Annotated in this window: 96 protein-coding genes and 1 pseudogene (2 of these 97 running past the window's edge); 21 read left to right on the forward strand and 76 right to left on the reverse strand. The window is 65.1% G+C overall.

The window, feature by feature from the left end; genetic code table 11:
* The 3 genes from V8V93_RS05760 to rsgA form a co-directional block, all read right to left on the reverse strand.
* On the reverse strand, positions 1-1,522 hold the 5' portion of the coding sequence (locus V8V93_RS05760; RefSeq protein WP_338669404.1) for an aldehyde ferredoxin oxidoreductase N-terminal domain-containing protein. It extends 626 nt beyond the left edge of the window; 1,522 of the gene's 2,148 nt are visible here — the first part of the coding sequence; its start codon is at positions 1,520-1,522; the stop codon falls past the left edge of the window.
* A gap of 24 nt (positions 1,523-1,546) precedes the next feature.
* Complete coding sequence (locus V8V93_RS05765) at positions 1,547-2,173, reverse strand: 4Fe-4S dicluster domain-containing protein (RefSeq protein ID WP_338669405.1); 627 nt, start codon at positions 2,171-2,173, stop codon at positions 1,547-1,549.
* 602 nt (positions 2,174-2,775) lie between these two features.
* Positions 2,776-3,885, reverse strand: coding sequence for a ribosome small subunit-dependent GTPase A (rsgA, locus tag V8V93_RS05770; RefSeq protein ID WP_338669406.1), 1,110 nt, complete (start codon positions 3,883-3,885; stop codon positions 2,776-2,778).
* A gap of 578 nt (positions 3,886-4,463) precedes the next feature.
* Between rsgA and V8V93_RS05775 the strand changes: the two genes are divergently transcribed.
* The 4 genes from V8V93_RS05775 to V8V93_RS05790 all read left to right on the forward strand — a co-directional run bounded on the left by V8V93_RS05775 (position 4,464) and on the right by V8V93_RS05790 (position 7,453).
* The gene (locus V8V93_RS05775) at positions 4,464-5,420 is read left to right on the forward strand and encodes an ABC transporter substrate-binding protein (protein ID WP_338669407.1); all 957 of its coding nucleotides are present in this window, start codon (positions 4,464-4,466) and stop codon (positions 5,418-5,420) included.
* Between the two features lies 1 nt (position 5,421).
* Positions 5,422-6,195: an ABC transporter permease gene (locus V8V93_RS05780; RefSeq protein ID WP_338669408.1), complete on the forward strand. Its 774-nt coding sequence runs from the start codon at positions 5,422-5,424 to the stop codon at positions 6,193-6,195.
* Complete coding sequence (locus tag V8V93_RS05785) at positions 6,192-6,959, forward strand: ABC transporter ATP-binding protein (protein ID WP_338669409.1); 768 nt, start codon at positions 6,192-6,194, stop codon at positions 6,957-6,959. The genes V8V93_RS05780 and V8V93_RS05785 overlap by 4 nt, the downstream gene beginning before the upstream one ends.
* Positions 6,960-7,297: 338 nt before the next feature.
* Positions 7,298-7,453: a hypothetical protein gene (locus V8V93_RS05790; protein ID WP_338669410.1), complete on the forward strand. Its 156-nt coding sequence runs from the start codon at positions 7,298-7,300 to the stop codon at positions 7,451-7,453.
* A gap of 225 nt (positions 7,454-7,678) precedes the next feature.
* On the opposite strand, the gene V8V93_RS05795 is transcribed toward V8V93_RS05790, so the two are convergent.
* The 22 genes from V8V93_RS05795 to V8V93_RS05900 all read right to left on the reverse strand — a co-directional run bounded on the left by V8V93_RS05795 (position 7,679) and on the right by V8V93_RS05900 (position 33,303).
* Positions 7,679-9,001 carry a malic enzyme-like NAD(P)-binding protein gene (locus V8V93_RS05795; RefSeq protein ID WP_338669411.1) on the reverse strand — a complete coding sequence of 441 codons (1,323 nt, stop codon included), beginning with the start codon at positions 8,999-9,001 and terminating at the stop codon, positions 7,679-7,681.
* Between the two features lie 25 nt (positions 9,002-9,026).
* The gene (gene larA / locus V8V93_RS05800; RefSeq protein ID WP_338669412.1) at positions 9,027-10,283 is read right to left on the reverse strand and encodes a nickel-dependent lactate racemase; all 1,257 of its coding nucleotides are present in this window, start codon (positions 10,281-10,283) and stop codon (positions 9,027-9,029) included.
* A complete protein-coding gene (locus V8V93_RS05805; protein ID WP_338669413.1) occupies positions 10,280-11,242 on the reverse strand; it encodes a 3-hydroxyacyl-CoA dehydrogenase family protein in 963 nt (320 codons plus the stop codon). Before V8V93_RS05805 ends, larA begins: the two co-directional genes overlap by 4 nt.
* Positions 11,243-11,340: 98 nt before the next feature.
* Positions 11,341-12,501 (reverse strand): iron-containing alcohol dehydrogenase, encoded by a 1,161-nt coding sequence (locus V8V93_RS05810; RefSeq protein WP_338669414.1) that lies wholly within the window; start codon positions 12,499-12,501, stop codon positions 11,341-11,343.
* Between the two features lie 48 nt (positions 12,502-12,549).
* Complete coding sequence (locus V8V93_RS05815; protein ID WP_338669415.1) at positions 12,550-13,806, reverse strand: phosphoglycerate kinase; 1,257 nt, start codon at positions 13,804-13,806, stop codon at positions 12,550-12,552.
* Positions 13,807-13,810: 4 nt separating this feature from the next.
* Complete coding sequence (locus tag V8V93_RS05820; protein WP_338669416.1) at positions 13,811-14,854, reverse strand: type II glyceraldehyde-3-phosphate dehydrogenase; 1,044 nt, start codon at positions 14,852-14,854, stop codon at positions 13,811-13,813.
* A gap of 37 nt (positions 14,855-14,891) precedes the next feature.
* Positions 14,892-15,938 carry a LacI family DNA-binding transcriptional regulator gene (locus V8V93_RS05825; RefSeq protein ID WP_338669417.1) on the reverse strand — a complete coding sequence of 349 codons (1,047 nt, stop codon included), beginning with the start codon at positions 15,936-15,938 and terminating at the stop codon, positions 14,892-14,894.
* On the reverse strand, positions 15,939-16,658 hold the full coding sequence (locus V8V93_RS05830; RefSeq protein WP_338669418.1) for an ABC transporter ATP-binding protein: 720 nt from the start codon (positions 16,656-16,658) through the stop codon (positions 15,939-15,941). It abuts the gene before it with no gap.
* Positions 16,659-16,662: 4 nt separating this feature from the next.
* Positions 16,663-17,400 carry an ABC transporter ATP-binding protein gene (locus V8V93_RS05835; RefSeq protein ID WP_338669419.1) on the reverse strand — a complete coding sequence of 246 codons (738 nt, stop codon included), beginning with the start codon at positions 17,398-17,400 and terminating at the stop codon, positions 16,663-16,665.
* Positions 17,397-18,371, reverse strand: a complete 975-nt coding sequence (locus V8V93_RS05840; RefSeq protein WP_338669420.1) for a branched-chain amino acid ABC transporter permease — start codon at positions 18,369-18,371, stop codon at positions 17,397-17,399. The genes V8V93_RS05835 and V8V93_RS05840 overlap by 4 nt, the downstream gene beginning before the upstream one ends.
* Positions 18,372-18,383: 12 nt before the next feature.
* On the reverse strand, positions 18,384-19,250 hold the full coding sequence (locus V8V93_RS05845) for a branched-chain amino acid ABC transporter permease (RefSeq protein WP_338669421.1): 867 nt from the start codon (positions 19,248-19,250) through the stop codon (positions 18,384-18,386).
* A gap of 64 nt (positions 19,251-19,314) precedes the next feature.
* Entirely contained in the window at positions 19,315-20,532 is a 1,218-nt protein-coding gene (locus V8V93_RS05850) for an ABC transporter substrate-binding protein (RefSeq protein WP_338669422.1), read from the reverse strand.
* A gap of 46 nt (positions 20,533-20,578) precedes the next feature.
* Positions 20,579-21,376 (reverse strand): SDR family NAD(P)-dependent oxidoreductase, encoded by a 798-nt coding sequence (locus tag V8V93_RS05855; RefSeq protein WP_338669423.1) that lies wholly within the window; start codon positions 21,374-21,376, stop codon positions 20,579-20,581.
* Between the two features lie 192 nt (positions 21,377-21,568).
* On the reverse strand, positions 21,569-22,402 hold the full coding sequence (locus V8V93_RS05860; RefSeq protein WP_338669424.1) for an FAD/NAD(P)-binding protein: 834 nt from the start codon (positions 22,400-22,402) through the stop codon (positions 21,569-21,571).
* On the reverse strand, positions 22,389-23,438 hold the full coding sequence (locus V8V93_RS05865; protein WP_338669425.1) for a 4Fe-4S dicluster domain-containing protein: 1,050 nt from the start codon (positions 23,436-23,438) through the stop codon (positions 22,389-22,391). Before V8V93_RS05865 ends, V8V93_RS05860 begins: the two co-directional genes overlap by 14 nt.
* Positions 23,439-23,440: 2 nt before the next feature.
* On the reverse strand, positions 23,441-24,376 hold the full coding sequence (locus tag V8V93_RS05870) for a 4Fe-4S dicluster domain-containing protein (RefSeq protein WP_338669426.1): 936 nt from the start codon (positions 24,374-24,376) through the stop codon (positions 23,441-23,443).
* Positions 24,377-24,395: 19 nt separating this feature from the next.
* The gene (locus tag V8V93_RS05875; RefSeq protein ID WP_338669427.1) at positions 24,396-24,890 is read right to left on the reverse strand and encodes a hydrogenase iron-sulfur subunit; all 495 of its coding nucleotides are present in this window, start codon (positions 24,888-24,890) and stop codon (positions 24,396-24,398) included.
* Entirely contained in the window at positions 24,869-26,839 is a 1,971-nt protein-coding gene (locus V8V93_RS05880; RefSeq protein WP_338669428.1) for a CoB--CoM heterodisulfide reductase iron-sulfur subunit A family protein, read from the reverse strand. The genes V8V93_RS05875 and V8V93_RS05880 overlap by 22 nt, the downstream gene beginning before the upstream one ends.
* A 10-nt stretch (positions 26,840-26,849) precedes the next feature.
* Positions 26,850-27,728 carry a CoB--CoM heterodisulfide reductase iron-sulfur subunit B family protein gene (locus V8V93_RS05885; protein WP_338669429.1) on the reverse strand — a complete coding sequence of 293 codons (879 nt, stop codon included), beginning with the start codon at positions 27,726-27,728 and terminating at the stop codon, positions 26,850-26,852.
* Positions 27,721-28,275, reverse strand: coding sequence for a 4Fe-4S dicluster domain-containing protein (locus V8V93_RS05890; protein ID WP_338669430.1), 555 nt, complete (start codon positions 28,273-28,275; stop codon positions 27,721-27,723). Before V8V93_RS05890 ends, V8V93_RS05885 begins: the two co-directional genes overlap by 8 nt.
* A 557-nt stretch (positions 28,276-28,832) precedes the next feature.
* Positions 28,833-32,003, reverse strand: coding sequence for an efflux RND transporter permease subunit (locus V8V93_RS05895; RefSeq protein ID WP_338669431.1), 3,171 nt, complete (start codon positions 32,001-32,003; stop codon positions 28,833-28,835).
* Between the two features lie 7 nt (positions 32,004-32,010).
* Positions 32,011-33,303, reverse strand: a complete 1,293-nt coding sequence (locus V8V93_RS05900) for an efflux RND transporter periplasmic adaptor subunit (RefSeq protein WP_338669432.1) — start codon at positions 33,301-33,303, stop codon at positions 32,011-32,013.
* 87 nt (positions 33,304-33,390) lie between these two features.
* Here V8V93_RS05900 and V8V93_RS05905 point away from each other — a divergent pair, with 87 nt between their 5' ends.
* The 3 genes from V8V93_RS05905 to V8V93_RS05915 all read left to right on the forward strand — a co-directional run bounded on the left by V8V93_RS05905 (position 33,391) and on the right by V8V93_RS05915 (position 36,557).
* On the forward strand, positions 33,391-34,047 hold the full coding sequence (locus tag V8V93_RS05905) for a TetR/AcrR family transcriptional regulator (protein ID WP_338669433.1): 657 nt from the start codon (positions 33,391-33,393) through the stop codon (positions 34,045-34,047).
* Positions 34,048-34,171: 124 nt separating this feature from the next.
* A complete protein-coding gene (locus V8V93_RS05910) occupies positions 34,172-35,653 on the forward strand; it encodes a helicase HerA-like domain-containing protein (protein WP_338669434.1) in 1,482 nt (493 codons plus the stop codon).
* Between the two features lie 547 nt (positions 35,654-36,200).
* Complete coding sequence (locus V8V93_RS05915) at positions 36,201-36,557, forward strand: NirD/YgiW/YdeI family stress tolerance protein (protein WP_338669435.1); 357 nt, start codon at positions 36,201-36,203, stop codon at positions 36,555-36,557.
* A gap of 397 nt (positions 36,558-36,954) precedes the next feature.
* On the opposite strand, the gene nifJ is transcribed toward V8V93_RS05915, so the two are convergent.
* The 30 genes and pseudogenes from nifJ to V8V93_RS06065 form a co-directional block, all read right to left on the reverse strand.
* Entirely contained in the window at positions 36,955-40,545 is a 3,591-nt protein-coding gene (gene nifJ / locus V8V93_RS05920) for a pyruvate:ferredoxin (flavodoxin) oxidoreductase (RefSeq protein WP_338669436.1), read from the reverse strand.
* 43 nt (positions 40,546-40,588) lie between these two features.
* A complete protein-coding gene (locus tag V8V93_RS05925) occupies positions 40,589-41,794 on the reverse strand; it encodes an acetate kinase (protein ID WP_338669437.1) in 1,206 nt (401 codons plus the stop codon).
* A gap of 1 nt (position 41,795) precedes the next feature.
* Positions 41,796-43,916, reverse strand: a complete 2,121-nt coding sequence (gene pta / locus V8V93_RS05930; RefSeq protein ID WP_338669438.1) for a phosphate acetyltransferase — start codon at positions 43,914-43,916, stop codon at positions 41,796-41,798.
* Between the two features lie 144 nt (positions 43,917-44,060).
* A complete protein-coding gene (locus tag V8V93_RS05935) occupies positions 44,061-46,166 on the reverse strand; it encodes an FAD-dependent oxidoreductase (protein WP_338669439.1) in 2,106 nt (701 codons plus the stop codon).
* A 30-nt stretch (positions 46,167-46,196) separates the two neighbouring features.
* Positions 46,197-46,772 (reverse strand): electron transport complex protein RnfA, encoded by a 576-nt coding sequence (locus tag V8V93_RS05940; RefSeq protein WP_338669440.1) that lies wholly within the window; start codon positions 46,770-46,772, stop codon positions 46,197-46,199.
* Between the two features lie 18 nt (positions 46,773-46,790).
* Positions 46,791-47,468 carry an electron transport complex subunit E gene (locus tag V8V93_RS05945; RefSeq protein ID WP_338669441.1) on the reverse strand — a complete coding sequence of 226 codons (678 nt, stop codon included), beginning with the start codon at positions 47,466-47,468 and terminating at the stop codon, positions 46,791-46,793.
* A 25-nt stretch (positions 47,469-47,493) separates the two neighbouring features.
* Positions 47,494-48,069: an RnfABCDGE type electron transport complex subunit G gene (rnfG, locus tag V8V93_RS05950; RefSeq protein WP_338669442.1), complete on the reverse strand. Its 576-nt coding sequence runs from the start codon at positions 48,067-48,069 to the stop codon at positions 47,494-47,496.
* A 3-nt stretch (positions 48,070-48,072) separates the two neighbouring features.
* Positions 48,073-49,023 (reverse strand): RnfABCDGE type electron transport complex subunit D, encoded by a 951-nt coding sequence (locus tag V8V93_RS05955; protein WP_338669443.1) that lies wholly within the window; start codon positions 49,021-49,023, stop codon positions 48,073-48,075.
* Positions 49,020-50,126 carry a 4Fe-4S dicluster domain-containing protein gene (locus V8V93_RS05960; protein ID WP_338669444.1) on the reverse strand — a complete coding sequence of 369 codons (1,107 nt, stop codon included), beginning with the start codon at positions 50,124-50,126 and terminating at the stop codon, positions 49,020-49,022. Before V8V93_RS05960 ends, V8V93_RS05955 begins: the two co-directional genes overlap by 4 nt.
* Before the next feature lie 7 nt (positions 50,127-50,133).
* Positions 50,134-50,898 carry a cytochrome c3 family protein gene (locus V8V93_RS05965; RefSeq protein WP_338669445.1) on the reverse strand — a complete coding sequence of 255 codons (765 nt, stop codon included), beginning with the start codon at positions 50,896-50,898 and terminating at the stop codon, positions 50,134-50,136.
* Between the two features lie 102 nt (positions 50,899-51,000).
* Positions 51,001-52,542: an SLC13 family permease gene (locus tag V8V93_RS05970; RefSeq protein ID WP_338669446.1), complete on the reverse strand. Its 1,542-nt coding sequence runs from the start codon at positions 52,540-52,542 to the stop codon at positions 51,001-51,003.
* 107 nt (positions 52,543-52,649) lie between these two features.
* Positions 52,650-53,974: pseudogene (locus V8V93_RS05975) on the reverse strand (malic enzyme-like NAD(P)-binding protein).
* Positions 53,975-53,999: 25 nt separating this feature from the next.
* Positions 54,000-54,557: a Fe-S-containing hydro-lyase gene (locus tag V8V93_RS05980; RefSeq protein ID WP_338669447.1), complete on the reverse strand. Its 558-nt coding sequence runs from the start codon at positions 54,555-54,557 to the stop codon at positions 54,000-54,002.
* Positions 54,557-55,396, reverse strand: coding sequence for a fumarate hydratase (locus tag V8V93_RS05985; RefSeq protein WP_338669448.1), 840 nt, complete (start codon positions 55,394-55,396; stop codon positions 54,557-54,559). The genes V8V93_RS05980 and V8V93_RS05985 overlap by 1 nt, the downstream gene beginning before the upstream one ends.
* Position 55,397: 1 nt before the next feature.
* Positions 55,398-56,138: a fumarate reductase iron-sulfur subunit gene (locus tag V8V93_RS05990; RefSeq protein ID WP_338669449.1), complete on the reverse strand. Its 741-nt coding sequence runs from the start codon at positions 56,136-56,138 to the stop codon at positions 55,398-55,400.
* 23 nt (positions 56,139-56,161) lie between these two features.
* Positions 56,162-58,042: a fumarate reductase flavoprotein subunit gene (locus tag V8V93_RS05995; RefSeq protein WP_338669450.1), complete on the reverse strand. Its 1,881-nt coding sequence runs from the start codon at positions 58,040-58,042 to the stop codon at positions 56,162-56,164.
* A 13-nt stretch (positions 58,043-58,055) separates the two neighbouring features.
* Positions 58,056-58,700 (reverse strand): succinate dehydrogenase/fumarate reductase cytochrome b subunit, encoded by a 645-nt coding sequence (locus V8V93_RS06000; protein WP_338670165.1) that lies wholly within the window; start codon positions 58,698-58,700, stop codon positions 58,056-58,058.
* A gap of 324 nt (positions 58,701-59,024) precedes the next feature.
* Positions 59,025-60,374 carry a sigma-54-dependent transcriptional regulator gene (locus tag V8V93_RS06005; protein WP_338669451.1) on the reverse strand — a complete coding sequence of 450 codons (1,350 nt, stop codon included), beginning with the start codon at positions 60,372-60,374 and terminating at the stop codon, positions 59,025-59,027.
* Entirely contained in the window at positions 60,371-62,155 is a 1,785-nt protein-coding gene (locus V8V93_RS06010; RefSeq protein ID WP_338669452.1) for a sensor histidine kinase, read from the reverse strand. The genes V8V93_RS06005 and V8V93_RS06010 overlap by 4 nt, the downstream gene beginning before the upstream one ends.
* Positions 62,156-62,386: 231 nt before the next feature.
* Entirely contained in the window at positions 62,387-64,549 is a 2,163-nt protein-coding gene (locus V8V93_RS06015) for an MFS transporter (protein WP_338669453.1), read from the reverse strand.
* A gap of 7 nt (positions 64,550-64,556) precedes the next feature.
* Complete coding sequence (locus V8V93_RS06020; protein WP_338669454.1) at positions 64,557-65,330, reverse strand: NAD kinase; 774 nt, start codon at positions 65,328-65,330, stop codon at positions 64,557-64,559.
* Between the two features lie 158 nt (positions 65,331-65,488).
* Positions 65,489-66,268: a (S)-ureidoglycine aminohydrolase gene (gene allE / locus V8V93_RS06025; protein WP_338669455.1), complete on the reverse strand. Its 780-nt coding sequence runs from the start codon at positions 66,266-66,268 to the stop codon at positions 65,489-65,491.
* A gap of 94 nt (positions 66,269-66,362) precedes the next feature.
* On the reverse strand, positions 66,363-67,358 hold the full coding sequence (gene ilvC / locus V8V93_RS06030) for a ketol-acid reductoisomerase (protein ID WP_338669456.1): 996 nt from the start codon (positions 67,356-67,358) through the stop codon (positions 66,363-66,365).
* Between the two features lie 44 nt (positions 67,359-67,402).
* On the reverse strand, positions 67,403-68,659 hold the full coding sequence (locus V8V93_RS06035; RefSeq protein WP_338669457.1) for a Zn-dependent hydrolase: 1,257 nt from the start codon (positions 68,657-68,659) through the stop codon (positions 67,403-67,405).
* A gap of 3 nt (positions 68,660-68,662) precedes the next feature.
* Complete coding sequence (allB, locus tag V8V93_RS06040) at positions 68,663-70,042, reverse strand: allantoinase AllB (RefSeq protein ID WP_338669458.1); 1,380 nt, start codon at positions 70,040-70,042, stop codon at positions 68,663-68,665.
* Positions 70,035-70,754, reverse strand: coding sequence for an aspartate/glutamate racemase family protein (locus V8V93_RS06045; protein WP_338669459.1), 720 nt, complete (start codon positions 70,752-70,754; stop codon positions 70,035-70,037). Before V8V93_RS06045 ends, allB begins: the two co-directional genes overlap by 8 nt.
* A gap of 11 nt (positions 70,755-70,765) precedes the next feature.
* Entirely contained in the window at positions 70,766-71,596 is an 831-nt protein-coding gene (locus tag V8V93_RS06050) for an ABC transporter permease (protein WP_338669460.1), read from the reverse strand.
* Between the two features lie 18 nt (positions 71,597-71,614).
* Complete coding sequence (locus V8V93_RS06055; RefSeq protein WP_338669461.1) at positions 71,615-72,463, reverse strand: ABC transporter permease; 849 nt, start codon at positions 72,461-72,463, stop codon at positions 71,615-71,617.
* 61 nt (positions 72,464-72,524) lie between these two features.
* Positions 72,525-73,820 carry an ABC transporter substrate-binding protein gene (locus V8V93_RS06060; protein WP_338669462.1) on the reverse strand — a complete coding sequence of 432 codons (1,296 nt, stop codon included), beginning with the start codon at positions 73,818-73,820 and terminating at the stop codon, positions 72,525-72,527.
* 20 nt (positions 73,821-73,840) lie between these two features.
* Positions 73,841-74,950 (reverse strand): ABC transporter ATP-binding protein, encoded by a 1,110-nt coding sequence (locus V8V93_RS06065; RefSeq protein WP_338669463.1) that lies wholly within the window; start codon positions 74,948-74,950, stop codon positions 73,841-73,843.
* Positions 74,951-75,429: 479 nt separating this feature from the next.
* Between V8V93_RS06065 and V8V93_RS06070 the strand changes: the two genes are divergently transcribed.
* From V8V93_RS06070 to V8V93_RS06090, 5 genes are all read left to right on the forward strand, one after another.
* Positions 75,430-76,107: a FadR/GntR family transcriptional regulator gene (locus V8V93_RS06070; RefSeq protein ID WP_338669464.1), complete on the forward strand. Its 678-nt coding sequence runs from the start codon at positions 75,430-75,432 to the stop codon at positions 76,105-76,107.
* Positions 76,108-76,195: 88 nt separating this feature from the next.
* Positions 76,196-76,642: a CGGC domain-containing protein gene (locus V8V93_RS06075; protein WP_338669465.1), complete on the forward strand. Its 447-nt coding sequence runs from the start codon at positions 76,196-76,198 to the stop codon at positions 76,640-76,642.
* Between the two features lie 182 nt (positions 76,643-76,824).
* Positions 76,825-77,496 carry a carbonic anhydrase gene (locus V8V93_RS06080; protein ID WP_338669466.1) on the forward strand — a complete coding sequence of 224 codons (672 nt, stop codon included), beginning with the start codon at positions 76,825-76,827 and terminating at the stop codon, positions 77,494-77,496.
* Positions 77,497-77,766: 270 nt separating this feature from the next.
* Entirely contained in the window at positions 77,767-78,297 is a 531-nt protein-coding gene (locus tag V8V93_RS06085) for a DUF2087 domain-containing protein (protein ID WP_338669467.1), read from the forward strand.
* A 191-nt stretch (positions 78,298-78,488) separates the two neighbouring features.
* Entirely contained in the window at positions 78,489-81,311 is a 2,823-nt protein-coding gene (locus V8V93_RS06090; RefSeq protein WP_338669468.1) for an FAD-binding and (Fe-S)-binding domain-containing protein, read from the forward strand.
* Positions 81,312-81,662: 351 nt separating this feature from the next.
* Here the strand turns inward: V8V93_RS06090 and V8V93_RS06095 are convergent, their stop codons facing one another.
* The 3 genes from V8V93_RS06095 to corA all read right to left on the reverse strand — a co-directional run bounded on the left by V8V93_RS06095 (position 81,663) and on the right by corA (position 83,729).
* A complete protein-coding gene (locus tag V8V93_RS06095; RefSeq protein WP_338669469.1) occupies positions 81,663-82,265 on the reverse strand; it encodes a YceI family protein in 603 nt (200 codons plus the stop codon).
* An 86-nt stretch (positions 82,266-82,351) separates the two neighbouring features.
* Positions 82,352-82,642, reverse strand: a complete 291-nt coding sequence (locus tag V8V93_RS06100; protein WP_338669470.1) for a hypothetical protein — start codon at positions 82,640-82,642, stop codon at positions 82,352-82,354.
* 22 nt (positions 82,643-82,664) lie between these two features.
* Positions 82,665-83,729: a magnesium/cobalt transporter CorA gene (gene corA, locus V8V93_RS06105; protein ID WP_338669471.1), complete on the reverse strand. Its 1,065-nt coding sequence runs from the start codon at positions 83,727-83,729 to the stop codon at positions 82,665-82,667.
* A gap of 138 nt (positions 83,730-83,867) precedes the next feature.
* Here corA and V8V93_RS06110 point away from each other — a divergent pair, with 138 nt between their 5' ends.
* Together V8V93_RS06110 and V8V93_RS06115 are read left to right on the forward strand one after the other, a co-directional pair.
* Positions 83,868-84,941, forward strand: a complete 1,074-nt coding sequence (locus V8V93_RS06110) for a mechanosensitive ion channel family protein (RefSeq protein WP_338669472.1) — start codon at positions 83,868-83,870, stop codon at positions 84,939-84,941.
* 119 nt (positions 84,942-85,060) lie between these two features.
* Positions 85,061-85,237, forward strand: coding sequence for a PLD nuclease N-terminal domain-containing protein (locus V8V93_RS06115; protein WP_338669473.1), 177 nt, complete (start codon positions 85,061-85,063; stop codon positions 85,235-85,237).
* Positions 85,238-85,263: 26 nt separating this feature from the next.
* Here the strand turns inward: V8V93_RS06115 and V8V93_RS06120 are convergent, their stop codons facing one another.
* The 4 genes from V8V93_RS06120 to V8V93_RS06135 all read right to left on the reverse strand — a co-directional run bounded on the left by V8V93_RS06120 (position 85,264) and on the right by V8V93_RS06135 (position 89,635).
* Entirely contained in the window at positions 85,264-86,289 is a 1,026-nt protein-coding gene (locus tag V8V93_RS06120) for a succinylglutamate desuccinylase/aspartoacylase family protein (RefSeq protein ID WP_338669474.1), read from the reverse strand.
* 31 nt (positions 86,290-86,320) lie between these two features.
* Positions 86,321-87,226, reverse strand: coding sequence for a 30S ribosomal protein S6--L-glutamate ligase (gene rimK, locus V8V93_RS06125; RefSeq protein ID WP_338669475.1), 906 nt, complete (start codon positions 87,224-87,226; stop codon positions 86,321-86,323).
* An 8-nt stretch (positions 87,227-87,234) separates the two neighbouring features.
* Positions 87,235-87,714 carry an ATP-dependent zinc protease gene (locus V8V93_RS06130; protein WP_338669476.1) on the reverse strand — a complete coding sequence of 160 codons (480 nt, stop codon included), beginning with the start codon at positions 87,712-87,714 and terminating at the stop codon, positions 87,235-87,237.
* Positions 87,715-87,799: 85 nt separating this feature from the next.
* Positions 87,800-89,635, reverse strand: coding sequence for an SLC13 family permease (locus V8V93_RS06135; protein ID WP_338669477.1), 1,836 nt, complete (start codon positions 89,633-89,635; stop codon positions 87,800-87,802).
* 225 nt (positions 89,636-89,860) lie between these two features.
* Here V8V93_RS06135 and V8V93_RS06140 point away from each other — a divergent pair, with 225 nt between their 5' ends.
* Genes V8V93_RS06140 through V8V93_RS06150 form a run of 3 tightly spaced genes read left to right on the forward strand, consistent with a single transcriptional unit; the run spans position 89,861 to position 96,129 of the window.
* Positions 89,861-93,010: a PAS domain-containing hybrid sensor histidine kinase/response regulator gene (locus V8V93_RS06140; protein WP_338669478.1), complete on the forward strand. Its 3,150-nt coding sequence runs from the start codon at positions 89,861-89,863 to the stop codon at positions 93,008-93,010.
* Positions 93,007-94,176, forward strand: coding sequence for a TMAO reductase system periplasmic protein TorT (torT, locus tag V8V93_RS06145; protein WP_338669479.1), 1,170 nt, complete (start codon positions 93,007-93,009; stop codon positions 94,174-94,176). Before V8V93_RS06140 ends, torT begins: the two co-directional genes overlap by 4 nt.
* 3 nt (positions 94,177-94,179) lie before the next feature.
* Positions 94,180-96,129 (forward strand): cache domain-containing protein, encoded by a 1,950-nt coding sequence (locus V8V93_RS06150; RefSeq protein ID WP_338669480.1) that lies wholly within the window; start codon positions 94,180-94,182, stop codon positions 96,127-96,129.
* Here the strand turns inward: V8V93_RS06150 and V8V93_RS06155 are convergent.
* From V8V93_RS06155 to V8V93_RS06175, 5 genes are all read right to left on the reverse strand, one after another.
* On the reverse strand, positions 96,126-97,322 hold the full coding sequence (locus V8V93_RS06155; protein ID WP_338669481.1) for a hybrid sensor histidine kinase/response regulator: 1,197 nt from the start codon (positions 97,320-97,322) through the stop codon (positions 96,126-96,128). The two genes, V8V93_RS06150 and V8V93_RS06155, sit on opposite strands and share 4 nt — an antisense overlap.
* Before the next feature lie 101 nt (positions 97,323-97,423).
* Positions 97,424-98,407: an ABC transporter permease gene (locus V8V93_RS06160; RefSeq protein WP_338669482.1), complete on the reverse strand. Its 984-nt coding sequence runs from the start codon at positions 98,405-98,407 to the stop codon at positions 97,424-97,426.
* Between the two features lie 148 nt (positions 98,408-98,555).
* Positions 98,556-99,599 (reverse strand): ABC transporter permease, encoded by a 1,044-nt coding sequence (locus tag V8V93_RS06165; protein WP_338669483.1) that lies wholly within the window; start codon positions 99,597-99,599, stop codon positions 98,556-98,558.
* Positions 99,596-101,074 carry an ATP-binding cassette domain-containing protein gene (locus tag V8V93_RS06170; protein WP_338669484.1) on the reverse strand — a complete coding sequence of 493 codons (1,479 nt, stop codon included), beginning with the start codon at positions 101,072-101,074 and terminating at the stop codon, positions 99,596-99,598. The genes V8V93_RS06165 and V8V93_RS06170 overlap by 4 nt, the downstream gene beginning before the upstream one ends.
* Before the next feature lie 2 nt (positions 101,075-101,076).
* Positions 101,077-102,324: a BMP family lipoprotein gene (locus V8V93_RS06175; protein ID WP_338669485.1), complete on the reverse strand. Its 1,248-nt coding sequence runs from the start codon at positions 102,322-102,324 to the stop codon at positions 101,077-101,079.
* A 377-nt stretch (positions 102,325-102,701) separates the two neighbouring features.
* Here V8V93_RS06175 and greA point away from each other — a divergent pair, with 377 nt between their 5' ends.
* The 4 genes from greA (at position 102,702) to V8V93_RS06195 (ending at position 107,274) form a co-directional block, all read left to right on the forward strand.
* Positions 102,702-103,196, forward strand: a complete 495-nt coding sequence (gene greA, locus V8V93_RS06180) for a transcription elongation factor GreA (protein ID WP_338669486.1) — start codon at positions 102,702-102,704, stop codon at positions 103,194-103,196.
* Between the two features lie 67 nt (positions 103,197-103,263).
* Positions 103,264-104,040 (forward strand): hypothetical protein, encoded by a 777-nt coding sequence (locus V8V93_RS06185; RefSeq protein WP_338669487.1) that lies wholly within the window; start codon positions 103,264-103,266, stop codon positions 104,038-104,040.
* Complete coding sequence (locus tag V8V93_RS06190) at positions 104,037-104,681, forward strand: RluA family pseudouridine synthase (protein WP_338669488.1); 645 nt, start codon at positions 104,037-104,039, stop codon at positions 104,679-104,681. Before V8V93_RS06185 ends, V8V93_RS06190 begins: the two co-directional genes overlap by 4 nt.
* Before the next feature lie 409 nt (positions 104,682-105,090).
* A complete protein-coding gene (locus V8V93_RS06195; protein ID WP_338669489.1) occupies positions 105,091-107,274 on the forward strand; it encodes a glutamine synthetase III in 2,184 nt (727 codons plus the stop codon).
* Positions 107,275-107,889: 615 nt separating this feature from the next.
* Here V8V93_RS06195 and V8V93_RS06200 read toward each other — a convergent pair.
* The 9 genes in view from V8V93_RS06200 to V8V93_RS06240 are tightly spaced (at most 35 nt apart) and all read right to left on the reverse strand, a layout consistent with a single transcriptional unit that may run on beyond the window.
* Positions 107,890-108,351, reverse strand: a complete 462-nt coding sequence (locus V8V93_RS06200) for an amphi-Trp domain-containing protein (RefSeq protein WP_338669490.1) — start codon at positions 108,349-108,351, stop codon at positions 107,890-107,892.
* Entirely contained in the window at positions 108,348-109,103 is a 756-nt protein-coding gene (locus tag V8V93_RS06205) for a ParA family protein (protein ID WP_338669491.1), read from the reverse strand. The genes V8V93_RS06200 and V8V93_RS06205 overlap by 4 nt, the downstream gene beginning before the upstream one ends.
* Before the next feature lie 17 nt (positions 109,104-109,120).
* The gene (locus tag V8V93_RS06210; protein ID WP_338669492.1) at positions 109,121-109,306 is read right to left on the reverse strand and encodes a hypothetical protein; all 186 of its coding nucleotides are present in this window, start codon (positions 109,304-109,306) and stop codon (positions 109,121-109,123) included.
* Between the two features lie 35 nt (positions 109,307-109,341).
* A complete protein-coding gene (locus tag V8V93_RS06215; RefSeq protein WP_338669493.1) occupies positions 109,342-109,917 on the reverse strand; it encodes an amphi-Trp domain-containing protein in 576 nt (191 codons plus the stop codon).
* Between the two features lie 26 nt (positions 109,918-109,943).
* The gene (locus tag V8V93_RS06220) at positions 109,944-111,128 is read right to left on the reverse strand and encodes a GAK system CofD-like protein (protein WP_338669494.1); all 1,185 of its coding nucleotides are present in this window, start codon (positions 111,126-111,128) and stop codon (positions 109,944-109,946) included.
* Positions 111,129-111,139: 11 nt separating this feature from the next.
* Positions 111,140-112,237 (reverse strand): HprK-related kinase B, encoded by a 1,098-nt coding sequence (locus V8V93_RS06225; RefSeq protein WP_338669495.1) that lies wholly within the window; start codon positions 112,235-112,237, stop codon positions 111,140-111,142.
* Positions 112,234-113,106 (reverse strand): GAK system ATP-grasp enzyme, encoded by an 873-nt coding sequence (locus V8V93_RS06230; RefSeq protein ID WP_338669496.1) that lies wholly within the window; start codon positions 113,104-113,106, stop codon positions 112,234-112,236. Before V8V93_RS06230 ends, V8V93_RS06225 begins: the two co-directional genes overlap by 4 nt.
* A gap of 19 nt (positions 113,107-113,125) precedes the next feature.
* Entirely contained in the window at positions 113,126-114,778 is a 1,653-nt protein-coding gene (locus V8V93_RS06235) for a phosphate signaling complex PhoU family protein (RefSeq protein ID WP_338669497.1), read from the reverse strand.
* A 4-nt stretch (positions 114,779-114,782) separates the two neighbouring features.
* Positions 114,783-114,849, reverse strand: the 3' portion of a protein-coding gene (locus V8V93_RS06240) for an amphi-Trp domain-containing protein (protein WP_338669498.1). Its footprint extends 200 nt past the window's final position; the window shows 67 of its 267 coding nt (coding positions 201-267); the start codon falls outside the window, past its right edge; the stop codon is at positions 114,783-114,785.

The following is a 114,849-nucleotide window of genomic DNA, read 5'->3' on the forward strand; positions in this document are numbered from 1 at the left end:
CGGGCATGGCCTGCTCGAAGGAGAGCCCGGTCCACTCGATCAGATTGGTCATCGAGTGGCGCATGGGGTCGCAGTTCTCCATGGCGAAGTTGACGGCCCAGTAGTAGCCGAAGGTTCTGGGGTCGTAGTGGGCGGACATGCCCCAGCCGCCGTTGCCGCCGACAACGCCGCCCATGATGCCTTCCATCTTGACGAACCTCATGACGCCGTCCGCGACGTCGGGCATCCTGAGCCGCTTGAACTCGTCCGAGAGGATGTCCATGGCCCGGCGGAAGCCTTCGCCCAGGGCGTCGCCCAGGAAGTCCTGGCGATAAGCCATCATCGTCAACATGCCTTCCAGGCCGGCGGAACCCAGATCGCCGCCTTCGCTGGGGTAGTGGGCGGCCTCCAGAACCTCGAGGTTCTTCTTGCTGACCAGCTTCTTGTCGTACATGTGCCGGAGCAGGCTTTTGCCGTTCACCTTTTCGTCCTGCAGGAACCAGATGAACTGGATCATGGGGAACATTTCGAAGGAGTCCAGGCCCAGCTTGTTGACCAACTGGCTGGCCTGGAAGGTGGCCTCGTCCCGGTTGCCCATCCACGCGTAGAACCACTGGGTGCAACTGACCGCGCCCATGCCATCCTTGGGGGTCTTCATGTACGTGTAGCAGCCCTGGGGACAGGAGTAGCAGGACTGGGTCTTGAGGTGGTATTTCATCAGCCAGGGCGCGTTGCTCTGGGTCTGGTTGAAGCGCTGTGCCTGATGGTTGATGTCCGCGGGATCGATGTGCTTCCCGGTCCAGCTCAGGGGGCCGTTGGACAGCGGGGTGGCGCCCAGGGGAGCGGGCTGGAAGCTGCGCACGACCTTGACGTATTCGATCAGTCCCTTCTCGTCCGCCACCTTGACGCCCTTGTTGCCGCGCACGGCGATAGCCTTGAGGTTCTTGGAGCCCATGACCGCGCCGAACCCGCCCTGTCTGGCCACGTTGCCGAGGCGGTGGATGATGGGCGCGATGCGGACCATCCGTTCACCGGCGGGACCGATGGTGGCGATCTGGATGTCCCTGTCCTTCTGCAAGTCCTTGATGGCTTCCTGGGCGGCCAGGCCGTCCTTGCCCCACACGGACGAGGCGTCCTCGATGGTCACCTTGTCGTTGTTGATGTTGATGTACACCGGCTTGGGGGCCTTGCCCTGGACGATGATCGCGTCATAGCCCGCGAACTTCAACTCCGCGCCCCAGTAGCCGCCGAAGTTGCTTCGGGAAGCCATGGGATGCTTGGATTGCGTCGCGTAGGAGTGCGGCGAGATGCTGATGACTTCCGGCCGCGAGGTGGAAGGCGCCATGGTGCCGGTCAGGGGACCGATGGCGAAGATCAGACGGTTCTCCGGGTCAAAAGGACCCGCCTTGGGCGCCTCGTCGAAGATGACCTTGTACCCGAAGCCGAGGCCGCCCAGATAATCCGTGTATTTTTTGGTGTCTACCGTGGAGATGGAACCCTTGGTCAGGTCCACCCTCAATATCTTTCCAGCCCATCCGTACATTATAACTGCTCCTTTCAAACGAGGTTATCCCAGTTCAACGAACTGGAGCGCTTCGGCCGGGCAATACTTCACGCATTGCGGATCGCCGCCGCAGAGGTCGCACTTGCTGTAGGTGTCCTTGGTCTCGTTGTGGACTACCATGTCCCAGGGACAGGCTTCGAAGCATTCGCCGCACGCCTGGCACTTCGAGGCATCGATGATCCGGGCACCGGTCTTCTTGTCCAGGATCAGGGCGTCGTACTCACAGGCCAGGTAACAGTCCGCCATGTTGCACTGCTTGCACGCAAAGGTCATGGAAACGAGTTTGCCCATGGTGTGCAGGGGGTCATAGGTGGTGTGGATGCGGGCAAGGGTCGGCTGACAGATGCCGTCGTGCGACAGGGAGCAGACGATCTCGCAGGTCCGGCAGCCCACGCAGGCGGCAGGGTTGGTGACGAGCCAGGCGCGCGCGTTGGGAAGCTGCTGGGGAGTGATGCCGCGGTTGGTGCATTCCGGCTTGAAGTTCTTGGGCGCGGCCATGACCTGGGTGGCGACCAGCGCCCCCGTGGCTATCTGGATGCCCAGGAAGCCCAGCATCTTTCTACGGGAGACGAGCATCTTTTTCTCGGGTGGTTCTTTTTCGCGGTGCTCGTCGGGAAAAGACGTCGCCATTGCCTCAGGCAGGTTTTTGGTTGAACTCTCGCTCACAGTGTCCTCCTTATTATGGGCGATTTCGGGATCGGTATTATGCCCGTTTAGGCAAGATGGGTGCCAGGGATGCGGATCACCCGGCCGCCATTGTCGTCTCTCTGGGCGTGTCGGCGATAACTGGCAGAAGTTGCAGGAGATATAATTTGCCATGCGCGGCGTGAAACGGTCAGCACGTCCCCAGGAAGGCCTGGGAAGACGGCTTTGGTGATTGAGGGAATCGGGTCGCACTGACCCGATGAGCCGATTTCGGCGGGTCAAAGAGCGTCGGTTTTCGGGGAGGTTCGGTTACGCGGTTCGGGGATGGATCCTCTCGCGCCCTGGCGGCCTCGCCGCCATGTTTCTGCTTCCTGTGCGGCGCGCGAGGAGGGCGCTGCCCGCACCGTTGGATGCATAGGTGTCCGGCTTCGCCTCTTTCCCGCGACGTCGGTTGCCCGGAAGACGCTGCGCGCATTTGGCGGATAGCACGGCAACGGACCGGTAAGATACAGGATGTTGGCGTAGTTCCCGTGCGTCGGAGCGGGCCCCCGGCCATGCCGGGAGCCCATGCCTGTCTGACGCGCCGTTCAGCGTCTCGGGCGCTTGTTCATGCGTTTTATTGCCTTGGCCACATCCTTCCAGCGCTCTTTTTCGACGCGGTCCGCGCTCTTTTCGCTGCTGGCCTGCGCGTAGTCCATTTCACGCTGCATCTTGCGGTAGTTGTCCAGCCGCGCTTGCGACAGCCCGCCGGCGTCCACGGCATGGAGGACCGCGCAGCCGGGTTCGTGCCGGTGCGAGCAGTCGGCGAAGCGGCAGGATTCGGCCAGCTCCCGGATGTCGGAAAAGGCTGCGTCCAAGCCCGCGCCGTCACTGGCGAAGGCGATCTCGCGGATGCCCGGATTGTCCATCAGCAGGCCGCCGCCGGGCAGGGCGATGAGTTCGCGGGAGGTCGTGGTGTGCCGTCCCTTGCCCACGCTCCGGCTGACGGCGGCCGTGGTTTGGACCGCCTCGCCGAGCAGCATGTTGGCCAGCGAGGACTTTCCGGCCCCGGAGGAGCCGATCATGGCCGCTGTTTTTCCGGGTTCCAGATAGCCGTGCAGTTCGCCCGCACCGCTTCCGTCCAGGGTCGAGGTGAGCACGACCGGGACGCCCGGCGCAAGGCCTTCGGTCTCGGCGCGGACCGCGTCCGGCCAGTCGTGGAGGTCCGTCTTGGTCAGGACGATCACGGGCGTCATCCCGCAATTGCAGACCAGAGCCAGGTACCGCTCCAAGCGGCGCGGGTTGTAGTCGCGGTCGAGCCCGCAGACGATGAACACCGTGTCCAGGTTGGCGGCGATGGGCTGCTCGCGCGGGGCCGCGCCGTCCTGTTTCCCCCGCGATCCCGCCTCGCCCCGGCACAGGGTGTTTTTTCGCGGGAGCACGTGCTGCACGACGCTTTCGTCCACGAGCACCCAGTCCCCGGTGACCGGATAGTCCCATTGTCTGCGGTGACGCATTTTCCCGGAAGGGGAGCAGAGCCATTCGGCGCGTCCGTCCGTGACCAGGAACCGGTCCCGCTGCGCGCTGAGAACGCGGGCGACCCGGTTCAGGTCGAGGTCTTCATTGGTTGCCGGACGTTCGAAATGATCGTTCCAGCCGAGTCGGCGCAGGCTTTTTGCCCGTTCGTCCTGATTTGCGAAAAGGGTCTGTTTCTTCATCTTGATTCCATTGCGGTTGCATCGAAGCCGGGCTTCGATCGTGTTGGATCACGGCCGGCCGAACCTGGGCCGGCGGTCAACGGGAAACGGAATGGGGAATATGGAGAAGGAGCGTCGCAAAAGACCTGTTTCGGACGAAACAAGCGGGGTCGGCTGAATCAGCCACATGGGAGCCGCGCGCGGGGCCGGCTCGGAGGCAGCTTAGACCTGCGGATCGCCCTTTTCCATATTCCGGGCGGCAAGATCCATAGACTGGGTACTCATCCAAACTCCTTGATGAAGAATGCATGAATGCTTATCGTAAACACAAACATTGTCAAGGGGTGTCGGGAGGGTCCCCGCGGCGGGAGGGCATGCCGCGGGGCCGCGGAAATGCGGAATTCGTGATTTCCTCCCGCCCCATCTTGCCCGGGCGGGCCGCGATTGCTCGAAAATGTTGCGAGTGTGACGGAAGTGGACTATCAGGTGACGACTAAATGCGGATTGCAGGAAATCCGGGTTGATACGCGCGAGGAGGGGTTCCGGCGGCGTACGGCCGAGGGGATTTCCCGTCCCGAACGCCCTGAAGGGGGAAAACCATGAAACGCATTGTGATGATGGTCTGCGCGCTGCTGCTCTGTGCTTCCACGGCCTTTGCCGGTACGCCGGTCAAGGTGGCCCACGCCACCTGGGTTGGCTATGGCCCGCTGTATATCGCCAAGGAACTCGGCTACTTCGACAAGGAAGGGCTGGACGTGGACCTGGTCATCATCGAGGATGAGGCCCAGTACGCCGCGGCCATGGCGTCGGGCAACATCGACGGCTTGGGCAACGTGCTCGACCGCGAGGTCATCCACTACGCCAAGGGCACCCCCGAGGTCGTGGTCTTCGGCATGGACGAGTCCTCGGGCGGCGACGGTGTGGTCGCCTCGGGCGAGATCAAGACCGTGGCCGATCTCAAGGGCAAGACCGTGGGGTTGGACAAGTCCTCCACCTCCTATTTCTTCTTCCTGTCCATTCTGAAAAAGTACGGCGTGGACGAGAAGGACGTCAACATCACCGAGATGGGCGCCTCCGACGCGGGCGCGGCCTTTGTCGCGGGCAGCATCGACGCGGCCGTGACCTGGGAGCCCTGGCTGACCAACGCGGGCCAGCGCGAGGGCGGCCACGTGCTCGTCTCCTCCAAGGACATGCCCAAGACCATCGTGGACGTGTTCGTGCTCAATGCCGACTACGTCAAGAAGCACCCCGAGGTGCCCGCCAAGATGACCAAGTGCTGGAACGAGGCCATCGCCTGGTACGAAAAGAACCCGGACAAGGGCAACGAGATCATGGCCAAGGCCATGGGCCTCGAGACCCAGGAAATGGCCGACATGGCCTCGGGCGTGACCTTCATCGGCCAGGACGCCAACAAGGCGTTCTTCGACAAGTCCCAGGCCAACAGCGTGTATGAGGTCGCCGACCGGGCCATCTCCTTCTGGAAGTCCAAGGGCATCATCACCAAGGACGTGTCCGTGGACACGCTGATCAGCGCCGACTACGTCAACGCCGAGTAGCATGAAACAAGGAATCCCGACCGCGCGGACAGGGATGTGGCTGGCGGCCGCGTCCCTGTCCGCCGTCTTCGGCATCTGGGCGGTCCTGGCCTACGCCGGTTCGGTCAAGCCCCTGTTTCTGCCGCCGCCGCACAAGGTCTTCCTGTCCTTCGGGGCGATGTACAGGGAAGGCATCCTCTTCGCCTACACCTGGGACAGCGTCTACCGCGTCATGGTCGGCTGGTCCCTGGCGGCCGTGTTTGGCGTGCCGCTCGGGCTGCTCATCGCCACCTCCAGGCGCGCCTCGCACATGGTCGCCCCGGTCATGGAGTTCGCCCGCTACCTGCCGGTGGTCGCCCTGGTCCCGCTGACGCTCCTCTATTTCGGCATCGGCGACGCCCAGAAGTTCGCCATCATCTTCCTGGGCACCTTTTTCCAGTTGGTCCTGATGGTCGCGGACAGCGTGGCCAACGTGCCCGGCGACCTGAGCCGGGCCGCGGCCACCCTGGGCGCGAACCGCATGCAGACCTACCGGCTGGTCCTGTTCCCCGGCGCGCTGCCGGGCATCATGGACGACCTGCGCATCACCGTGGGCTGGGCCTGGACCTACCTGGTGGTGGCCGAACTGGTGGCCGCCAACTCGGGGCTCGGCTACATGATCCTGCGCGCCCAGCGGTTCCTGGCCATCGACCGCATCTTCGCCGGGTTGATCATCATCGGTGTGCTCGGGCTCTTGACCGACTATCTTTTCAAGCTGCTCGCGCGGCTCATAACCCCCTGGAGTGAAAAACGATGACCATGCTGTCCATCGACAACCTGGGCAAGGTCTTCGACTCCAACAAGGGGGAGGTGACCGCGCTCGAAGACATCAACCTGACCGTGGACCGGGGCGAGTTGGCCGTCATCGTCGGACCCTCCGGCTGCGGCAAGTCCACCCTGCTGAACATCGTGGCCGGGCTGGAGCGGGCCACCTCGGGCGCGGCCGTGCTCGAAGGCGAGCCCATCACCGGGCCGGGCGCTGACCGGGGCATGGTCTTCCAGTCCTATACGCTCTTTCCCTGGCTGACCGTGCGCAAGAACGTGGAGTTCGGCCTGCGCCTCAAGGGCGTGCCCGCGGCCGAGCGCGCGGAGACCGCCCGCAAGTACATCGACCTGGTCGGCCTGGCCGAGTTCGAGAACGCCCTGCCCAAGGAGCTCTCGGGGGGCATGAAGCAGCGGGTGGCCATCGCCCGCGTGCTGGCCAACAAGCCGGTCATGCTGCTCATGGACGAGCCCTTCGGGGCCCTGGACGCCCAGACCCGGCTGCTCCTCCAGGAGCTGCTTCTGGACGTCTGGCGGCAGGAATCGAGCACCATCCTGTTCATCACCCACGACATCGACGAGGCCATCCTGCTGGCCGACAATGTCTACATCATGTCCAGGCGGCCCGGCCGGATCAAGGCCAAGGTCCCGGTGGACATCGCCCGCCCGCGCGATCACAAGGCCTCGCTGACCCCGGAGTTCTCCCGGGTCAAGTCGCGGATCATGGATCTGCTCTGGGAAGAGATCGCGGCGGGCTAGCCCGGCCCCCTGAAGACGAGGCGGCCCCGGCCCGGAGCCGGGCTTTTCTCACCCGCTCACCCGAACCGTTCGGCCCGTACGCTCCGGAATTCCTGCCCCGGCGGCTTTCCCGGTTCGGGCCGCCGTTGCCGCCGAAATGCAAGGCGGCGGCCTTGTTCCGGTCCGATTTTGATTAACCAATCAGTCAGTCCATGAAAATATTTTATAAATTGATTAATTACAGTATGTTACAATGGTGTATTTTCCTTGCACGAAGGTTTTCTTGTGGTAGGTATGATTCGTGGCCGGTGGGTGCCGGCCTGTGAGAACGAGAAAACGACAACATGGGGGACACTGATATGAGACGTGTCAAGACTGTAGTGATTTCCTGCATCATGGTGACCGCCCTGGCGCTGATCGTGGGCATGAACGTGACCGCTCCGGGTACGCATATTATGGGCAACGGCAACGCCAAGACCGCCGAGACCGTGCATTCCGCGAGCCTGGACGGCTAACCGGCGAGCAAATTTTGGGCGGACGGTTCCGCCCGGCAAGACAAAGGGGAGACTCGTTTCGGGTCTCCCCTTTCCTTTTGGGCAGGCCTCCCGGCCAAGCCGGGGGCCCCTTGTCAAATCCTGCGATCCCTTGGGGTGTCGTTGTTGAGTGAGTTGCGGTCACTGAAGCGGATTTGAGAAGGTCCGTCGCCGTCCGTCCGCCGCGTGCGGGGACGGTTGTTTTCGTCAGATGTTCAGATGATAAGTTTCAACGAATGCGCCGACGCGCTTGCCGGACTCCTTGATACGTTCACTCAGCGAGGCCTTGTAGGCATCGAGATCGAGCTGCCTGCGGGCCACGCCCTCCTCCATGGCGGCCTTGGCCACGGCCACGGAGACGTACTCGATGAGCCTGAGGTCCAGGGCCTTGGGGATGACGTAGTCGGTGCCGAATTCGAGCTTGTCCACGCCGAAGGCCTCGCAGACGTAGGCCGGGGCCTCGGTCTTGGCCAGGTCGGCCAGGGCCTGGGCGGCGGCCAGCTTCATGCCCTCGGTGATGGCCGTGGCGCCGCAGTCGAGCGCGCCGCGGAAGATGAACGGGAAGCCGAGCACGTTGTTGACCTGGTTCGGGAAGTCCGAGCGGCCGGTGCCCATGATGCAGTCCGGGCGGGCGGCCTTGGCGTCGTCGTAGGTGATCTCCGGGTCCGGGTTGGCGCAGGCGAAGATGATCGGGCAGTTGTCGGACATGGACTTGACCATCTCCTTGGAGACGATGCCGCCCTTGGACAGGCCCAGGAAGCAGTCCGCGCCGACCATGGCCTCGGCCAGGGAGCCGTAGGCCTTGTCGGTGGCGTACTGCTGCTTGAACTCGTTCAGGTCGCTGCGGGACTTGTTGATGTGGCCGCGCGAGTCGAACATGGCGATGTTCTCGAACTTGACGCCCATGTTCCGGTACAGGTTGGTGCAGGCGATGGCCGCCGCGCCCGCGCCGGAGATGACCACGCGCATCTGCGCCGGGTCCTTGCCCGAGATCTCCAGGGCGTTCATCATGCCGGCCGCGGTGACGATGGCCGTGCCGTGCTGGTCGTCATGGAAGACCGGGATGTTCATTTCCTTTTTCAGCTTCTCTTCGATGTAGAAGCATTCCGGGGCCTTGATGTCTTCGAGGTTGATGCCGCCGAAGGTCGGCTCCAGGGCCTTGACCACGTCGCAGAGGGCGTCGGGATCGGTCACGTCCAGGTCGATGTCGTAGACGTCCACGTCGCCGAAGACCTTGAACAGCACGCCCTTGCCCTCCATGACCGGCTTGCCGGCCAGGGGCCCGATGTTGCCCAGGCCGAGCACGGCGGTGCCGTTGGAGACCACGCCGACCAGGTTGCCCTTGCCGGTGTATTCGTAGACCAGTTCGGGGTCGGCGTGGATGGCCATGCACGCCTCGGCCACGCCGGGGCTGTACGCCATGGACAGATGCTTCTGGGTCTTGCACGGCTTGACCGGAACGACCTCGACCTTCCCCTTGCGGCCCTTGGAATGGTAGTCCAGGGCCTCCTGTTTGGTGAATAATGCCATTTCGTATCTCCTTGATGGTTGTGCGTTAGGGCACCGGCTCGACCGCCGGGAGGGTGGACCCCCCGTAGGGCATGACCACGATGCGGGCGTCCTCACCGAGCTTGGCGCGCGCCCTGGCCAGGGCCGTCTCCACATCGGGGCAGGGGGTCACGAACATGTTTTCCATGACCGCGTCCTCCAGTTCGGAGACCATGTACACGTCGGCCTTCTTCTCGGTCATGGCGATGGCCGCGGCCTTGTGTCCGCCGAGCTGGAACCGGGCCTTGACCCGGGCGATGAGGTCGTCGGGACTGTCGGCTTCGTTGAGCCAGGTCTCGAAGACCTCGGACCCGTAACCCTCGGGGCAGGCGGCCACCCAGATGATCACGCCGCCCTGGCGCACGGCGTAGCGCGCGTTGTCCAGGGCCTTCTGGGCCTGGTAGATGTTCAGGTCCTTGGGAAATCCGCCGGGGGTGACCAGGACGATGTCCGCCGCCTTTTTCAGGGGGAATCGGTACAGGGTGTCCAGAAAGGCGCAGCCCGCCCGGTGGGCCTGGATGCAGTCCCCGGCCACGGCGTGCAGCACGGTCTTGTCCGGGGCGAGCACCACGTTGAGGATCAGGTCCACGGACAGGAATCCCAGGAGCGCCTCCAGGTCGTCGCGCACCGGGTTGTCGATGAGATTGCCCGTGGCCGCCTTCTCGTCGACCATGAAGGCGTGGTTGGCCTGGATGGTCCGGCGCGAGCACACGCCGGGCACGATGGCCTTGATGCCGCCGCTGTACCCGGCGAAGTAGTGGTACTCGATGTTGCCCAGGCAGATGCGCCGGGACGCTTCGGCCACCGGCCGGAAGACCTCGAAAGGGGTGCCTCGGGTCGACACGCCCACCAGGACCACGTCTTGCGGGTCCATGTCGATGCAGCGATAGCGGGAGGCGATGTCTTTTCCCACGAGGTGTTCGATTTCTTCCCGCGTGTGCCTGCGATGCGCGCCCAGGGCGAAGACGATGGTGATGTCGTCGTTTTTTACGCCCGCTTCACCCAATTCCTCAAGCAGCGGAGGTAGCAGCTTGTAGGAGGGGCAGGGTCGGGTGATGTCGCTGGTCACGATGCACACGCTCTGGCCGGGGCCGAAGGTCTTGGCGATCGTTCCGGTGCCGATGGGATGGCGGAGGGCGGAGAGGATCAGTCGGCTTTCGTCATCGGGGACCGGAACGTCGTTCGGCGTCAGGACGGCGTCAACATGGGCGTCGTCGATAGCCGCTTGGAGAGTACCTTTTCCATATCCGAGTGAAATGTTCATGGGTTGCGCTCGCTGTTTTCCTCGTTGAAAAGCGCCAGCCGGCGGGACAGGAATTCATCGCGCAGCTTGAGCACGCGCGCCGCCGAAGCCTCGTCATAGTCGTAGAATCCGGCCCCGGCCTTCAGGCCGAAGCGGCCTCGGTCGGTGTAGGTGGTCAACAGGGCGATGGCCTGGCCGTTGTCCCAGCCGAGCTTCTCGCGCATGTAGTGCATGATGGCCAGATAGGTGTCGGTCCCGGCCATGTCCGCGATCTCGAACGGGCCGAAGGCCCCGAGGCGGAAGCCGATGGTCGAGCGGATGATCCGGTCCACCTCCTCCGGGGTGGCCAGCTTCTCGGCCACGATCTTGAGCGCCTCGGCGACCATGGCCATCTGGATGCGGTTGGCTACGAAGCCCGGTGCGTTGGCGCACCGGGTCGGGACCTTGCCCACAGCCCGGCAGAACGCCTCCAGAACCTCCAGGACGCCGGGCGCGGTGGCGGCGCCGGGGATGAGCTCGATGCCCGGCGTGATGTTCGGCGGATGGAACCAATGCATGCCGAGCACGCGCTCGGGCCCGTTCACGGCCGCGCTGGCGATCTCGTTGATGTCGAAAGACGAGGTGTTGGTGGCCAGGATGGTCCCCGCCGGGCAGAGTCCGTCCAGCTCGCGGAATATCTTCTGCTTGAGCGGGAGGTTCTCGGACACGGTCTCGATGACCAGGTCCACCTTTCCGGCCGGTTCGGCCATGTCCGTGACATAGGTGATCCTGGACAGGGCGGCGGCGTTGTCCGCTTCCGAGGCCAGGCCCTGCCCGGCCAGGGTGGTCAGGCTGTCCCGGATCTGCCCCCGGCAGGTGTCCAGCGTCCGCCGGGTCCGGCTGAAGACCGTGGTTTCGATGCCCGCGCAGGCCAGGTGCTGGGCGATGGCCCGGCCCATCACGCCCGCTCCGAGGACGAGTACTGTGCTGATTTCGCTCATGTTCGAATCCTTGTTCAGGGGAGTGCCCGGTGGCGCCGCCAGGATGGGGCGGCCCCCGGCCCCCCTCAGGCGGAGGGGGCCGGAAGACCGCCGGCGTCCTAATAGGCCGCCTTGAATATGGCCAGGACCTCGTCGCGGGTCAGTTGGTACATGGAGTGCCCCATGACGCGCTTCTGCGAGTAGGCCTCGTCCGTGAGCCGTTCCAGGTCGTTTTCGGTGATGCCGACATTCAGGCCCCGGAGGTTCAGGGGGATGCCGATGTCGCGGTACATCTGCTCGATCTCGCCGACGATGCGCTCGGCGGCCTGGGGCGCGGTCAGCCCGGCGCAGCAGATGCCCATGGCCTCGCCCATGGCCGTGAACTTGGCGTAGTTGCCCTTGGCCACTGCGGCCATGGTCCTGGGGACCATCATGGCCACGGCCAGGCCGTGGGGCACGTGGAACAGGGTGCCCAGGGCAAAGGCCAGCCCGTGCACCGAGGCCGCGCCGTCGGTCAGGTTCATGGCGTAGCCGCCGAGCAGGCTCCCGTAGGCCATGTAGTAGCGGGCCTCGCGGTCGCCGGGGTTGGCCACGGCGCGGCGCAGGTAGGTCCAGATCCGGCGGATGCCCTCCAGGGTCACGGCGTCGGCCATGGGGTTTTCGGTGACCGTCAGGAAGCTTTCGATGTTGTGGACCAGGGCGTCCACGCCGGTCTCGGCGGTCATCTTGCGCGGCAGACCCATGGTCAACTCGGGGTCGACAAGGGCCGCATCGGCGGCGATCAGGGGGTCGACTACGCCGAGTTTGGACTCACCCTTGGTGGCGATGCAGATGATGGAGACCTCGGCGCCGGTTCCTGCGGTGGTGGGGATGACCAGGCAGGGCAGCCCCTTGCGCGGCACGTTGCCGATGCCCGCGTACTCCTCGTACTTGCCGTCGTTGCCCGCGGCCATGGCCACGCCCTTGGCCACGTCCATGGCGCTGCCGCCGCCGAGCCCGATGCACATGTCGCAGCCGCTCTCCCTGAGGATGTCCACGGCCTTGAGGATGTCGGCCACCGGCGGCTCCGGAGTGACCTTGTCGAACAGTTCGTAGTCGATGTCCGCGCTGTCCAGGATGTCCGTGACCGTGTCGAGGATGGGGGTCGAGGCGATGCCGGGATCGCACAGGAGCAGGATCTTCGTGCCGCCCAGCTTGGCTACGTATTCGGGCAGGGCGCTGACCGCGCCGAAGCCGAAATTGACCATTGTTCTGCAGTTGAAGCGAAAGCTCTTTTCCATGACGTATTCCTCGCGTTGGCGGTCCGGCGAAAGCCGGGGCCGTCGCAGTTATATGTTGTTCTCGAAAGCTTTTTGCATGGCCGTCAGCAGAGGTAGTTCAATGCCGGACAGGAACCGGACCATGGCCCCGCCCGCGGTGCACACGTAGTCGAGGTCCTTCAGGTCGATGAACCGGGCCGCGGCCGAGACCGAGTCGCCGCCGCCGACCACGGTGTAGGCGTCGGTGTCGCGCAGGGCCTCGAAGAGCCGTTTGGTGCCGCAGGCGAAGGCCTCGTCCTCGTACACGCCGGGGGGGCCGTTGACGAAGACCGTGCCCGCGGCAGCGATGATCCGTGCGTACCGCTCGGCCGTGTCCCGCCCGATGTCCGGGTAGATGTCCGTGCCGGGCAGGGCGGCCACGCTCATCTCCACGCGCCCGCCGTCCACCTGGCAGGCCAGGTCCGAGGGGACCTCGATCCTGCCGGGGTAGTCCCTCAGGTAAGTGCGGGCCGGTTCGACGAAGACGTCCAGGGAACGGTCGGAGATGAACGTGCGCATGGCCTCGCCCACGTCCGCGCCCTGGGCCATGAGCATGATGATCCCGGTGACGCCGCAGGTCAGGATGGTGTCGGCGGCCCCGGTTTCCAGGACTTTGAGCATCATGGAGAAGGCGTCGGAGATCTTCAGCCCGCCGAGCAGGAAGACCGCCGGGCGCGCCGGAGCGTCCATGACCTTGCGCAGGGCCGCCACCTCGTCGAAGAGCAGGCGTCCCGCGGCCGAGGGCAGCACTTCCTGGAAGGCCACCATGGACGGGGCGTTGCGGTGGGCGGCGGCAAAGGCGTCGTTGACGTAGATGTCGAACAGCGGGGCCAGACGGCGCACCAGATAGCAGTCCAGCATCTCCGAGGGCTTCAGGGTGACCGCGTTCTCGAAGGAGGAGACCTCCTCGGTGAGGTAGCGGACGTTGCCCAGGAGCAGGGCCTGTCCGGGCTTGAGGGCCTTGACCGCCTCGACCGCCGCCGGTCCGGCCACGTCGTCGATGTAGCCGACCTCCCGGCCCAGGAGCCCGCTCAGCACCCCCGCGTGCTCCTCAAGAGGCACCAGGTCCCTGTAGTTGAGGGTGTCGCCCTGGTGGGCGAGGATGCCGAGCGCGGCGCCGTTGTCCAGGAGGTGGGACAGGGTCGGGACGCTCTTCTCGATCCGGTTGGTGTTCAGTATCCGGTGGGTCTTCGGATCGAGCGGGGAGTTGATGTCCACGCGGACAAGCACGCGCTTGTCCGCGTAGTTCAATTCCTCCAGAGGGCGCATGTGCAGCCGTTGGGACATGGTCTTATCCTTTCATGTACTGCGGGGTTTTCCACTTGCCCATGCCGAGGTACTTGTTGGTCAGGGCCACGCCCTCGGCCGGGTCGGACTGCATGCCCATGGCCGCGCGGATGGCGTCGATGCTCTCCGGGATGGTCACGGACTCCTGGGGGATGTTGATGGCGAACATCAGATCCTTGCCGGAGCTGACCAGGGTGTCCTTCCACAGGGCGATCTCGTACATGTCGGACCGGTAGTTGCCCAGGTCGCGGGCGTAGCGGAACATGGAAGCGTTGCCCAAAAAGCCCTCGTCCAGGCTGACCACGCGGATGCGGTCGTGCCGGCGGAAAAGCTTCTCGGCCTCGGCCGGGCTGATTTCCTTCTTGGGGGTGACCACCAGGGTGATGATGTGGCCGTGGGTGACCGGGGTGTGCACCAGGATGCCGGTGGCCTGGATGTGGGGCATGATGGTCATCAGGTCCACGCACTGGTGGTTGGGGGCCTTGTCCACCTTGAGGGCGTTGGTCAGACCGCGATGGTAGTCGCCCGGGTCGGCAATGCGCCGGATGATGGTGATGGCCACCTTCTCCACGCCCACGGCCTCGTCCAGGCAGTCGATGGCGCGGATGAAGCCGGTGGTGTTGCAGGAGGTCAGCTTGAGGTAGTTTTTGCCGATGCCCTTGGCGTAGTTGGCGTAGCCGTGGAAAAAGACGTCGGCCACGTCGTTGGACTCGCCGCCCTGGAACACGGCCTTCTTGCCCTTGGACTCGTAGTAGGCCTTGTTCTTGGCGCCGATGCCGGCCACGGTGGCGTCGAGGATGATGTCGCACTTGTCCACCAGGTCCTCAAAGGAGCCGGAAAGCGGGATGCCCGCCTCCTTGAAGAGCTTGTCGTTCTCCGGGATGGCGTTGTACAGGTCGTAGGGCATGCCGCTCTCGTGCAGGGCGCGCACGGTCAGTGTGGGCGCGACGTCGCACACGCCGACCAGTTCCATGTCTTCCTGCAGCGACACGCCGTCGGCCAGCCGCTGTCCGATAATGCCGTATCCAACGATTCCAACATTGACCATGATCTAACTCCTTTGATTATTTCTTGTATGTGACTCGTCACTTGCGGAAGCGCAGGGGCAGGGCGCTGCTGTTCCGGACAATGACGTGCGGGTCCAAAATCATCTGCTGTATCTGACGGGTCTTGATCGTCTTGAGCAGGAGATCGACGGACGAATAGCCGACCTGGTTCTTGTTGTGGCTGACCGAGGTCAGGCTGACGCCGGGCAGGGAGGACATCTCGATGTTGTCGAAGCCGACCACGGCCACGTCCTCCGGGACCCTGTAGCCTGCGTCGAGCAGGGCGGTGATCACGCCGATGGCCAGGTAGTCGCTGTGGGCCACGATGGCGGACGGCAGTTCGCCGCCCTTGACCAGGTCGGCCGCGAAGCGCATGCCCGATTCCTTGTAGAAGTCGTCGGAGATGCGCAGGGAGGTGTCCCTGTCGAAGTCGAGGCCGAGCTTGTCGAAGGTGTCCAGGGTGCCGAGCAGGCGGTTGTAGCCGGTGGAGACGTTTTGCGGACCGGCCAGGACCTGGAACGAGGTGTGGCCCAGGGAGGCCAGGTGCTCGATGATCTCGCAACTGCCCTTGTAGTTGTCCACGCCCACGAAGTTGTAGGCGCGGCGGGAGTCTGTCTTGCGCAGTTGGCGCAGGGACAGGAGGAACGGCACGTCCATCTCGAAGAGCTCCTCGATGCACGGGTCGTCCAGAAACACGGAACTGAGGATCAGGCCGTCCACGCCGTAGTCGAGCAGGTTGCGGATGCTGCTGCGCTGGTCCTCTATGCCGCCCTTGACCGAGGCGAGCAGGACGGAATAGCCCAGCTCCTTGGCGCGCTGGACCACGCCCTGGGCCAGTTCGGAGAAGAACGGGTTCTTGAGCGATTCGACGGTCAGGCCGATGATGTTGCTCTCTTTCTTCTGGAGCATGCGGGCGGCGAAGTTGGGCCGGTAGTCCAGCTCCTCGCAGGCCTTGAGGACCTGCCTGCGCCGTTCCTTGCTCACGCGGGGCGTCTCCGGGTTGTTCAGCACCATGGAGACGGTGGTGGCGGAAACCCCCACCTTGGCAGCGATGTCTTTGATCGTTGTCGGATTTTTCTTTTTCATTTAGCCCACACCCAGAAGTTTTTGTTGTAGTTCCACATCGTCTTCCAATGTTTTGGCGTTGCCGTCGTAAATGATCTCGCCGATTTCGAGCACGTAGCAGTGGTCCATGAAGCTCAGGAATTTGGGGGAGAACTGTTCCACGACGATGAGGGCCATGCCGTACTCGCGCTTGACCTCCAGGACCATTTCCATGACCTGGTCGGCGATGAGCGGGGCCAGCCCCTCGGTGGGTTCGTCCAGGAGGATCAGGTCGGGGTTGGACATGAGCGTCCGGCCGATGGTCAGCATCTGCTGCTCGCCGCCGCTCATCTCGCAGCCCCACTTCCTCTCCATCTCCTTGAGCTTGGGAAAGTACTTGTACACCGCGTCCAGGGTGACTTCCTTGCCGCCCCGGCCGTCGGGCTTGGAGCGCTGCCCCAGCAGGAGGTTTTCCTTGATGGTCAGGTTGGGGAATATCTTTCGGTCTTCGGGGACCCAGCCGATGCCCAGCTTGGCGATCTTGTAGGGCGGCAGGCAGGTGATGTCCCGGCCCTTGAACTTGATCTCCCCCTCGCATTGGGGGTTGTTGAAGCCCATGATCGAGCGGAAGGTGGTGCTCTTGCCGGCCCCGTTGCGGCCGAAGAGCCCGACCACAGTGCCTTCCTCCACTTCGAGATTGACGTCGAAGAGGATTTGGGCGTCGCCGTAGAAACTGGTCAGATTCTTTATTTCAAGCAGCATATCACTATCCCTTCAGGTAGACAGACTGGACTTTCTCGTTGTTCGCCACCGCGTCCGGGGTGTCGAAGGCCAGGACGCCGCCCTGGTGGAGGACAAGAATCTTCTCCGAGATCTTGAAGACCACGTCCATGTCGTGTTCGACCACGATCAGGGTCATGGACTTGCGGAGTTTTTCGATCAGGTCCGTGATCCGGAACCGCTCGTTCTTGGCCAGGCCGCTCATGGGTTCGTCCAGCAGCAGGGTCTCCGGGCGGCGGGACAGGGCCATGCCGATGTCCAGGATCTTGCGGTCGCCGTGGGAGATGGCCCCCACCGGGAAGTCCCGCTTTTCGAGCAGGCCGACCATATCGAGGATGAACTCGCTCTTCTCCCGGATCTGCCGGTTGGTCTTGAAGTTCTTGAAGAGGTTCCCGCGCAGGCCCAGGTCGCTCTGCACACCGATGGCCACGTTCTCCAGGACGTTCATCTCCTCGAAGAGGCTGACCACCTGGAATGAGCGGGACAGGCCGTAGGTCAGGGTCTTGTAGGGCGGCAGGCCGGTGATGTCCTGGCCCTTGTAGAGGACCTTGCCGGCGTCGGGCTTGATCATGCCGGTCAGCAGGTTGAAGAAGGTGGTCTTGCCCGCCCCGTTGGGGCCGATGATGGAGACCAGTTCCCCCTCCTTGAAGTCCACGCAGACGTCGTTGGTGACCAGGTTGGACCCGAAGGACTTTCTCAGGTTGTTGATGGACAGAATTGTCATGACTCCCTCTTCTCTTTAGAGATGCCGCAGGTATGGTCCTTGTCGGTGATGAGCCCCAGCAGCCCGCGCGGACAGATCAGGATGATCAGGACGAAGAAGAGACCGTAGGCCAGCAGCCAGTTTTCCCAGAATGCGCTGATAAGTTCCTTGCAGACGAGGAAGATGAGCGACCCCACGATGGGCCCGTAGAAGCTTGCCGTGCCGCCCCCCAGCAGGGTGGCGATGACCACGTCGCCGGACTTGGTCCAGTCGAAGATGTCGGCGAAGGCGGCTCCGGCCAGGAAACAGTACAGGGCTCCGGCCAGCCCGGCGAAGAAGCCGGACAGGGCGTAGACCAGGAACTTGTAGAAGCCGGTGTTGTAGCCGAGGTAGGTGGCCCGCACCGGGTTTTGGCGGATGCTTTGCAGAGTCATGCCGAAGCTGGACCGGGCGATGATCCGGATGAGGATGGCGCAGACCACGAAGAAGCCGAAGCACAGGTAGTAGTAGGGCACCGAACCGGAGATATCCAGGCCCAGGAAGGAGGTCCTGGAGAGGCCGGTCAGGCCGGACTCGCCGCCGGTGACCTCGTCCCAGCGCCAGCACAGGCCGAACATCACCTGGGAGAAGGCCACGGTCATCATGGCGAAGTAGATGCCCTTCTTGTCTCGGATGAGCCAGCCCACGGCCGTGGCGCCCAGCATGCCGGTCAGGCCGCCGATCAGGATGGACAGGCCGATGCCCAGGCCGGGCGTCAGGTGCAGGAAGGTCAGGGCCGCGCCGAAGGTGCCCATGCCGTAGAGGGCCCCGTGTCCGAAGGACGGCAGGGCGGTGTACCCCAGGCAGAGGTTGAAGCTCAGGGTGAAGATGAAGAAGAGCAGCAGTTCCGACCCCAGGGACGTGAAATTGCCGAGGAAGGGATAGAACGGATACAGGGCAAAGGCCAGGAAGATATAGAGGTATGGGTCCCTCGTAATGGATTTGGGTCTCATGTTCCTTCCCCTCTATTCGAGAATGTTTTGCTTGCCGAGGAGCCCGCGGGGCCAGAAGTACACGACCACGGCCATGATCACGTAGGGCATGATGTCCACGAACCGGGGGATGACCAGGGACAGCAGCGAGGTGGTCAGGCCGACGATGAGTCCACCCAGGACCGTGCCCCGTATGCTCCCCAGGCCGCCGATGAGCACGACCAAGAACGACGGCATGAGAAAGGCCCCTCCCATACCCGGCTTGATCGACCAGATGGACGAGGCGAGCACCCCGGAGAAGGCGGCGGCCATGGCGCCCAGGGCGAACACGGCGGTGCGCAGCAGTGGCAGGTCGTGGCCCAGGGCCGAGACCATCTCGCTGTCGTACATGCCGGCCCGGACGATGGCGCCGAAGGCCGTGTTGTTCAGGACCAGCCAGGTGCCCGTCAGGACCACGACGCAGCACAGGGCCACGAACAGGCGGTAGTAGGGGACCATCATGTCGCCCAGGAAAAGGACGCCCTGCGCGAATGCGGGGGGGTTGACCGTCTTGGCCGCGGCCCCGAAGATCATGTGCAGGACCTGCTCGATGGCCATGGCGAATCCCATGGTGATGACCAGGCCGAAGAGTGGATCCTCCCCGTAGACCCGGCGGACGAGCAGCCGCTCCACAACGACGCCGATGACGCCAACGATCAGCGTGGCCCCGGCCATGGCGGGCCAGAACCCCATGAAATCCTTCAGGACCCAGTACCCGTAGGCTCCGAGAGCGAACAGGACGCCGTGCGCAAAATTGAGCACGCCCGACACACCGAGCACGAGAGAGAAGCCGAGGGCGATCGTCGCGTAGAGCAAGCCGAGGATCACTCCGTTGACGAACAGATTGATAAAGAGAGACATTGACACACTCCCGGGTAAAGGCGAGGCGCCCGGCCCGGAGACCGGGCGCCCATTGGGGCCTGTACTATTTGCTGATGCTCACGTTGATGGGATTCTCCGCCTTGGTCCGGGCCACGGTGGCGGCATCGACTTCGTCGATGACGTCCCACATGGCGGGGCCGGTGGCCTTGGGATTGGCCTTGATCAGGTCGATCTGGGTGATGACCTGGTGGTCCCACGCGCGGACCCTGGTCGGGTACTTGCGCATGTTGTCCTTGATTTCCAGACCTTCGATGGTCTTGATCACGGAGTCGACGTCATCGGTGCCGGCCTTCTGGATGCCGGTCAGCAGGATTTTCATGGCCAGCCACCCCTCATAGGTGCCGTTGTCGAGCGGCATGGGGCAGGGAGTGTCGGGGTTGTTCTTTTGCAGCATTTCCGCGAAGGCGCGGGTCTTGTCGTTCTCGTTCCAGTAGACTTCGACGTTGGCGTAGGCCTGGCGCTGTTCGGGCTTGAGCGGCCACATGTCGACGAATTCCATCAGCGTGTACCAGACCTTCATCTTGTCGTAGATGCGGTACTCTGCCAGTTGCTTGAGCAGGGCCACGTTGTCGAAACCGGCCATGGTGACGACGAGCACGTCGGCCCCGGACTGGCGGGCCTGGAGCAACTGGGAGCTGAAGTCGCGGGTGCCCAGGGGAACCTTGATCTCGCCGACCTCGGTGACGCCGAGCTTCTTGGCCGAGGCGCGGGCCCAGGCGGTTCCGGAGTGGCCCCAGGAGTAGTCGTGGGTGATGTAGAACCATTTCTTGCCGATGTTCTTGGCGACGTAGTCCGCGCCGCCGCGAACCAGCATGGCCATGCTCGGGGCCACGTGGAACATATAGGTATTGGCCTTGGAGGCGTTCAGGGTATCGGAGTTGCCGTTGGTGGCGAAGTAGAGGACCTTGTTCTCGGTGGCCACGGCGGAGATGGCGGCGGCGACCGAGCTGGAGACCGCGCCCATGAGGTACTTGCAGCCGTCGACCTCGATCAGTCGGCGGGCGCGGCGGGCGGCCACGTCGGGGTTGGTTTCGGAGTCGGCGACGACCAGTTCGACGGGCCGTCCGAGGACCTTGGAGCCGAACTCTTCCAGCGCGGCCTTCATGCCCATGCGTTCCAGCTTGCCGTGATCGCCGTAGTTGCCGGAAACGGGGCTGACGATACCGATCTTGATGGGATCTTCCGCTGCCGGGGCCGTGAGTGCTCCCACAAGGACGAAAACACAGATCAAAACCATCAACTTGCCGATACGAGTCATCATAACTCCTCCTTTTACATAGTTTTCAATACTATAACTTCCCCTGACTCTAATGAACGGTCCACCCCCCATCGATGTGAAGTATGTGGCCAGTAACCATGTCCGATGCGGGGGACGCCAGATAGAGCACACCCGCCGAGATGTCAGCCGGGACCGCCAGCCTGTCGAAAAGGATGTTCGCCCGGACATAGTCCCGGAACTCCTTTTCCTCGAACATCGGGCGGGTGAGATTCGTTTCCACGAAGGTCGGCGCCACCGCATTGACATTGATATTGTATTGGGCCCATTCGAGGGCGAGTTCCCTGGTCAGGTTGTTGATCGCTCCCTTGCTGGAACAGTAGGCGGCCCGGCGGATGAGCCCGACGGCGCCGGCCTGGGAGGAGATGTTGATGATCTTGCCGGAGCGTTGGGCGATCATGTGCTCGGCCACGGCCTGGCAGGCGAAGAACGAACCCTTGAGGTTGATGTCCAGGACCTTGTCCCAGGCCGCCTCGGTCACGTCCATGGCCTCCTGCGGGATGTTGATGCCCGCGGAGTTGACCAGCACGTCGATGCGCCCGAAGGCGTCCATGGCGGCCGCGGCCATGGCCTTGAGATCGGCCACCTTGCAGACGTCGGTGACCGCGCACTCGACCCGTTGCCCTGTGGCCCGGCGGATGGCATCGGCCTTTTCCTCGAGCCCCTCTGCGTTCAGGTCGCTCAGGAGCAGGGAGGAACCCCGCGAGGCCAGGGTCATGGCGATGTCCGCCCCGAGGTCGCCGGCAGCGCCGGTGATGATGGAGACGTTCTCGTCCAGGTTGAAGAAGCCGTCCGCGTCCGGAGAATGCCCATTTTTGTAACTGCTCATTGTCGCCTCTGACAGGACTGTTAGTTTAACGGTAAACCTTTCAATCCGTCGTCACATAAAATTCACTCTTCGTCAAGTATCCAGGGCAGGATTTTTAACTAGAAAGTCAATTTTCGTCCGGATCCCACCACTGTGGAACCGGTATCCATCTATGGATTAAGACTTGGTTTTTTGTGATACTTGGGACAGATATCAGAGTTCCTGGGGCAGATCCTTCAGTTCCGCCCAGGAAAATACCGGACCATCGACACAAACGTATTTTCCGCCGATGTTACATCGTCCGCACAGCCCCACGCCGCACTTCATGCGCCGTTCCAGGGTGGTGATTATCGATTCGTCCGGGAATCCGAGCTCCTGCAGGGCCATGACCGTGAACTTGATCATGATGGGAGGCCCGCAGGTGACCGCGATGCAGTTCTCGGGAGTCGGCTTCATCTCTTTGAGAACATTGGGGATAAGTCCAACTTCGTGGGCCCAGCCGTCGGCCGGGTTGTCGATGGTCAGGACCATGTCCATGTCCTGGCGGGCCGCCCACTCCTTCAGATCCTCCTGAAAGGCCATGTCGCCGGGGGATCGGCCGCCGTAGAGAAGCGTTATTTTCCCGAAATCATTGCGGTTGTCCAGCATGTAGATGAGCAGGGTGCGCAGCGGGGCCATGCCGATGCCGCCGCCGACGAAGAGGATGTCCTTTCCCTTTAATAGTTCAACGGGAAACCAGTTGCCCAGGGGGGCCCTGACGCCGATGCGGTCGCCGGTTTTGAGGCGGTGCAGGGCGGCGGTGACCTCCCCGGTTTTCAGAATGGAAAACTGGAGGTAGTCCATGCGCGTGGGCGAGGAGTTGATGACGAAGGTCGATTCGCCAACGCCGAAGAGGGAGAGCTGGCCCACCTGGCCGGGCAGGAACGTGAAGTCCCGCATGGCGGCCTCGTCGTCGAGGCGGACGCGGAAGGTCTTGATGTTGGCGGTCTCCCGGACGGTCTCCACGATGGTCGCCATCAAGGGCATGAGCGGGTTATTTGTCGTCATCGCAATACTCCTGGATGGCCTTGGCGATCTGGCGGATGTCCACGGAAGAGGGGCAGGAAACGATGCACCGGCCGCAGCCGCGGCAGGCCACCTCGCCCTCGTGGGTCTCGGGGAAGTAGACGAACTTGTGGCCGACACGGTTGCGCAGGCGCATGGCCTTGGCCGCGCGCGGGTTGTGCCCGCTGGCCTCGGCGGTGAAGGTGTAGGACATGCAGTTGTCCCAACTGCGCAGCCGCTTGCCCTCGGACTCCGTGCCCTCGTCGGTGATGTTGAAACAGTGGCAGGAGGGACAGAGGTAGGCGCACGCCCCGCAGGACAGACACTTGCCGCTCTGTTCTTCCCAGAACTCCATGTCGTTGAAACACTTGTCGAAGTTCTCCCTGATCCGGGCGAGCTCCAAGGGTTCGGGCATAGCTTCGCGGGCCGTCTCCACCAGGGCCTTGGCGGCGACCTCCCTGTCCCCGGCCGGAGCGCCCGTGGCCAAGGAGAGCATGGCCTTCCCCCCGGTGGTCACGGCCTCGGCCACGAACCCGTCGCCCAGGGGGTAGAGCATGACGTCCGAGCCCGCTGCGTCGCCGGGCCCGCCGCCCACGTTGGTGCAGAAGCAGGTGGACCGGGGCCGGTCGCAGGCGAAGGTGATGATCCGCGTGTCCTTGCGCCGGGCGGTGTAGTAGGCGTCGCGGGTCTTGTCGTTGTCGAAGACCTGGTCGAAGACCCCCAGCCCGTTCACGCCGCAGGGGCGCGCGCCGAAGATGACGGCCTTCTGCTCGGGGAGGGTCTCCCGCGCCTCGACCTTCGGGGCCCCGCCCGAGGCGTTGCCGGCGCGGGAATAGGTCAACAGGGTCTCGTTCTGGGGAAAGACGATTTCCTTGGGCGAGGTGGTCGGCATGGCGTCCAGCTCGAGGACGAATCCGGTCCGGTAGGGCCTGTAGACCACGGCGCCGTCCCTGCGGGTCGGCGCGAAGACCGTGCGCTCTTCGGCCAGGCGGTCGAGCCAGCGGCCGATGTCCGTACGTTGAATGAATATGGTGTCCATCCTCAATCGCGCTCCTCGATGGTTTCCTCATCGGTCTTGAAGGTCAGCAGGGGCAGGGGGGCCTCAGGATCGGTGCCCGCCTGCTCGTGGAACAGCTCCTCGGTCACGGCCGTGGACTGGGCGCGCAGCAGCCCCAGGGGGATGTCCATGGGACAGGCCCGCTCGCATTCGCCGCAGGACACGCAGCGCCCGGCGAGGTGCATCACGTGGATGAGCTGGAACATGAAGCTTTCCGACGGGTTGGCCTCCTGGGACACGAACTTGGAGTTGCGCGACACCGCCAGGCACTTGTCCCGGCAGACGCACATGGGGCAGGCGTTGCGGCAGGCGTAGCAGCGGATGCACCGCTCCATCTCCCGTTTCCAGAAGGCGAACCGTTCGTCCAGGGACTTCTCCTCGAACCGCTCCAGGGCGGTCTTGCTCTCGGCCGGGGGCCTGGGCTCCAGGCGCGGCCCGGCGAAGTGGTCGCTTTCCACGGCGTTGGGCCAGGCGCAGTCCAGGCACTTGGGCGCGCAGACGTCGTCAAAGGCCGCTTCTCGGCGACCGTCGGGGCTCTCGACGACCAGCCGGTCGTCCGTTTTTTTTACGGATGTGACCGAATCCAGGTCGCCGAGGACCTTGGTCAACCGTTTCAGGCTGACCACGCCGTCGCAGCCGAAGCCGAAGAGGATGATCTCCGCGCGGTCGAGCAGGCGTTCGCGCAGGAGCTGGACAACGGCCCGGGAGTCGCACCCCTTGACCACGATGCCGACCTTCTTGCCCTTGAGGGAGGGCAGTTGAACGGCCAGGGACTGGACGCAGGTGGGGCCGAGAATGAGCCGGTCCACGTCCTCGGCCTTGCGGATGAACAGGGGGGTGGCGTGCAGGGCGTCCCAGCCCTGCTCCCAACCCAGGACCAGGTCGAGGCCGGGCAGGGCCTCCCTGATGGATTGTTTCATGGTTTCAAGGACATCCATCTTATTTTACTCCGTTGGTAGCCTGCATGGGAAGGCCCTCGGCCGCGAGGGTCTCCGTCAGGGTGTCGGACATGCGCGGGGCCGGGCCCAAGGTGTGGATGCGGGCCGTGAACTCGCGGACCACTTCCTGCCAGCGGCCCGATTCGGAGGCGGAGACCCACGTGTACATGAACCTGTCGGGGTTGATGCCGGTGACGGGGAGGATGCGCTTGAGGGTTTCCAGCCTCCTGCGGGCGTGGAAGTTGCCTTCCACATAGTGGCAGTCGCCCGGATGGCAGCCCGAGACCAGGACGCCGTCGGCGCCGTTGATCAGGGCCCGAACGATGAACAGGGGATCGATGCGGCCGGTGCACGGGGTGCGGATGATCCGCAGGTCCGTGGGCTGCTCCAGACGGGCCACGCCCGCGGAGTCGGCGCCGCCGTACGAGCACCAGTTGCACAGAAAGCCGAGTATGCGCAGTTCGTTGCCGGAGTCTACGCCAGGGGAAGCGGGCATATCGCATTGACCTCCGCGAGAAGTTGGTTGTCGGTAAAGTTGTTCAGTTGGACGGCTCCGTGCGGGCAGGTCACGGAACAGATGCCGCAGCCCTTGCAGACCGAGGCCAGGACCTCGGCCTTGGGATTGCCGAAGCGGTCCTCGGACTCCTTGATGGCCCCGAAGGGGCAGGTCTGGACGCACTTGAAGCAACCCACGCACAACTGCGGGTTCACGGCGGCCACCTGGGGGTCGGATTCCAACTGGGCCTTGGAGAAGAGGATCAGCGCTTTGGCCGCGGCCGCGCTGCCCATGGACACGGAGTTGGGGATGTCGCGCGGGCCCTGGCAGCAGCCGGCCAGGAACACGCCCGCCGTGTTGGTCTCCACGGGGCGCAGCTTGGGGTGGCCCTCCATGAAGAAGCCGTTGGAATCGGCCGAGATATGCAAGGTCCCGCCCAGTTCGAGCGCGCCCTTGGCCGGTTCCACGCCCACGGCCAGGACCACCAGGTCGGCCTCGATCTCCACCTGCATGCCGGCCAGGGTGTCCGCGCCGCGCACCACCAGGGACTTGCCGTGCTGGTGGATGCTCGACACGCGGCCGCGGATGTACTGGGCCCCGTAGGACTCCTGAGCCCGGCGGGTGAATTCGTCGTACCCCTTGCCCGGCGAGCGGATGTCCATGTAAAAGACGTAGCTCTGTGAATCCGGCAAATGGCTCTTGGTCAAAATCGCTTGTTTGGCCGTGTACATGCAGCAGAATCCCGAACAGTACGGGCGGCCCTTTGAGCGGTCGCGCGAGCCCACGCACTGGATGAACACGATGCGCTCGGGCTCGGCCCCGTCGGACGGGCGCTTGACGTGCCCGGCCGTGGGCCCCGAGGCGTTGAGCAGCCGTTCGTACTGCAGGGAGGTGATCACGTCGGGCAGCTTGCCCGCGCCGTACTGTTTGTACACGGAGTGGTCAAAGAGGTCGTAGCCGGTGGCCACCACGATGGCCCCCACCTCGATCTCGTCGACCCGGTCCCGCTGCTCGAAGTCGATGCAGCCCACCGGGCAGACCTTGGCGCACACGCCGCACTTGCCCTTGGTCAGGTGCAGGCAGTACTCGGGGTTGATGGCCGCCTTCTTGGGAATGGCCTGGGGAAAGGGAATGTTGATGGCCGTGGTCGCGGCCAGGTGCTCGTTGAACGGGTCCGGGGTCTTGCGGCTCGGGCACTTTTCGATGCACGTGCCGCAGCCGGTGCAGGCGTCCCAGTCCACGTACACGGCGCGGCGCTTGACCTTGACCGTGAAATTGCCCACGTACCCGGCCACGTCCTGGACCTCGGAAGCGGTCAGCAGGGTGATCCTCGGGTGCTGGGCGACCTCGACCATCTTCGGGCCGAGCACGCAAGACGAGCAGTCGATGGTCGGGAAGGTCTTGTCGAGCTTGGCCATCTTGCCGCCGATGCTCGTCTCCCGTTCCACCAGGACCACTTCGATGCCCGCGTCCGCGGCGTCCAGGGCGGCCTGGATGCCGGCCACGCCGCCGCCGATGACCATCAGTTTGCGTGTAACGTTAAACTTATCACTATACAGAGGGGTGGCGTTGCGCAGTTTGGCGACGGCCATCCGGACGAGTTCCAGGGCCTTGCGGGTGTTGGCCTTCTTGTCGCGGCCGACCCAGGAGACGTGCTCCCGGATGTTGGCCATCTCGAACATGTACGGGTTGAGCCCCGCCCGCTCCACGGCCCGGCGGAAGGTCGGCTCGTGCATGCGGGGCGAGCAGGAGGCCACGACCACACCGTCCAGGTCGTGTTCCCGGACCGCGTTGACGATGCTCTCCTGGCCCGGTTCCGAGCAGGTGTACATCTCGTCGGAAGCGAAGACGACGTCGGGGATTTCTCCAGCTGATTCGGCAACTTGTGGACAGTCAACGGTGCCGCCGATGTTGGTGCCGCAATGGCAGACGAAAACGCCTATGCGCATGACGCCTCCTTTAGCGGACGCCTGCCCGTGCGAGGCAGGGTTCGGGGTTGACGGCGAGTTTGGACAGTCCCAGCTCCTTCTCGGGGAGCCCCATGGCCAAGCCCATGAGCTGGGTGAAATAGAAGATCGGCATCCGGTACCGGCTACGCCGGGCGCGGTTCACCTGGCTCTGGCGCAGGTCCAGGTTCATCTGGCACAGGGGGCAGGCTACGGCCACGGCGTCGGCCTTCAGTTCACTGGCCATATCCAAAATTTTCCCGGAAAGCCGGGTGGTTATGTCGTTGCGCGGCATGCCGGAAGCCGCTCCGCAGCAGTCCGTCTTCAGGGGGAAGGGCACGACTTCGATGCCGCAGGCGGCGAGGATGTTGTCCATGCTCATGGGGTTCTCCGGGTCGTCGAAGCGCATCAGCTTGGGCGGCCGGGTGGTCAGGCAGCCGTAGTAGCAGGCCACGCGCAGGGCGGGCAGGGGCGAGACCACGGCCTCGCGGATGCGGTCCAGCCCGATATGTTCGGTGAAGAACTGGAGGGTGGAGATGGAGTCCACGTCCGTGGGGCATTCATCGTCCATCAACTTATTGATTTTAAGGCGTTTGTCTTCGTCCCAAGCGGCCTGCTGGGCGTTCTTCAGGTTGGTCAGGCAGCTCGGGCAGGGGGTGGTTACCAGGTGGTGCCCCATACGCTTGGCCTGGGCCAGGTTGCGGCCGGACAGGGCCGCGGACAGTTCGTGGTTGACCATGTGGGCCGGGGAGGAGCCGCAACAGTTCCAATCCTCGATCTCCTGCGGTTCCGCGCCCAGGCGGCGCATGACCGCCCGCGTGGAAAGGTCGTATTCCTCGGACGATCCCTTGCCGGAACAGCCGGGGTAGTAGGCGATGGCGGAGTTAGTCATGGTTTCCCTCGTTGAATCGGTTGAAGATGCCGGCCACCTTGTCGGCGCCGTGCAGGTGGTGGGGCCTGATCGAGAGCTTGCCCTTGCCGATCATGGTCGGGGCCAGGTCGATGTCGGTCAGGAAACGCCCGGTGCGCATCTCGTAGCCCACGGCCACGCCGAGTTCGTGCAGGCGGCCGTGCTTCTTGACGGAGGCCAGGAATGAGTCGCCGAAAGCCTTGACGTTGCGCTCGGTTGCATAGCCCGCTTCGCGGGCCATGTGGCGCAGGACGTCCACGATCTTGGCCACATCGATGTTGTTCGGGCAGCGGGCCGTGCAGGTCTGGCAGGAGGCGCACAGCCAGATGGAGTGGCAGGAGAGCACGGCCTCGCGCTGGCCCAGCTGAACCAGGCGCATGATCTTGCTCACGGGCAGGTCATAGGCGAAGTTGAAGGGGCAGCCCGCAGTGCAGTTGCCGCACTGGTAGCACTCGACCATGTGCTGGCCGCTGCGCCGCTCCACTTCTTCGAGGAAGGTCTTGTCGTTCTTCTGAAGGCTATCTGGCATGTTGTATCTCCATTATATTGGAATGAAATATTTTTTATTGTTCCATGCGCGGTCGGAAGTTGATTCGGACGGGCTGGCGGGCGATTGTGCCCGCTCCGGCGGGGCGTCCTTCGGCCTTGTCGCCGGGGCGCCCGTTTTCGTTCCCGGTGTCTTTCCCGGCGTTGCGGGTCGCCGCCGATCGGCTTAGGGGTGGATTGCTCTAACTATTTCCTTGGAATAAAAGGTTTATTTTACACAATGCCCGATCAGGAAACAACCCGGGGCGCTCTCAAAATTGACTTAGTTTATCGTTAAACTTAGCCGACCTTTGCAGCTTTCAAAAAAGTTGTCAAGAGGGTGTGACGAAATTGCTGCGCCCGGCTGTTTCCCCAACCGAGCCCCGGCGCGGCGGAAGGCCCGTTTCTCCTGGTTTTGCGGTCCGTCGGGCGGGCGTGAAAAAGTGACTTTCCGTGTCGGCGCGTGGGCAGGGCGGCGGCAAGCCCTCCCCGGCGGGAGGGAAAAGGCCGCGCCCCGGAATCCTGGGCGCGGCCTTGAGGTTTAGGCTTTCGGGTGGTCACCTAGGCGGTCTCGTCCGGGCCTTTCGGAACGGCCGGGGCCGTCTTGGCCGGAACGGTGTTGTCGTCCAAGTGTAGTGGTGCCTTGTACTTGAAGACCTTGCGCAGCCCCACATAGAGCAGGGGGATGAAGAAGATGCCCAGGATGGTGGCTGCGATCATGCCGCCCATGACGCCGATGCCCACGGAGTTCTGTGCGCCCGAGCCCGCTCCCGCGGCCACGGCCAGGGGGGTGACGCCGAGGATGAAGGCGAAGGAGGTCATCAGGATGGGCCGCAGGCGCAGCTTTGCCGCCTTGAGGGTGGCCGCGATGACGCCCAGGCCCGCGGCCTGCTCGGCCACGGCAAACTCCACGATGAGGATGGCGTTCTTGGCCGTCAGGCCGATGGTCGTCAGCAGGCCGACCTTGAAGTAGACGTCGTTGCTCTGCCCGAAGGAACTGGCCGCGAGCAGGGCGCCGAAGATGCCGATGGGCACGGCCATGATGACCGCGAACGGGATGGACCAGCTCTCGTACAGGGCGGCCAGGCAGAGGAAGACCACGAGCACCGAGATGGCGTAGAGCGGCGCGGCCTGGTTGCCGGAGAGCTCCTCCTGGGCGGACAGGCCGGTCCAGGCCATGGAGTAGCCGGGCGGGAGCTGGGAGATCAGCCTCTTGACCTCGGCCATGGCGTCGCCCGAGCTGACTCCCTGGGCGGCCTGGCCCTGAATTTCCAGGGCGGAGGAGCCATTGTAGCGCTCCAGGCGCGGGGAGTCGTAGGTCCAGCGGCCAGTGGCGAAGGAGGCGAACGGAACCATGCCGCCCTTGTCGTTGCGCACGAACCAGCGGTTCACGTCTTCAGGCTGCATGCGGAAGTCCGCGTCGCCCTGCAGGTAGACCGGCTTGACGCGGCCGCGGTCGATGAAGTCGTTGACATAGTCGCTGCCCCAGGCCGTGGACAGGGTGGTGTTGATGTCCGAGAAGGAGAGCCCGAGGGCGCTGGCCTTTTCCTGGTCGATGTCGATGTGGTACTGCGGCTCGTCCTCCTGGCCGTTGGGCCGGGTGTTGGCCAGCAGCGGGCTCTGGGCGGCCATGCCCAGGAACTGGTTGCGCACCTCCATGAGCTTCTGGTGCCCGGCGCCGTTGACGTCGCGCAGATAGAAGTCGAAGCCGTTCGAGTTGCCCAAGCCGTGGATGGCCGGCGGGGCCAGGCAGAATATCCGGGCGTCGCGGTTTTTCATGAAGGCGCCCATGGCCCGCCCGGCGACGGCCTGGGCCGACATAGACGGGTCTTTGCGTTCATCGAAGGGCTTGAGCCGGATGAAGGCGATGCCCATGTTCTGGCCCGCGCCGCTGAAACTGAAGCCGGCCACGGTGAGCACTCCCTCCACGGCCGCCTTCTCGTCGTTCAGAAAATGGTCGCTGACCTCTTTCAGCACCCGCTTGGTCCGCTCCTGGGTGGCGCCCGTGGGCAGCTGGACCATGGCGAACAGGATGCCCTGGTCCTCCACGGGGAGGAAGGAGCTGGGCAGGCGGTAGAACAGCCAGCCCATGATGCCGGTGATGAGCACGAAGATCAGCAGGAAACGCCCGGTGCGGCGGAGCATCCAGGCCGTGCCGTCGTGGTAGGCGTTGGTCCCGGTTTCGAAGACCCGGTTGAACCAGTTGAAGAAGCGAAATCTGGGCTTGCCGTGCGAGGGCTTGAGCATGGCCGCGCACAGGGCCGGGGTCAGGATCAGGGCGACCACCACGGACAGGAGCATGGCCGAGACGATGGTCACCGAGAACTGGCGGTAGATGACGCCCACCGAGCCGCCGAAGAAGGCCATGGGCACGAAGACCGCGGACAGGACCGTGGCGATGCCGATCAGGGCCCCGGAGATCTCCTTCATGGACTTGCTCGTGGCCTCGCGCGGCCCGAGCCCCTCGGTGGCCATGACGCGCTCCACGTTCTCGACCACGACGATGGCGTCGTCGACGAGCAGGCCGATGGCCAGGACCATGGCGAACATGGTCAATGTATTGATCGAGTACCCCAAGGCCGCGAGCACCGCGAAGGTGCCGAGCAGGACAACGGGCACGGCGATGGTCGGGATGAACGTGGCCCGGATGTTCTGCAGGAACAGGAGCATGACGAAGAAGACCAGGACGATGGCCTCGATCAGGGTCTCGATGACGTCCGCGATGGACAACCTGACGAAGGGCGTGGTGTCGTAGGGATAGACGACGTCCACCCCGGCCGGGAAGGTCGGCTTGAGCTCGTTGATGGTCTTCACAACGGCTTCGGCGGTCTGGATGGCATTGGCCCCGGTGGCCAGCTGGATGGCCAGGCCCGCGGTGGGATGGTTGTTGTAGGTGGTGCTGGTCGTGTAGCTCTCGGCGTCGAGTTCGACTCGGGCCACGTCGCGGATGCGCACCACCGAGCCGTCGGGGGAACTCTTGATGATGATGTTCCGGAATTGTTCCGGGGTCTGGAGCCGCGAGCGCGCGGTGATGGTCGCATTGAGCTGCTGACCCTGGACCGCGGGCAGGCCGCCGAGTTGTCCGGAGGAGATCTGGGTGTTCTGGGCCTCGATGGCCCGAGCCACGTCGCTGGGCATGAGCGAGTATTCGGTCAGCTCGTCCGGGTTGAGCCAGATGCGCATGGCGTAGGCCGAGGCGAACAGCTGGGTGTCGCCCACGCCCTCCACGCGCTTGAGGGTGTCGTTCAGGGAGCTGTCCACGAAGTCGGCGATGTCCGTGGAGGTCATGGTGTCGTCGGTGGAGACGAAACCGAGGACCATCAGGAAGCTGGCCGACGACTTGGTCACGCTCAGGCCGTTGCTCTGGACCACGTCGGGCAGCTGGGAGATGACCTGCTGCAGCTTGTTCTGGACCTGCATCTGGGCCACGTCGGGGTTGGCCGCGTTGGTGAAGGTCAGGGAGATCTCCGTCTGGCCCGTGGAGGTCGACGTGGAGGTCATGTAGTCCAGGTAGTCGATGCCGGTCATGCCCTGCTCGATGACCTTGGTCACCGAGTTTTCCACGGTCTTGGCGTCCGCGCCGGGGTAGGAGCAGGTGATGCGGACTGTGGTCGGGGCAATGTCGGGGTACTGGGAGACGGACAGTGTCCTCAGGGCCAGCAGGCCGCCCAGCATGATGACGATGGCGATGACCCATGCGAAGATGGGCCGCCGGATAAAAAACTCGGACATGTTCGGCCTAGCTTTCCTTGGCTGCGGTAGCGGGAGCTTCGGTGGCGGAGGATGTGGCGGCGGAAACGGGCTTGATCTCGCCGGTGGCGTCGTCCACGACCATCTCCTGGACGGTCACGACCTGGCCCGGGCGGACGGACTGGGAACCCTGGATGATCAGGCGGTCGCCGTCCTTGAGGCCGGAACCGACCAGCCAGGAGTTGCCGTGGCTGCCACGCACGTTGAGAATGCGTCGCTGGACCTTGTTGTCCTTGTCCACGAACAGGGCCGTGGCTTCGCCCCTGGGGGTCCGGCCGACGGCCATCTGGGGCACCAGGTAGCCGTTTTGGAACACGCCGTCCTCGATGATGGCCCGGACGTACATGCCGGGCAACAGGAGCCGGTCGGGGTTGGGGAATTCGGCGCGCAGGGTGTAGGTGCCGGTGGACTCGTCCACCTTGGCCCCGGAGAACTCCACGGTCCCCTCATAGGGATAGATGGTCCCGTTTTCGAGCTTGAGCTTGACCTTCATGGTCTTGCCCTCGACGGTGATCGCGCCCGAGGTGATGGCCTGGCGAAGGTTGAGCATGGTGGTGCTCGACTGGGTCAGGTCCACGTTGATGGGATCGAGCTGCCGGATGGTCGTCAGCGGCGCGCTCTGGTTGGCGGTGACCAGCGCGCCGGGGGTCAGGTCGGACATCTCCACGCGGCCGCTGATAGGGGCCCTGATATCGGTGTAATCCAGGCTGATCTTGGCGCTCTCCAGGGCGGCCTTGGCCGAGGCGATGGCGGCCAGGTCGGACTCGTACACGGCCTTGGCGTCCTGGTAGTCCTGCTCGGATATGGCCCCCTGGCCGATCAGTTCGGCGTAGCGCTTGGCCTTGCTTTCGGAGCTGGGCAGGGAGGCCTGCGCCTTCTTGAGGGCGGCCAGGGCGTTGCTGTACTCCGCCTGGTAGGTCGAGGGCGCGACCCGGTAGAGCACTTCGCCGGCCTGGACCTCGCTGCCTTCGCGGAACAGCCGCTCGCGGAGAATGCCGTCCACCTGGGGGCGGACTTCAGCCACCAGCGAGGCGCTGGTCCTGCCCGGAAGCTCGGTGGTCAGGGGCACGGACTTCGGGTGCAGGACCTCAATGCCGACCTCGACCGGAGCCTGGGTGGCCGAGGCCTTGGGGGTTTTGTCCTCGCAGCCGGCAAGCCCTCCAAGGACCAGCAGGCTCAACAGGAGCAACGGGACATAAGCTACACGGCCCGTTGCGAAACGGGAATATATGGACAGGATCTGCAATGCGCATTCCTCCTTGACGCGTCGAAGCGCCATCATTTACGGTACTCGCCAGTACTAATATGGTCGCTTTGCGCTACTGTCAATCGAATAAATTGTGAAAAAATGTTAAACGGAGGTCTCAAAATGGGGTCCGATGTCAAGGCCCGGCGCGGGCGTCCCAAGGCCAAGTCCGACGCCGAGCGCCGCAAGCAGATCGTCCTGTCGGCCGAAAAGCTCTTTGTTCGAAAGGGATACGCCGGGACTTCCACTTGCGAGCTTGCCGCGCAGTGCAAGATTTCCAAGCAGACCCTGTACCGCCTCTACCCCGGCAAGCTCGATGTGTTCGTGGCCGTGGTCGAGGCCCATCGCCTGAAGCTGATCGACCTCGGGGACGGCTACGACGACCTCCCCCTGGACCAGGCCTTGGCCCGCATGTTCATGATAGACATGGACCAGGAAAACTACGAAATCCGCGCGGGCTTTTTGCGCACGGCCAATGCGGAGTCCCTGCAGCACCCGCAACTGCGCGAAATCCTGCGCCACTACGGCGGTCAGAAGGCGCTCGAGGGACTGAAGGATTGGCTGGACCGGCAGTGCCGCAAGGGCCGGCTGGTCATCGACAGCACGAGCATGGCGGCCCGCATGCTCGTGGACACGTTCATCGGCGCGGTCTTTCTCGACGCCCTGGGCGGGTTCAACTGGACCGGCCGGGAGGAACGCATCGCCCACTTCCGCCAGTGTATCGAAATCTTCCTCAACGGGACCCTGCCCGACAAGGACCGGCCCGCCTGCAGGGCCTGACCCTTTGCGCCGCGCGTGGCGCGGCTTTCGTCTTTACTCCCGCCGGATTTGCGGTATGTTGGGGTCAAACGGGAATCATTCCGGGCTGGTCCGGCCATATCCCTGCAACCTGTGCGAGACTCCCATGAGCGAAGACCTTCCCCTGCTTGAAGTGGCCGTAAGCGGCGACCTCCCCCTCGGCATTCTGCCCCGCATGGCCAACCGCCACGGCCTCATCGCCGGGGCCACCGGCACGGGCAAGACCGTCAGCCTGCGGGTCCTGGCCGAGCACTTCAGCGACATCGGCGTGCCGGTCTTCATGGCCGACGTCAAGGGCGACATCGGTTCCATGGCCCGGCCCGGCGGCGATCACGCCAAGGTCGGCGAACGGGTGGAGCAGCTCGGGCTGACCGACTTCACCTACCAGGCCTATCCGGTGACCTTCTGGGACGTGTTCGGGGCCAAGGGCCATCCGCTGCGGACCACCGTCTCGGAGATGGGGCCGCTGCTCCTGGCCCGCCTGCTGGACCTGAACGACACCCAGAGCGGGGTCCTGTCCATGGCCTTCCGCATCGCCGACGACGAGGGGCTGCTGCTCCTCGACCTGAACGACCTGCGCGCCATGCTCGTCTACCTGGCCGAGAACGCCAAGCGGTTCCGGGCCGAGTACGGGAACATCTCGGCGGCCTCGGTGGGTGCGATCCAGCGCGGGCTGCTGGCCCTGGAGGAGCAGGGCGCGGATGAGTTCTTCGGCGAACCGGCCCTGAACCTGGACGACCTGATGCAGACCGAAGGGGGCAGGGGGATGATCAACATCCTGGCCGCCGACCGGCTGCTGCGTTCGCCCCGCGTCTACTCGACCATGCTCCTGTGGCTCCTGTCCGAGCTGTTCGAAGCCCTGCCCGAAGTGGGCGATCCGGAAAAACCCCGGCTGGTCTTTTTTTTCGACGAGGCACACCTGCTCTTCGACCGCGCCCCGCGCGCCCTGGTGGACAAGATCGAGATGGTCGTGCGGCTCATCCGCTCCAAGGGTGTGGGCGTGTACTTCGTCACCCAGATGCCCACCGACCTGCCGCCCGAGGTGCTCGGCCAGCTCGGCAACCGCGTGCAGCACGCCCTGCGCGCCTATACCCCGCGCGACCGCGAGGCCGTGCGTACCGCGGCCCGGACCTTCCGGGTGAACCCGGACCTGGACGTGGAGGCGGCAGTGACCGACCTCGGCGTGGGCGAGGCCCTGGTCTCGTTCCTGGAGCGCAAGGGCGCGCCCGGCATGGTTCGCCGCGCCCTGGTCCTGCCCCCGCGCAGCCGCCTGGGCGTACTCGAACCGGCGGAGATGGACCGGATCATCCGGAGCTCGGTCCTGTACGGCCACTACGAGCAGGAGATCGACCCGGAGTCGGCCTACGAGATCCTGACCGCCCGCCGTCGCGAGCAGGAGGAACAGCGCCAGGCGCAACTGCAACGGCAGGAGCGGGAAAAGGAGGAGCGCAAGGCCGCTCGGGCAAGCCGCGCAAGCGGAAATCGCCAGGGGCTGGTCGAGGCCTTCGCCAAGTCCGCCATCCGCTCCATCGGCTCGGCCTTTGGCCGCCGCATCGTGCGCGGCGTGCTCGGCGGCCTTTTGAAATAGCCCTCATGGCCTTAGCCGTTGAAAAGGGACGCGGGTCTGACCGCGTCCCTTTTCATATGGAGTAGGGGGCGCGCGCGATGCTGCGCAGCCGGTCAAACGGTCGCGTCCCTCGTGAAGACCGTCGGGCCGCTGCGCTTCGGTCCGTCCAGCTCACTCCCGCCTCCGCCCGTCAAATTCGTCCCGCAATCCGCTCCTCAGTCTCTGAAAACGGGCCGGACCATCCCTGTGGGCGTCCGAATTTTCCGCTCCCGGACCGTCCCGAATCGCCTCCCCGGACAGGGCGGGAGAAAAGGGCCGCAACCCTCCTTTTCGAACTCGTCGGGGAAATATTTTTTTTCTCCTTTCGGGCTTGCCAGCCCCGGAAAAGGGCTTATATTTTGATTGACCGATCAATTAAAAAGTGAAGATTTTTCAAAAAAACAAATAAAACAAACAGTTACATTGAAAAATTTTACTTCACATTTTGTTACGGTGTGGTAGATGAAAACTGTAGCCGGTTGGGTGCCGGTATTGAGAAGCCAATAAATTTAAAAGAGAGGATATTGTCATGAAGCGTTTTAGCCTTGCTCTGATGCTCGTATTTACCGTCTGTGTGACCACGGCGTTCGCCGCCACCACCTTTGCCGGCAGCGCGTTCCAGGCCCATGATACCAGAGCCCACACCGTGGCCGAGGCCAACGCCTCCAGCGTGGACACCGGCGTGGCCCTGCACGGCCATATCGTCAAGGTCATCAACAACGACAGCGTGCTGTTTTCCGACAACACCGGCCAGTTGCTCGTGCACATGAAGAACGCCGAGGCCAACAAGGCCGCCATCACCAACGCCGACGTGGACGTCAACGGCAGGATCACCAGCGACCTCCTGTACACCGAAGTCCAGGCCGACTCCGTGACCACCCGCTAGTTCGAGCGGTTCACATATAAAAAAAGGGACGCCCTCTTGAGGGCGTCCCTTCTTCACGCCTCGGCGCCAGAGAGGGAAACTTTCGGAAAAGTTTCCCCCTCTGGACTCCCCCTTCCAAACTTTTTGTGTGCCTTCGCCAGAGCCGTGCGGACGCCCTGCACCGGCCGCTTCCCATGGAATCAGGCGACGGACGTAATGAGGCCGACCCGGCAACCCCGGCCGATTGCTGCTGTCCTCATCCGTAAGGCTCGAAGACTCGCCAACGGCTGGAGGCCCGGAGGCATCCTCAAAAAGAAGGCCTCCCGTCGGGGACGGGAGGCCGGGTAACGCGGGCGTGATTCCTTAGGAGTATATTTTGTAAGTTGCGGTCACAAAACTCCACCCGCGCTATTGTCTGTTAGCGGCCGTCGTCGCACGGTTCGCCCGAACCGGGGCTTTCGGCGGAGATGCCGATATCGCACGAGGCCGGTTCTTCGGGCTCGGGTCCCGCGGGTGCGGCCTCGGCCATGCGGCTGAGGATGGCGTAGCGGTTGTCGTAGTCCTGTTCGATCTTGTCGCGGTAGGCCTTGGACAGGTCCGGGTGGAACCGTTCCAACATGGCGTAGCGGTTTTCGCCGGACAGGAACTCCTGGAGCGTGCCGTCCGGGGCCTTGGAGTCGAGCTGGAACGGGTTCTTGCCCTGCGCGGCAAGCTCCGGGTCGAAGCGGTAGAGCGGCCAGTAGCCGGAATCCACGGCCAGTTTCTGTTCGAGCTGGGTCTTGCCCATGCCCTTCTTGATGCCCTGGTTGATGCACGGGGCGTAGCAGATGATCAGGGACGGTCCGTTGTAGGCCTCGGCCTCGCGGAACGCCTTGAGGAGCTGTTGCTTGTCCGCGCCCATGGACACGGAAGCCACGTAGACGTAGCCGTAGGTCATGGCCATGCGGCCGAGGTCCTTCTTGCCGGTGCGTTTGCCCGCGGCCGCGAACTTGGCGATGGAGCCGAGCGGCGTGGCCTTGGACGACTGGCCGCCGGTGTTGGAATAGACCTCGGTGTCCAGGACCAGGATGTTGATGTCCTCGCCCGAGGCCAGGACGTGGTCCACGCCGCCGTAGCCGATGTCGTAGGCCCAGCCGTCGCCGCCGAAGACCCACACGGATTTCTTGGTGAACAGGTCCGCATCGGCCGCGATGGCCAGCAGGGCCGGGTCGAGGGTGCCTTCAAGCGCGGCCTTGAGCGCCGCGCCGGCGGCAGCGGACCCTTCGGGATCGTCCTTGGCGGCCAGCCAGTTCTCCAGGGCGGTCTTGATCTCGCCCGGAGCCCCGCACAGGGCCTGTTCGCAGTTGGCGATGAGGATTTCGCGGCGGTTGTTCAGGCCCATCTCGATGCCGTAGCCGTACTCGGCCGCGTCCTCGAACAGGGAGTTGCCCCAGGCCGGGCCGAACCCGTCGCGGTTGACGCAGTACGGGGTGGAGGGGGCCGAGGCGCCCCAGATGGACGAGCAGCCCGTGGCGTTGGCGACGACCATGCGCTCACCGAAGAGCGGGGTCAGGACCTTGACGTACGGGGTCTCGCCGCAACCGGCGCAGGCCCCGGAGAACTCCATGAGCGGCTGGCGGAACTGGGAGCCCTTGACCGTGTCGCGCTTGAAGGCGTCCTGGTAGGCCACGGTCTCGGTGAAGTCGAAGTTGGGCACCTGGTCCGGGGTCTGGCTGGCGATGGGCTGCATGACCAGCGCCTTTTCCTTGGCCGGGCAGATGTCGGCGCAGTTGCCGCAGCCCAGGCAGTCCAGGGTGTTGACCTGCATGCGGTAGCGCATGCCCTTGACGTCCTTGCCCTTGGCTTCGAGGGTGACGAAGGTCTCGGGCGCGTTGGCTGCGTCGGATTCGCTCACCAGCACCGGGCGCAGGGCGGCGTGCGGACAGACAAAGGCGCACTGGTTGCACTGGATGCAGTTGTCCGCGATCCACTGGGGCACGTTGATGGCCACGCCGCGTTTCTCGTATTTGGAGGTCGCGGCGGGCATGGTCCCGTCCTTGGAGAAGGCGGACACGGGCAGGGTGTCGCCCTTTTGGGCCAGCATGGGGCGCATGACGTTTTTCACATAGTCGGGCTCGTCGGTCGCGGGCGCGGGGTCGTCCTTGAGGTTCGCCCAGGCGGCCGGGACGTCGACCTTGACCAGCGCGTCGGCCGCTCTGTCCACGGCGGCATTGTTCATCTCCACGATCTTCGGGCCCTTCTTGCCGTAGGCGGCTTCGATGCCGCCCTTGAGCAGGGCGACGGCCTGGTCGAACGGGATGACGTCGGCCAGCTTGAAGAAGGCGGTCTGCATGACCATGTTGATGCGGCCGCCCAGGCCGACCTCGGCCGCGATCTTGACCGCGTCCACGGTGTAGAAGTCGAGGCTCTTTTCGGCGATGGTCCGGCGCATGGCGGCGGGGATCTTCGCTTCGATCTCGTCGCCGGTCCAGGCGCAGTTCAGCACGAAGGTGCCGCCATCCTTGATCCCTTCGAGCACGTCGTAGAGGTTGACGTAGCTCGGGTTGTGGCAGGCCACGTAGTCGGCAGAGGTGACCAGGTAGGTGGACTGGATGGGCTGCTCCCCGAAGCGCAGGTGGGAGATGGTGATGCCGCCGGACTTCTTGGAGTCGTAGGCGAAGTAGCCCTGGGCGTACATGTCCGTGTTGTCGCCGATGATCTTGATGGCCTGCTTGTTGGCGCCGACCGTGCCGTCCGAACCGAGACCCCAGAACTTGCACTGCACGGTGCCTTTGGGGGTCGTGTCCAGGGTCCCGGTAAGGACGAGGGAGGAGTTCGTCACGTCGTCTTCGATGCCCACGGTGAAGCGGGGTTTGGGGGCCGGAGCCTTGAGGTTGTCGAACACGGCCTTGGCCATGGCCGGGGTGAATTCCTTGGAACCGAGACCGTAGCGTCCGCCGACCACGGACGGGCCGCTGCCCTGCTCGAAGAGCACGGCGCAGACGTCCTGGTACAGGGGGTCTCCCATGGCGCCGGGCTCCTTGGTCCGGTCGAGGACCGCGAGCTGCTTGCAGGATGCGGGCAGCACGGACAGGAAATGGGCGGCGGAGAAGGGCCGGTACAGGCGGACCTTGATCAGGCCGACCTTCTCGCCCTCGGCGAGCAGGTGGTTGACCACCTCCTCGATGGTCTCGCAACTGGAACCCATGGAGACGATGACCCTTTCCGCGTCGGGCGCGCCGACATAGTCGAAGGGCTTGTAGGCGCGGCCGGTCAGGGCCGAAACCTTGGCCATGTACTCCTCCACGATGGCCGGGATGGCCTCGTAGTTGGGGTTGGCGGCCTCGCGTCCCTGGAAATAGATGTCCGGGTTCTGGGCCGTGCCCCGGATGTCCGGGTGCTCGGGGTTCATGGCGCGCCTGCGGAACGCGGCCACCTTGTCCTGGTTGAGCAGCGGCAACATGTCCGCGTAGTCGATGGTCTCTATCTTCTGGATCTCATGGGAGGTCCGGAAGCCGTCGAAGAAGGAGACGAAGGGCACGCTGGATTCGACCGTGGCCAGGTGGGCGACCAGGGCGAGGTCCATGACCTCCTGGACCGAGGCCGAGGCGAGCATGGCGAAGCCGGTCTGGCGGCAGGCCATGACGTCCTGGTGGTCGCCGAAGATGGACAGGGCGTGCCCGGCCACGGCGCGGGCCGAGACGTGGAACACGCAGGGCATGAGTTCGCCCGCGATCTTGTACATGTTCGGAATCATCAGCAGCAGCCCCTGGGAGGCGGTGAAGGTCGTGGTCAGCGCGCCGCCGGCCAGCGACCCGTGGACCGCGCCCGCCGCGCCCGCCTCGGACTGCATCTGGCGGATCTTCAGCGGGTGGCCGAAGACGTTTTTCTTGTCCTGCGCGGCCCATTCGTCGGCGATCTCGCCCATGGTGGACGATGGGGTGATGGGATAGATGGCGGCGGTCTCGCTCATGGCGTAGGCCACCCAGGCAGCTGCCGTGTTTCCGTCCATGGTCTTCATTTTGGACATGTCGTACTCCGTGTTTTTGTGTCTAGGGGTGTCCAGGTATATACTATTTTTCGACCAGGGTCTTGGTGGCGTGTGCGATTTCCAGCTCCTCGTCGGTCGGGACTACGAGCACGGCCACCGGACTGTCGTCGGCGTTGATGCGCCGTATGCCCGGCTCGCGCCGCTCGTTGCGCTCCGGGGAGAGTTTGATGCCCAGTCCTTCCAGCCCCTTGCAGGCTTCGGCCCGGACGAAGGCGTCGTTCTCGCCGACGCCCGCGGTGAAGACCACGGCGTCGGCCCGGCCGAGCACGGCCAGGTAGGCCCCGATCTGCGCCTTGACCCGGTAGGCGAACATCTCGAAGGCGAGCTGCGCCTTTTCATCGCCCCGTTCGCGGGCCGCGTGCACGTCGCGCATGTCGCCCGACCCGCAGACGCCGAGCAGGCCGCTCTGTTTGTTGAGCAGGGCGTCCACCTCGGTCATGCTCATCTTCCTGTGCCGGGCGATGAACGGGAACAGGGCCGGGTCCACGTCGCCCGAGCGGGTGCCCATCATCAATCCGGCCAGGGGCGTCAACCCCATGGTCGTGTCCGCGCACCGGCCGTTCTTGACCGCCGCCATGGAGCAGCCGTTGCCCAGGTGGGCGGTGATCAGGTCGACCTCGTCCACGGGCTTGCCGAGGAATTTGGCGGCCTCGCGGGTGACATACTTGTGCGAGGTCCCGTGGAAGCCGTACTTGCGGATCTTGAGCTCTTCGTAGAGGTCCATGGGCACCGGGTAGAGGTATGCCTTGGGCGGCATGGTCTGGTGAAATTCGGTGTCGAACACGGTCACGTTGGGCGTGCCGGGAAAGAGCTCCAGGGCGGCCTCGATGCCCACCAGGTTGGCGGCGTGCAGCGGGGCCAGCGGGATGTTCGCCCGGATGGTCTCGACGACGTCCGCGTCCACCAGGACCGGGGCCGAGAAGGATTCGCCGCCCTGAACCACGCGGTGCCCCACGGCGTCGATGTCGCGCAGGGAGTCGATGACGCCCCAGTCCTCGCCGATGAGCTTGTCGACCATCAGTCCCATGGCCGCCCGGTGGTCCGGGATGGGCTTGTGCTCCACGGACTTGGCGTCCGGCCATTTGTCCGGGTTGGATTTCTGGGTGATGGAACCCATGTCCTCGCCGATGCGCTCGATCAGGCCCGAGGCCATGACCCGGTCACAGGCCATGTCGATGAGCTGGTATTTGAGCGACGAGCTGCCGGAGTTGATGACCAGGATATGCATGCTAAATATTCCTTTGGGCCTGCGCCTGGATGGCGGTGATGGCCACGGTGTTGACGATGTCGCGCACGCGGCAGCCGCGCGACAGGTCGTTGACCGGCTTGTTCAGCCCCTGGAGGACCGGACCGATGGCCGTGGAGCCGGGCACGGCCCGCTGCACGGCCTTGTAGGTGTTGTTGCCGGTATTCAGGTCCGGGAAGATGAAGACCGTGGCCTTGCCCGCCACCTCGGAGCCGGGCAGCTTGGTCCGGGCCACCTCCGGGTCCACGGCCGCGTCGTATTGCAGCGGTCCCTCGATGGGCAGATCGAGCCCGCGCTCCTCGGCCAGCTTTCTGGCGATGGCCGTGGCCTCGGCCACCTTGTCCACATCCGCGCCCGTGCCGGACCCGCCCGTGGAATAGGAGAGCATGGCCACATACGGGTCGATGCCGAAGATGCGGGCGGTCTGGGCCGAACTGAGCGCGATCTCCGCAAGCTGCCCGGCGTCGGGCTTCGGGTTGACCGCGCAGTCGCCGAAGCAGACCACGCGGTCACCCATGCACATGAGGAACACGGACGAGACAATGGAGGCGTCCGGTCTGGTCTTGATGAATTCGAAGGCGGGCCGGATGGTCTGGGCCGTGGTGGTCACCGAGCCGGAGACCATGCCGTCGGCGTGCCCGGCGTGGACCATCATGGTCCCGAAATAGGTGGGGTCCACGAGGCGGTCCCGCGCGTCCTCCATGCGGATGCCCTTGTGCCTGCGGACCTCGAAGTACCGCCGGGCGTAGTCCTCGAACGCAGGGGACGCGGCCGGGTCCACCAGGTCCGCGCCGTTGAGCTGCACGCCGAGGTTGGCGGCCTGGGCCCGGATCGCCTCGGGGTCGCCGAGCAGGGTGATGTCCGCCACGTTGCGCCGCTGCAAAATCTCCGTGGCCCGGAGGATGCGATCGCTCGACCCCTCGGGCAGGACGATGCGCATGCGCTGCGACCGGGCCCGCTCGATCAGATTGTATTCGAACATGATCGGGGTGATCTTCCGGGACTCGGTGGTCACCAGCCGGTCGCGCAGCTCCTCGATGTCCACCTGCGATTCGAACAGGCCGATGGCCGCCGCGATCTTGGCAGGGTGCTCGGGGTCGATGGTCCCGTGCAGGGCCTGGAGGGTCTGGGTGGCCTTGTAGGTGTGGTCCTGCACGCTCAGGATGGGCAGGGGAATGCCGGTCCAGCCCTCGATGAGCCGGTGCATGGTCATGGACGGCTGGATGCCGCCGGTCAGGACCATGCCCGCGATGTTTCCGTAGGCCGCGGACTGGCGCGAGGAGATGGCCGCCAGGATGATGTCCATGCGGTCGCCGGGGGTGATGATCAAGGCTCCGTCCTCGATGTATTCCAGGAAATGGGTGATGTGCATGGCTGCGGTCAGGAAGCTGTCCACCTGGCTGTCCAGGCTGCCGTGGCCGTAGAGGACCTTGGCGTCCAGCCATTTGATCACGTCGTGGATGGTCGGGTTGCCCAGCCGCTTGTCGTCCGGGATGGCGTAGGTCAGCAGCGGATGCGAGGTGCTCGTCCGGGCCTCGATGTCCTTCAGGGTCTCGGGGGAGAAGTCCGGGCGGGCGCGGTTGACGATCAGCCCCATGACCTCCAGGCCGCGCTCCTCGAAGATGCCCACCATGCGCTGGGCCGAGCTGCAGATATCGTCGTCGGGGCGGTCCATGCCGTTGACCACGGCCAGGACCGGGCAGCCCAGGTTGGAGACGATGGAGGCGTTGATCTCGAACTCCAGAGTGGCGCTGCCGCCGATGTAGTCCGTGCCCTCGCACAGGACGAAGTCGTATTCCTTTTCCAGCTCCTTGAACTTGTTCAGGGTGCTCTCCAGGAGCAGCTCCTTGTTGCCGCTGTTGATCAGCCTGCGGGCCTCGCTCAGGGTGTAGCCGTAGGTCCGTTCGTACTCCTGGTCGAGCTTGAAGTGGCGGAGCATGAGGTCGATGTCGTGGTCCCTGCGGCCGTCCACCGGGTCGCTGACGACCGGGCGGAACACGGCCACGCGCTGCAGGCTGGCGCGCAGCAGGTGCATGACCCCGAGGACGATGGCGGACTTGCCGCTGCGGGCTTCGGTGGCGGCTATGTAGAGGCTTTTGGACATATCGGTCTCCTTGGACCGGCCCGGTGGAGAACCGGGAGAAGGCGGTTGTCGGAGCGCCTCCTCCCGGCCGGATGCCGTGGGTGACGTCGGGGCAGTGACGACGGCATCCGCTATGCTCCGTAGGGCATGGGGTATGGCAATGGGTTAGCTGTCCGGGGTGGTCTCCCTCTCCTCGGCCAGGAACGGCTCGTCCCGGTCGTAGCAGACCAGCCCGCAGCGCAGGCAGCGGTCGGCTTCGGCCAGGGCCTGTTGTTCGTCGAGCGGGCCCTCCACCTCGTTGAAGGTGCAGTTGCGCTCCTCGCCGTGGCACAGGTGGGGCAGAACCGCCCGCTTCTTGCGCTCCACGGAATCTATTTCTTTGAACAATGTGTACGGGATCATGCCCTTTTGCGTGGTCTCCGGGACCGGGATGGCCGCTTCGGTCATGTAGTAGTGGATGGACCGGGCCGCCTTGCGGCCGTCGCCGATGGCCGAGATGACCAGGTCCGGGCCGGTATACACGTCGCCCGCGGTGAACACGCCGGGGATGGCGGTCTCGAAGGTGTCCGGGTCGGCCACGATGGTCTGCCACCTGGTCGTCTCCAGCGGGCAGGTCCCTTCCTCGTTGTCGTCGTACAGGCAGCCGAGGTCGGGCTTCTGGCCGATGGCCGGGATGATCAGGGTGGCCTCCATGCGCTGCTCGGAGCCCTCCTTCTTGACCGGGCGGCGGCGTCCGGACTCGTCCGGCTCGCCCAACTCCATCTCGTAGTATTCCAAGTGGGTGGCCTTCCCGTTCTCGTCGCCTATGACCCTCGCCGGGGCGGCCAGGAACTTGAACTGGACGCCCTCGTCCTCGGCCCCGACGATCTCTTCCACGTCGGCGGGCATCTCGTTGCGCGTGCGCCGGTACATGAGCGTCACGTCCGCGCCGAGCCGCACGCAGGTCCGGGCCGCGTCGATAGCGGTATTGCCGCCGCCGACCACGATGACCTTGTTGCCGGTCTCGGGCTTCTGGCCCAGGGCGTGGGCGGTCAGGAATTCGATGCCGCCCATGACCCCGTCCAGGTCCTCGCCCTCGGCGTACATGCCGGACGCCTGCCAGGCGCCGATGCCGATGAAGACCGCGTCGAAGCCGTCGGCCCTGAGGGACTCCAGGGTGAAGTCGCGGCCGAACCTGGTGTTCAACTTCGCCTCGACGCCGAGGTCCAGGATGCCCTGGATCTCCCAGTCCAGGTCGGCCTTGGGCAGCCGGTACTCCGGGATGCCGTAGCGGGTCTGGCCGCCGAGCGCGGGCATGGCGTCGAAGATGGTCGGGCTGTGGCCCAGGCGGCGCAGGAAATAGGCGCAGGACAGCCCGGCCGGGCCGCCGCCGATGACGGCCACGCGCTTGCCGGTGTCCGCGGCGCAGGGCACGGGCAGGTGGACGCCCGAGCGCAGTTCGCGGTCGGCCACGAAGCGTTTGAGCATGTTGATGCCCACGGTCTCGTCCACGTACTGGCGGCGGCAGACCGTCTCGCACGGGCGGGGGCAGACCCGGCCGCAGGTGACCAGCAGCGGGTTCCGCTCCTTGATGGTCATGACCGCGCCGTCGTAGTCGCCCGCCTTGATCTGTTCGATGTAGCGCGGGATGTTGATTTGGGCCGGGCACTTCTGGCGGCAGGGGGCCAGGCAGTCCGTGGTCTGGTTGAGATGCAGCAGCCGCGCGGACATGCCGGACACGCCGATGACCCCGCGCGGGCAGGCGTCCACGCAGTTGCCGCAGGCCTTGCACAGGGTCGAGTCGATGACCGGCAGTCCTTCCGGGCCCATGTGGATGGCGTCGAAGGGGCAGGCGCGCATGCAGGAGCCGAGTCCCAGGCACCCTTCGGGACAGGACTTGGACCCGCCGTAGAGCAGATGGGCGGCCCGGCAGTCGAGCGCCCCCTCGTAGTGGAACAGGTCCGTCGCCCGCAGGCCGCCGGTGCAGTCGCGCACGGCCAGCTCGGGCTCGCGCTGTACGACCTCCTGGCCCATGATGGCCGCCACCACGGCGCTGGTCTCGGCGTCGGCCACCAGGCAGACCGAGGCCGGGGCGATGCCCGCCACGATGGCCGTGGCCGCGCCCGAGCAGCCCGCGTACCCGCAGCCGCCGCAGTTGGCGCCGGGCAGGCTGTTCTCGATCAGCGCGATGCGCGGGTCCTCCTTGACGTACAGGAGCTTCGAGGCGATGCCCAGGATGGCTGCGGCCAGCAGGCCGATGCCGAACAGAGTCAGTCCCGATGTCAGTATCATGATGTCGTCCCGTTCTGCGTTTTTAATCCGTTAAATCATTCCCTTGAAGGCGAAAAAGGCGAGAGACATGAGTCCGGCCATGATCAGCCCGATGGGCGTGCCGCGCATGGCGATGGGCAGCCGCCGGACCGCCAGCTTCTCGCGGATGCCGGCCAGCAGGACCAGGGCGAGCATGAAGCCCAACCCCGAGGCGAAGGAGAACAGGACCGTCTTGACGAAGCCGAACTCCTCGCGCTGGCAGATGAGCGCGATGCCCATGACCGCGCAGTTGGTGGTGATCAGCGGCAGGAAAATGCCCAGCGATTTGTACAGGGGCGGGACCATCTTCTTGAGGAACATCTCCACGAATTGGACCAGTGCCGCGATGACCAGGATGAAGGCGAGCGTCTGGAGGAAGTCCAGGCCGAAGGGGGCCAGGACGTACTCCTGGACCAGCCAGGTGAAGGCCGCGGCCAGGGTGGCCACGAAGACCACGGCCGCGCCCATGCCCAGCGCCACGCCCGTGTCCTTGGACGTGCCGATGAACGGACAGTTGCCCAGGTATTGGGCCAGGACGATGTTGTTGACGAACATCGCCCCGATGAAGAGAAGGAAGTATTCCTGCATGATCGTTTCCTTACAGAATTAGCAGTTTTTGTGGCCGCAGCCGCCGCATGCGCCGCAGTCGTGGGTCGGGCCCTGGACCGCGGCCAGCCCCTTGCGTTTGCGCCGTACGTTCTCGACAAAGGTCATGATGCACAGCAGCACGCCGAGCGACACGAAGGCCCCAGGCGCCTTGACCATGATGCCGATGGGCTGGAACCCTTCCCAAGCCACGTGGAACCCGAAGACCATGCCCGTGCCGAGCAGCTCGCGCAGGGCGCCCAGGAAGGTCAGGGACATGGTGAAGCCGAGCCCCATGCCCAACCCGTCGGCCAAGGACGGCAGCGGCGGGTTCTTGGAGGCGAAGGCCTCGGCCCGGCCCAGGATGATGCAGTTGACCACGATCAGCGGCACGAAGATGCCCAGCCGCTGGTAGAGCGGGTAGGCGAAGGCCTGCATGAGCAGCTCCACGGCCACCACCAGCGAGGCGGCGACCACGATGAAGCAGGCGATGCGCACCTTGGCCGGGATGATCTTGCGCAGCAGGGAGATCATCAGGTTGGACAGGGCCAGGACGAAGACGACCGCCACGCCCATGCCGAGTCCGTTGTCGGCCGTGTTGGTTACGGCCAGTGTCGGGCACAACCCCAGGACCAGCTTGAACGGAGGCAGGTCGGTCCACAGTCCTTTGGAGAATTCCTTCCACAATCTGCTGTTCATTGTCGGCTCCATACGGTGCGGCGGATCAGGACCAGCCGCCGGCGAGTTTGCCTTTCAGGGCGTTGAAAATGGCGATGGCCCGGCGTACCGCGCTGACCGTGCCGGTGGACGAGATGGTCGCCCCGGCCACGGCCTCGATGTCGCCGCCGTTCTTCTTCAGTTCCATGGATTCGAGCGGGTGGCCCTTGAACTGGGTGGTGTAGCCGTGCTCGGCCACGCGCGCGCCCACGCCGGGCGTCTCCTTCAGGGTGGTGATGCCGATGCCGGTCAGGTGCATGGCCTGCACGTCGAAGCCGACCATGACGCCTATGTCGCCGCCGTAGCCCTTGCCCGAGGTCTCGAAGGCCACGCCGGTGAGCTTGCCGTCCTTGAGGGCCGGGAACACGGTCACAGTCCGGCCGTCCACGTCGAATTTCCTGCGGTCCTTGATGGGGTTGTTGTCGTAGCCGCTTAAGACCGACTCGATGGCCGGGGCCTGCACGTAGGTCAGGACCTGCTCCTCGATGATCGGGGCCGTGACCTCTTTCAGCGCGGCCAGGGTGATGCCCGCGATGCCGCAGATGAGCGACAGGACGAGCATCATTTTCATCATTTCCTTCATGGCCTACCTCCTTCCGAACGGCTTGGGCCGGATGCGTTCGAGCACCGGGGTGAACAGGTTGGCCAGCAGGATGGCGAAGGGCACGCCGTCCGCGTAGGCGCCGTAGACGCGGATGATGATGACCAGCGCTCCGATCAACAGGCCGAAGAGCAGCATGGGGGCCTGCCGGTTGGGGCTGGACGGCCCGTCCGTGGCCAGGAAGAAGGCCCCGAACAGGGTCGACCCGGTCAGCAGGTGGAAGGCCGGTGAGGCGTAGATGGACGGGTCGAGCCAGTGGAACAGGAAGGCGGTCAGGGCCACGCCGCCGATGACGCCCATCGGGATGATGGACGAGATGTGCTTGCGCATGACCAGGAGCATGCCGCCCAGGAGCACGCCCGCGATCTGGACCGCGCCCAGGCCGCCGAGCTGCTTGCCCAGGAAGAGCTGCCGGGTGTCGGTGATCTGGACCGCGTCCAGGCCGAAGTCCTTGAGCTGGGCCAGGGGGTAGGTCAGGTCCGTGGCCAGCATGGAGGCGTTCGCGTCCATGTAGGCGGGCCAGGAGATGCGGCAGATGGCCCAGCCGATGAGCGGGGCGCAGAACGGGCTGCCGCCCAGGGGGCCGAAGACCATCTTGCCGAGCACGATGGAGGCCGCGCTGCCGAAGGCGACCAGCCACCAGGGGGCCGACGCCGGAAGCAGGAAGGCGAAGGACAGCCCCACGGTAAAGGCATGGAGGTCGTGGACGTCGGTCTCCCGGTCCATGAAGTAGTCGCAGGCCATCTCGGCCAGCACGGCGGCGGCCATGGACAGGGCCATGACCCGCACGGCGGGCATGCCGAAGGTCATGGCCGCCATGACCGCGGCGGGCAGCATGGCCATCAGTATCATCAGCATCCGGTCCCGCACGGTGGTGCCGCAGTGGCGGTGGGGCGGGACCGAGACGGTCAGGGCAAAGGGGTTGAGGGGCTTCACGGCAGGGTTTCCTCCCCGGACTGGGCTTTGGCCTTCGCCAATTCGCGTTTGGCGAGCCGGATGTATTGGAGCATGGGGCGGCGGGCGATGCAGAAGAAGCCGCACAGGCCGCATTCGAAACAGGCATCCACGGCCTCGGCCTCGGCCTTGGCGTACTGGCCGAACTCGGCGTAGCTGGTGATCATGGCCGGATCGAGGCGGGCCGGGCAGCGGCGTACGCACTCGCCGCAGCCCACGCAGGCCGAGTCCACGGCCACCGGGGCCGGGTTGCGTACCAGGCTGACGGCCGTGGTCGCGCGGTCCACGCCCTGGCCGGGCGAAGCCGCGGCCGTGCCCCGGAGTACGCCGCCCAGGACGATGCGGTCGCCGTCGCGCAGCGTCTCGCCGTCGTTGGTCAGGATCTCGCCCACCGGGGTGCCCAGGGTGATCAGCCGGGCGGAGTTGCCCACCGTGACCATGGTCTCCATGACCGGCAGGCCGGTGTCCATGACCAGCCCGGCGTGGAAGACCGTCTCCAGGCCGACCACCAGAGTGTTGTCCGGCATCTCGATGCCGGTCACGGCCCTGGCCACCAGCGGATCGAGGGGCTGGGGATACTGGTCGGAAAGGACCTTGACCTCCGCGCCCGGCAGGCTTTCGCGCACGCCCCCGGCCACGGCCAGGACCACGTCCACGGGCACGAACCCCCGGATCAGGGCCTCGGCCCCGGCCTTCAGGATGTCGAGCTTCTCGGCCATGAGGGTCCGGCGGGAGAGCAGGCCGGGTTCCTCGTCCATGGCGTTGATGATCAGGGTGTCCACCTGGTCGCAGGCCGGGACGTCGGCCCCGAGTCCGCGCAGGCCGGCGAGGAGCTCCGGGCCGCTCAGGCCGTCCAGGACCTCGGGCACCACGGTTTCGCCCTCCTCGTCGGGGGCGATGCGGATGCGGTACGGGTCCACGTGCTCTACGGTCCCGGCGCACGGGGCGTGGATGTCGCCCCGGCCCGGCCTGGTGGCGGTGGCAATGCGCTCGCCGCGTTTGACCGCCCGGCCGCAGGTGACCAGCGGGCAGTGCCGGGTCAGGTTCATCTCCACCACGGCGGAGGGTATCTCTTGGTTTGTCATGTTCCGTCTACCTGCTGATGTGGCATTGGTTGCAGTGGTCCGGGCCGTAGGGGCCCGCGCCCATTTCCTCGTGGCAGGACATGCACTGGTCGTGGAAGGCGTTCATGCGCGGCAGGACCAACTCCCTGGTCTCGGCGTCGTGGCACTGGTTGCAGGCCGAGAAGTCGCCGTCGTAGTCGGTCATGTCCTTCTGGATGTGGCAGGACTTGCAACTGGACAGCCCCTTGTCGAACATGTCCTCGTGGCATTGGCCGCAGCTCTGGTGCCCGGCCTCGCGCATGGACAGCAGCTTGTCCGTGCTCTTTTCCGCATGGCAGTTGGTGCATTTCTGCGGCTCGGGTTCGATCTCCTTGCCGTGGTGGCAGTCGGAGCAATCCGAGGCGTATTCGGTGTGGGCCTCGTGGTCGAAGTTGAGCTTGTCGTATTCCACATGGTGGCAGCGCACGCAGTAGGATTCGTTGGGGAAGGAATTCATGTGGTTGTCCACGAAATTTTCGTCGAACTTGTTCGGGTGGCAGGAGCCGCAGGCCAGGGCGCCGTCCTCGGGAGAGACGATGGGCTGGGCCTTGTCGTGGTGGCAGCGGGAGCATTCGATCCCGTAGTCCCGGTGATGGACCAGGTGGGAGAAGACGACCTTGCCCCCGTTGTTCTCAAACAGGATGCGCACGGGCATCGGCTGCGACTGGCCAGAGCGGACGTACCCGACGATGGCCACCGCCAGGAGTACGATGGTCGCCGCAATGACCGGAAATATCTTCGATTTTGAACGCATCTTTCCTCTCCGCCGTTGGTGGGACGGCAGCTCCGGGTGGATTACAGGTGGATGATGTACGGCAATCTGCGGGCGGCCGGAGCCGCCCGCAGGGTTGTGTCGTTACTTGGGAATGACCGCCCAGCTCGGCACGGAGGTGAGGTCCACGCCCCACAGCACCGGGAGGATGTAGACCACGAAGGCCGTGATCAGGATCGTTCCGAATATGTTCAGCCAGACGCCTGCCTTGGCCATCTGCTTGATGGTCACGCATCCGCTGCCGAAGATGACGGCGTTGGGCGGCGTGGCCACCGGGAGCATGAAGGCGTAGGAGGCCGCGACGCACGCACCCACGATGGTGGCGAACGGGTGCACGCCCATGGCGATGGCCGCCGAGCCCATGATGGGCACGAGCAGGGTGGCGGTGGCGGTGTTGGAGGTGATCTCCGTCAGGAAGATGGTGATCAGGACGACCGCGCCCACGAAGACCAACATGCTGGTGCCTTCGAGCATGCCCAGCTGGCTCGCGATGTAGGCGGCCAGGCCGGTCTTGGCGAAGCCGTTGGCGATGGCCAGGCCGCCGCCGAAGAGCAGGATCACGTCCCAGGGAATCTTCACCGCGGTCTTCCAGTCCAGGAGGAACTCGCCCTTCTTGAAGTTGACGGGGATGGCGAACAGAACCAGGGCACCGAAGATGGCGATGGTAGCGTCGCCGATGTACTTGAAGTGGGGCATGATGCTCAGGACGAAGGCGGATTTGGCCAGGAAGCCGCGCGCCAGCCAGAAGGCGGCCATGAAACAGCCCACGATGACGATCTTCTTTTCCGGGTTGGACATGGGGCCGAGCTTCTTCACCTCGTCGTCGATGATCTTGGCGCCGCCGGCCAGCTCCAGACCGCCGGTGGGGAACAGGATCTTGGTCAGCAGGACCCAGGCGAAGGCCATGGTGATGACGGCGAGCGGGACGCCGAAGAGCATCCACTGGCCGAAGCCGATCTGCACGCCGAACATCTTCTCGACCATGCCCGCCATGACGGTGTTGGGCGGGGTGCCGATGATGGTGGCCACGCCGCCGATGGACGCGGCGTAAGCGATGCCGAGCATCAGGCCGCGGCCGAAGTTGAACTCGGGGCCGACATGGACGCTGCACTCGCGCAGGTGGTCGGTGTCATAGCCCGTGGCCTGCTGGATGACGGCCAGGCCGATGGGCACCATCATCATGGCCGTGGCGGTGTTGGACACCCACATGGACAGGAAGCCGGTGGCGACCATGAAGCCCATGATCATGCGCGCCGGACTCGTGCCGATGGCCTTGATGGTGTACAGGGCCACGCGGCGGTGGAGGTTCCACCTCTCCATGGTCACGGCCAGAAAGAAACCGCCCATAAACAGGTATATCAGGTGGTTGGCGTACGGAGACGTGGACGCCGAGGATTTCATGACGCCCAACAGGGGGAACAGGGCGATGGGCAGGAGCGAGGTGGCCGGAATGGGGATCGCTTCAGTGATCCACCAGATGGCCATCAGTGCGGTGACCGCCGCCACGCGCCATGCTTCGAGCTTCATGCCTTCGGGAGCCGGAATGAGCAGCATGGCAATGAAGACGATGGGCCCCAGGAAGAACCCTACTCGTTTGCCCTTGTTGGAATCAGCCTGATCAGACATTGTACACTCCTCAATTAGTGCGTTTTCACCTCGGAAAGGACCGCAACCCCAGACGGCGCTGAGGAAAAATGCCGGGCGGAGCACCCCGCTCCGCCCGGTACTTATTTTTATATTCCAAGATGATAGGTTTCAACGAATGCGCCGACGCGCTTGCCGGACTCCTTGATGCGTTCACTCAGCGAGGCCTTGTAGGCATCGAGATCGAGCTGCCTGCGGGCCACGCCCTCCTCCATGGCGGCCTTGGCCACGGCCACGGAGACGTACTCGATGAGCCTGAGGTCCAGGGCCTTGGGGATGACGTAGTCGGTGCCGAATTCGAGCTTGTCCACGCCGAAGGCTTCGCAGACGTAGGCCGGGGCCTCGGTCTTGGCCAGGTCGGCCAGGGCCTGGGCGGCGGCCAGCTTCATGCCCTCGGTGATGGCCGTGGCGCCGCAGTCGAGCGCGCCGCGGAAGATGAACGGGAAGCCGAGCACGTTGTTGACCTGGTTCGGGAAGTCCGAGCGGCCGGTGCCCATGATGCAGTCCGGGCGGGCGGCCTTGGCGTCGTCTGGTAGGTGATCTCCGGGTCCGGGTTGGCGCAGGCGAAGATGATCGGGCAGTTGTCGGACATGGACTTGACCATCTCCTTGGAGACGATGCCGCCCTTGGACAGGCCCAGGAAGCAGTCCGCGCCGACCATGGCCTCGGCCAGGGAGCCGTAGGCCTTCTCGGTGGCGTACTGCTGCTTGAACTCGTTCAGGTCGCTGCGGGACTTGTTGATGTGGCCGCGCGAGTCGAACATGGCGATGTTCTCGAACTTGACGCCCATGTTCCGGTACAGGTTGGTGCAGGCGATGGCCGCCGCGCCCGCGCCGGAGATGACCACGCGCATCTGCGCCGGGTCCTTGCCCGAGATCTCCAGGGCGTTCATCATGCCGGCCGCGGTGACGATGGCCGTGCCGTGCTGGTCGTCATGGAAGACCGGGATGTTCATTTCCTTTTTCAGCTTCTCTTCGATGTAGAAGCATTCCGGGGCCTTGATGTCTTCGAGGTTGATGCCGCCGAAGGTCGGCTCCAGGGCCTTGACCACGTCGCAGAGGGCGTCGGGATCGGTCACGTCCAGGTCGATGTCGTAGACGTCCACGTCGCCGAAGACCTTGAACAGCACGCCCTTGCCCTCCATGACCGGCTTGCCGGCCAGGGGCCCGATGTTGCCCAGGCCGAGCACGGCGGTGCCGTTGGAGACCACGCCGACCAGGTTGCCCTTGCCGGTGTATTCGTAGACCAGTTCGGGGTCGGCGTGGATGGCCATGCACGCCTCGGCCACGCCGGGGCTGTACGCCATGGACAGATGCTTCTGGGTCTTGCACGGCTTGACCGGAACGACCTCGACCTTCCCCTTGCGGCCCTTGGAATGGTAGTCCAGGGCCTCCTGTTTGGTGAATAATGCCATTTCGTATCTCCTTGATGGTTGTGCGTTATTCGATGCCCGCGGCCTTGCGGTCGGGCACGGCGTACAGTTCGCCGCCGTGGGAATCGTTGATGACGAGCAAAGGGAAGTCCTCGACCTTCATCTCGCGGATGGCCTCGGGGCCGAGTTCGTCGAAGGCGATGACCGTGGACTCCACGATGGAGTTGGACAGCAGCGCGCCCGCGCCGCCGGTGGCGCCGAAGTAGACGGCGGTGTAGTCCTGCATGGCCTGGCGGGTGGCGGCGTCGCGCTTGCCCTTGCCGATGGTCGCCTTGAGCCCCAGGGAGTAGAGGCGCGGGGCATAGGAGTCCATGCGGTAGCTGGTGGTCGGTCCGGCCGCGCCGATGGGACGGCCCGGAGGCGCCGGGGAGGGGCCGACGTAGTAGATGGCCGCGCCCTTGAGGTCGAACGGCAGTTCCTTGCCCGCGTCGAGCAGGTCCACGAGTTTCTTGTGGGCCGCGTCACGCGCGGAGTAGATGGTCCCGGTCAGGAAGACCACGTCGCCCGCCTTGAGCTGGGCGATGTCCTCGTCGGTCAGCGGGGTGTTCAGTCTGTATTCAGCCATTAGAGTATGACCTCCTCGTGCCGCTGGGAGTGGCACTGCACGTTGACTGCCAGAGGCAGGCTCGCCAGGTGGCACGGTTCCATGGTGATCTTGACGCCGAGCACGGTGGTCTTGCCGCCCAGCCCCATGGGGCCGATGCCCAGCGCGTTGATGGCGTCCTCAAGCTCCTTTTCCTTGGCCGCGATGTCCGGATCGGGGTGGACGTCGTCGAGCTTGCGCAGCAGGCCGCGCTTGGCGATCTTGGCCGCGTGCTCGAAGGTCCCGCCGATGCCCACGCCGATGACCGTGGGCGGGCAGGGGTTCGGGCCCGCCTCGGCCACGCGGTTGATGACGAACTTCTTGATTCCCTCCCAGCCCTGGGCCGGGGCGAGCATGGTCACGCGGGACATGTTCTCGGCTCCGCCGCCCTTGGCCATGTAGGAGATCTTGAGCTTGTCGCCGGGCACGAAGTCGAAGTGGATCACGGCCGGGGTGCCGTCGCCGGTGTTGGCCCGGGAGAGCGGGTCGCAGGCGGATTTGCGCAGGTAACCGTCGGCATAGCCCTTGCGGGTGCCTTCGTTGATGGCGTCGCGCAGGTTGCCGCCCTCGATGCGGACCTCGTCCCCCACTTCCACGAAGTAGACGGCCAGTCCGCAGTCCTGGCAAAGGGGCAGTTTGGTGTCGAAGGCCAGGTCCGCGTTTTCCAGGAGCTGGCGGAGCACTTCCTTGGCGGAAGGGCTGGTTTCCTCTGCCATGGCCTTTTCGAGCTTGGCGCGCACGTCGGCGGGCAGCTCGGTGTTGGAGCTGACGCACATCTTGGCGACGGCGTCGATGATGTCGCTGGTCTGGATGGTACGCATGCTATTTCTTCCTGAAGATCTGCTTCATTGCGGTGATGCCCATCTTGCGGCGCAGGAAGCCGAGCTGGTTCTGCAGGGGCAGCCCCTTGGGACAGACGTCTTCGCAGGCCAACAGGCCCATGCAGCCGAAGATGCCGTTGTCGTTGCCAATGACCTCGAAGTACTCGCGGTCAGTACGTTCGTCGCGGGGGTCCACCACGAAGCGGGCGATGCGGTTCAGGGCCGCGGCCCCCATGAAGTCGTCGCGCAGGCGGGCGGTGCCGCACGCGGAGATGCAGCAGCCGCACTCGATGCAGCGTTCGAGTTCGTAGATCTGCTCGGCCACCGAGTTGTCCATGCGCTCCTCTTCCTTGACCGGGTCGAAGACCTTGTTGGTGTGCACCCAAGACTCGGTCTTGGCGTACATCTCGCGGAACCAGACGCCCGTATCCACGGACAGGTCGCCGACGAGCTTGAAGACCGGCAGGGGGTGCAGGATGATGTGTCCGGGCTGATCCTTGGTCTTGGTCTGGCAGGCCAGACCGGGGCGGCCGTTGATGACCATGGCGCATGCGCCGCAGATCCCCGCCCGGCAGCAGAAGTCGAAGACCAGGCTCGGGTCCTGCTCCTCGCGCAGCCGGTTCAGGGCGATGAACAGGGTCATGTTCGGCGTCTCGTCCAGGATGAACTCCTGCATGTGCGGGACGTCGCCCTTCCTCTCGGGATTATACCGGAATATCTCGAATTTCAGTTGTCTACCCATGATATGTTCCTTTCTTGACCGGGTTACTTCTTCTTCCCGATTTCGGTGACGGGGCTCTTTACGGTGCGCTCGGTCACGTACTTCTCGTCCGCCGGGATGATCTTGCCGCCGCCGTAGCCGCGGTCGCCCGGAGGCAGTTCGAACAGCGGGGTGGTGTCCTCGTACTGGAGATCAGGCATGTCCGCGCCCTCGGGCCAGTAGGCCAGGGTGCGGTTGAGCCACTCGGCGTCGTTGCGCTCGGGGAAGTCCTCGCGGTTGTGGGAGCCGCGCGATTCGGTGCGCATCAGCGCGGCCTGGGCGATGCACATGGCCAGCCTGACCTGGCCCTCCAGCTTCATGGCCGCGGCCAGCTCGTGGTTGGCGCCCACGCCGTCGGAGACCAGGCCGACCTTGCGGGCCTTTTCCATGGTCCCGTGCAGGGTCTCGACGCACTCTTCGAGGCCTTCCTTGTTGCGGAAGACGAAGCAGCCCTTCATGAGCGCTTCCTGCATCTCGTTGCGCACCTCGTAGACGTTCAGCTTGCCGTTGCGGCCGTGGGTGACGTCGTGGATGCGCTCTTCCTGGCGCTTGACCTCGGCGTTGATGGACTTGGTGTCGAAGGTCGTCTCGTAGCCCTTCAGGAACTCGACGATCTTGGCGCCGATGATGCCGCCCGCGACCACGGTCTCGGCCAGGGAGTTGCCGCCCAGGCGGTTGAAGCCGTGCATGTCCCAGCAGGCCGCCTCGCCGGCGGAGTACAGCCCCTTGAGGCCGTAGACCGCGCCGTCCTTGTTGGTCCGGATGCCGGCCATGGTGTAGTGCTGGGTGGGGCGGACCGGGATCAACTGGGTGCGCGGGTCGATGCCCAGGAAGTGGTGGCAGATCTCGTCCACTTCGCGCAGCTTGGTGGAGATGTGTTTGTCGCCGAGGTGGCGGATGTCCAGCCAGAGGTGTTCGCCGTAGGGGGACTTCACGCCCTTGCCCGCGCGCATGTGTTCGGTCATCCGGCGGGAGACCACGTCGCGGGAGGCCAGCTCGGCCTTTTCCGGCTCGTAGATGTGCATGAACCGTTCTTCGTTGACGTCGAGCAGCGTTCCGCCGTCGCCGCGGCAGCCCTCGGTGACCAGGATGTCGGTGGGCACGATGCCGGTGGGGTGGAACTGGATGGATTCGGGGTTGCCGATGGGCACCAGCCCGGTCTCGTGGGCCAGGATGTGTCCCGCGCCGTCGCAGATGACCGCGTTGGTGGTGGCCTTGTAGATGCGTCCGAAGCCGCCGGTGCAGATGGCGGTGGCCTTGGCCAGGTGGACTTCGAGCTGGCCGTTGCGCAGGTCGCGGACCACCGCGCCCATGCACTTGTCGCCGTCATGGATAAGGGAAATCGCTTCCTTCTTGTCGAACACGTCGATGCCGAGCTGGGCGCAGCGGTTGTCCATGGTGCACATGACCGCATGCCCGGTGCCGTCCGAGGTGTAGCAGGTCCGCCACTTGGCGGTGCCGCCGAAGGAACGGGCCGTGATCAGCCCCTCGTTCTCTTCCTTCTCGTATTTTTCGAATTTCTCGCCGCCCTTGAAGTAGAAGGACTGGCCGGGGACCACGCGGTTCCAGGGCACGCCCCAGGCCGCCAGGCGGCGCATCTCGATGGGCGCGGCGTCGGCGAAGAGGCGCGCGACCTCCTGGTCGCAGCCCCAGTCCGAGCCCTTGACGGTGTCGATGAAGTGGACGTCCGAGTTGTCGCCCTCGCCTTTGGCGCAGTTGCCGAGCGCGGCCTGCATGCCGCCCTGGGCGGCCGAGGAGTGGGAGCGCCGCGCGGGCACGATGGACAGGCAGGTGGCCTTGAAGCCGTTCTGGGCGGCCTCGCAGGCCACGCGTTCGCCGGACAGTCCGGCGCCGATGACGAGCAGGTCGGAATAGAATGTCTGCATGGAGTTCACCTCGTTAGCTCAGCGTTATGAAGCGGATCAGGGTGACGACGCCGATGACCATGAAGATCGAGAACAGGGTCGTTTCGAAGCGCTTGAAGCCCTTCCGCTGGTCGGATTTCACGAAACCCCATTTCACGGCGATGCGGTAGAAGCCGACGCTGACGTGAAGCTCCACGCTGGGAAGGAGGATCATGTAGAAGAGGAACCACCAGAAGTGCTGCATGCGCGCGGCGGACTTGGCGGCGGTGATGGGCAGGTCGTTGAGCACGACCCACATGTGGATGGCGCCGAGGATCAGGATGATCATGGCGGTCACGGCCTGGACGACCCACAGCCACGTGTCGCGGTGCTTCATCATCCTGGCGTGGGCCAGGATGGTGCCCTGCCCCTCGGCGCGGAAGGGGATCTTGCGCGCGGCCAGGGCGAAGTGGACCAGGAAGGTCAGGAAGATCAGCGGGCCGCCGACCTGGGCCATGTACGTGGCCTCGAAGAAGCCGGCGATGGCGTTCATGACGCCCGGGGAAATGACCACCGAAGACACGAGCAGCATGTGACACCACATGAAAAGGATCAGGCTGGCGCCCGTCAGCATCTGCAGCCAGTCGAGGGCGGCATCGGTGAGGGACACGCCTGGAACGGATGTCGTAAAGGTTTTCATCATTCTTCACCTGTTGTTCTTGATTGATACGAATTGAAAGAACCCTGCCTCTTCAGTCGCATCGCGACGCGCCCGGAACCCGCCTTCCGGACCGGGTCCGGCAAGCGCGTTCCTCCGCGGCTCGATGCGGTTGCCGAGATCCTCCAAAGAACCTCCTCAATACATCGGATATGGATCGCAACGGTTTCGAATGAGCAACAGGCATGCCAGAAGAGCGTGACGGAAAAGTCACACTATTCCAAAGTTATAATGAGTCGTTATAAGGAGGGTGAGCGGAATCTTGCCGATCGGGGCGTGCTCGATCGGCAAGAATCCGCCGATGAATTATTCAGACCGTTTCAGTCCGTATTTGGTCATCTTTTCGTTCAGGGTGCGGCGGGGGATGCCGAGGTCGTCGATGACGTCCTTGATGACGCCGCCGTTGCGGTTCAGGGACTCCTGGATGAGGTGGCGTTCGAACAGGGCGACCTGGTCCCTCAGGCCGACGGCCTGGGACGCGGTGTCCCCGGTCTTGGCGGACATGATCTTGGCGATGCGCTCCTTGGGCGGCAGGGGCGAGAGGATGTAACGCTCGGCCAGGCTCTTGAGCTCCCGGACGTTGCCGGGCCAGTCGTGGCTCATCATCAGGGGCAGCCCGTCGGGACCGAGCGGGGCGGCGACCACGCCGTAGGTGTCGGCGGTGCGCTCCAGGAAGAAGGAGAAGAGCAGGGGGATGTCGTCCAAGCGTTCGCGCAGGGGCGGGACGTTCAGTTCCACGGTGTTGATGCGGAAATAGAGGTCCTCGCGCAGCCGCCCCTCGTCGATGGCCGTGCGCGGGTTCTCGTTCATGGCGGAAATCAGCCGAAAGTTCACCGGCCGGGGCGAGTTGGCCCCCAGCGGGGTGATCTCGCGCATCTCCAGCGCCCGCAGCAGCTTGCCCTGGACGTCCAGGGGCATGGAGTTGAGCTCGTCCAGGAACAGGGTTCCGCCGTTGGCCGCCTCCAGCTTGCCGATGCGCTTGCCCGCCGCCCCGGTGAAGGCCCCGCTGACGTGGCCGAACAGCTCGCTCTCGGCCATGTCCACCGGGATGGTCGCGCAGTTCAGCGCCATATAGGGACCCTTGTTCAGCAGGGAGAGGTTGTGGATGGCCCGGGCGATGACCTCCTTGCCCGTGCCGGTCTCGCCGAAGATGAGCACGTTGGCCCTGGTGGGGGCGATGTGGGTGATCTCCTTCTTGAGATCGCGCATGGGCTGGCTGGTGCCGACCAGCCGGGAGTCGATGCCCTCGCACTCGGACAGAGCCATCTTGAGCTGGCGGTTTTCGACCACCAGGCGGCGTTTTTCCAGGGCGCGCTTGATGGTCTCCACGATCTGCTCGGGGTCGAAGGGCTTTTCCACGAAATCGTAGGCCCCGCCCCGGATGGCCTCCACGGCCATGGCGATGTCGCCGTGGCCGGTGAACAGGACCACCGGGATGTGCTCGTCGATGGCCATGATCTCCTTCTGGAAGGCCAGCCCGTCCAGGCCGGGCATCTTCACGTCGGTCAGCACGATGCCCGCGTATTCCGGGGTGATGTCGCGCAGCGCGACGCGCGCGTCCGCGTAGTCGGCGACCTCGAAGTCCGACAGTTCCAGCCACTGCCGGGCGGAGTCCCGGACCGACTGTTCGTCGTCTACCAATATGACTTTCTTCATGATTTATTCTTATCCTGTTTCTGCTTGGAAAGGGGAATGTGGACAAAGAACTCGGCTCCGCGCGGGTCGCGGTTGGCCACCCTGAAGTCGCCCTTCATGTCCTTGACGATCTTGTAGGAGATGGACAGGCCGAGCCCCACGCCGATGCCCTCCTTCTTGGTGGTCACGAAGGGCTCGAAAATCTTCTTGCCGACCTCTTCGGCGATGCCGGGCCCGTTGTCCCAGACGTGGATGGTGGCCTTGTCGCCCTCCACGGACAGGCGCACGCCGATGAGCGGGGACTCGACCTCCAGCAGGGCGTCCAGCGCGTTGCGGAAGAGGTTGATCAGGACCTGCTCCATACGCATGCGATCGCCCCGGATGAAGACCGGCTGGCCGGGCATGGACAGCTTGAGGTCGCAGTTCTCGACCAGGAACTGGTGTTTCATCAGGTTGACCGCCTCCTTGATGGCCAGGCGCAGGTCGAATTCGATGTCCTTGTCCGTGGTCCGCCGCGCGAACGACTTGAGCTGGCCCGTAACCTTGGCCATGCGGTCGCCCAGTTCCGAGACCTTGACCAGGGTCGGGTCCAGGTCGTCGAGCTTCAAGCGCTTGAGCATCAACCGGCAGGAGGCCACGTAGGTCTTGGTGGCCGCGATGGGCTGGTTGAGTTCGTGGGCGATGGCCGTGGCCATCTCGCCCAGGGCGGCCAGCTTGCCCGCCTGGACCAGCTCCTCCTGGGCCGAGCGCAGCTCGTGCTCGGTGCGCTTGCGCTCCTCGACCTCCTGGGCCAGTTGGCGGTTGATGTCCCGGATGCGGTTGGCCTCGGCCGCCTGCTGCCGGGAGAGCTGCCGCTGGCGGCGCTCGCGCAGGAACAGGCGGGTCAGCACGGCCAGGCCGAGGAGCACGAAGGTGGTCAGGGAGACGCCCAGCGTCCGCTCCCAGAGCGGACCCTGCGGCGTGAGATAGCTGATCTTCCAGTCCGTGCCGGGAATGCCGCGGGTATTCAGCAGGAACCGCTCGGTGCCGATGGTCGCCTCCCGGACGAAGCCGAAGCGGGTCCGGGTGTGCCAGGCCAGGTGCTTGAGCTGGTACTTGGGGTAGTGCTCGCGGTCGTGGATCTCCTGGAGCATGCCCGCGTCGAGGGGCGTCAGGGTCATGTACTTCCAGGACGGGCGGCTGGTCAGGACGATGACCCCGTTGGAGTCGGTCACCAGCAGGGTCTCGCCGCCCTCCTTCCAGAGGTGCTCCAGGGGGGAGAGGGCGATCTTGGCCACGGCCACGCCGATGACCTTGCCCTTGTCCTTGATGGGGTGCGAGATGTAGATGCCCGGCTCGCCCCGGGTGATGCCCACCCCGAAGAAGGTCCCCTGGCGGCCCGCCATGGCGTCCTTGAAATAGGGCCGGAAACCGAGGTCCAGGCCGATGAAGGCATTGGGGCGGTCCCAGTTGGAGGCCGCCTTGACGATGCCGTCCGTGCCGATGATGTAGACCACGGACGACTCGGCGATGGTGTTCACGCGTTTGAGGAAGCGGTTGATGGGTACGTCCTCGCCGCCCTTGGTCAGGAAGGCGGTGACCATGCCGTTCTCGGAGATGAGGTAGGGCAGGTACTCGTACTTGCGCAACTCGGAGTCCAGCGTCATCTCGTACAGGGTCAGCCGCTCGTCCGAGACCCGTTCCAGGTCCTGGAGGTAGTCGTACTGCACCAGCAAGCCGACGATGAACGGCAGGCCGATGAGCAGGAAGATGCCCAGCGTCACGGCCGGGGTGTTGAATCGGGTCTCGTTGAAGGCTTTCATGCTGCTTCTATCCGTATCCCCGCGTCCGCGGGGGGTGGGTCTGTTTCGGTCCGCTTTTCAGCAATAGGCGGAAATCCGCCGATCGGGCAAGGGCAAATGCGGCGGTCCGTTGCCCTGCATTTTGTCAACCATGCGGAATCATAACTATTGTTGAAAAAATGGAGCGGCGTCATGCCCCGATTCTAGCAAATAGGATACCGCCGGGCGGTCCGGGACCGATGTTTTCCGGGATCAGTGCGGGAAATTGTCGGTGTAGGCCACGGTCCGGTCGGGCAGGAACCAGATGCAGGCGCTGCCCGGCGAGTATGTCTTGAGGAAGGCGGCACCCTTGGCCGGGCCCATGATGAACAGGGTGGTGGCCAGGGCGTCGGCCTGCTCGGCGGTGTCGGCGATGACCGTCACGCCGATGGATTTGTGGGCCGAGTCCATGGTCGCGGGGTCGATGATGTGGTGGCGCTCGATGGGGCCGCCCTGCTTGTCCGGGGTGACGAACTGGCGGTAGTCGCCCGAGCCGCACACGCCCTTGTCGCGGATGGTGACGGTCTGGAACACGGCGTCGTTGCGCGGGTGGCGGACGCCCACGTGCCAGTCGCGGTCGCCGAAGCAGCGGAAGTCGCCGCCCGCCTCGACGATGCCGGACGGCACGCCGTGCTTTTGCAGCAGGGCCACGGCCTCGTCCACGATGGACCCCTTGGCGATGCCGCCGAGGTCCAGGGCCATGCCCTCCTTCTTGAGCCGCACCCGGTCCCCGGCCGGGTCCATGAGAACCATGCGGTAGTCCACCAGCCCGGACTTGGACCGGGCCACGGACTCGTCCATGGCGTAGTAGAAAGGCGAGGTGGTCAGGGCCCCCACGGTGGGATCGAAGACCCCGCCCGTGGCCGCGCTGAAGGCGAGCGTTCGGTCGAGCAGGGCGAAGGCGCGCGGCGTGGCCTTGATCCAGGCATGCCCGGCCGCGCGGTTGATCCGGCCGATGGAGCCGCGCGGGTTGCGGTGGTCGAAGTCCTGCTGCAGGGCGCGCATGGCGGTCATGGTCCGGCGGGCCGCCAACTCGGCGGACTTGCGGCTCGGGGCCTCGATGGTCAGCTTGACCACGGTGCCCATGGCCACGTCGGTGAAGCGGTAGAGCCCGTCCTGGTGGGCCTCCATGCGCAGGGTCGGCGACAGGCTGAAGACCAGCAGCAGGCCGAGGACCCCGGCGGCCAGCCCGGTGGCGGTCCAGACCATGCCGCGCCCCCAGTGGAGCTGGTCGCGGAAGACGAAGGCCAGCAGGGGCAGGCAGCAGAGCGCGCCGATCAGGGCCGCGACCTTCAGGCCCGGCACCGGGGAGTGCAGGGTGTGGACCACGGCCCCGCCCAGCAGCGGCCCCAGCAGGAAGCCGAGTCCGGAGGCGAGGTTGGCCGCGCCGAAGACCGCGCCCTGTTTGCGGCTCAGGGTGGAGGCGAAGAACATGGAGGCCGGGATGGACAGGGCCGCGCCCAGCCCGAGGAGCACGCCGAAGGCGGCGAACTCCCAGAGCAAGCGGCATTCGCCCAGGGCGTAGAGCGCCCCGGCGCTGACGAGCATGCCCAGTACCACGCGGTCCGTGTCCGGGCTCTTGTTGCCGAACCGTCCGGAGAGCAGCAACCCCAGGAAAGTGGCCAGGCCCGGCGCGGCGAAGGTGGCCGCGACGACCGGTCCGTGGCGGCCGAGCACGTCGGCCAGGACGATGGGATAGAAGGCGGTGGTCAACCCGATGCCCAGGCTGCGCCCGCCGATGGCCAGGAGCAGGGACGCGGCGCGGCCTTTGGACTGGGCGGGCCGGGCCTTGGGCGAGGGCGGACGGCTGGTGGTCGCCTCGCCCGGCAGGAGCAGGAACGTGGCGGCCAGGGCCAGCCCCAGGCAGACGGACAGGCCGATCAGGACCGGCCCCATGGCCCCGGTGGTGTAGAGCAGGCTGCCGAGGATGGGCCCGACAAAGGCGGCCGCGTTGAACAGGGCCGCGTTGACCGCAAACCGGCGGGACAGGGCCGGACCGTCGGCCGATCCTCCCAGGGCGGCCAGGCCCACGGGCCGGACCAGGCCGGTGACGATCCCCATGGCCACCTGGATCGCGTACAGGGCGGTCAGGCCGGGGGACAGGAAATAAGCCAGGGGGATGACGCAGCCCGCGGCTGAGGCCAGGACCAGGACCGGCTTGGGGCCGAAGCGGTCGGCGGCCATGCCGGACAGGGGCGAGACCAGGAGCTTGGCCAGGTAGTACCCGGCGAAGGCGGTGCCGAGCCACGCGCCGCTGACCCGTTCGTCCAGGCTGAGCAGCGGGATGGTGAAGGCGAACAGGCCCATCCCCAGGGAGGTGAAGAGTCCGCCGGTCAGGACGGCGGCGAGGGTGCGGTTGCTTCCGGTGGCGGCCATGGCGCGGTCAGTGGATGAACTGCTCGTTGAAGATGCGCTCCTCCAGGGAGTGGTCCGGGGCGAAGAGGATGCGCGCCGGGCGCGAGTGGTCCTCGTGGACCATGATGTGGGCCACGTCGCGCACCTCCAGGAAGTCGGCGGTGGCGCTGACCGGCCTTAGCCCCGGCCAGAGGATGTCGAACTCCACCTCGGCGGTGTTGGGCAGCAGGGCCCCGTTCCAGCGCCGCGGACGGAAGGGGCAGATGGGGGTCAGGGCCATGACGTTGGAGCCCAGCGGGATGATCGGACCGTGGGCGGACAGGTTGTAGGCCGTGGAACCCGCCGGGGTGGCGACCATGACCCCGTCGCAGACCAGGTTGTCCAGCCGTTTCCTGCCGTTGATGAACAGACGGATGTGGGCCGACTGCTGAGAGGTGCGCAGCATGGCCACCTCGTTGAAGGCCAGGGCCGAGATGCGGTCGCCGTCGATGGTCGTGGCGGTCATGGACAGCGGGTTCAGGAGGTGCTCCTGGGCCGCGTTGATGCGCTCAATGAGGTTGTCCGGGGTGAACTGGTTGAGCAAAAAGCCGATGGTCCCGCAGTTCATGCCGTAGATGGGCAACCCCCGGTCCAGGAACTCGTGCACGGTGCGGAGCATGAACCCGTCTCCGCCCAGGGCCACCAGGGCGTCGGCCTCGTCGATGGGGACCAGCGGGCAGCGGGCCTCCAGGGCGGCGAGCCGTTCCCGTGCGGTGGGGGTTTCCGAGGCGACGCAGGCGATGCGGCGGATTGTGGTTTCCATGGCGTGACCCTTTCTGTTGCGCAGGTTCTTTGCAGGTCCAACTACCCTGCATGGCCCGTGCCGTAAAGAGGGCGCACCCGCTTTTCGGATTCCGGAACGCGAAAAGGCCGCGCGACGCATCACGCGCCGCGCGGCCCCCAAAGAGGAGGAATGTCGGATTAGATGGGTTCGTCGCGGTGGCAGTCCTTGGAGTAGATGTACTCCATGCGCTCGCGGCCGATGCCGTAGCAGGCCTGCTTGCAGAAGGGGGCGATCCAGATGAAGTCGCCGGACTGGACGGGCAGCCATTTCTCGTCGAGCAGGTAGAGCCCCTCGCCCTGGTAGATGTACATGCCGTGCTCCTGCACGTGGGTTTCCACGAACGGGTGGCAGCCGCCGGGCAGGAAGGCCAGGGTATGGAAGTTCATGTCGAATGCCTGGTCCACGGGCAAGAGATCGCGCACGAACACGTTCTCCATGGAGTCGTACAGGCTCTCGTCCATGTCGCGGATGGAGCCGGTGACCGTCCACGGGACCTGGACCGCCGGGTCCGGGTGGGGGATGAAGCGCTGCTTGTAGAGCAGAATCTCCACCGGCGCATCGCCCGTTGACGCGAAGGAGACGCCCTTGCCCGGAGGCGCGTAGATGTATCCTCCGGCGGACAGGGTCTCTGACTTGCCGCCCACGGTGACCTTGAGCGAGCCCTGGCCGGACATGACGAAGAGGAACGCCTCGACGTCCTCGGCCTTGCCGTAGGGCATGGTCGTCTTGCCCTCGGTCGACACGGTGCCGACCATCTGCACGAAGTTGGCCCCGAGCTTGGGCGAGGCCACGATGGACAGGGCGCAGCCCTCGATGCCGGGGATGACGTTGAAGACCCGGCCCTCGGTGGTGATGACCGCGTACTTGCCGGGCACGTACTCGGAACGGTTTTTCAGGAAGCCTTCGGGATAAGGCATGGTGGTTGTCCTTGTTGCGTTCGGCCTGCTTGGTTCATGGCCGGGGCGCGGAGGAGAGGTCGTTTCCCCCCGCGCCCCGGTAGGGGGAGGTGTACTACTTTCCGAACTTGTCGCGCCAGATTTTTCCGGTCTTTTCCATGTCCGAATCCGCCCAGGTGCGGCGCATGCGGTTCAGGGTGGGCATGCCCAGGGAGAATTCCTGGAGCCAGTTGCGGGCGAAGACGCCGCGCTCGGTCTCCTCGAAGATCTCCTCCATGGCCTGCTCGTTGATCACGCGCGGGCCGCTGTGGCGCACGGCGAACTCGCAGGTCCGGCTGGCCCGGGAGGTCAGGTAGGCCTCGATGCCCACGGCGTCGATGTCGTCGATGATCGAGCGGATGGAGCGGATGGCCTTGGCGTAGGCAAAGGAACGGGGGTAGCCGTTCTTGACCATGATGTTGAACATGGTCCGCATGAGGTGGATGGTCCCGCCGTACAGGACCTGCTCCTCGTAGTTGTCGCCCTCGGTCTCGTGCTGGAAGGTCATGTCCACCACGCCCACGCGGGTGGAGCCAACGGCCTTGGAGATGGCCAGGGCGGTCTCCTTCGCATGGCCGCTGACGTCCTGGTCCACGGACACGCAGCCCCAGATGCCGGAGCCGTCCTTGTACTTCTGGCGGGTCACCGGGCCGGGGCCGTTGGGCACGAACAGGACCACGTCCACGTCCTTGGGGGGCTTGATGGTCCCGTAAAGGATGGCGAAGCCGTGGGCGAAGCTCAGGGTCTGGCCGGGTTTCAGATGCTTGTGGATGGACTCGTAGTACACGGACGGCTGGGCCGGGTCCTGGAGCAGGATGTGGACGATGTCCGCCTTGTCCACGGCCTCCTCGATGGAGTAGACCGTAAAGCCGTCGGCCTCGGCCTTGTCCCAACTGGAGTGGCGGGTGCGGTCGCCCGCGCCCACGATGATCTTCACGCCGGACTCGCGCATGTTCATGGATTGGGCGCGGCCCTGGCTGCCGTAGCCGATGATGGCCACGGTCTTGCCGTCCAGCACGGACAGGTCCACGTCTTCGTCACGGTAGATTTTTTCGAATTCGATGTCGCTCATGGTTATTCCCTTTTTCTCTCTGTCTTGATCGGTGCGGTGGACGCCTAGGCGTATTCCACGCCTTCCGGATCGTTGCAGGTCTTGACGATGCAGTTCAGGAGCACGTCGGCTCCGGCCGCGCAGTCCGCCCAGGAAGTCTCCTCCACCTCGGCATGGCTCCGGCCGCCGATACTGGGCACGAAGATCATGGCGCTGGGCGCGAACTGGTTGATGTACACGGTGTCGTGGGACGCGCCCGAGACCATGTCCAGGGCGGGCAGGCCGAGCTCCAGGGCGGTCTCGCGGATCATGGAGACCAGTCCCGCATTGAAGGGCGCGCGCTCCACTTCCCAGGTCCGTTTGATGTCCACGTCGGTCCCGCTGACCTCGGCGTGGGTGCGGACGGCCTTTTCGATGTCCGCGCAGACGCGGTCGGTCTCGGTCTCGTCCCAGCCGCGCACGTCGATGGTGAAGTGCAGGTTCCCGGCGATGACGTTGCGCGAGTTGGGAGAGGGATGGACCTCGCCCACCGTGGCCACCACGTTGTCCGAGGCCAGGCCGATCTCGAAGATCTCCGAGGCCATGCGGGCGAAGGCGTAGACCGCGTCCTTGCGCTCGTTCATGGGCGTGGGCCCGGCGTGGTTGGGCACCCCGGTTATCTCCACGTCGTACCAGCGCAGGCAGACGATGCCCTTGGGCACGCCGATGGTCTTCTCCCGGCGTTCCAGGACCGGTCCCTGCTCGATGTGGTACTCGAAGTTGGCGTGCAGCGGCCTGGGGTCGAAGTCGGTTTCGCCCTTGTAGCCGATGCGCTCAAGCTCCCCGCCGAAGGTCAGCCCCTCGCGGTCGGTCAGGGCATACATGGCCTCGCGGTCGAGCTTGCCCGCGAACACGCCGGAGCCGGTGGTGCCCGGAGTGAAGCGGCTGCCCTCCTCGTTGGTCCAGTTGACCACGATGAGGTCGCGTTCAAGGGTCACGCCCGCGTCGTTCAGGGCGCAGACCGCCTCCAGCCCGCCGATGATGCCGAGGATGCCGTCGAAGCGGCCGCCCTGCGGCTGGGAGTCGCAGTGGGAGCCGGTCAGGACCGGCGGCAGGCCGCGGTTCCTGCCCGGCCGGACAAAGAACATGTTGCCCATGCGGTCGATCTTGGTCTCGCAGCCCGCGGCCTCGAACCATTCTCTGAGCTGGTTGCGGGCGTCCCGGTCCTCGTCGCTCAGGGCCAGGCGGGTCACGCCGCCCCGTTTTGTCGCCCCGAAGGCGGCGATCTCGGTCAGGAACCGCTCGAGCCGCGCGGGGTCGGTTTTCAGTGTCGCCATGGTCATTGGTTATTTCCCTTTGTTGTTTACGGGGGGCACCGGCCTGCCGGAACCGGCCCGGCCGGTCAGCCGGTGCTTGCCCGTATCGGAATCGAATCGGCAGACCAACTCGCCCCGCAGCCATGTCTGTTCAACGCGGCCCGTGCAGGGCATCCCGGCATAGGGGGTCTGCTCGTGCTTGGTCAGAAGATCTCCGGCCCGGATGGTCCACTGGGCCTCGGGGTCGAAGATCACGAAAGTCGCCTCGCTGCCCTCCGCAAGCGTGCCCTTGCGCGGGTACTGGCCGATGAACCGCGCGGGGGCGGCGCTGTACAGCCGGACCAGGAGTTCGGGGGAGAGCCCGCGCCGGACCACGCCCTCGGTGTGGAGCAGGGAAAAGAGGAACTGGACCCCGTTGATGCCGCCCCAGCATTGGTCGAAGGATGCGCGCTCCTTTTCGAAGGTCTCGGCGGGCGAATGGTCCGTGCCGATGAAGTCGATATCCCCGTTCTCGATGCGTTGCCACATGCCCTCCACATCCCGGGCGGAGCGAACGGGCGGGGTGCATTTCAGCCGTCCGCCGATGCGCCGCAGATCGTCGGCGGTGCAGAGCAGGTACTGCGGGCAGGTCTCCACGGTCACCGGTACGCCGCGTCCCCTGGCCTCGGCGACCATGTCCACCACCTCGGGCAGGCTGGCGTGGCAGACGTGCAGGTGCCCGCCGGTCTCCTCGCTCAGGCCGATGACATGCTTGGTGGCCTCGATCTCGGCCTCGGGGCAGTGGACGGCCAGGAAACGGGATATATCGTCCTCTCCGCCGTGGTCCTCGCCTGCGATGCGGTCCATGACCGCCTGGTCCTCGCAGTGCACACCGACGAAGGAGCCGAGTTCGCGCGCCCGCTCGAAGCCGCGCCGCATGGTCGCGGGCTCGGGCATGGGGAAGCCGTCCCCACCGTCGCAGGTGAACATCTTGAAGCCGTAGGCCCCGGCTTCGCTCATGGGGGCCATCTGCCCGGTGTTGTCCTCAACCAGCCCGGCCCAGACGGCGTAGTCCACCACCGAGCCCTTGGACGCCCGCGCGAATTTGTCGCGCACGGCCGCTTCGCTCAACGTGTACGGCTCGTTGGACAGGGGCATGTCCGCGAACAGGGTCACGCCCCCGGCGGCGGCCGAGGAGGAGCCGGTGAAATAATCCTCGCGCCGGGTCAGCCCCGGCTCGTTGAAATGCACGTGCAGGTCGATGAAGCCGGGCATGACCAGCTTGCCCGCGCAGTCGAGGACCTGCTTGCCTTCCAGGCGCATGCCGGGCTCATCGATGCGGGCGACCTCGCCGTCCTTGATGCCGACGACGCAGTCGCGGGTGGCGTCTTCGAGGACCAGGCGGACGTTTTCGAGCACGAGATCAAACATGCTGTTCTCCATCGGATAGGGCCGTTTTCACCAGGGGGTAGGCGTACCCTCCGGCCTTGCTCGTCGCAAGCCTCAAGGAGACGAGCGATTCCACGAACTTGACCGCGCAGGCCACGCCCTCGACCACGGGCACGCCCAGCTCCCCGGCCAGGCGCGGGGCCAGGTGGGCCATGCCGCCGCAGCCCAGGACCAGGGCGTCGGAGCGGTCCCTTGCCAGTACCTCGCGGGCCGCGTCGCGCAGGACCGCGTAGGCGGACTCGCCGTCCTCGAAGGCCAGGACCGGCAGCTTTGCGGCGTGCACCCCCCGGCAGCGGGCGGCCAGGCCGTAGCGGGCCGCGTTGTCTTCCAAGATGGGCACGGACCGTTCCAGCGAGGTCAGAATGGAGAAGCGACAGGCCAGCATGGTGGCGGCGTGCATGGCGGCTTCGCCGATGCCGAGCACCGGTCCGGCAACCCGTTCGCGCACCGCGTCCACGCCCGTATCGTCGAAGCAGGCCAGTACATAGGCGTCCGCCGGGCCGCTCTCGTCCACGAGCTTCAGGGTGTGGAAGGCGGCCAGCACGCCGTCCGAGTGGCCCTCGATGGACAGGGGTGCGCCGGACGGGCAGCAGCCGGCGATCTCGGTGCCGGGCGCGGCCACGGCCTTGCCCGCGTCGGCGATGGTCCGGGTCATGGCCGGGCTGGAATTGGGATTGATGAGCAGGATGCGCATGGGGTTGTCCTTTATCCGGCCTGGATGCGGCTGCGGCGGCGCTTGAGCAGGCTGAGGGTGGCCAGGGTGCCGACGATGGCCGCGAACGAGATGAGCGTGGTCAGGGTGCCCAGCGCGTAGAGCACCGGCGTGGTCACGTTGGTGGTCATGCCGAAGATCTCCAGCGGCAGGGTGTTCTGCGAGCCCGAGGTCATGATCGTCCGGGCGAACTCGTCGTAGGACAGGGTGAAGCCGAACAGCCCCACGCCCACCAGGCTCGGCAGGATCAGCGGGATGACCACGAAGCGCAGGGTCTGGAACCGGGTGGCGCACATGTCCGTGGCCGCGGCCTCGAAGGATTTGTCGAAGCGGTTGAAGACCGCGAACATGATCAGCAGGCCGAAGGGCAGGGTCCAGGTCAGGTGCGCGCCAAACGCCGAGCCGTACCAGGTGGGCTCAACGCCCGCCTGGTTGAAGAGCAGGCCGATGCCCAGGCTGACCAGGATGGACGGGATGATCAGGCTGACCACGGTCAGGTAGAAGAGTAGGCCGCTGCCCCGGAATTTCTTGCGGAAGGCCATGCCCGCCGAGAGCGAGATGACCATGGTGGTGATCATGACCGCCAGGGCCAGGAGCAGGGAGCGGGTCAGGGACCCGCCGAAGTCGCCCACGGCCTGCGTTTCGAACAGCTTGAAGTACCAGTGCAGGGACACGCCGTTCATGGGGAAGGTCAGGCCGCCGGACGGCCCCTGGAAGGACAATATGCCGATGGTCAGGGTGGGCCCGTACAGGAAGAGGATGAACAGGGCGAAGAAGGCTGTCAGGAAGTAGAAGCTCTTCGGCCGTTTGCCGGTGGTGTTCATGATACGCTCCCTTGCGCCTTAGAGGTCTTCGCGGATGTTGGCGAAACGGAAGAGGATGGCGAGCATCATCAGGACCGTGAGCAGCAGGGTCACGGCCCCGGCGGCCGCCGCCGGGTATTGCAGCAGGGTGATCTCGTTGTAGATGAGCACGCCCACCGAGGCGGACAGGCCGCCGGACATGAGGCGCACGGTGATGAAGTCGCCCATGACCAGGGTGAAGACGAAGATGGTCCCGATGGTGATGCCGGACTTGGACAGGGGGATGATCACCTGGGTCAGGACCTGTAATGGCGAGGCCCCGGCGTCGATGGCCGCCTCCACGAGCTTGCGGTCGATGCGCATCATGGAGTTGAAGATGGGCACGACCATGAACAGGGTGTACAGGTGGACAAAGGCCAGGATCACCGAAAAGTCGGAATAGAGCAGAAATTCCAGTGGATTGTCGATGAGCCCCATGGACAGCAGCGCCTGGTTGACCAGGCCGTTGCGCCCGAGCAGGGGGATCCACGAGATCATGCGGATGATATTGGACGTCAGAAACGGGATGGTCGCCAGCAGGAAGCAGATGGTCTGGGCCTTGGTGGTGCGCAGGTGGAAGGCCATGTAGTAGGCTGCGGTGAAGCCGATGACCAGGGTCAGGGCCCAGGAGGTCAGGGCGTAGAAAAAGGTCGTGCCGTAGGCCTGCCAGGTGACCGGCGAGGTCAGCAGGAAGTCGTAGTTGTCCCAGATGAAGTCCGGGATGATCGAAAAGGCGTTGTAGTCCCAGAAGCTGACTGCCACGATCATCACGGTGGGGATGACCAGGAAGACCAGCATGATGGCGAACAGCGGGAACGCCTGGAGATAGGAAAGGCGGGATTGCGTCATGGTGCGGCCCGTGTTGGGGCGGCTCCCCGGAAGGCCGGGGAGCCGCCGCGTTGATTTCGTTCTAGGAGGCGATGAACTCGTTCCACTTGCGGATCATGTACTTGTTCTCGTCCATGACCGAGTTCCAGCAGGCCACGTGGCCCATGCGCTCGTCGTAGGAGCCGCCGTCGCGGATCGCGCCCTTCTTTTCCATGGTCACACCCTCGGGGCTGACGATGTCGGCGGTGGCCGCCTTGCCTTCCATCCAGTAGTTCCATTCGTTCTCGGACATGTACTGCTTGGAGGTGGACGGGGCCGCGCTGTAGTAGCCCTGGCGGTTGAGGTAGGCCCCGGCCCAGCCGGAGATGTACCAGTTGAAGTACTCGTAGGCCGCGTCCAGCTCCAGGCCGGACAGGTGGCGGGCGATGCCCAGGCCGCCGCCCCAGGCGCGGTAGCCCTCTTCCAGCGGCTGGTACTTGCAGGGGATGCCCTTGGCGCGGACGGCAGCCACGGCCGGGGACCACATGGACTGGATGACGACCTCGCCCGAGGACATCAGGTTGACGGACTCGTCGAAGGACTTCCAGAAGGCGCGGAACTGGCCGTCCTTTTTGGCTTTTTTGAGGACTTCGATGGTCTTGTCGATCTCGTCGCGGGTCATGTTGCCCTTGTCGCCGTATTTGATCACGCCCATGGACTCGCAGATCATGGCCGCGTCCATGATGCCGATGGACGGGATGTTCAGGATGGAGGTCTTGCCCTTGAAGGCCGGGTCCATGATGTCGCGCCAGTTGGTGATGGGGCGGCCGACCAGGTCCGGGCGGATGCCCAGGGTGTCGGCGTTGTAGATGGTCGGGATCAGGGTCATCCACTGGGTCTCGCGCTTGGCGAAGGCGGTGTCCGCCTTCTTTTCCACGAAGCCCACGGTGTGCGGGGCCGTGCCCTGGGCGATATCGGCGCCCGGGGTCAACTGGCCGGTCTTGAAGAGCGGGGAAATCTTGTCGTAGAGCTTGATCTTGGAGGTGTCCATGGGCTGGATCACGCCGCTGGGGTAGACCTTCTTGCAGACCCAGTACTCGATGTCCGCGATGTCGTAGGACTTGGGCTGGGTCACCGCGCGCTGGACCACCGCGTCGGAATCCAGCGCGGTCATCTCGATGGTGAAGCCGAGGTCCGCCTTGACCTTCTCGGCGATGGCGTTGACGCTGGCCGTGCCCGTGCCGAACTGGCGCAGCTTGATGTTCTTGATGTTCTGGGCCCAGACCGTGGGGAAGCCGGTGATGACCGGCGCGGCGGCCACGGCCGCGGTGGCGACCGCCGCCTTGCCCAGGAAGCTCCTGCGGCTCATCTTGCCGTCTTTTTTCGTTTCCTTAACCATGACTCTCTCTCCTGTGTCGGTTACTGGTTGTTGCCTTTCCCGCCTTGCGAGGGAAACACGTTCATGTCGGCACAGTCCCAGCCCAGGGTAACCCGATCCCCGGGCGCGGGCGTGTCGGCAAAATATCGGTCGTCGGGCTCGCAGACCTGGACGGTCCGGCCCGATTCGGTATCGCAGTGCAGGACCACGTGGGTGCCCTGGTATTCGGCCATGGTGATGGTCGCGGGCAGGGTCACATCCGTGTCGTCCCGGCCCTCGCCCGCCAGGCGGACCCGGTCGGTGCGCACGGAAAAGCCGTAGGTTCCGGTCCCTTTCAGGTTGGGCAGATCGCAGCAGCGCTCGGCGCGGGCCCCTTCCACGGTCAGCCGATGCCCCTCGGCCATGGCTTCGAAGTCGCCCTCGAAAATGTTGTGCCCGCCGATGAACCCGGCCACGAACGGCGAGACCGGGGACTGGAAAACCTGGCGCGGGGTGCCCACCTGCCGGATGCCGCCGTCGGCCATGACCACCACCTTGTCGGCCAGGGCGAAGGCCTCCTCCTGGGAGTGGGTCACATGGATGAAGGTCATGTGCAGCTCTTCCTGGATGTTCTTGAGCTCTTTCCTCATCTGCACGCGCAGGAAGGGGTCCAGGGCGGACAGGGGCTCGTCCAGGAGGATGACCGAGGGCTTGGTGATCAGCGCCCGGGCCAGGGCAACGCGCTGCTGCTGGCCGCCGGAGAGCTGGTCCGGCCTGACCTTGGCGAACCCGCCCATGTGGACCAGTTCGAGATATTCCATGGCCTGGGCGCGGCGGCTCTTCTTGGGCTCGCCCTTGAGCTTCAGGCTGAAGGCCACGTTGTCCACGCAGGACAGGTGTGGGAACAGGGCGTAGTTCTGGAACATAAGTGCGGTCTTGCGCTTGGCGGGGGGCTCGTTGGTGATGTTCCGGCCGTCCAGGAGGATGTCCCCGCTGGTCACGTCCTCGTGCCCGGAGATCATGCGCACGGCCGTGGACTTGCCGCATCCGCTGGGGCCGAGCAGGCAGCAGTACTCGCCCGCCCGGACGGTCAGTTCGATGTCCTTGAGCGCCTCGACCTCGCCGTAATATTTGCCCAGTGCGGACAGCTCCACTTTTCCGATGTCAGCCATGATGGTTCGCCGTTGTTGCAGTGTTTCTCGTTTGTCCCGCCGGAGAGAACCGGCGCGGCGAAGAGCGCCTCGGGCCCGCCTCGGGATCTGCGGGCGGCGCCAGCCGGCGGCAATTGCGGATAGCGGTGTTCATCTTTCTCTTCTCTCCGGTTGCATGCGTTCGGTGGTAAACCGTTTTGACCATCAGGTCAGACCGGTAAGGCCTTGGTCATATAGATTGCGGATATTGTCAATATCAAAAATTAATCTTTATAAAATTATCCTAAAAATTACGAAAAAGTAAAAATAAGCAAATTACCATACAAAAATGTGGCTCCATAAAAATAAGTGGACAAAAAGTGCCGGGGTGTGGTTTAGGTCTGAACAGGCACTGGTAAGACCAGTCGGCCGGGGCGTCCGGCCGGAACGAGAATGTCGATTCCTGTTCAGGAAAGGTCGAGAGGGATATGAGCGGAACATACGCAAAGGGGGGCGGTCGCATGTCGAGGTCGGACGAGGCGGTGGAGAGCATTCAGACGATGATCGCCCAAAACGGCTGGCCCGGCGGCTTCCAGTTGCCTTCCCAGCGGACCCTGGCCGAGGAACTGGGCTTCAGCAGGCCGACCGTGCGCGAGGCGCTGGTGGCCCTGGAGACCATGGGCCGGGTGGAGATCAAGCCCGGCAAGGGGGCCTTCTTGTTGGACGGCACGCCCTTGGGAACGCCCCGTCCGGTGGCCAACCATTCCGCCCTGTCCGGCCGCGAGTCCCAGATGTACCAGTTCCGCTACGCCATCGAACCGGCCATCGCCGGGCTGGTGGCGGTCAACGCCACGGCGGCCCAGAAGCACGACATGGGCGTGGTTGTGGCGGCCATGCGCACGGCCCTGGAGTCCAGGGACCTGGCCGAGTTCTCCCGGCTCGATTTCGCCTTCCACTCCCACATGATCGAAGCGGCCAACAACCGGTTCTTCACCGAGGCCATCACCCCGTTTTTGGGGATATTTTTCGAGAGCCAGACCCTGCCGCTGGTCCTGGACGACAGCGTGCACGACACGGTGCGCGAGCATGAGGAGATCATGGAGCACATCCGGGCAGGGCGTTCGGCCGAGGCGCACCGGGCCATGGAAAAGCACGTGCGCGGGGTGGCCGAGCGGGCCGGGGCAAGGCTGGTCGAGTAGCCGTTTCCTCCCATGACGAAATTTCCCTTTTCTCCTGGCGGAGTCCTGTCCGAAACCCTGGCCGGCGCACCCGGCCAAAGGAGTTGCCATGAGCAATCCAACCAAGATCGGCATCGTCATCTGCGACCGCTACCGGCGCTGCGCCGGGGGCAAGTGCCTGCGGGCGCTGAATAACCGTGAAGGCGCCTTCTCCCGCTACGAGGGCGAGGACGTGCAACTGGTCGGCTACACCACCTGCGCGGGCTGTCCCGGCGGCAACGTGGAGTACCTGGGCGACGAGATGGTCAAGAACGGGGTCCAGGTCATCCACCTGGCCACCGGCCTGTTGGTCGGCTATCCCCCGTGCCCGCACATCGAGACCTTCAAGAAATTTCTGGAAGGCCGCTACGGGATCGAGGTGGTGGTCGGCACCCATCCCATCCCGCAGAACTATTTCGATACCCATACCCGGCTGGGCTCCTGGGACGGTGAGAAGTGGCTGAGCGTCCTGGCCCCGGCCATGGCGGACGAGACCATGCGCAAGGCGTACGATTAGGCCGCATCGCCGGTTTTTCCGTCAAGGAGGGCTCCGGTTCCGGCCGGCGCCCTCCTTGTTCGACGCAATCATTTCCCCTACCGGATGGGTATGGAACGCATTGCCACCCGTAGGGAAATCCTCTACTTGGAGAAGGGCGGGGGCCAGGATTCCCGCCCACATTCCAAGAGGTGAAACGTCCCATGAAAGACATTCAGAAGTTCATCGCCGGTTTCCGGAATTTCCGAAAAGAGTATTTCAGCCGCGAGGACGCCCCGTTCGAGATCCTCCTCAAGGGGCAGAATCCCACCACCATGGTCATCGCGTGCAGCGATTCGCGCACCGACCCGTCGTTCATCATGCAGTGCGAGCCGGGCGACATCTTCGTGGTCCGCAACGTGGCCAACATCGTCCCGCCGTACGAGAGCGACGAGGGCTTCCACGGCGTGTCCTCGGCCATCGAGTACGCGGTCAAGGTCCTCAAGGTGGAGCACCTCATCGTGCTCGGCCATTCCCTGTGCGGCGGCATCGACGCCTTGATGCACGACGACAAGGTCCGGCACACCGAGTTCCTGTACAAGTGGCTGTCGGTCATGAGCCCGGTGCGCGAGGAAGTCGTGGACCACTTCGGCGAGGTCAACAAGAAGTCCTGCACCGCCTGCGAGATGGCGGGCATCCTGCGCTCGGTGCGCAACCTGATGACCTTCCCCTGGATCAGGGAGCGGGTGGACCAGGGCAAGCTCAGCCTGCACGGCTGGTACTTCGAGATGGAGTCGGGCCAGTTGCTCAGCTACATGCGCGAGACCGAGACCTTCGAGCCCCTGAGCAAGTGCTGCCCGGTGCTCAAAAGGGAGCAGGAGGGCGAGGCCCGGTAGGGGCCGTATTCCCGCCGCCTCCTGCCGCGATGCGGTTTTCCTCACCTGCCTTTCCTCCGGAGGGCGCGGGCCGCTCCACTTGCGCGCCGTATCGATTCCGCGTATACACGGCCCTGGTCGGCAGTTCACCCAGGCGTCGCCGCCCCGTTTCCGGGGAGCTAAACCTGCCATCATATCCTTTCCATTCGACACCTTGCAGCGTGCCGGGTCGGAAGTCGGCGACCACCGGCAGTCCCTTATCCGAGACAGGCGCGCAAGCGAGGATATGTCATGTCCAAAGTTCCCATGCCCTTTTACGCGGGGGATGTCTCCGCACTGGCGCAGACCCTGCGGCGCAAGCTCCGGGATGCCGAAACCGTGCCCGGCCACGTCGAGATGCTCAACCTGCTCGTCAAGGCCACGGGCTTCCGCAACTTCCAGCACTTCAAGGCCGAGTTCGACGCCAGGCAGGCCATCGAACCGCCCGAGATGCGGACCGACGAGGTCAACCTCAAGCGCGTCAAGAGGGTGGTCCGCCTGTTCGACGGCCAGGGCTACCTGACGCGCTGGCCCAAGAAGTATTCCGAGCGGCTGCTCTGCCTGTGGGTCATGTGGTCCCGCATCGCGCCGCGCAAGGACTACAACGAATGCGAGATCAGCGAACTGCTCGAACAGCAGCACCTGTTCGAGGACCACGCCCTGCTCCGGCGCGAGCTGGCCGACCACCACATGGTCGAGCGGACCAGCGACGGCAGCCGCTACCGGCGCATGGAAACCCCGCCGCCCGCCGAGGCCGTGGAGGTCTTCCGCCAACTGCGCTGATCGTTTCCCGCACCACGACAACCCAGGGACCCCGGTTTCGGCCGGGGTCCCTTTTCTTTTGGGGAACTCCCGTCATCCGGTTGCGTGACGGTCGGGAAAATAATGGCACGTGCTTGTTTTAGTAAGAATAATCATGGTAGGTTTGCTCCTCGGGTCCGCTCGGACCGGATTTCATACCAAGGAGAGAATGAATGCTCATCGCCCCATACGACGTGATCCATAAGGAATTGCTCGACTTCCTGCCCAAGGACCGGGTCTATACCGACCCCCTGCGCACCCTGGCCTACGGCACGGACGCCAGCTTCTACCGGCTCATCCCCAAGATCGTGGTCGACACGGACAGCGAGGACGAGGTGGTCCGCATCCTGGCCGTGGTCAACCGGCACCAGGTGCCCGTGACCTTCCGCGCGGCCGGGACCAGCCTGTCCGGCCAGGCCATCAGCGATTCCGTGCTGGTCCGTCTGGGCGACGGCTGGCGGCACTACCGCATCTTCGACGACGCGGCCAAGATCGAGCTGGAGCCGGGCATCATCGGCAGCCAGGCCAACAAGTACCTGGCCCCGCACGGCAAGAAGATCGGCCCGGACCCGGCCTCCATCGACACCTGCAAGATCGGCGGCATCGTGGCCAACAACGCCTCGGGCATGTGCTGCGGCGTGGCCGAGAACTCCTACAAGACCCTGCACTCCATGCGCCTGGTCCTGGTGGACGGCACCCCGCTCGACACGGGCGACCCGGCCAGCCGCAACGCCTTTGCCCAGAGCCACAGGCACATCCTGGACGGCCTTACGGAAATGCGCGCCAAGGTCCTGGCCGACGAGACCCTGGCCGAGCGCATCCGCCACAAGTTCAAGATCAAGAACACGACCGGCTACAGCCTCAACGCCATCGTGGACTTCGAGGACCCGTTCGAGATCCTGCAACACCTCCTGGTGGGCAGCGAGGGAACCCTCGCCTTCATCTCCAAGGTCGTCTACAACACCGTGGTCGAACACCCGCACAAGGCCTCGGCCCTGATGCGTTTCCCTGACATCCGCTCGGCCTGCCGGGCCGCCACCGCCGTGCGCGGCGGAGCCGTGTCCGCCGCCGAGATCATGGACCGCGCGTCCATCGCCTCGGTCCAGGACAAGCCGGGCATGCCCGAGGGGCTGGACAAGCTCGGCCTGGACGCCTGCGCCCTGCTGGTCGAGGTCCGCGCCGGGTCCGCCGACGAGCTCAAGAAGAAGATCGAGAACGTCAAGGAGATCATCAAGGACATCGAACCGCTCGAACCGCACACGTTTACGGACGTGCCCGCCGAGTTCGGCAAGCTGTGGAACGTGCGCAAGGGGTTGTTCCCGGCCGTGGGCGCGGTGCGCGAACCGGGCACCACGGTCATCATCGAGGACGTGGCCTTCCCCATCGAGTCCCTGGCCGACGGAGCCCTGGACCTCCAGGCGCTCTTCCGCAAGCACGGCTACGACAAGGCGATCATCTTCGGCCACGCGCTCGAAGGCAACCTGCACTTCGTCTTCACCCAGGACTTCAACACCCAGGCCGAGATCGACCGCTACGAGGCGTTCCTGAACGACGTCACCGACATGGTCGCCAACAAGTATCACGGCTCGCTCAAGGCCGAGCACGGCACCGGCCGGAACATGGCCCACTTCGTGGAGCTGGAGTGGGGCCGCGACGCCTTCGCCCTGATGCGCGAGATCAAGGCGCTCTTCGACCCCCAGGGGCTGCTCAACCCCGGCGTCATCCTCAACGACGACCCGCGCGCGCACCTCAAGGACCTCAAGCCCCTGCCCGTGGCCGACGACATGATCGACCGCTGCATCGAGTGCGGCTTCTGCGAGCCGGTCTGTCCGTCGCGCTCCCTGACCCTGACCCCGCGCCAGCGCATCGTGGCCTATCGCGAAATCTCCCGTCAGGAACAGGCGGGCGACGCGGCCGAAACCAAGCGGGCCTTCCACGACAGCTACGACTACGACGGCGATGCCACCTGCGCCGCAGACGGCCTGTGCGGCACGCGTTGTCCTGTGGCCATCGACACCGGCAAGTTCATCAAGCAGTACCGCTCCTGGGGGCACGGACGCTGGGAAAACGCGGTAGCCTCCTTCACCGCCAATACCACCGGCATGACCATCCACGCCGTGTCCGGCGCCCTGCGCGTGGCCGGAGCCGCCCAGGACGTGCTCGGCGACCGCGCCATGGACGCCGTGGCGGGCGGCCTGCACAAGGGCACGGGCAAGCGTATCCCCCGCTGGAACACCTCCATGCCCCGCGCCGCCACACCCGCGCGCCTCAAGACCCCGGCCACCGGCAACCGCGTGGTCTACTTCCCCAGTTGCGTGGCCCGGCACATGGGCCCGGAAAAGCACGACCCGGACAAGACCGCCATCCGCGACCGCACCCTGAGCCTGCTGGCCAAGGCGGGCTACGAGGTCGTCTACCCGGCCGACATGACCAAGCTGTGTTGCGGCCAGCCCTGGGAATCCAAGGGATTCATCAAGCAGGGCGACGCCAAGCTCCAGGAACTCGAATGCGCGCTTCGCGCGGCCAGCAACGGCGGCGAGCTGCCCATCCTCTGCGACACCAGCCCGTGCCTGTACCGCATGAAGGAACACATCAAGGGCCTCAAGCTCTATGAACCCGTGGAGTTCGCGGTCCAGTTCCTGACCGACAAGCTGGAGTTCACCCCGGTCAACCGCAAGGTCGCCCTGCACGTCACCTGCTCGTCGCGCAAGATGGGGTTGGCCGAGCCCATGGAAGCCCTGGCCCGCCAGTGCGCCCGCGAAGTGGTCGTGCCCGAGGAGGTCTTCTGCTGCGGCTTCGCCGGGGACCGGGGCTTCAACTACCCCGAGTTGAACCAGGCCGCGCTCAAGGACCTGCGCAAGCAGCTCGACGGCTGCACCATCGGCTACTCCACCTCGCGCACCTGCGAGGTCGGCCTGTCCCTGCACGGCGAGGTGCCGTACAAGAATATCGTCTTCCTGCTCGACGAGGCCAGCTGGCCGAAACAGGCGGAGTAGCGGTTGAAATAATGCCTCCGGCGGCCCTCCCGGGGGGCCCCTTCGGGGAGACCAGGGAACCTTTTGAAAAGGTTCCCTGGACCCTCCAAAACTTCTTGTGTGCTTTCGGCAGGGGCGTGCGGCCGCCGGAAATCGCGGGTTTTTGTTTTGGAAGAGGCGGGGGCAGAGGACGAATTCCCCGTGTTGACACCCCGCGAAGCGACACCGAAAAGTTTAGGAAGGGAGAGGGATGGGGGTCCGGGGAAGGGAGAGGGAGAACCCTTTCGAAGGGTTTCCCTCTCCTTCCCGCGCGGAGGCGACGAAGAGAGTCCCCGTGCGCGTGAGCGCACGGGGGACTTTTTTTGTCACAATTTACTTGGGTTGGATGGCTTCGAGGTCGACGGCTATGTTGACCGTATTGCCGACCATGAAGCCGCCGCCGTCCAGGGGGGCGTTCCAGTCGACGCCGTAGTCGCGGCGGTCGATGGAGAACAGGGCGGTGGCGCCCTTGCGGGTATTGCCCCAGGGGTCGACGCGCGGGTCGTCGAGGCCGGTGACGGTCAGTTCCACGTCATGGGAGGTGCCCTTGATGGTCAGGACGCCGGCCACGGTGAACCCTTTGTCCGTCGGGAAGACCCGGGTGCTCTTGAAGGTCATTTTCGGGTGGATTTCGGCCGCGAAGAAGTCGCCGCTCTTGAGGTGGGCGTCACGCGCCTCGACCCCGGTATAGATGCTGTTCACATCGATGGTGATGTCCAGGGCGGTAGGCTGGTCGTGGTCGAAGTCGATGGTCCCGGTCACGGCGGGGAACATGCCGCGCACCTGGGCGATCATCATGTGCCGGATGGAGAAGTGGGCGGCGGAGTGGTCCGGGTCCACCTTCCAGGTCTGAGCGTTGGCCGTGGCGGTCAGGCCCAGGACCAGCAGCAGGGCCGCGAGCGCGGGCAATGCGCGCTGGAGTTTGGTCTGTTTCATGGTCAATCCTTCGGTTTTCGTACTCGTTCTGACTGTTCATCCCGATGATAAGCTGTTTTCCGGGGACCGCAAGGGGGGGGTGCCAGTTAGGAGAACGTGGGGGGCTTGGGCTGGGATTTCCTGTTCCGGACGCACAGCCGGTAGGTCACGAACGCGCCGAAGATCGCGCCGACGAGCAGGGTGCCGAGCAGGAGCAGGATGCGCGAGGTGGCGAAGGTGAACCACAGGAACGCGACCTGGGTCTGTTCGGTGTTCTGGAGCAGGAAGACGATCCACAGGACGACCAGCGCGCCGATGGTGCCGAGGCGGATTTTCTGCCAAGTGGTCAGTCCGGTCTTGGGTTGGTTCAGGTCCGGGGCGGATGGGGTTTTTTCCATGAAGAGCCTCCTTTTTGGGGGACTAAATCCATTTTCGTTTCTTGAAATACAGGAGCATGCCCGCGGCCACGCAGGCCATGCCGCCGAGCAGGAAGAAATAGCCGTAGCGCATCTTCAGTTCGGGCATGAACTCGAAGTTCATGCCGTAGAGCCCGGCCAGGAAAGACAGGGGGATGAAGATGGTGGCGAAGATGGTCAGGAACTTCATCACGTCGTTGAGGCGGTTGGCCACGGCCATGTTGTAGCTGTTCAGGTGGTCGTTGAGCATCTCGCGGTAGGTCTCCACGGCCTCGGAAATCTGTTCGGCCATGTCTTCGAGGTCGCGCAGGTACGGGTTGATCTCGTCGCTGACGAGCTCGTTTTCGGTCTTGACCAGCTTGAGGGCGATCTCGCGGGCCGGGCGCACGGCCCGGCGCACGAAGGCCATCTCGCGGCGGTAGACGTTGATCTCCTCAAGCAGTTCCGGGTCCGGGGCGTCCAGGAGGTCCTCGTCAAAGGCCTCGATGCGGTCGCCCAGGATCTCGATGACCTTGAGGTAGTTTTCGAACACGCAGTCGAGCAGGGCGTAAAGCAGGTAGTCCGGGCCGCGCTGGCGCAGCCTGCCCGACTGGCGGCGGATGCGTTCGCGCACGGGCTCGAACACGTCGCCGGGCTGTTCCTGGAAGGTGATCAGGCAACGGCCGGTGAGCACGAAGGAGAGCTGTTCCGAGAGGATTCGGTCGCGGTCCTCGTTGATGGACAGCATCTTCAGGGTGATGAAGACGAGGTCCGGGGACTCGTCCATCTTGGGCCGGTGGCCGGTGTTGACGATGTCCTCAAGGATGAGCGGAGAGATGGAAAACGCCGCGCCCACGCGTTCCATGACCTCGGGCACGTGCAGGCCGTCCACGTTGAGCCAGGAGGTCGTCTCGCTGGTCAGGCAGGGGGCGAGCACGTCCACGTCGCGGATGATCTCGTCGCGCAGGGAGTTATCGTCGTAGTCGATGATCCGAAGGCGGGGCTCGTCGGTCTTCTGCTGGCCGACGAAGATAAGCGATCCCGGCGGCTTGCCAGCGGTCTGATCGTACTTTTTCAGAAATCGGGCCATGTGCTTCTCCGGTGGTGTCGTGGGGCGGCGCTACGCTTCGCGCACGCCGGCGTTGCCGGAAACTCGAAGTATGATATATTGTATCGACAACGGATGAAACCGTTTTTGCACGGGAAAAGTCATCAGGGAGTTTTTTGCATGATTTCCACGGATACTGCGGGCTGGCTCATCAGGGGCCTCCTGGCGCTGGTGGTCGGGGTGGCCGCGTTCACGTTGATCCGCCTGTTCAAGGGCGGCCAGGCCCGGCGCTGGCGCGACCTGCGCGAGCTGTTGTCGCGGTCCATGAAGCGGCGGGTGGTCCTGTTCCTGACGGTTTTCGCCTCGGCCGTGGCCCTGTCCATCCTGGCCGCGCCGTCCAAGCTGCCCGCAGGCTGGTCCGGCCCGGCGGTGACGGCCATGAACACGGCCTGGGTCCTGCTGGCCGCCTGGGCCGCGACCCTGGTGTTGTCGGCCCTGACCGGCCTGGTCCGCTGGCGGTACAACATGGACGTGGAGGACAACCTGGGCGCGCGCGAGGTCCAGACCAAGGTGCGCATCCTGCACCGGATGATCATCATCATGGTCTGGTTCGCGGCGGCGGCCGCCATCCTCATGCAGTTCGAGCGCTTCCGCCTGCTGGGCGGGACCATGCTGGCCTCGGCCGGGGTGCTCAGCATCGTGCTCGGCATTTCGGCCCAGAAGACCTTCGGGGCGATCATCGCGGGCATCCAGATCGCCTTGGCCCACCCCATCAACCTGGACGACGTGGTCATCGTCGAGAACGAGTGGGGGCGCATCGAGGAGATCACCTTCACCTACGTGGTGGTCCGGCTGTGGGACATGCGCCGCCTGGTGGTGCCGATCACCTATTTCACCGAGACCGTGTTCCAGAACTGGACCAAGAAGTCGGCCGAGATCATCGGTTCGGTCTTTCTGCAGGTGGACTACGCCACCCCGCTCGAACCGTTGCGCGAGGAATTGACCCGGCTGTGCGAGGGGGCCGGGAAGCTGTGGAACGGCAAGACCTGTGTGCTCCAGGTGACCGATGCCGGGGCCGAGACCATGACCCTGCGGGCCATCGTCAGCTCGGCGGACGCCTCCAGGGCGTGGGACCTGCGCTGCCTGGTGCGCGAAGGGCTGATCACGTACCTCAACGCGCATTACCCCGAGTGCCTGCCCAAGCGGCGCGTGCTCTTGCAGGAGGGCGGCCGGGACCGGGCCGGGGAGTCGTGATTCCGGATTCTCTGTTGTGCGCAGGCGCAAAACCGTGCTAAGGTAGGGTATCGTCTTTCTTGGAGAACGGCTCCGGGCGGGGCGACCGAACCCTCATTCGAACGCTGGAGTGGAATGCTATGATGGGATTTGGCGGATTGCTCGGACTGGTCGTTCTGGTGTTGGACGTCTATGCCCTGGTCAAGATTTTCCAGAGCTCGGCGGGCACCGGAAACAAGGTCCTGTGGATCGTGCTGGTGCTGCTCTTCCCGGTGCTCGGTTTCCTGTTCTGGTTCCTGATGGGGCCCAAGGGCTGAGCCCGGCGCATTGAATCGTTTTCCGGTCAGCGCGCCATCCTGGCGTCCATGACCATCTCAGAATACTCGTCCACCGAGGCCTGGGCCTGGCGCGGCGCGTCGAACCGCGCGAGGTGCATGACCGCATCGCCCTTGTAGACCGAGGCCAGGGACTGGTCGCCGATGATCACCCCGTCGCGGGGCGCGACCAGGTCCGTGGACCGGCCGCCGAACGGGTCGTGGATGGTCCCGAGGACCTCACCCTGGCCCACGTGCTGGCCGAGCTTGGCGACGGCCCGGAACAGTCCGCTGGCCGGGGCCCGGCACCAGGTCCGGTCCGTGGCGATCTGCAGCGGGACCCGGCGGCGCTTGCGCTTTCCGGCCGGGAGCATGTTCAGCGATTCCATCACCGAGGTGATGCCGCGCAGCCCGGCGCGGATGGAGAATTCGTCGAAGCGCAGGGGCTCGCCCGCCTCGAAAAGCAGGACGCGCACGCCGCTCTCCCTGGCCGCCGCGCGCAGGGAGCCCTCCATGCCGGACAGGTCCAGGGCCAGGGGCGCGCCGAAGGCCTCGGCCATGGACAGGACCGCCGGGTCTTCCATGTCGCCCCGGATGTGCGGCAGGTTCCGGCGGTGGTTGGAGCCGGTGTGCAGGTCGATGCCGTAGCCGCAGTTTTTGACCACGTTTTCGAAGAAGACCGCGGCCAGCTCCGAGGCCAGGGACCCGCCCTCCTTGCCGGGGAAGAAGCGGTTCAGGTCGCGGCGGTCCGGCAGGTAGCGGGTGTTGGCCATGAACCCGTAGATGTTCACGATGGGGATGGCGTAGAGGGTCCCGGCCAGTTGGTTCAGCCTTTTTAAGCGCAGCAGCCGCCGGATGATCTCCACGCCGTTGAGCTCGTCGCCGTGGATGGCCGCGCAGACGAACAGGGCCGGGCCCTCGCGCCTGCCGTGGAAGACGTGGACCGGCATGGCCGAGCCCTGGCGCAGGAAGGTGTCGGGCACGGGCAGGAGTACCGTGGCGTGGCTGCCGGCGGCCACTTTTCGGTCTCCGATGGTGACGGACGCTCTGGTCATGTGACGGTCCTCCCGCGTGGCCGCGCCGGGGCTAGCCCTTGCCGCGCGTCTTGGTCTTGCCGGGCTTGGCGTTCTTCTCGATGAACTCGATGATCTTGTCCGCGATGTCGATGCCCGTGGCCTTTTCGATGCCTTCCAGGCCGGGGGAGGAGTTGACTTCCATGACCACCGGGCCGTGGTTGGACCGCAGCAGGTCCACGCCGCAGACGTTCAGGCCCATGATCCGGGCGGCCCGGACCGCGGTGGAGCGCTCCTCCGGGGTGATCTTGACCGGCTCGGCCGAGCCCCCGCGGTGGATGTTGGAGCGAAACTCGCCCTTGCCCGCCGTGCGCCGCATGGCCGCGACCACCTTGCCGCCGACCACCAGGCAGCGGATGTCCGTGCCGCGTGATTCCTTGATGTATTCCTGGACCAGGATGTTGGCGTTCAGGCCCTGGAAGGCCTGGATGACGCTTTCGGCCGCGTGCCGGGTCTCGGCCAGGACCACGCCGATGCCCTGGGTGCCTTCCAGCAGCTTGACCACCAGGGGCGCGCCGCCGACCACGTCGATGAGGTCGCCGGTGAACTTGGTGGAGCTGGCGAAGCCGGTGACCGGCAGGCCGATGCCCTTGCGCGAGAGCAGTTGCAGGCTGCGCAGCTTGTCGCGGGAGCGGGTGATGGCGATGGACTCGTTCAGGCTGTACACGCCCATCATCTCGAACTGGCGCACCACGGCGCAGCCGAAGAAGGTGATGGACGCGCCGATGCGCGGGATGACCGCGTCCACGGCCTCCACCCGCTCGCCCTTGTAGTGGATGGACGGGCTGTGGGAGGTGATGTTCATGTAGCAGCGCAGGGGGTTGATGACCTCCACCTCGTGGCCGCGCGCCTTCCCGGCGTCGACCAGAGCCGTGGTGGAGTACAGGCTGGCCTTGCGCGACAGGATGATGATTTTCATATCGGCTGTTATCCTTTGTTCCGTTTTGCGTACGCCCGTTTTCCGGGGGCGCTTCCGGCCTGCATGGACAGGGACGGGTCCACCACCAGCCGCCCGGACATGGCGTTGCGTCCGAGGAGCATGCGGAACTTCATCTCGTCCCGGTTGGTCAGGGTCAGTTCGATGGGCCAGGCCCGCCCGGCCAGAAGCAGGGTGGTGGCTATGACATGGCGGTTCTGGCTTTGTCCACCCGAATTGGTGACTTTTCTGCGGTCCACCAGGGGGGCCGTGCACGGGATGACCAGATCGTCGTCTCCCTGCAGGGGGTGGACGTTGAAGGAGACGTAGCGGACGCCGTCGCGTTCGAAGGGCTCGACGTCGAAGGCGTGCAGGGCCGAGGTCCGCGCCCCGGTGTCCACCTTGGCCTTGACGGCGGGCACGTTCAGGTCCGGCAGGCCGATCCACTCCCGCCAGCCGATGATCATTTTCGGTTCTTTCGGTTTTTTCATGGGCTCTTGTTGCTGATTGTCGGCCCGTCCTGTGGCGCGGGCCGGTTGCGGCGCGGGGGCATCCCCCCGTATGCGCCAGGATGCGTCACATGTAGAAGAAAGGCAACAGGAACGAGGACGCCCCCCACATGATCAGGACCAGGGGCACGCCCACCTTGAGGAAGTCGGAGAAGGCGTACTCGCCCGCGTTCATGACCAGCAGGTTGGTCTTGTAGGCCATGGGCGTGGCGTAGCTCATGTTCGCCCCGAAAAGCACGGCCAGGACGAAGGGCTCGGGCGCGAGCCCCATTTGCCGGGCGATGGACACGGCGATGGGCGTACCGATGACCGCCGTGGCGTTGTTGGAGATGATGTTGGTCAGCCCGGCCATGAGCAGCATCAGGCCGCTTAGGATCATGGCGGGGGATGCGCTCCCGGACAAGGCCACGAAGACCGAGCCGAGGTATTGGGCCCCGCCCGTGCGGATCATGGCCGTGCCCAGTGCCAGGCTGGTGACCACGATGAGGATGACCTGGACGCTCAGCGCGCGGGTGGCGTCGCGCCAGGTCAGGCAGCCGGTCAGGATCATGAGCAGGGCGCCCGCCGTGGCGCTGATGGCGATGGTCAGTATGCCGGTCGCCGAGGCCGCGATCACGGCGAGCATGATGGCCAGGGCCAGGGGGGCCTTGCGCGAATAGGGCAGGTCCATGGCCGAGTCGAGGAGCAGGAAGTCGGTGTTCCGCTTGAGCACCGCGAGGTTCCGGCGCGGCCCCTGGACGAGCAGGATGTCGCCCACGCGCAGCCGGATGTCGCCGACGTGGTCCTCGACCCGCTCGTAGCGTTTGCCCGAGCGGTGGATGGCCAGGGCGATGAATCCGGTGCGCTCGAAGAGGTGGTAGTCGCTCAGGGTGGTCCCGTGGAGCCGGGAGCCTTGGAACACGGCAATCTCGGCGACCTGCTGGTCCTTGTCGCTCAGGGGGTTCTTTTCGCTGACCGGTTCGTCCTCGGACCCGACCGGGTACAGGGTGCCGCTCAATATCCGCTCGAACTCCTTGAGCCTCTCCGGGGTGTCGCTGACCACCAGGTGGTCGCCCGGCGCGAGAATGACGTCCGGTAGGAGCATGACCCGGTTGCCCTCGCCCCGTTCCAGGGAATTGATCTTCATCCTGTTGCCGGTCATATCCAGGGCCTTGAGCAGGGGCTGGCCGTCCAGGGGGCCGCCCCGGGTCACGGCCAGGTGGGCGGTAAAGATTCTCGGCGAGGAATCGGCGAGGCATATCTTGCGGCCCGGCAGCAGGCGCGGGGCGACGAGCCAGAGGTAGGCCGCGCCGATCAGCCCCGCGAGCACGGCCGGCCCGGCGAAGTCGAACATGTTGAACGGGGTCAGCCCCATCTCCATGGCCACCCCCACCACCAGGAGGTTGGTGGAGGTGCCGATGGTCGTGGTCGTGCCGCCGAGCAGGGTGGAGAAGCCCATGGGCATGAGCACCTTGGCCGCCGGGGTGTCGGTCTTGAGCGACACGCTGATGAGCACCGGCAGGAGCAGGACCACCACGGGCACGTTGTTGATGAAGGCGCTGATGAATCCGCCGAGCAGCAGGGTCAGGAGCAGGGACAGGCCCGGGCTGACCCGCCAGAACCGGGCCAGGGAGCGCCCCACGGGGTCGAGCGCCCCGGTGCGCAGGATGCCCTGTCCCGCGATCATCAATGCGCAGACCGCGACCAGGGCCTCGTTGCCGAACCCAAGGAAGAAGTCCACGGCCCGCAGGCGCGTACCGTCCGCCTCGAAGGGGAATATCTCGAAGCCCACGGCCAGACAGACGAGGATGACCAGGCTGGAGGTCTCCAGGGGGAGCCTGTCGCGGCTGAACAGGACCAGGGCCAGGCCGGTGAGCAGGAGGACGGCTATGGCGTGTGGGTTGGGCGGCAGTGGAATGGTCATGCTGGTTCCTGCGCATTGCGAAGCTGAAGGTGAACATCTGTCTTTCGGACCCGATATGCAGCATAGCACAATTCTCTACAGCGGGTAATGGGGGGCGATCTTTTGCGAAACGGGCGACAGGGGGGCGGATTCTAATCGTATTCCGTCCCTCCTGTTTTCATGCTACTGATGCCGGGTGGTGCCCCCTGTACGCAACTGACGGTCCGCAAACACCCGGAGGGATTGGTGGAATACGATAATCTTGAGCAGTGCCGACAGCGCATCGCCGAACTCGAGGCCGAACTATCGAGCGCGGACCGGCGCTGGCGCGGCGTCCTCGAACATATGCCCCTGATCGGCGTCAGCCTGGACAGGGAGGGACGGGTGGTCTTCGCCAACCGCCATCTGCTCGAACTCACCGGGCGGACCCTCGGGGAGGTGCTCGGAAAGGATTGGTTCGACATCTTTCTGCCTGAGGACGAGCGCGGGCGCGTCAGGGAGATGTTCCGGAACACTCTCGCCGGTGGGGGCGCGAGCCAGCACACCTGCCACACCAACGAGATCGTCACCCGCGACGGAGCCCGGCGGACCGTCTCCTGGTTCAACGTCCTCGGCCTGGATTCCGCAGGGGCCGTGCAGGGCGTGACCTGTCTGGGGCTCGACCTGACGGCCCAGGAGGAGGCCCGGAAAGCGTTACTGGTCGGCGAGGAGCGGCTCAAGCTCGCCCTGGACGCGGCCAACGACTCGGTCTGGGACCTCAACTGCGGGACCAAGGAGGTCTTTGTCAGTCCGCAGTTGAACACCCTGCTGGGCTACCCCCGGGATTCCATCCCCGGCATCTACCGGACCTGGACGGATCTGGTCCACCCGGACGACAAGGGCGGGCTCGAAACGGCCTTGTGGGGGGCCGCGGAACGGCGGGACGCCTTTGAGGCCGAGATACGCATCAAGGCCTTTGACGGGAACTGGAAGTGGGTCCTGATCCGGGGCAAGGCGGCCGAGTCGGGAGAAGACCGGGAACCTGTCCGCATGGTCGGTACCCTCCAGGACATCCACGCCCGCAAGACCGCCGAGGAGGAGTTGCGCCGGGCCAAGATGGCCGCCGACCTGGCCAACAGCGCCCTGAAGGTCAACATGGCCCACCTGCGCACCCTGATGGAGACCATGCCCGAGCTGGTCTGGGTCAAGGACGCGGGCGGGGTTTTCCTGTTCTGCAACCACAGGTTCGAGCGGCTCTACGGGGCCAGCGAAGGGGAGATTGTCGGGCGTACGGATTTCGATTTCGTGGACGCGGACCTGGCCGAGTTTTTCCGCGCGCACGACCGCTCGGCCATGGAAACGGGCAGGCCGTGCATCAACGAGGAGCAGGTCACCTACCGCGACGATGGCCATGTGGAGTATCTGGAGACCATCAAGACCCCGCTGTACGACAGCGACGGCAAACTCATCGGCGTGCTCGGCGTGTCCCGCGACATCACCGAGCGCAAGCGCATCCTGGACGAGCTCAAGGAGAGCGAGCTGCGCTTCAAGCTCCTGCACAACGCCTCCTTCGGGGGCATTTTCATCCACGACAACGGCATCCTGCTCGACTGCAACCAGGGGCTCTCCGACATTACCGGCTACACCCAGGAGGAACTGATCGGCATGGACGGGCTCAAGCTCGTGGCCGAGTCGGTGCGCGACGAGGTCGCCGACAACGTCCGCAAGGGGCTGGAGCGGCCCTATGAAACCGTGGGACTGCGCAAGGATGGCGGGGAATACCCCCTGCGGGTCGCGGCCAAGAGCATTCCCTACAAGGGCCGCATGGTCCGGACGGTGGAGTTCCAGGACATCACCGACCGCAAGCGGGCCGAGGACAAGCTCCGGGATAGCGAACGCCGCCACCGGGTCATCTTCGAGAATTCCCCTCTGGGCATGATCCGCTTCAGCCGCGACGGGCGCATCCTGGACTGCAACGACCGCTTCGTGGAGATGATGGGCTCCACCAGGGAGGCGCTCATCGGCTTCCAGATCCTGCACGGCACCAACCGGAATATGCGCCGGTCCCTGGAGATCGCCATCGCCGGGCAGCCCTCCTCCTACGAGGACTATTACGCCTCGCAGACCGGGAGCAGGGAGGCCTACCTGCACGTCCAGTTCAATCCCGTGGATCCGGGTAACGCGCCTACCGAGGTCATCGCCACCCTGGAGGACTTCAGCGAGCTCAAGCTGGATCAGGACGCCCTGCGGGAGGCCAAGGAACAGGCCGAGGCCTTCAGCCGTTCCAAAACGGAATTTCTGACCAACATGAGCCATGAGATCAGGACCCCGCTGAACGGGATCATGGGCATGCTCCAGCTCATGCAGTCCACCGGGCTGAGCGCGGAGCAGACCGAGTACACCGGGGCCGCCCTCCAGTCCACGAAACGGCTGTTGAACCTGCTGACCGACATCCTGGACCTGTCCCGGGTGGAGGCGGGCAAGCTGGTCATGCGCAACGCCCCCTTCGACCTGGTGGAGACCTGCGAGCAGGTCTGCGACCTGTTCAAGCTGACCTCGACCCAGTCCGGGGTCTCCCTGACCTGCGAACTGGGAGAAAACGTCCCGCGCCGCGTGGTCGGGGACACCGTCCGGCTGCAACAGGTCCTGACCAACCTGCTGGGCAACGCCTTCAAGTTCACCGCCTCGGGCAGGATCGTCATGTCGGCGCATCGTCTGCCGGACACGACGCACGGCGGTTACCGCATCCTCTTTACCGTGTCCGACACCGGGGTGGGCATCCCGGACGGGATGGTCGACGTCCTGTTCGACGCCTTCACCCAGGTCAGCCAGGGGTATACGCGCCAGCACCAGGGGGCCGGGCTCGGGTTGTCCATCTGCCGGAACCTGGTCGGCCTCATGGGCGGGGGCATGGCCATCGAGAGCGAGGAAGGGGTGGGCACCACCCTGTACGTGTCCCTGCCCTTCGGCGCAGGGGACGAGACGGCGCCCGCCGTCCAGGGCGCCGGAACCCTCGGCCGGGCCGGGGTCCGTCCGCTGTCCATCCTCCTGGCCGAGGACGAGCGGGTCAACAGCCTGGTCATGCGGCGCATCCTGGAGAAGTGCGGGCATTCCGTGGTCACCGTGGAGAACGGCGAACAGGTCCTCAAGGCCCTGCGGACCACGCCCTTCGACGTGATCCTCATGGACATCCAGATGCCGGTCATGGACGGGGTGGAGACCGCCCGGGCCATCCGCGCGGGAGAGGCCGGGGAGGCCGTGGTCAAGATCCCCATCGTGGCCGTGACCGCCTACGCCATGGTCGGGGACCGCGAAAAATTTTTTGCGGCGGGCATGGACCGGTATGTGGTCAAGCCCATTGAAATGGCGAAGCTGGAGCAGGCCCTGGCCGAGGTCTGCCCGGAGGACGGCGCATGACCGGCGGCCGGCTCCCGGACGGCGTCCTCCGCGGGGCGGGCGCGCTGCTGGTCCTGGCCCTGCTTGTTGCCGCCGTTCCGAGCCTCGGCGCGGACGACGCCCCTCCCTGGTGGCCCATCCAGGTCAAGAGCTGGTACGGCATCTACGATCCGGGGCGCAAGCAGCCGGGCCAGGCCGCGGTCAGCCTGAACCGGCCCAAGCTCGAGGAGTGGGTCCCGCCCAGGGCGCCCTCGGGCCGGTACACCGTGGGCGTGTGCGTCCCCCACCTCAAGGACCCCTACTGGAGCGCGGTGAACTACGGCGTCATCGCCGAGGCCCGGCGGCTCGGGGTGGGCGTGCACATGACCGTTGCCGGAGGCTACAACGACGGGGCCCTCCAGGCGGAGCACCTGCGCGCCCATCTCAAGGACGGGGTGGACGGCGTCATCCTCGCCGCCGTGGACTACGAAGGCGGGGGCCCGGTCATCAAGGAGCTGCGCGAGGCGGGCATCCCGGTGGTCGAGGTTGTCAACGACATCCTGACTCCGGCCGTGTCGGCCAAGGCCCTGGTCTCCTTCCACGAGGTCGGCTACCTGGTCGGCGAATACGTGGCCGAGCATGCGGAGAATACCGGGCTGGACAAGCTGCGCATCCTCTTTTTGCCCGGCCCTCGCAAATCGGGTTGGGCCCCGGAGACCCTGGGCGGGTTCATGGAGGCCATGGAGTTCTATCCGGGCCGCGTGGACGTGGTGGACGTGTCCTGGGGGGACACCGGACGCGAGGAGCAGATCCGGTTGCTGCGCCGGGGCCTGGCCGAGCACGGGGACGTGAATTTCGTGGTGGGCAACGCGGTGGCCGCCGAGGCCGCGCCGGAGGTCCTCCGGGATATGGGGCTGGCGGGCAAGGTCGCGGTGGTCTCGACTTATATGATGCCCTCCCTCTATGACCTTATCGTCCGGGGCGAGGTCCTGGCCGCGGCCGCCGACCTGAACGTGTTCCAGGGACGCATGGCCGTGGACATGATGGTCCGCATTTTCAACGGCGAGGTGCCGGGCCGGGACTTTCCCTTCCGCGCCGGGCCGTTCATCCCCATGGTGACCACCGAGAACATCGCGAGCTATCCCTATGAGGGGTTGTTCGGGCCGCGCGGCTACCGGCCGGTCTTCCATCTGGAGCCCGGAGGGTAGGCCGTGTTCAACCTGGGCGACTCGCGCATACGGACCAAGCTGTACGTGGCCTACGCCGGGGCCTTCCTGGTCATTTTTCTGGTGGCCGGCGGAATCATTCACGCCCAGGTCCGGAACATCCTGCGCCGGAACATCGAGAACGAACTGGCCAAGACCACCGAGGCGTTGCGCACCATGGTCCGCGCCACGGTGGACGTATCCATCCGAAACTACATGCGGGCCGTGTCCGAGAAGTGCCTGGACGAGGCCCGCTACCTCCACCGCCAGGTCAAGCGCGGGAGGCTGACCGAAGCCGAGGCCAAGGACAGGGCCCGCCGCATCTTCCTGAGCCAGACCATCGGCCGCACGGGCCGGGTGTACTGCCTGAACAGCCAGGGCATCATGGTCGTCCACCACAAGCGCAGCCTGGTCGGCGTGGACATGTCGGGCCTGGCCTTCGTGCGCGAGCAGGTCCGGCGCAAAGAGGGGTACATGACCTACGAGTGGAAGGAGCCCCTGGAGGCTGGAAACCGCTCCAAGGCCGTGTACATGACCTATTTCGAGCCCTGGGACTGGATCATCTCCGCCTCCTCCTACCGCGAGGAATTCGCCCAGTTGGTCAACGTGGAGGACTTCCGCCAGCGGTTTTTCGAGCTGCGTTCCGGCCGGTCCGGGTATCCCTACGTCCTGGACTACAACGGGTACCTGCTGATCCATCCCTACCTGCGCGGGTTTCACTACCGGGACTACGACTCGCCGGGGCTGGGCGCGGTGGCCCGGCGCATCGTCAAGGAGCGCAACGGGCATTTCGACTACATGTGGCGCAATCCGGGCGAACAGACGCTCAAAAAGAAGGTGGTCTACTTCAAGGACATCCCCGAGCTGGGCTGGGTGGTGGCCTCGTCCAGCTACTACCAGGACTTCCAGCAGCCGCTCGACGCCATCGGCTACGTCATGCTCACGGCTCTGGCCGTGGCCGTGCTGCTGATGATCCCGGTCTCGTTCGGCATAGGCGCGCTGATCACCCGGCCCATCGGCAAGTTGCAGGAAAATTTCGCCCGTGCCGCGGACGGCGACTTCTCCGTGCGCATGGAGCAGCACTCCCGCGACGAGCTGGGCCTCATGGCGGGGTACTTCAACTCCTTCATGGAGCGGCTGACCGCCTACAGCCAGGACCTGGAAAGCGAGATCGCCCGCCGGAAGCAGACCGAGAAGGAGCTCATCGCCATGGACCGGGCCAAGACCATGTTCCTGGCCTCGGCCTCCCACGAACTGCGCACGCCGCTGACCTCCATCATCGGCTTCCTGAAGCTCATGGAAAAGCACTTCCGCGCCCGGTTCATGCCCGTGCTCGGCCCCCTGGACCCGGTGGGCCTCCAGGCACGCAAGTTCGAGAAGAACCTGACCATCGTCCAGGTGGAGGCGGAGCGGCTGGGACGGCTGGTCAACGACCTGCTGGACCTGAGCAAGATCGAGGCCGGGCGCATGGAATGGCGGGACAGGCCCCTGTCCGTGGACCGGGTCCTGCGGCGTGCCGCCGAGGCCTCGGGAGCCCTTGCCGAGGAGAAGCCGGGGATCGAGTTGGTGGTCGAGTCCCTGGCCGAGCCCATGGCCGTCCGGGCCGACGCGGACAAGATCCACCAGGTGCTCATCAATCTGCTCAGCAACGCCTTCAAGAACACCGATGCGGGCAGCGTGACCCTGTCCGCGGTGAGGACCGAGGCGGGCGCGTACTTCTCGGTCTGCGACACCGGGCGGGGCATCTCGGAGGACGAGCGGGAGCGGATTTTCGACATCTTCTACCAGGGCCGGGATGAAAACAGCCGCTCCACCCACGTCTTCGGCACCGGGTTGGGCCTATCGATCTGCCGGAAGATAGTGGCCCATTACGGGAGCCGTCTGGTGGTGGATTCAGTGCTCGGCAAGGGGAGCTGTTTCCGGTTCTCCATCCCCTTCGCGGAGGGGGAGGACTAGGCCGGTTCGGGCCGGGGTTCCCCTTCCCGGTTCAGGGAGAAGGGCAGGGAGATGAAGAACGTGCTGCCCTTGCCCAAGGCGCTTTCCACCCGGATTTTTCCGTCCAGCTTTTCGATGAGGTATTTGGAGATGGTCAGGCCGACGCCGGGGCCGGAGAGCCGCTTGGTCATGACCTTTTCCCCGATTTCGAAGCTGTGGAAGATGGTCTCCAGCCGGTCGGTCGGGATGCCCACGCCCGTGTCCGTGACCGCGAAGCGGATCATGACCCGGTCCTGGTCCGCCCCGGCGAAGTGGTCCGGGTCGATGCGCACATCCAGGGTGACCTTGCCCTTTTCCGTGTAGCGGAAGGCGTTGAGCAGGATGTTGTTCAGGGCCTGGGATGTCTCCAGCGGCGCGCCGTACAGGGTGTCGGGCAGGTCGCCCTGGGCGATGAATTCGAACTCGACGCCCTTTTTCACCGCATAGGCGTGGAACACGGCGGCCAGGCGGGACAGGACCTTGGGGAAGTCGAAGAACTTGCGGTCGATGCGCACGGCGTCGGATTCGAGCATGGTCAGGTCCAGGAGTTGGTCGAAGAGCCCGGCCAGTTGGGCGGCGCCGTCGTGGAGCGGGCGGATCAGCTCAAGCCGCTCGGGGTCGGTGTCGATCTCCAGCAGCAGGCTGGACAGCCCCATGATGTGGTTCAACGGGGTGCGCAACTCGTGGCTGATGTTGGCCAGGAAGGCCGACTTGGCCCGGCTGGCCTCGTCCGCCTTCTCTTTGCTCTTTTCGAGTTCCAGGGTCCGTTTGCGGACCTTTTCCTCCAACACCCGGTTCTGGTTGTACAGGGCCAGGTGGGTCCTGATGCGGGCCTGGACGATGGCCGGGTTGACCGGCTTGGTGATGTAGTCCACGGCCCCGAGGGCGAGCCCCTTGGCCTCGTCCTCGCTCTGCGACTTGGCCGTGATGAAGATGACCGGTATCTGGCTGGTCCGTTCGTCGCTCTTGAGCCTGCGGCAGACCTCGTAGCCGTCCATCTCGGGCATCATGATGTCCAGGAGGATGATGTCCGGGAGCACGTTGCGGACGATGTCCAGGGCCGTGACCCCGTTGAGCGCCACCAGAAGCTTGTAGTCGTCCTTGAGGACATCCACCAGCAGGTCGATGTTCAGTCGGTTATCGTCGACAACCAGGACGGTGGGACGTTCGCTCATTTGCATTGGTGCTCCATGAATACTGGGACTATTAGGGAGTTACCGCATTTCCCATTACGGAGCAAGGGACACTGCAAAGTAATCCGGGGGGCAGCCGCTGCCTAGAGTCCCTTCTTGGGATCGAAGTCCTGGCCCAGGGCGGCGGGCGCCTCGATGGACCAGCTCTTGGAAAAGGCTTTGAGGAAGGGGTGGCGCCGGACGATGTCCTGGACCCAGCCCATGCGGCCCATGTTCACGGCCAGCAGGGTCAGGATCATCATCGGGAAGGGGGCCACCTGGAAGACCGGGGCCGGGATGGACGGGAATATCTCCTGGAGATAGATGCCGGAGACCTGCAGGGCGGCGAAGAAAAACGCGCCGAGCGCGGCGCGCACCGGGTGCCAGCCGCCGAAGATGACGATGGCCAGCGCGATCCAGCCCGCGCCCTCGCACCCCTGCGGCCTGCCCCAGCCGGGCTTCACGGCCAGGGAATACGCGCCCCCGGCCAGCCCCACCAGGGCCCCGCCCGCCAGGCAGTAGTACAGCCGCACCAGGCGCACGCGGATACCGCGCCCGAAGGCCGCGCGTGGAGATTCGCCCACGGCCCGGAGGCGCATGCCGCCCTCGGTGCGGTACATCCACCACCAGCAGAAGGCTATGGCCGCCAGGCTCAGGTAGACCACCGGGGACTGGGTGCCGAAGATCAGCCCCACGAAGGGCGCGTGGCCTAGGCCGGGGATGGTCCACAGGCCGAGGTCCGGCCCGGGCTGCCGGGAAAAGTTGTGGCCCAGGAAGTAGGCCAGGTCGCGGGACAGCAGGGTCAGGATGAAGCCCACGGCCAACTGGGACTGGCCCAGGTAGATGCCGATGAGGCCGAGCACGCCCGCGATGGCCGCGCCCACGCCCGCGCCCGCGAGCATGCCGAGCCAGGGGGAGCCGAAGGTGGCCGAGCAGGCGAAGGCGGCCATGGCCGACAGCAGGATGGAGCCGTCGAGCGACAGGTTGATGATGCCCGCCTTCTCGGTCAGGGTCTCGCCCAGGGTGGCCAGGACCAGCGGCGCTCCGGCCATGAGGATGGCCGCGATGGTCAGTGCGAAGGTGTCCATCAGCTTCTCCTCCGGGTTGCGCCCTCTAGATCGCCGCGCCGAAAACCACGGTTTTCGGCTTGCTCCGTCGCCTTCGGCGGCGCGTCGGCCCTTTCGGGCCGCCGTGATGCCGCACCGAAAATGGACGCAATAAAGGATGGATGCGGCATCAGTCGTTCTCCTTCCGTTGCTTGAGCCACAGCCGCAGGCCCTGCACGATGAACAGGGACAGGACCATGATGCCCTGGATCACGCCGGACAGGGAGGAGTCCAGGCCGAGTTGCAGCGGCAGTTGGATGGAGCCCACGTTGAGGATGGCGAAGAACAGGCAGATGAACGGCACCAGCGGGAGCCGGAACGAGGCCATCATGCCCACCAGCAGGGCGGTGTAGCCGTAGCCGGACGAGATGTTCGGCAGCAGCCGGTGGTAGACGCCCAGGACCTGGGTGGCCCCGGCCAGCCCGGCCAGGCCGCCGCAGAGCATGAAGGCCTGGAGCAGGCGGCGGCGCGGTCCCAGGGCGAACAGGGTGGCTGCCTTGGGGTTCTCGCCCACGGCGCGCATCTTGAGCCCCCACTTGGTGCGGTAGAGCAGGAAGTAGACCAGGACGATGGCCGCGCAGGCCAGGCCCAGCCCCACCCAACTGACGGAGAGGTTGCCGAGCCTCGGCAGCCACAGGGAAAGGTCCAGCGGCTTGGTCCCGGACATGGAGGCCACGCCGGGCCGTTTCCACGGGCCGAAGATGAGCCACAGGGTCACGCCGAGGGCCACGAAGTTGAGCCCCAGGCCGGAAAAGATTTCGTGCACCCGGCCGAAGACGCGCAGCAGCCCGGCCAGCAGGGCCCAGAGCGCGCCGCCCGCCATGGACGCGGCCAGGGCCAGGATAATGACCCCGGTTCCGCCGCCGTTCTCGAAGGGCCTGAGCGCCGCGGTGGCGAAGATGGCCCCCATGATGACCTGGCCCTCCACGCCGATGTTCCACAGCCGGGCCGTGAACGGGATGAGCAGCCCCACGGAGCAGAGCGTCAGGGGCACCCATCCGGCCAGCACGCGGCCGATCTTGGACCAGGAACTGACCCCGCCCTTGAAGAGCACGTAGATGGTTTCGAGCGGCGGGGCCCCGGCGGGCAAGGCCACGATCACGGTCAGGGCCAGGGCCAGGAGCAGGGCCAGGGCGAGCCAGCCGGTCTGGGCCAGGAGGGAGTCGCGGTTCATGCCGCACCTTCCTTGAGCTCGTCGTACCGCTTGCCGGCCATGAGCGCGCCGACCACCTCCATGGAGATGTCGTCGCCCTCGACCACGGCGGCCAGGGTCCGGTCGTAGAAGACGATGACCCGGTGGCTGTGTTCGAGCACCTCCTCCAGGTCCGGGGAAAAGAAGATCAGGGTGGCCCCGTCCGCGCAGCGCCGCTTCAGGTGGTTCCAGACCTGCCGGGCCGAGCCCGCGTCCAGGCCACGCGTGGGGTGCTCCATGAGCAGGAGTTTGGTCTCGTCCGGGATGAGCGAGAGCAGGAGCCGCTGCTGGTTGCCGCCGGACAGCTCCACGGCGTGGGTCTCCGGGTGGGCCTGGAGATTGAACTTGTCCACGCACTGGGAGCGGTAGAAATCGCCGAGGTCGCCCGATTTGCCCGGGAAGGCCAGGGTGATGTGCTCCATCAGGTTCAGGTCCGGGAACAGGGCGAGCCCCAGGCGGTCGGCGGGCACGAACTGGACCCCGGCCCTGCGCAGGGCGCGGAAGTCGTTGGACGCGAAGCGGGTCCCGTCCAGGTCGAAGGCGCCGCCGGGCATGCGGTCCAGGCCGCACAGGCCGCGCAGGAAGAGTTCCTGGCCCGAGCCGTCGAGCCCGGCCAGGCCGATGCATTCGCCGGGCCTGGCCGTGAAATTCAGTCCGCCCATGGAGTACTTGGGACCGGCAAAGAGCACGTCGTGCATGTCCAGGCGCGGCGTATCGGTGGCCGGGGGCAGCTCGGGCAGGGGCTCCACCTCGCCGTCGGCGGCCTCCCCGAACATGAGCTGGACCAGCTCTCGCTCGTCGTAGGGCGGGGTCAGGGTGGAGACCAGCCGCCCCTGGCGCATGATGAAGATGGAGTCGGCCATCTCGAAGGCCTCGGACAGCTTGTGGGTGACGAGCACGATGGTGTGGCCCTCTTCGCGGGCCAGCTTCATGAGCAGGTCGAAGAGGTCCTGCTTCTGCTCCGGGGTGATGCCGGTGGTCGGCTCGTCCAGGATCAGGGTGGTGGCCCCCAGATCGAGCAGGCGCAAAAGCTCCAGGAGCTGGCGCTCGCCCACGGTCAGGCTGGAGACCGGCTCGTCGGGCAGGAAGCAGGCGTCCAGGCGGAAGGAGAGTTCGCCGATGATGTCGATCACTTCCTTCTTGCTGCGTTTGGGCGCGCCGAGTTGGAAGTTCTCCCACACGGGCATGGCCGGGAAGTCCAGGGGGTCCTGGTAGAGCATGCCCACACCCTTTTCCCTGGCCAGGGCCGGGGTCAGGTAGGTCAGGGTCTCGCCGCCCATGGTCAGCTCGCCGGACGTGGGCCGGGTGTGCCCGGCGAGCACGCGCATGAGCGTGGACTTGCCCGCGCCGTTCTCGCCGACCAGGGCATAGATGCGGCCGGGTTCAAGGGTCAGGCTGATGCCGTCGTTGGCCCGAACCCGGCCGTAGTGCTTATGTATGTCGTTGAGGACGATCATCCCTATTCGGGGGAGGACAGGCCTTCCATGCCCTGCAGCAACTGTTGCATGTACCAGATCTGCTTGTCGGTGGCCTTTTCGCCGGCCTTCAGGAACGGGGTGCCGTCCTGGTAGTTGAGCGGGCCGGTGAAGAGGTCGAGCTTGCCGGAGCCGAGTTCGGCGATGAACTTGTCGAGCGCGGCCTTGGTATCGGCGGACATGCCGGGGCCGGGCATGAAGCCCACCGGGGACTTGTCGGGGTTGTTGATGTCGGCCCAGTAGGGGGCGACCCATTCGAAGCCGGGCTTGTAGGAGCCGTCGGCCACGGACTTGGCCAGCTTCAGGAACATCGGGCCCCAGTTGAAGTAGGGCACGCCGAGGCAGATGCCGCCCTGGCCCTCGCAGGCCTTCTCGTAGTCGTAGGGCAGGGCCCAGACCTTCTTGCCCGCGTCGGCGCGCTGCTTGGCCACGACCACGTTGTCCGGGGTGTCGATGCCGGAGATGACCACGTCGTATCCATCGTCATACAGGGAACCGGCCACCTGGGTGGGGTCGGCGGTCACGCCGGGGATGTTGAACCAGAAGCCGATCCACTTGACGTTGAAGGTCAGGTCCTTGGCATCCTTGCCGCGCACCTCGGTCCAGGCGTAGCGCGCGCCGAGGTAGGCGGCGGACATCAGGCGGCGGGTCTCGTCGTTGATCAGCGGGCCGACCACGCCGATCTTGCCGGTCTGGGTGGTCATGGCCGCGGTGAACCCGGCGAGCATCTTGGCGTAGATCATCTTGCCGAACAGGTTGCCCAGGTTGGCCGGGGCCTTGCCGGTCCAGGCGGAGTCGCCCGAGGCGTGGACGAAAATCTTGTCGGGGTGCTGGGCGGCGGCTTCGAGGATGCCGTCCTTCATGTCGTCGGAACCGGCGATGATCAGGTCAGCGCCCTTTTCGATCAGGTCGTCGGCCACCTGCGGAATGGTCAGGCCGGGACGGTCGGCGGGGTTGACCTTGTCGAGGTAGATCAGCTTGGCGCCGCTCATGTGGGCCTCGACGTACTTGCCGCCCTCATACTGGGCCTGGCTGTAGCCCTTGTCGTTGTATGGGCCCACCAGGATCAGGCCGAGGGTCAGGGGCTTGGCGGCCTCTTTTTGCGTTTCGGCCGGAGCCGGGGCGGGGGCCTCGGTCTTGGCCTCTTCCTTCTTGGGCTCGGATGAGCAGCCAAAAGCCACAAGCAGGCAGACGCTCAAGAGCAGCGCCGCCAGGGAACGAAAACGAAACATCCTCATCCTCCAGGGTTCAGTGCCCGGTACGCGAAAGCGGAGCGCGGCGGGCGTTTGTGGTATTCCGGCCTCCTCGGGTCGGCAAAAAAGCGGCGGGACCGGTGTAGCCGAGACTCCCGCAAAAGTCTATTCTTGGATTAGAAGCCGGGGTCGTGTCAACAGCTTGTTGTTTCGATTAAGGATATGTACGGCCGCCCGGCGCGCTCCACGCGGGGGAGAAGCGGCCCACTTGACCATGGCGTTCGGATGTTCTATTTGAACAAGCAGTCAGTTGGATTGACGAACATGCAGCCGCGCAGCTTTTTCAAGGATTGCCGCGCGGCCTGTATCTTTTTTACTTCCCGGCTGAGAATACACTTTAGAGAGGTTTTTTGACCATGGATCGCATTCCCATTTCGAAACAGGGATTTGAGAAGATCTCCCAGGAATTGGAAGATCTGAAGGCCCAGCGGCCGGCCATCATCCAGGCCATTGCGGAAGCGCGCGCCGAGGGTGATCTTTCCGAGAACGCCGGATACGACGCCGCCCGCGAGCGGCAGGGCATGCTCGAAGCCCGCATCACCTACATCAATTCGCACATGCCGCTGTTCGACGTGCTCGACCTGGACACCCTCTCCGGCGAACGGGCCATCTTCGGGGCCACCGTGGAGGTGGAGGACATCGATACCGAGGAACGGCGCACCTTCACCTTGCTCGGCCCGGACGACGCGGACCACAAGAAGGGCTCCATCTCCGTGCTCTCCCCCATGGGCCAGGCCATCCTGGGCAAGGAGGAGGGCGACGAGGTCATCGTGGACGCCCCGCGCGGACGCATCGAATACGAGATCGTCTCCGTGGAGTTTCGCGGCGCCGCCGGCCTGAATCTCAAGTAGGGCGAGCGCACTTCCCCCCCATCGACAGATCCGCCCCGCCGCCCAAGGGCGGCGGGGCGTTTTCATCATGCAATCCACATCAATCCGTCCCGCCGGGGAGTTCGACCCCGCCGTCGCCTGCCGGGGCTGGTGCGTCCGCTGCGGCCGGGAGCACACCCTGCCGGTCGGCCCGGCGCGCGGCCCGGCGCTCGACCTGTTCGAACGCATGGAGGCCGAAGGGCGCATCGACTTCGATGCTCCCGAGCCGGATCCCAGGCTCTCCACGGAGTATCTGCACGGCCAGGCCGGGGGGCAGATGTTCGGCGTGCTCGCGGCCCGCGACGCGCAGGGTGAAACCGTTGTGCTCAAGGCGTTCTCGGGCCAGTACGACGGGGTCTGGGAGGTGGACGGCTGGGCCCCCCCGCTCGTGGATACTGCCCGGTTCCGGCGGGACACCCTCGAGGCCGAGCAGCGCATCAAGGCCCTGGGCCGCGAGATCGACGGGCTGCCCCCGGCGTCGCCCGCCCGCGACCGGCTCGTCCGCGAGCGCAGGCAAGCGTCCGCGACCCTGATGCAGGAGATCCACGCCATGTACCGGCTGCCCAATTTCCGGGGCGAGACCGTGCCCCTGCCCCTGGCCGTGCACCCCGAGGGGAACGCGCCCACGGGCACGGGCGACTGCTGCGCGCCCAAGCTGCTCGGCTATGCCGCCACCCACGGCCTCACCCCGCAGGGGCTGGCCGAGTTCTACTTCGGCCGGACCAACCGTTCGGGCACCCGCGAGCACGGCCGGTTCTATCCGTCCTGCCTGGACAAGTGCGGCCGCATCCTCGGCTTCATGCTCTGCGGCCTGGAGGGCGCGTGAACATTCCCGAAGGGCTGAACGTGGTTTACGAGGACGACGTCCTCGTGGTCGTGGACAAGCCGTCCGGCCTGCTGTCCGTGCCGGGCAAGGGCGAGGCCAACCAGGACTGCGTGGTCGCCCGGGTCAAGGCCCGCTACCCCGGCTGCATCGACCAGCCCTCGGTCCACCGCCTGGACCAGGACACCTCGGGCCTGCTCGCCCTGGCCCTGACCGCCGAGGCCCACCGCGACCTGTCCGGCCAGTTCATGGACCGGCTGGTGGGCAAGCGGTACATCGCGCTCATAGACGGCGTGGTCGACGGGCAGGGCGGGACCATCGAGCTGAAGTTCCGCCTGGACCCGGACAACCGCCCGTACCAGGTCTACGACCCGGTGAACGGCAAGCGCGGGGTGACCCGCTGGCGCAAGCTCTCCGTGGAAGACGGCCGCACCCGTGTGGAATTCATGCCGCACACCGGCCGGACCCACCAGCTCCGACTGCACTCGGCCCACGAGAAGGGGCTGGGCTTCCCCATCGTGGGCGACCGCCTTTACGGCACCGGTACCGGACCGGGCCAGCTCAAGCTCCACGCCTCGCTGTTGCGCTTCCGCCACCCGGTTACCCGCGCCCCCCTGGAATTCGTCTCCCCGGCTCCGTTCTGACCCCGTCCGGGCGGTATCGGCCCGGGAGGGCCCGGATACCATTTTGTGCTTTTCCCGCGGACCGCTCCGCCGGGCCTGCCGGCTTCTCCGAAGTGCCCAAGGTTACGTATTTTTTTTCTTTCCATTTCCGTCAAGGACTTTGGGAATGAAATGACATGGTTGTGAAAAAATGTGTTTTTTTTCACAAAAATGTCATGGTGAAAGGGCGAAAAACCGGGGTGAAACTACATTTTCGTAGTAAAAAGCGCGTCGTCCGAAAATGGCTTCAGCGTATCTGTCTGGATATACGGCATTTTCATTGTTTGGCATATAACTTGGTATAAAGGGCGTCTAGACTACAAGGGTCAGGCGCCCCTTGGCCCGGCCGGACGCCGGAAAACCCATATTTACATGCCTGAAGGAGTATTACATGAGCGGATACCAGACTCGTCAGAACGCAATCAATGCGGTGACCAACTACCAACCCAGCATCGAGACCCTGAATTTCGCGGAGACGACCCCGTCCGAAATCTTCGGCTCCAATGTCTTCAACGAAAAAGTCATGAAGGCCATGCTGCCCAAGGAAGTCTACAAGTCCTTGATGAAGACCAAGATGAACGGCGAGAAGCTGGACCCCTCCGTGGCCGGTCCGGTGGCCGCCGCCATGCGCGAATGGGCCATGGGCAAGGGCGCGACGCACTACACCCACGTCTTTTATCCGCTGACCGGCCTGACCGCCGAGAAGCATGACAGCTTCCTGAACCCCGACGGCGCGGGCGGCGCCATCGCCGAATTCGAGGGCAAGCTGCTCATCCAGGGTGAGCCCGACGCTTCCTCCTTCCCGTCCGGCGGCCTGCGCGCCACCTTCGAAGCCCGCGGCTACACCGCCTGGGACATGACCAACCCGGCCTACATCCTCGAAAACCCCAACGGCACCTTCCTGTGCATCCCGACCGCCTTCGTCTCCTGGAAAGGCCACGCCTTGGACAAGAAGACCCCGCTGCTGCGCGCCAACCAGGCCCTGAACAAGGCCGGACGCCGCTTCCTCAAGCTGTTCGGCGCCGACGACGGCTCCATGGTCGTGTCCAACGCCGGTCCGGAGCAGGAATACTTCCTGGTCGATCGCAACTTCTTTTTCGCCCGTCCCGACCTGATGGTCTGCGGCCGAACCCTGTTCGGCGCCAAGCCCTCCAAGGGCCAGGAGTTGGACGACCACTACTTCGGCGCCATCCCGCGCCGCGTGCTCTCCTTCATGATGGAGGTCGAGCGTGAGCTGTACAAGCTGGGCGTGCCGGTCAAGACCCGCCACAACGAAGTGGCCCCCGGCCAGTTCGAGATCGCCCCGGTCTACGAGCAGTCCAACCTGGCCACCGACCACAACCAGATGGTCATGACCACCCTGAAGTCCGTGGCCAAGAAGCACGGCATGGCCTGCCTGCTGCACGAGAAGCCGTTCGCCAACATCAACGGCTCGGGCAAGCACCTGAACTACTCCATCTCCACCCCCTCCCAGGGGTCCCTGTACTCCCCGGGCAACACCCCGCACAAGAACATGCAGTTCCTGGCGGTCACCGCGGCCACCATCCGCGCCGTGGAAAAATACGCCAAGCTGCTCCGCGCCGTGGTCGCCTCTGCCGGCAACGACCATCGCCTGGGCGCCAACGAGGCCCCGCCGGCCATCATCTCCATCTTCCTGGGTGAAGAGCTGGCCGAGATCTTCAACCAGATCGAACTCGGCGACCTCAAGGGCTGCAAGTCCAAGGGCTGCCTTGAGCTCGGCGTCGACACCCTGCCCCCGCTGCCCATGGACTCCGGCGACCGCAACCGCACCTCCCCGTTCGCCTTCACCGGCAACCGCTTCGAGTTCCGCGCGGTCGGCTCCAACCAGTCCATCGCCGGTGCCCAGGTGGCCCTGAATACCATCCTGGCCGAGTCCCTGGACTTCATCACCGACGAGATCACCAAGATCACCGGCGGCAAGAAGGCCGGCCTCAAGGAAGCCTGCCAGAAGGTCCTGCAGGGCATCATGAAAAAGCACGGCCACGTGATCTTCAACGGCGACGGCTACGCCGACGCCTGGCAGAAGGAAGCCGCCAAGCGCGGTCTGCCCAACCTGAAGACCACCCCGGACGCGCTGCCCGCCATCATCGACAAGGACGTGGTCGCGGTCTTCGAGAAGTACGGCGTCCTGTCCAAGGACGAACTGCACTCCCGCTACGAGATCTACCACGAGCAGTACTGCCAGCACATCGTCACCGAGTCCCTGCTGACCGTGAAGGTCGCCAAGACCATCATCCTGCCCGCCGCCATCCGCTACCAGGGCGAACTGGCCCAGGTCGCCGCGTCCATCAAGGCCGCCGGCATCGAGCCCCGCACCATTCTGCTCCAGGAAGTCACCGACAAGCTGCGTGACCTCCAGCAGGGCATTGTGGCTCTGGAAAAGATCGTGGCCAAGGACGACTTCAAGACCGTCGAGGAAGACGCCAAGTACAAGGTTGAAAAGACCCTGCCCGCCATGCTCGCCGTTCGCGAAGTGGCCGACAGCCTCGAAGGCATCGTGGCCGACGATCTCTGGCCGCTTCCCAGCTACCAGGAAATGCTCTTCATCAAGTAAGCGCGCTCCTGCCAAGCGTAAAAACAAGGGTCCCGGTGTTGCCGGGGCCCTTTTTTTACGCTTGTCGGAGCGCGTTCGGCTTCCGATAGCGGGCCATCTGCACATTTTTTCCGGGGGGCTTTCATCCTCACGTAGACGGCTACGCTGCGGTGAAAGCCCCCCGGAAGAAAATGCACAGCTGGCCCACTCTCGAAAGCCTTGATCCGTGCCAGCGCGGGAGAGAGCCGCTGTCGGGTGCCGGGAGCACCCGAATCGCTCCAAAGAGGGAGGGTTACGCGGGGCGTGGGAGGGAGAGAGCCGCTGTCGGGTGCCGGGAGCACCCGAATCGCTCCAAAGAGGGCCGGTTGCGCCTGAGTTGGGGAGGGAGGAGAGCCGCTGCTTGGGGCTTTGTCCTAAAGGCGCTCCAGGCAGGGAAGTCGAGGAGAGCATGGCAGGAAAAGGTGGAAGCACCCCGCGAAGCGGCTATAAGAGGCTTGGAGAAGGAGGGATGGAGGTCCGGGGAAGGGAGGAAGAACCCTTTTCAAAGGGTTTTCCTCCCTTCCCCGGCCGCCGGAGGCGCAACGAAGCGGCCCGGCACGACAGTGCCGGGCCGCTTTGGTTATCACATGGTGGTGGCTAGTCGCCGGAGATTTTGAGGGATTCGGCCTGGGAGCCGTCGTCGAGCCATTCGAGGTCGATTTCGCATTTGGCCTTGTTCTTCTTGCGGGCGAGCTTGAGTTCCACCTGCATGGTGTCGGGCACGCCGAGGACCAGGGTTCCTTCCTCGTTTTCGGCACGGATGACGCCGGATTCCAGCGAGTCGGCCAGGTCCTTGAGGTAGGCGATCACCTGGGGCGTATCCATGGTCTGTTCGATCTTGATCTTGCCTTTGCCCATAGTCATCTCCTCGTTGCTTTTGGCGGCCTGGAATAAGGGTGTGCGCGGGGCGGCCGGTTCGGCGTTTTTCGCGGCGCAGGCCGGGGCGGGTTGGGTGGTTTGGCCGGACGGGCGGGGTTCCTGTGTCCGGGGGGCCGCTGTCGGAGCCGCGTCGGGGGTGACCCAGTCCAGGGGATTGGTCCCGAGTCTCTCGTCGCTCATGGAGTACCTCTGCGGAGCAGTTCCAGGGCCAGGTTCCGGTAGTCGGCGGCCCCGTGGCTGCGGGGTTTGTAGGTGAAGATGTCCTTGCCGAAACTGGGCGCCTCGGCCAGGGAAATGTTGTCGCGTATGGTCGTTTCCAGCAGGGCGTCGCCGAAGTAGTCCTTGATCTTGCGCCGGATCTCCCGGTTGAGCTTGCGGGTGCGCTGGTAGCGGGTCATGAGAATCCCGGACAGCGCCAGGCCGGGGTTCCAGCCTTTGCGGATGGCCTTGACCGTTTCCATGAGTTTGCCGAGCGATTGCAGGGCCAGGAATTCCGGCTGCACCGGCACGAGCAGTTCGCCCGCCGCGACCATGGCGTTCAGGGTCAGCATGCCGAGGTTGGGCGGGCAGTCGATGATGGCAAAGTCATAGTCCTGGCCCTGGGCAAGGGCGTCTCGCAGCCGCGTCTCGCGGTCCGTGGCCGAGGCCAGATCCACCTCGGTCCCGGCCAGGGCCACGGAGGCGGGGACCACCTTGAGCGATCCGACCTCCATGGTCACGGCTTCGAGCGGGCATTCGCGCATCAGCACCGCACCCATGGTCCGGGGCAGTTCGTGGGCCATGATGCCCAGGGAGTAGGTCAGGTGCGCCTGGGGATCGAGGTCCAGGAGCAGTACGCGCCGGTCCTGGCGGGCCAGGGCGGCTCCCAGGTTCACGGCGGTGCACGTCTTGCCCACGCCTCCCTTCTGGTTCAAAACGGCGATAGTGCGCATGAGACTCCGGGGGGTGGCTAGTGCGTGGTCTGCAGGGTTATCTTCTTGATGACGTATTCCCGGCCGTAACGGTAGGTCAGGGCGTTGATCCGTTCGAGTATTCTGTCGCGCTCGGCATCGAGCATCTCGGGATTCTCCTCTTTAATGCCGAACAGGTCGACTACCTCGGTCCATTCGAAACAAGGGTCGTGTATTTCTGTCATGGTCGTTTCTCCACAATGCGCCTGGGCGCCGTGTGTTATTTGTTCCCGGCGGATTTGGCCGGTGCTTTCTTGGCGGCGGGTTTCTTGGCCGCACTTTTCTTGGCGGGTGCCTTCTTGGTCGCGGTCTTTTGGGCGGCGGCTTTGGGGGCTGCTGCCTTCTTGGGCGCGGCGTCCTTGGTTTCGGGATTGGGGCTGGCCTCGGCCTTGGCCGGGACTTCGGAGGCGGTCTTGGCGGGCGTCCTGGCCGCTTCGGTCCTGGCGGGAGCCATGGCGGGTTCCTTGGCCGCCGGAGGCTTTGCCTCGGGCTGCACCGCGGGTGCGCCGCCCTCGGGCTGGACGGCGGGCACGGTCTCGGGCTGCGTGTCGCCGATCTTCAGTTCTGCGCCCGAGGCCTCGCTCCAGCTCAGTTCGAAGCCGATCTTCTGCTTGTCGTTCTTGACCTTGGCCTCGACCTTGATGGCCACTTGGGCCGAAGGTTTCATGACCACGTGTTCCTCGCCGCTCTCCAGCACGACGGTGCCGGACCGGAAGCTCTTGGCCAGGTCCTCGATGTAGGACACGGCATCCTTGTATTCCAGAACCTTCTTGACACTGATCTTCTGCTTTTCCACGTTCGCAACCTCCTTTCGGTTGGCCGTCAGCAAAGCGACAGCAAAAATTCGCTCAAGACGCGCCCGTCGATGTCCGAACCGCTCCGGTCCGTGACGAGCGACCCGTCTATCACCGTGAAACCGCACTCTTCGAGTCGTTTTTTGTCGATCCCGCCCACGTATTCGCCGTGCCTGGCGTCCACCAGGATGTAGCCCAGGACCTCGCCGTCGCCGGCTCCGGCGTCGGTCCGGAGGTAGCGGCACAGGACCTCGGCCCGGTCGGCCACGGACATGCCCGGCGTCTCGGGATCGATTCCCGTGGACGGGACGAATATCTTGGGGCAGGTGTTGGCGGCCACGGCCCGGCCCACGCCGTCGGCCAGCAGGTTGGCCACCACGCTGGAATAGAAGCTGCCCGGCGGGTAGCAGATCAGGTCCGCCTTGCCGATCCAATCCCTGATCTTGTTGCGGATGGACGTGTGGACGCGCTCCGTCGAACCGAGCGAGGGCGTCAGCCAGATGTCCTCGATGGGCGAAGCGAGCGGGGCGGCCTCCTTGCCGGTTATCAGGTGCTGGCCCACGATGGTCTCGCCGTCGGCCAGGCGCACGGCCAGGTGCAGGTCCTTGTTCACGGTCGGGCGCACCACGCCGCAGACCTGGACCAGCTTGGAGAAGAGATAGATGACCGGGTCGAGCTGGCGGCGGTTGGACAGGTATCCGGCGGTCAGGACCAGGTTGCCGATGGACGCGCCCCTGAGGTCGAAGCCCGCGGGCATGCGCTCCAGGAACTCGTAGAAATGGTTGCGGATGATCTTGCGCATGGGGTCCGGAATGCGCCGGACCAGGGGGTGCACCCCGGCGGCCATGGCGTCCAGCTCGGCGCGCAGGGCCTTGGGGTCGCCGTCCTTGGGCAGCCGGTGGGTGAACAGGTTGTATATCTCGGGGTTGCCCTTGATGGACTGGTCGGCCAGGGCCATGAGCCGGTTGCGGATGTCGCCCACGGCGGGCATGGCGAAGGCCTCGCGGATGATCGCCGAGCTGCCGCCCGAGTCGAACGGGGTGATCAGGTGGATGGAGTTGTGGGTGTAGCGGATGAGTTCTCGGGAGGTGTCGCGCAAGGCCGTGCCGCCGCTGAAGAAGAGCACGGACGGCCCGAGCTCGGGAGCCCGCCTGAACTGCTCAAGCTTGCGGGGGTCCGGGATGGTGACGTCCCTGGTGACTCGAATGCGCACTGTCCGCTCCGTCAGTTGGCCGGGAGGCGGCCGGTTTCCATGAAATGCAAGCATACATCGGAAGCACGGTCGAAGTCCACGCCTCCGGAGATTTCGATGAGATTCGTCCGGGCCAGCAGGTCGGCGTAGGCCTCGACGGACGGATCGTCCCGGCGCGCCGGATCGTCGGGCAGGTAGAACAGCCCGGTGGACTTCATGAACGCGGGCAGAAGATCGGTGCGGTCCCTGGGGTCCACCAGGCGTGCGCGCATGGGCGAATCGTCCCGCTGCCAGTTGAGGATGACCAGCGCGTCCATGGGGCAGCGCAGCTCGAACCGGCCCGGCCCGTAGCACTCGTCGATGAGCGCGTCGTACTTGTGTTCCAGTTGCCACAACTCGTCCTGGGGCATGGACAGGAACTTCTCGCGCAGGCCCGGCTCCACGATGCAGTGCAGGTCCGGGTTGTTCAGGGCCGTGCCGGGGTTGATGCGAGGCTGCTTGGCCACCCCGAACATGACCAGCCCCTCGCCGTTCGGCTCGACCATGATCCGGTCGTTGGAGATGAAGGTCGTGCCCCGGCTCATCAGGTGCAGGGCCAGGGTGGACTTGCCCGCGCCCGAGAATCCGGCGAGCGAGATGCCGCGTCCGCCCGAGCGCACCCCGGCCGCGTGGCCCAGGAACCCGCCCTGGTTGAGCTTCCACTCGATGAACCGGTTGTTGACGAAATTGATGACCTGGTTGGCGTTCTCCAGGCACGGCCCCACGGCCACGTTCTCGCCCCGGCCGAACAGGAAGTGCATGCCGGTCAACCGCTTGCGGACCATGCGCCCGTCGGGCAGGTCAACCCACTCCTCCTTGATCTTGGTCTTGCCGGGGTCGGGCTGCTTGACCTTGAAGGCCAGGTTGCATTCCGGGGCCGGGGCCTCGTGGGCCGAGACGACGATCTGCGGGTCGCCCTTGCCGGTGAGGAATTCCTTGAAATAGTCGGCCAGGGCGTCGTTCAGTGCGTCCGTGGAACTCAGGACCCGGATGCGGCAGCCGCCGAGGTCGAGGAAGAGTTCGCGGTCGGCCGGGCAGGCCACTTTCACGGCCTCGGCCAGCTCCCTGCGGGTCGTGCCGGTCAGCTTCATTGCAGTTTCTCCATGACGTAGTCCACGTAGCGCGCGGCGGCGTCTATGCCGCTGGTTTCCTGGATGCCCCGGAAGCCTCCGAACACGGAGACCTCGAAGACGTACGGGCCGTCGTCGGTGATGGCCACGTCCACGCAGGTGAAGTCGAGGTTGAAGTCGGCCTGCGCCTTGCGGGCCAGCTCGATGATCTCCGGCGCGGGCTCGTAGGGCCGGTACTTGCCCCCCGAGGCTGTGGTCGTGTTCCACGCCCCGTTGGTCTTGCACCGGGCGTAGGTGGTCAGGTACTCGCCGCCCAAAAAGGCGATGCCCAGGTCCAGGTCGCCCAGGTCGATGGTCTTCTGGATGTACATGATCGGGTTTTCCGCCCGGTATTCCTCGATGGCCGCCCGGGCGTCCGGACCGTCTTTCAGCACGGACATGCCGCGCGCCTTGGAGGTGTACAGCGGCTTGAACACGGCCTCGCCGTAATTTTCAAGCGCCACCAGGGCCTGGTCCACGGACTCGGTGATGGTCGTGGGCGGCATGGGGATGTCCTTGAGCTGGAGCGAGATGGTGCAGGACAGCCGGTCCAGGGCGCGCAGGATGGCGTAGGGCGAACTGAATATCTTCAGCCCGCGCTCGTGCAGGTAGCGCAGCACCTCCAGCCGGTCCAGGAGGTCCGGGGAGTAGCGCGCGCCGATCTTCTTGATGATCAGGGCGTCGAAGTCGATCAGGTTGTGGCCGTTGTAGTATGCGTTGCCCGAGGGCAGGTCCAGGCGCACGTCCTCCATGTTGATGAGCACGCGCTCGCCGCCGGTCTTTTCGGCCACGGTGTCCGCCAGTTTCTCGGAGGACCAGCCGCCCTCGATGCCTATGACTCCTATCTTCACGAAACGGCTCCTTGCTTGCCTAGTAGTAGAGGACGTCCTCGGGCAGGGAGAACTGCTCCCAGGTCCCGCCCCGGTATTGATCGATTCTTTCCAGCAGGAACATGGACCGGTTGTACATCTCCTTGGCGAACTTGAAGTTCAATTCGAACCGGGTGGAGGTGTAGAAGCTGCGCGCCAGGGCGAAGGCCAGCCGGGCCTGGACCGTGCGGTCGCCGTGCCGCTGGGCGAATTCCCGGATGAACCCGTAGAAATGCTTGATGACCGAGTTGATCCGCTGCCGGTGGTAGCTGTCGAAGATGGGCATGCGGAAGTTGGAGACCATGAACACCGAGGCGTCCTGGATGTAGTCGAAGTCCCGCGAGCGGTACAGGTCGATGTAGTGTACCTGCTGGGCCTCGTGGTTGTAGACCACGTTGTTGATGTTGAAATCGCCGTGGATGAAGACCGAGAAGGGCGCTTCCAGCTCGTCCTCGGCGTCGGCACAGGCCGAGAGCAGGGCCTCGGTGGAGCGGACCTCGGACCCGCCCAGGGACTTGGGGGCGCGCCAGAACTCGGGGTGGGTCTGGAGCACGCCCTCCAGCCGGGACTGGATCTGCCACATGTAGTTGGTCTTGATGGGCAGCTCGACCATGGTCTTGGTCCAGGTCTCGAGCACCGTGTTTTCCAGGATGAACAGGGCGTTTCTGATCAACTCGTCGTCGCCGGACAGGACGACCTCGTCCAGGGTGCAGCCGTTGAGAAACTCCACCAGCATGGATCCCTTGTCCGCGTCCTCGTGGAAGCCGTAGATGTCGGCCACCAGGTCCGGGAAGAGCTGCTTCCAGCGCTGGATGGACTCCCGCTCCTTGCGGATCTTCTCCAGGTTGCCCTCCTTGTAGATGGACCCCTGCTTCTTCTCCTCCGAGGTCAGCTCGGCCTCGCGCTGCTCCACCTTGCCGATGCGGCAGCCCGAGCGCGTGCCCCAGATGGCGCTGAAGTCGATGTCGGAGAAGGAGTCGCTGAATCCGGACTTGGACAGGGTCTGCTGCAAGGCCTCGAACTGCTCGATCTTGATGCGCTCGCCGAGCAGGGAGAAGATGATCGCCTCGCCGATGTTCAGGAGGGCGTCGCCCACCCGCTCGAAATAGCGGAAGATGAACAGCACCGTGACCAGGGATTGGGCGTCGCGGCCCATGCCCATCTCGTTCATGACCCGGTCGAAGCGGACCTTGTACACGTCGTCGAGCATGGGCTCGGCCTTGCAGATGTACAGGGCCTTGGACATGTCCTCGCGGTGGTAGGCGTCCAGGATGGCGCCCAGCCGGGAGAGCATGATCTCGAAGACCTCGGTGTAGTCGTAGCGCTGCACGAAGGACTGGTCGTCGAGATATTGCATCTGTTTGACGATGTTGACGAAATAGTCGGCGATCTTCTCAAGGTTCACGCAGATGACCTGGATGGCGCGGATCTTGTTGAGCTGCCGTTTGTCCAGGGTCTGGTCCGAGTGGATGCGCGAATAGCACTTGTTCTCGATGATCGTCTTGAGGTTGTCGATGTAGTCGTCGCGGGAGGTGATCTTGGCGTACCGCTTCCGGGAAGGGGCGTCCATGAACTTCTGCGTCGAGCGGGCCTGGTTCTCCACTTCAAAGACGATGAACTTGAAGTTCTCGTCCAGTCCTTCGAATGTCATCATGGGCTCAACGAACCTTGAGGAAGGCGTCTTCGGCCGACTGGATGGAGGGGGCGTCCTTCCAGGACACCTTG

Source organism: Pseudodesulfovibrio sp. 5S69, assembly GCF_037094465.1.
GTDB classification, from domain to species: domain Bacteria; phylum Desulfobacterota; class Desulfovibrionia; order Desulfovibrionales; family Desulfovibrionaceae; genus Pseudodesulfovibrio; species Pseudodesulfovibrio methanolicus.

Coding starts and splice junctions, on each gene's coding strand:
- V8V93_RS06000 (WP_338670165.1), bottom strand. CDS start 58,700: ATGAAAACCTTTACGACATCCGTTCCAGGCGTGTCCCTCACCGATGCC.
- V8V93_RS05825 (WP_338669417.1), bottom strand. CDS start 15,938: ATGAAAAAGAAAAATCCGACAACGATCAAAGACATCGCTGCCAAGGTG.
- V8V93_RS05965 (WP_338669445.1), bottom strand. CDS start 50,898: ATGCGTTCAAAATCGAAGATATTTCCGGTCATTGCGGCGACCATCGTA.
- V8V93_RS05935 (WP_338669439.1), bottom strand. CDS start 46,166: ATGATACTGACATCGGGACTGACTCTGTTCGGCATCGGCCTGCTGGCC.
- V8V93_RS05830 (WP_338669418.1), bottom strand. CDS start 16,658: ATGCTGCTTGAAATAAAGAATCTGACCAGTTTCTACGGCGACGCCCAA.
- V8V93_RS06200 (WP_338669490.1), bottom strand. CDS start 108,351: ATGAGCGACGAGAGACTCGGGACCAATCCCCTGGACTGGGTCACCCCC.
- V8V93_RS06135 (WP_338669477.1), bottom strand. CDS start 89,635: ATGACCATTCCACTGCCGCCCAACCCACACGCCATAGCCGTCCTCCTG.
- V8V93_RS06045 (WP_338669459.1), bottom strand. CDS start 70,754: ATGCGCATCCTGCTCATCAATCCCAATTCCAGCCCGGCCATGACCCGG.
- V8V93_RS06080 (WP_338669466.1), top strand. CDS start 76,825: ATGAAAGACATTCAGAAGTTCATCGCCGGTTTCCGGAATTTCCGAAAA.
- V8V93_RS06010 (WP_338669452.1), bottom strand. CDS start 62,155: ATGAAAGCCTTCAACGAGACCCGATTCAACACCCCGGCCGTGACGCTG.
- V8V93_RS05865 (WP_338669425.1), bottom strand. CDS start 23,438: ATGGACACCATATTCATTCAACGTACGGACATCGGCCGCTGGCTCGAC.
- V8V93_RS06050 (WP_338669460.1), bottom strand. CDS start 71,596: ATGAACACCACCGGCAAACGGCCGAAGAGCTTCTACTTCCTGACAGCC.
- V8V93_RS05895 (WP_338669431.1), bottom strand. CDS start 32,003: ATGTCCGAGTTTTTTATCCGGCGGCCCATCTTCGCATGGGTCATCGCC.
- V8V93_RS05900 (WP_338669432.1), bottom strand. CDS start 33,303: ATGATGGCGCTTCGACGCGTCAAGGAGGAATGCGCATTGCAGATCCTG.
- V8V93_RS06155 (WP_338669481.1), bottom strand. CDS start 97,322: ATGAGCGAACGTCCCACCGTCCTGGTTGTCGACGATAACCGACTGAAC.
- V8V93_RS05925 (WP_338669437.1), bottom strand. CDS start 41,794: ATGCATATCCTGGTCATCAACTCCGGCAGCTCGTCGCTCAAATACCAG.
- pta (WP_338669438.1), bottom strand. CDS start 43,916: ATGTCCAAAAGCCTCTACATAGCCGCCACCGAAGCCCGCAGCGGCAAG.
- V8V93_RS06130 (WP_338669476.1), bottom strand. CDS start 87,714: ATGAAAAAACCGAAAGAACCGAAAATGATCATCGGCTGGCGGGAGTGG.
- V8V93_RS06020 (WP_338669454.1), bottom strand. CDS start 65,330: ATGGAAACCACAATCCGCCGCATCGCCTGCGTCGCCTCGGAAACCCCC.
- V8V93_RS06160 (WP_338669482.1), bottom strand. CDS start 98,407: ATGGACACCTTCGCACTGACCATCGCGGCCATCCTCATGGCCGGAGCG.
- corA (WP_338669471.1), bottom strand. CDS start 83,729: ATGGCCCGATTTCTGAAAAAGTACGATCAGACCGCTGGCAAGCCGCCG.
- V8V93_RS05980 (WP_338669447.1), bottom strand. CDS start 54,557: ATGGCTGAATACAGACTGAACACCCCGCTGACCGACGAGGACATCGCC.
- V8V93_RS05780 (WP_338669408.1), top strand. CDS start 5,422: ATGAAACAAGGAATCCCGACCGCGCGGACAGGGATGTGGCTGGCGGCC.
- V8V93_RS05960 (WP_338669444.1), bottom strand. CDS start 50,126: ATGACAAACCAAGAGATACCCTCCGCCGTGGTGGAGATGAACCTGACC.
- V8V93_RS06120 (WP_338669474.1), bottom strand. CDS start 86,289: ATGACCAGAGCGTCCGTCACCATCGGAGACCGAAAAGTGGCCGCCGGC.
- V8V93_RS06015 (WP_338669453.1), bottom strand. CDS start 64,549: ATGGCCGCCACCGGAAGCAACCGCACCCTCGCCGCCGTCCTGACCGGC.
- nifJ (WP_338669436.1), bottom strand. CDS start 40,545: ATGTCCAAAATGAAGACCATGGACGGAAACACGGCAGCTGCCTGGGTG.
- V8V93_RS06235 (WP_338669497.1), bottom strand. CDS start 114,778: ATGATGACATTCGAAGGACTGGACGAGAACTTCAAGTTCATCGTCTTT.
- V8V93_RS05905 (WP_338669433.1), top strand. CDS start 33,391: ATGGGGTCCGATGTCAAGGCCCGGCGCGGGCGTCCCAAGGCCAAGTCC.
- V8V93_RS06070 (WP_338669464.1), top strand. CDS start 75,430: ATGTCGAGGTCGGACGAGGCGGTGGAGAGCATTCAGACGATGATCGCC.
- V8V93_RS05890 (WP_338669430.1), bottom strand. CDS start 28,275: ATGCCAGATAGCCTTCAGAAGAACGACAAGACCTTCCTCGAAGAAGTG.
- V8V93_RS05870 (WP_338669426.1), bottom strand. CDS start 24,376: ATGAAACAATCCATCAGGGAGGCCCTGCCCGGCCTCGACCTGGTCCTG.
- V8V93_RS05815 (WP_338669415.1), bottom strand. CDS start 13,806: ATGTCCCAACGGCTGCACATGCGCCCTCTGGAGGAATTGAACTACGCG.
- V8V93_RS06175 (WP_338669485.1), bottom strand. CDS start 102,324: ATGTTTCGTTTTCGTTCCCTGGCGGCGCTGCTCTTGAGCGTCTGCCTG.
- ilvC (WP_338669456.1), bottom strand. CDS start 67,358: ATGAGCGACATCGAATTCGAAAAAATCTACCGTGACGAAGACGTGGAC.
- V8V93_RS05995 (WP_338669450.1), bottom strand. CDS start 58,042: ATGCAGACATTCTATTCCGACCTGCTCGTCATCGGCGCCGGACTGTCC.
- V8V93_RS06205 (WP_338669491.1), bottom strand. CDS start 109,103: ATGCGCACTATCGCCGTTTTGAACCAGAAGGGAGGCGTGGGCAAGACG.
- V8V93_RS06060 (WP_338669462.1), bottom strand. CDS start 73,820: ATGGTTAAGGAAACGAAAAAAGACGGCAAGATGAGCCGCAGGAGCTTC.
- V8V93_RS06065 (WP_338669463.1), bottom strand. CDS start 74,950: ATGGCTGACATCGGAAAAGTGGAGCTGTCCGCACTGGGCAAATATTAC.
- V8V93_RS05990 (WP_338669449.1), bottom strand. CDS start 56,138: ATGGGTAGACAACTGAAATTCGAGATATTCCGGTATAATCCCGAGAGG.
- V8V93_RS06225 (WP_338669495.1), bottom strand. CDS start 112,237: ATGAAGCTGACCGGCACGACCCGCAGGGAGCTGGCCGAGGCCGTGAAA.
- V8V93_RS05785 (WP_338669409.1), top strand. CDS start 6,192: ATGACCATGCTGTCCATCGACAACCTGGGCAAGGTCTTCGACTCCAAC.
- V8V93_RS05875 (WP_338669427.1), bottom strand. CDS start 24,890: ATGCCCGCTTCCCCTGGCGTAGACTCCGGCAACGAACTGCGCATACTC.
- V8V93_RS05795 (WP_338669411.1), bottom strand. CDS start 9,001: ATGGCATTATTCACCAAACAGGAGGCCCTGGACTACCATTCCAAGGGC.
- V8V93_RS05945 (WP_338669441.1), bottom strand. CDS start 47,468: ATGAACAGCAGATTGTGGAAGGAATTCTCCAAAGGACTGTGGACCGAC.
- V8V93_RS06110 (WP_338669472.1), top strand. CDS start 83,868: ATGATTTCCACGGATACTGCGGGCTGGCTCATCAGGGGCCTCCTGGCG.
- V8V93_RS05765 (WP_338669405.1), bottom strand. CDS start 2,173: ATGGCGACGTCTTTTCCCGACGAGCACCGCGAAAAAGAACCACCCGAG.
- V8V93_RS05915 (WP_338669435.1), top strand. CDS start 36,201: ATGAAGCGTTTTAGCCTTGCTCTGATGCTCGTATTTACCGTCTGTGTG.
- V8V93_RS06185 (WP_338669487.1), top strand. CDS start 103,264: ATGCAATCCACATCAATCCGTCCCGCCGGGGAGTTCGACCCCGCCGTC.
- V8V93_RS05855 (WP_338669423.1), bottom strand. CDS start 21,376: ATGAGCAGTTACAAAAATGGGCATTCTCCGGACGCGGACGGCTTCTTC.
- V8V93_RS06115 (WP_338669473.1), top strand. CDS start 85,061: ATGATGGGATTTGGCGGATTGCTCGGACTGGTCGTTCTGGTGTTGGAC.
- V8V93_RS05810 (WP_338669414.1), bottom strand. CDS start 12,501: ATGGAAAAGAGCTTTCGCTTCAACTGCAGAACAATGGTCAATTTCGGC.
- V8V93_RS05885 (WP_338669429.1), bottom strand. CDS start 27,728: ATGACTAACTCCGCCATCGCCTACTACCCCGGCTGTTCCGGCAAGGGA.
- V8V93_RS05840 (WP_338669420.1), bottom strand. CDS start 18,371: ATGAGACCCAAATCCATTACGAGGGACCCATACCTCTATATCTTCCTG.
- V8V93_RS05940 (WP_338669440.1), bottom strand. CDS start 46,772: ATGCAGGAATACTTCCTTCTCTTCATCGGGGCGATGTTCGTCAACAAC.
- torT (WP_338669479.1), top strand. CDS start 93,007: ATGACCGGCGGCCGGCTCCCGGACGGCGTCCTCCGCGGGGCGGGCGCG.
- larA (WP_338669412.1), bottom strand. CDS start 10,283: ATGAACATTTCACTCGGATATGGAAAAGGTACTCTCCAAGCGGCTATC.
- V8V93_RS06095 (WP_338669469.1), bottom strand. CDS start 82,265: ATGAAACAGACCAAACTCCAGCGCGCATTGCCCGCGCTCGCGGCCCTG.
- V8V93_RS06165 (WP_338669483.1), bottom strand. CDS start 99,599: ATGAACCGCGACTCCCTCCTGGCCCAGACCGGCTGGCTCGCCCTGGCC.
- V8V93_RS05845 (WP_338669421.1), bottom strand. CDS start 19,250: ATGTCTCTCTTTATCAATCTGTTCGTCAACGGAGTGATCCTCGGCTTG.
- V8V93_RS06210 (WP_338669492.1), bottom strand. CDS start 109,306: ATGACAGAAATACACGACCCTTGTTTCGAATGGACCGAGGTAGTCGAC.
- V8V93_RS05805 (WP_338669413.1), bottom strand. CDS start 11,242: ATGAGCGAAATCAGCACAGTACTCGTCCTCGGAGCGGGCGTGATGGGC.
- greA (WP_338669486.1), top strand. CDS start 102,702: ATGGATCGCATTCCCATTTCGAAACAGGGATTTGAGAAGATCTCCCAG.
- V8V93_RS05970 (WP_338669446.1), bottom strand. CDS start 52,542: ATGTCTGATCAGGCTGATTCCAACAAGGGCAAACGAGTAGGGTTCTTC.
- V8V93_RS05850 (WP_338669422.1), bottom strand. CDS start 20,532: ATGATGACTCGTATCGGCAAGTTGATGGTTTTGATCTGTGTTTTCGTC.
- allB (WP_338669458.1), bottom strand. CDS start 70,042: ATGTTTGATCTCGTGCTCGAAAACGTCCGCCTGGTCCTCGAAGACGCC.
- V8V93_RS05860 (WP_338669424.1), bottom strand. CDS start 22,402: ATGACGACAAATAACCCGCTCATGCCCTTGATGGCGACCATCGTGGAG.
- V8V93_RS05910 (WP_338669434.1), top strand. CDS start 34,172: ATGAGCGAAGACCTTCCCCTGCTTGAAGTGGCCGTAAGCGGCGACCTC.
- V8V93_RS05790 (WP_338669410.1), top strand. CDS start 7,298: ATGAGACGTGTCAAGACTGTAGTGATTTCCTGCATCATGGTGACCGCC.
- V8V93_RS06055 (WP_338669461.1), bottom strand. CDS start 72,463: ATGACGCAATCCCGCCTTTCCTATCTCCAGGCGTTCCCGCTGTTCGCC.
- V8V93_RS05775 (WP_338669407.1), top strand. CDS start 4,464: ATGAAACGCATTGTGATGATGGTCTGCGCGCTGCTGCTCTGTGCTTCC.
- V8V93_RS06005 (WP_338669451.1), bottom strand. CDS start 60,374: ATGAAGAAAGTCATATTGGTAGACGACGAACAGTCGGTCCGGGACTCC.
- V8V93_RS06085 (WP_338669467.1), top strand. CDS start 77,767: ATGTCCAAAGTTCCCATGCCCTTTTACGCGGGGGATGTCTCCGCACTG.
- rnfG (WP_338669442.1), bottom strand. CDS start 48,069: ATGAAGGAAATGATGAAAATGATGCTCGTCCTGTCGCTCATCTGCGGC.
- V8V93_RS06075 (WP_338669465.1), top strand. CDS start 76,196: ATGAGCAATCCAACCAAGATCGGCATCGTCATCTGCGACCGCTACCGG.
- V8V93_RS05835 (WP_338669419.1), bottom strand. CDS start 17,400: ATGACAATTCTGTCCATCAACAACCTGAGAAAGTCCTTCGGGTCCAAC.
- allE (WP_338669455.1), bottom strand. CDS start 66,268: ATGCCTTATCCCGAAGGCTTCCTGAAAAACCGTTCCGAGTACGTGCCC.
- V8V93_RS05820 (WP_338669416.1), bottom strand. CDS start 14,854: ATGGTCAATGTTGGAATCGTTGGATACGGCATTATCGGACAGCGGCTG.
- V8V93_RS05880 (WP_338669428.1), bottom strand. CDS start 26,839: ATGCGCATAGGCGTTTTCGTCTGCCATTGCGGCACCAACATCGGCGGC.
- rsgA (WP_338669406.1), bottom strand. CDS start 3,885: ATGAAGAAACAGACCCTTTTCGCAAATCAGGACGAACGGGCAAAAAGC.
- V8V93_RS06195 (WP_338669489.1), top strand. CDS start 105,091: ATGAGCGGATACCAGACTCGTCAGAACGCAATCAATGCGGTGACCAAC.
- V8V93_RS06090 (WP_338669468.1), top strand. CDS start 78,489: ATGCTCATCGCCCCATACGACGTGATCCATAAGGAATTGCTCGACTTC.
- V8V93_RS06035 (WP_338669457.1), bottom strand. CDS start 68,659: ATGACCATGGCGACACTGAAAACCGACCCCGCGCGGCTCGAGCGGTTC.
- V8V93_RS06170 (WP_338669484.1), bottom strand. CDS start 101,074: ATGATCGTCCTCAACGACATACATAAGCACTACGGCCGGGTTCGGGCC.
- rimK (WP_338669475.1), bottom strand. CDS start 87,226: ATGAAAATCATCATCCTGTCGCGCAAGGCCAGCCTGTACTCCACCACG.
- V8V93_RS06100 (WP_338669470.1), bottom strand. CDS start 82,642: ATGGAAAAAACCCCATCCGCCCCGGACCTGAACCAACCCAAGACCGGA.
- V8V93_RS05985 (WP_338669448.1), bottom strand. CDS start 55,396: ATGCGTACCATCCAGACCAGCGACATCATCGACGCCGTCGCCAAGATG.